Raw genomic sequence first — 115343 nt, forward strand, 5'->3', positions numbered from 1 at the left:
GCTTATCACTCAAAACGACTATTTTTTGATTCTTTTTAAGGCTTCTGGCAGCTCTGCAATGCTACTAATAACAATATCAGCGTTATTTATTCCTTCATCTGTTACAGCTTCGCCACTTTTTACTAATACCGTTGTGCCAACTTTAGCTGCTTTTCCTGCTTGTATATCAGCGAGCTTATCACCCACCATAATAGAAGAAGCCATATCTATATTTAAAAATGATTGCGCATCTAATAGCATTCCAGGTTTTGGCTTACGGCAATTGCAGTCTTGGCGATATTCTTCAACATCAGCATCAGGATGATGCGGGCAAAAGTAAATACCGTCTAAGTCCACACCTCTGTCAGCTAATGACCAATCCATCCATTCAGTTAGTTGCATAAATTGGTCTTCTGTATAGATACCACGCCCAATACCAGACTGGTTAGTTACCACAACTAATGCATAACCCATTTTCTTTAATTCAATCATTGCCTCAATTGAACCTTCGATAAATTCGAAATCATCAATTTTGTGTACATAGCCATGATCGATATTAATTGTTCCATCTCTATCTAAAAAGACTGCTGGGATCCCGTTACTCACCTGTTCACTCCTAAAATTTAATCTCTTTTTAGTATCTCATGAAAAGAAATAAAAGGAGAATAGAATAAATAGAACAATCTTTATTGACTTAGACGTCTAGACGCCTTAACATCCAACATTATTAGATACACTATCTAAAAACAATTCAGATAAAGTTAGAAACTATAAATGATAAAGCTCTCAAATATTAATAAAGTTTTCCAGCAAGGAAGCCGTAACATTCAAGCGCTTACTGATATTAGCTTGCATGTGCCTGCTGGTCAGATCTATGGCGTTATTGGCGCTTCAGGTGCGGGTAAAAGTACGCTTATTCGTTGCGTGAACATGCTTGAGCGTCCAACTTCAGGCCAAGTTATTGTCGATGGACAAGATTTAACATCAATGACTGAAAAAACGTTGACGAGAGCACGTCGCGGCATTGGCATGATTTTCCAACATTTTAACCTGTTATCTTCACGTACTGTTTTTGATAACGTTGCTCTTCCTTTGGAGCTAGATAATACGCCTAAAGAAAAAATTAAAGAGCGAGTGAATGAATTACTCGATTTGGTTGGGTTAACTGAAAAGAAAGATGCATACCCAGCAAACCTTTCTGGCGGACAAAAACAACGTGTTGCTATCGCTCGCGCATTAGCTAATTCGCCTAAAGTATTGCTCTGTGACGAGGCGACAAGTGCATTAGACCCCGCAACAACACGTTCAATTTTAGAATTATTGAAAGATATTAATCGCCGATTAGGCCTAACTATCTTATTAATTACTCACGAAATGGACGTTGTAAAACGTATTTGTGATCAAGTCGCTGTAATAAGTGGTGGGCAATTAATCGAGCAAGACAAAGTGAGCGAAGTATTCTCTCACCCGAAAACACCTGTCGCTCAAGCGTTTATTCAATCAACATTAGTGATTGATATTCCAGATGATTATAAAGAACGATTAAAAACAGAGCCAGGTAAGGACTCATCACCATTACTCAAACTTGAATTTACAGGGCAGTCTGTTGATGCTCCTTTAATTTCAATGGCTGTACGCAAGTTTGATATTGATATTAATATTTTAAGTTCACAAATTGACTACGCTGGTGGCGTAAAATTTGGGGTGATGTTAGCCGAGCTACATGGCATTAATGGTGGCGTTGAATCCACAATTGCATTTCTGAAAGAGCATCACGTGAAAGTAGAGGTTTTGGGTTATGTCTGAGAGAATGATTTATCTGCTGATTAACGGCACAATTGACACTATCACAATGACCTTTGTTTCCGGCTTTTTGGGCTTTGTTTTAGGTTTACCATTAGGTGTATTGCTCTATATTACACGCAAAGACCAAGTAATGGAGAATGTAGGGCTATATCGAGCTCTTGCAGTTGTCGTAAATATTTTCCGTTCAGTGCCATTTATTATTTTACTGGTTTGGATTATTCCATTAACTTCGTTTCTTGTTGGGACGACTATTGGTTTAAAAGCGGCAATAGTGCCTTTAACAATTGGCGCTGCACCGTTTATCGCTCGCATGGTTGAAAATGCGTTATTAGAAATTCCAAGTGGCTTAATTGAATCAGCCCGTGCGATGGGAGCGACTCCGCTTCAGATTATTCGTAAGATTTTAATCCCAGAAGCATTACCAAGTTTAATTAATGCAGCCACTATCACATTAATTATGTTAGTCGGATATTCCGCCATGGGTGGTGCTGTTGGTGCAGGTGGTTTAGGACAAATCGCACTGCAATATGGTTATCAAACTTATAATCCTGTTGTGATGAATACCGTTATTGTTCTCCTCGTCATTTTAGTAAATCTAATTCAGTTTGGTGGCGAGTATTTAATGAAAAAAGTTTCACATCGATAGTTAGTAAAATAGCTGCGCCGTTGAGGTGCTTATAAAGTCCGTATTAAAGGGGTAAAACAATGTCTATTAAATTAAAATCTATCGCAGTTGTCGGCGCGCTATTAGGCACACTCGTTCTCACTGGTTGTGGTGAGAAAGAGAAAGATGCTAACAGCATTAAAGTTGGTGTGATCATGGGCAAAGAATTAGAAGTTGCTGAGGTCGCGCAAAAAGTTGCTAAAGAAAAGTATGGTTTAAATGTTGAGCTTGTTTCATTTAATGACTTCGTTTTACCTAATGAAGCATTGAGCAAAGGCGATATCGATGCAAATGCATTCCAACACAAACCTTATCTTGATCAGCAAATTAAAGATCGTAACTATAAATTAGTCCCTGTTGGAAATACCTTTATTTATCCAATTGCGGCTTACTCTAAAAAAATCAAGTCGGTAGATGAACTCGCTGATGGTTCACAAATTGCGTTACCAAATGACCCAACTAACTTGGGCCGTTCATTACTGTTACTACAGCAACAAGGTCTAATTAAATTAAAAGATGGTACAGGTTTAATGCCAACTGTTTTAGATGTTGTTGAAAATCCAAAGGATCTAAAATTTGTTGAGTTAGAAGCCCCTCAATTGCCTCGTGCTTTAGATGACCAAAAAATTGCATTAGCGATTATTAATACGACTTGGGCAAGTAGTGCGACACCTAAATTAACCCCAGCAAAAGATGGTTTATTTGTTGAAGATAAAGATTCACCATACGTAAATATTATTGTTGCTCGTGAAGATAATAAAGATAGCGAGAACGTAAAGAAATTTATTCAAGCATATCAATCGGATGAAGTGGCAAACAAAGCTAATGAAGTCTTCGATGGTGGTGCAGTTAAAGGTTGGTAATCTTTTTTATTATTTAAAAAGCGATTAAAATACTAGACGGCTTAACGCCGTCTAGTATTTTTTGTAATTTATAGACTATAAAAATATCACGGCATTATTTTGAACCACATAAGAAAGGTATAATTTATGAGACTGTTATTGCTCACTTTGGTGACATTTGTGTTAGCCGGGTGTGGAATTAACCAATACACGAGTCCAGGGCAAAATAAAGGTTTCACTAGTATGAAATTATCTAAACCTGTACCAAGTGTGACAGAGCCTGACACAGCAAACGTTAAATTAATGAATAGTCCAGAAGAGTTATTAGGGATGCCTTTCAAAGATTTGGGTGTTGTCTCTGGGGAATCTTGTCGAGAAAGCGTTCAAAGCCCTCCGGCAAATTTAAATACCGCAAAAAACAGCATGTTATCACAAGCTGCCTATATTGCTGCTGATGCCGTACTTTTACATCAGTGCCAAACCATGACCTCCCCGGGGTGTTATCAGGCAACAATTTGTGAAGGCAGTGCATTACAAATTGTTGAATAAAGATCTTATGCAATCTTTTCAGTTTAATGTTATTGGGCACATTGAATCTCCGTATAAAGAAAAGTTTGCAATCCCTCGCCAACCTGGACTTGTTCAGGGAGGTGCGGGGCGTTTACATTTGCATTCGCCATTTAACGACCCTAATTCGGTACGAGGACTCAATCAATTTAGCCATGTGTGGGTTTTATTCGTTTTTCATCAAACGATGGAAAATGGTTGGAAACCACTGGTGCGTCCTCCAAGACTCGGTGGCAATGAAAAAATGGGGGTTTTCGCAACCCGTTCAACATTTAGGCCAAACCCAATAGGTATGTCACTTGTTGAATTACATGGAATAACAGTAAAAAACAACCAGGTGATCCTTGAGCTTGGTAGCCTTGATTTAGTTGATGGCACTCCTGTTATCGATATAAAACCTTATTTACCTTTTGCTGAAGCAGTATCAAACGCAACCGCAGGGTATGCGCAGGACACTCCTTCAGATGATATGCAGGTTATATTTACCCCACAAACAGAAACTGAATTAGTTGCTTATCAAAATCACTATCCGGGCATTAAACAATTTATTTCACAAGTCTTAATGCAAGACCCTCGCCCCGCATACAAAAAACAATCGACTGAAACTCGTGAGTATGCAGTCCATTTATTAGATTTTAATATTCGTTGGCGAGTAATTGATGGTGTGACTGAAGTATTCGCTATCGAACCATGCGAAAAATCACGTTAACCCCTTTTGGCAAGCCTCCGTCACTGGTAGACTAGCTCACTATATACCTTGGCAAATAAATCGTTTGCCATAACTTATTGTTCTAATGGAACCTATACAATGCGTACTAGCAAATATCTGCTCTCAACTCTAAAAGAGACCCCTGCGGATGCAGAAGTTATCAGCCATCAGCTGATGCTGCGTGCAGGAATGATCCGTAAACTTGCTTCAGGTCTGTATGACTGGTTACCCACCGGTGTGCGTGTTCTACGTAAAGTAGAAACCATCGTTCGTGAAGAAATGGAAAATGCAGGCGCTATAGAGGTATCTTTACCCGTTGTTCAACCTGCAGATTTATGGCAAGAAAGTGGTCGTTGGGAACAGTATGGTCCTGAATTGCTACGTTTTGTTGATCGTGGTGAGCGCCCGTTTGTTCTCGGTCCGACTCATGAAGAAGTGATCACAGATTTAGTGCGTAACGAAATCACGTCTTACAAACAATTGCCATTGAATTTATTTCAAATTCAAACCAAATTCCGTGATGAAGTTCGCCCACGTTTTGGTGTGATGCGCTCACGTGAATTTATTATGAAAGATGCATATTCTTTCCACATTAGCCAAGAATCATTGCAAGAAACCTATGATGCAATGTACGAAGCCTACACCAAAATTTTCACACGTATTGGTTTTGACTTTCGTGCTGTTCAAGCTGATACCGGTTCTATTGGTGGCAGCGCATCCCACGAATTCCAAGTATTAGCGAAAAATGGTGAAGATGACGTCATTTTCTCTACTGAATCTGATTACGCAGCTAATATTGAATTTGCAGAAGCATTAGCACCAACAACACCACGTGGCGCTCCAACAGAAGAAATGCGTCTGGTGGATACACCAAATGCAAAAACAATCGCGGAGCTTGTTGAACAATTCAATTTACCTGTTGAAAAAACCGTTAAGACATTGATTGTTCATGCGAAAAAGGATTCAGGCCATACACTAGTCGCTTTGTTAATTCGAGGCGACCATGAGTTAAATGAAATCAAAGCAGAAAAACATCCTTTAGTCGCTAGCCCATTAGAATTTGCCACTGAAGCTGAAATCAGAAATGCGGTGAATGCAGGCCCTGGATCTTTAGGCCCTGTAAATATGCCACTACCGATTGTTATCGACCGTAGCGTTGCAGTAATGAGCGATTTTGGTGCAGGTGCAAATATTGATGGTAAACACTATTTTGGCATCAACTGGGAACGTGATTTAGCATTACCACAAGCTTTTGATTTACGTAACGTTGTTGAAGGTGACCCAAGCCCAGATGGTAAAGGTGTACTGCAAATTAAACGCGGTATCGAAGTTGGTCATATATTCCAATTAGGCACTAAATATTCAGAAGCAATGAAAGCTTCAGTCCAGAATGAGGATGGGCATAACCAAATCGTCACTATGGGTTGTTATGGTATTGGTGTAACGCGCATTGTTGCCGCTGCTATTGAACAAAGCCATGATGATCGCGGAATTATTTGGCCGGATGCAATTGCTCCGTTCCAAGTGGCTATTTTACCGATGAATATGCACAAATCTTATCGTGTTAAAGAAGTTGCAGAAAAACTTTATGCTGACCTAAAAGCAAACGGTATTGATGTAATTTTCGATGACCGTAAAGAGCGCCCAGGCGTGATGTTTGCCGATATGGAGCTGATTGGTGTTCCATACACTATCGTTATTGGTGACCGTAACTTAGACAACAACCAAATTGAATATAAATCACGCCGTAGTGATGATAAAGAACTGGTTGGCCTAGAAAATATCATTAGCTTCCTAAAAGGTAAGCTCGGTAAATAAAATAGGTTAAAAGCTAGAAAATAAAGCCCAAATGTCAGTTATTTCATTGAATTTGGGCTTTTTCTTTAAATATCGCGATACGAACCAATCTTAAAACCATGAGCCAAAATCTGTGATTTTAAACTCTCAGATGTTAATACTTCCAATTCATTTAAACGTGGATAAGCATAGTTACTTTTTAGTAGTGCATTATCAATAAAAGCAGGATGGCTCATAACTTCAATAGAGTTATTCCCTTGCGCTTTAGCTTCATTAATAATCTTCAAAAACAACGCTTCTGAAATTTCATCACCATAAAACTCACTACTGAAACAGTCAGTGCTTGCCACTTGATATGATAATGGCGGCCAATTTTTCTCTAATTGGCGATCAACTCGTAACGCAACCCCCTTTTCTTGAGCGAAAGCTACAACAATTGGAAAAATACCCTCAATCATATGAACATGATGATGGCTATCAATATGGCTCGGTTTTCGACCAAAAATTTCGATAAATTTTTGATATTGCTGATTTAGTTCTTGTTCAATTTCAACCAATGGTAAGTCATTAATATCAATATCCCAAAGCCATTTACCCAACATTCCATCACGGCTGAGTGTCGGCATTGATGAGAAAGGCTTCCCAGCCGTTAAAACAAAATGCATACCCACAGCTAGATTCGGATTTTCTTGGCTTAATTTAGCTGCATGGGATATTGCGGGCATATTCATCATCGCGCTTGTTGAATGAACAACCCCATTACGATGAGATTCGATAATGCCGTAGTTAACCGCTTCACAGAGTCCAAAATCATCGGCATTCACAATAAGTAATATAGCCATATGCTCTCCCTTAACACTATAAGCTATTAGCTTATTAACCTTCTTGCTCAAGCTGTTGTATTGCTTTAGCAAAGTTCGGTAGATATTTTTTATGAGCGATAAGTAATTCCTTAGAAATTAAACGCGCATCGTTATCAGAATGAATTAATGGGTTCAAATTCATCGCCAATAATACATCATTAAACTGGCCATTTACTGCGGCTTGGCTAGTGGTAATTTCAAAATTTTTTAAGGTATAAATTAAGCCAAGGACTTTATCATCAAAGTGTTTTACACGTGGATGCGGTTTTGCACCATCACGGCCTAATATACATGTCATTTCGACTGTCCAGTCTTCAGGAATATTACCAATATGCCCATGATGTGGAATATTAACGTAGTGCTCAGTTTGTTTGTCATTGTATATCGCATTGATAACTTCACAAGCCGCATCTGAATAATAAGCTCCACCTCTTAATTCAAGCTCTTTAGGTTTTACATCTAATGTCGGGTTTTTGTATAGTTCAAAGAGTTGATGTTCAACTTTTTGGACAATTTGTGCCCTAGCGCCACCTTTATAATATTCGCCAAGCTCAATTGCTAGCATCTCCTTAGGTTTAAAGTAATACAATAAGTAGGAGCATGGGATCAGATTTAATCCACGAATTAGGCCTTCGTCAAAAGCAAGATCAGTAATGTTTTTAACTGAATTTGCACTTAACGTTCCAGAGGCAATACCCTCTAATAATTCATTAAATCGCGATGAACCATTTACAATAACATCTTTGATAAAAACCATATGGTTTAAACCAAATAAATCGATAGATAACTCATCGCTATTAGATAATTTTAAAACATCGGTAATAAACATTTTCATACCGATTGGGATATTACAAACACCAATAAAACGTTTGAAGTTGGTATGGCGATATACCGCTTCAGTTACCATCCCTGCTGGGTTAGTAAAATTAATCACCCATGCGTTAGGGCAGATCTCTTCGACATCTTTAATAATGCCAAAAATCACAGGTATAGTTCGTAGCCCTTTAAATAAACCACCAGCTCCATTGGTTTCTTGTCCTAAATAACCATGTTTTAAGGGGATTGATTCATCTAATTCACGTGCTTTTAATTGCCCAACTCTTAATTGAGTTGTGACAAAATCAGCGTCTTTTAATGCTTCTCGCCTATCAAGCGTTTTAAATATTTTGAGTGGTATATTGGCATGTTTAACCATTCGCTCGCATAAATTATAGATAATATCTAATTTTTCTTTACCTTCTTCAACATCCACTAGCCACAATTCAGTAATAGGTAATTCATGGTAGCGTTTAATAAAACCTTCCAGCAATTCAGGAGTGTAGCTACTCCCCCCACCAATAGTGACAACTTTTAATTTCTGTTTCTGAGTCATATTAACCTCATTGTACCTTTATAATAGACATAGAAAAGCACACCATCTTTATAAAAAAGATGGATATGCTAGAGATTTTTAGAAATGGAAAGCTTATTTAGGTAATAATTTAACCTACCATTTTTTGTTCAACACTAAATAGATTTTTTCGGTAATCACTCGGTGTTAATGAAGTTAGCTCTTTAAATTTTTTCACAAATAAACTTGGACTGCTATAACCTGATTCAAAAGCAATATCTGTAATTGAATAGTTAGTTATTTCAAGTTGCTTTTTAGCAAAATTAATTCTGATATCATTAATAATCTGCATTGGCGTTTTGCCATAATAACGTTTTGTTGCTCGGGTTAAGTATTCTTGTGATTTCCCCGTTATAGAGATCATATTTTGTAGAGCACTTTCACTAAACATAGCGATATCATGCATTTCTTCCAATGTACTTTTTAGCCACTGAGGTGCATCATCTCGCATACTTTTTTCACGATAATGACGCAATCGATTTACCACATTAAATGTAACTAATTCAATAAATTCATTAAATTCACTGTCGCGAAAATTTAACGATGCGATCACAGACTCTATATAAGCCATAAATTCATTTTTCAATTGATAGCCTTGTGATGCAACAAAACAACTTGGTAATAGTGGTAAATAATGTTTATCAAAAAATGATTTGCTAATACCTACATTCAATATTCGTGTTGGCCCAAAATCATAAGAGCTTTCGTGATAAGAGCCTATCGGAAGAAAAATAAAATCACCTCGCTCTAATAAAACTTTTTTTCCATTAATTATTTGATAACAACGACCCGTTAAAACGATCATATACTCATAATAATCATGTTGATGCAGTCCACTTGCACTCTCAACTTTATTATAAATAAAGACATGAAAGGTTTTATTATTAAAAAGCTCACTTTCTTGAACTAGTTTAACTTCAGCATTAGTGTCGGTTCTATTCATCAGTGCCTGCATCATGGCTCCCTCTCTAATGGTTTAATTTTTCATGTAACTCAATTAACTCTGTAATTAATTCACGGGCTAACATGGCATTCATTAAATGATCTTGTGCATGAACCAGAACTAAACTAACTTTGATCCGCCCCTCCCCCATATCACTTTCAATCAATTGAGTTTGCACTTTATGCGCCTCATTCAGCGAAGAGTGCGATTGCTCCATTAAACTTTTTGCTGTCGCAAAATCACCTTCTTTCGCCTTTTTTAATGCGGTATAAGCTAAGCTTCTTGCTTGTCCTGCATTAATAATCAGTCCCATGACAACTTCTTCAAGTTCATCTGTAGTGGTATCGTCTTGGATATCATTAAGTTCAAACATATTTTTATCTCTTTTTATTGGGAGGAGCACGCTCCTCCCTATTTTAAAACTTCAGTGCGTTAGCAATATCTTCTTCACTTTCTTCTTCATCGATTGTGTTTTGTGCTTTATTCGAAATCACAACGAATGGAAGATAAACGAGTACCGCCACACCAAGGTTAAATAATGCAAGTAATAAGGCAGCGATACTACCATTAGTATTGAAGAATGCAGCTAGCCCTGTTGGCATTGTCCATGGTGCGATATTCGTCACTGGTGGGATAATCCCTAAATAATAAGCTGCAACCATTATTCCTGCTAATAGAGGCTGAATAAGAATAAATGGAATAAACATTACTGGGTTCATAATGATCGGCAGACCAAAGATAATCGGCTCATTAATTTGGAAAATACCTGCTGGTAATGCTAATTTCGCAACCTGGCGATGATCGGCACGACGAGATGCAATAAAGATAGCAATAATTAATCCTAATGTAGCCCCGGTTCCACCTAAGAATACATAGGAATCAAGCATCGGTTTTGCCCACATATGGAAAGATTTACCCGCGGCAATCGCAGCGTCAACTGAACCATACTCTGCATATAAAGACACGTTTTCTAATGCCCACGGAGTCATTATTCCACTGTCTAATGCGGTTAATGCGAGAGAGCCGTGAATACCAAAGAACCATAATAGAGAGGTAAATACAACATATGCCCAGCCAACAACATTCCCCATAGAGGCAAGTGGTGTGGATACTGTGTCCATAATGATTTGATGGAAATTACTACTAATACCACTTAGTGCCCACGACACAATTCCCATAATCGATAAGATAATAAAACCAGGAATAAGTGCAGAAAATGAGCGAGATACGGATGGCGGTACGCTATCAGGTAATCTAATCACCCAATTACGGCGAACAATAAAAGTGAACATTTCAGCAACGACTAGCCCTAGAATGATCCCTGAAATGATATTTGCCCCACCGAGCCAATTAGCACCAACGGCATAAGCACCATTGACGTCATATGGTGTGACTGTCATAAAAGAAGCAACAGCCAACAAACCAGCAGCAAGTGGATCAACCTTGCGCTCTTCCGCAAGTGCCATTGCAATAAAGAAAGGGGCCATTAAGGACATAATTCCCAATGTCCCGTTATAAACGTTTCCACCAATGGCTTTAAAACCATTTAGTGTTTCTATCGTTGAAGGCTCTAGTCTAACCCCCAAAGAATAGAAAAATGACCCTGTATCAAAACTCAGAAAAACATTATTAATTAACACAAACATTGCCCCAACTAAGGTCAGAGGCATAATTCGAATAAAACCATTCTTTATTGCATTAACATGAGGTTGCTTTCCCAATCTAACCGCGAATGGAAGGAGTACCTTTTCAAGCGAAGTGATAAAAAGACTCATAAAAATACCCTCAATTTTTTGAGTGTGCTCCATTCTTAACTCATTACGTTATATTAATAGCGTTAATGTTGATGGAGTTATTATGTTGTAGAGGTAGTAAATAGCTTGTGGGTATTAGCTTGCTGTCTGTTTTCTTATAATTGCAACAGCGGCTTTTAGTACACCAAGCCCATCCACTTTTCCGTATAAAAGTGAATCAATAACTTCAACTGGCTTATTAGGCAATAATTTCTGAATATCAGATAACATCCATGCAATTTGCGGGCCCAGCAATATGACATCCGCATCTACACCTTTTTCTGAAGCTAAGCTTTCAGGGAAGGCTTCTATATTGACAGGTACATCGTATTTTTCTGCTTGCTGTCTCATTTTGTTAACTAGCAGTGAGGTAGACATTCCTGCAGAACAAAATAGATAAATATTTTTCTTATTCATTCCTTATCCTTTGATTCGTTCTATTTTTCATTACCGCTGTGACTTATAAATTTTCTTATAGACTTATCATGTAATCAAACCTTGCACACTAAAGAAAATAATTATCTCTAGTTGAATGGAGTATACTGCCTTCCCTGCATTTCCGATAATTCAAACTAGCTAACAATTGTCTCCTATTGACCAATAGCCATGACGACCTTCACATTTATATAAATATTTTGCGTCAATAAAAAAGTTATACTGATATCAAATAATGATAAAAATGAATGAGAATTAGGTAATACGAGGTTTTAGTTGATAATTTAGGAAACCTGAAACAAAAAAGACCCACTTCAACAGAAGTGGGTCTCAGGCTGCGGCCAAACATATGATGTTTGGCCGCAAGTTTAATAGGTTTTTAAATAAATTAGTTACAAGAAGCCGTTTTGTCGAATTTAATTGCACCTGTTGGTACTAAAGCAGCATCAAACTGGCCATCTTCCATTGAAGGGCGGATTGTATAATAACCTTCAATTTCAGCGTAGACAGGTGTACCACCATCTACCCCCGTTTCACCATATGCTTTTTCTAATTCAACACCAGAAACAGCGTATTGGCGACCACTATCGCACTCTTTGAAAACAGCTGCATCTGCCATATAGCGGTACTGCCCCACTTTTTTACTTGGCTTAACTTGGTCTAGTGTATAATTCATCTGTGTTTCAATCGGATTACCTTCTAAATCCAGTAAGGTCACTGATTGGCCATCTGCCGATTGGGCAAAATAAGTACTTTCACCTTTAGGATTAGTTGCACGTAATTTGTTATTTTCTATATCCCATTTACCAGTATCATGGAAAGCGGTATCGCCATCTCGGGTTCCTAAATAAACGAGTTGCTCAACATAACTACCATCTTGGTTAACTAACAATGTTGCCTCAATACCAGAGCAATCAGCGCAAGGTAAAACCCCTGTATACACTTTATCGACTGGTGCTGTATCGGTATTTTTTGTCGCACTCTGGCAACCAGCTAACGTAATGCTTCCAGTCACCATTAAGACTAACATTAGTGATTTTTTCATTATAATTCCCTTAAAACCGTGGATTTTGACTTATTAACCAATGTAAACATCATAGCATTTCATCTAATAAAAATATGGCATACCTAAGAAAATTCGGACATTACTGATAAAATACGTCATGCATTGATTTGGTGAATAAGAATTGTCTTTTTCCCTTCGCTGTGATTATAGTTATTAAAGTTACTGTGCTATTATCGTATTAAGCACATTTCTGCTTGGTACAACATGTTCAAGGCGGCAATAACCGCCACTAACACAGTGGTGAGGGAATATGTCTACAGATACTGAATATCAACCTATCAATTGTGATGATTACGAATATCTAGAAATCGCATGCCAACGTCAGCTAAAGTTGCAAATAGCACTTAATGACGGCATGAATATTGAGGGGCAGGCCAGTGATTTACTCCTACGAAAAAAAGTTGAGTACCTGATTGTTGAAACACATGAAGGAACCAAGGAGTTAAGATTGGATTGCATAATTTCCTTCAGTCATCCAGAAATCGGCACGATTGTTGTCGACCACTCTCACTAATACTCACGATTTTGAGTCCTTCTATAGCCCCTTATGGTAATCACAGTCATAAGGGGCTTCTCATTAGTTCAACATCTTAAATTCACCCTCTTTTTGCCAATCGATGGCAATACCCAGAGACGCTTCATCAACTAGCCCTTCAGGGGTAATAAAGCACCCTACTGCGGTAATGAGCTGGTCGTTATAATAAATTAATGGCACTCTTTCTCTCATCCATGGAGCTACGCCTAATTCTTGCCAGATCTTCTTACTGCTTCTGGAACGATGACGCCCTACAATGTTTAGCGTGCCTTGCAGCCCAAAACGAATTGTCACAATTTCATCTGGTTTGGGCGGACGTATTTGCCCCTCACCTTCCATAATCTGTAAAATTCCTAAAGATCCAGGCAATTCAAAGACATCAGGGAAATTCCATTCAAACTGTTGATTTACTAAGCTATTAATACGCTTAACAACCCACAATGCGCCTTGATAACGACGAATTTCAAATTGCCCTAACTGGCAAATAGGGTCAGCGTCTTGCCGAGCTAACGCCACTTCTTGCCAAATTCGTTCCAATTGGTTAAATGGCGGCATTGGTAACTGGTGCAACCCAACCCAGCGACGGATGAGTGCATTGCGCTTTGATGATGAGCAGGCTTTCAGGTCATCAATAAATAGCCCACCTCGATAGTCCATCATGTTTTCAAGGGTATCTTTTAATAATTCATCGAGTAAGCTTTCTTGCTCCGCACATAGCGCTGCACTACGGGCCACTGCACTGGAAAAGTGAGGCCAGCGCTCAACCAAAATGGGCATGATATTCAATCGCAAAAAATTTCTATCATAACGGTCATCTTGGTTACTATCGTCTTCAACCCACGATAATTTCTGCTCTTGCATATAAGCTTCTAGCGCTATGCGAGGCGTTGTAAGTAATGGACGTAACAACCATGTTGAGCCACTACACGCTGTAAAAGCTAATAATTCAGGCATTGAAGATAACCCAGCAGGCCCACTGCCACGCTTTAACGCTAACATGAAAGTTTCTGCTTGGTCATCAAGGTGTTGAGCTGTGACTAACACCTCACCACCTTGTAATTCTTCTCGGTAAGCCTGATAACGAGCATCTCGTGCCGCAGCTTCAATTCCTTTTTGGCTCGAGTCAACCACTACATGTCTGCAAATGAAAGGAATGTCCCACTGTAAACATAATTGAGCACAGTGCTGCTCCCATTCATTTGCTTTACTATTCAACCCATGGTGAACATGAATAGCGCGGATTTCTAGTGAAGGGAGTTGCTGTTGCCGAATAAGATAAAGCGCATGTAATAAAACAGTTGAATCAATACCGCCACTAAATCCCACTAGAATTTTTTGAATACCATTTATTTTATTGAGAACCCGTTCAACAATGACTTGCGAATGCTGTATCATTTATTCGCCCTTCTCATAATTTTTGACCATGTTTTTTTGTACCAACACACAAAACACCAGAAATAATTACTAGTAATACCCCTGCAACATAAGCGGCTTCAAAAGCATCATTTAATATTAAGACCAACCAAAACACTGATAATACGGGAGATAAAAACACCACTGATGCAATTTTAGCCGAATGCCCTGTATTCATCGCCTTGAACCACAAAATATAAGACACCCCATTGATTAAAATGCCATTAACCAATGTTGGCCAAAAAGTCGTTTTTGATGGTAATCGCATCTCACTAAATAATATCAGTAAAACAAAAGAAACCAGCGTTGAAAAAATAAATAACCACACAGTACTAATATAGGGGTCTATCGAATATTGGCGAGAAAAAACTGACATTAGTGCAAAGCAAAATGCACCACTAAAAACCAGTAATAATGCTGTTGGATTTTCAACATGAAGTTGTGTAATTTGCCCTTTGGTAAAAGTAATAATTACTGCAATAAAACCGATGATGATACCAACTACTTGTCTTCCCGCTAATTTGTCTTTTAGCAATACCACTGATAACAAGATAATAACTAATGGCCAACTATATTGAATGACCAATACGGCGATACCATTTTTAATGGAATAGCCGTAGTACAGTAACAAATAGAATAAACAATCAAGAAAACCAAGAACAAAGACTTTAACTAGTACATCTCTTGGTAAGATAAACAATTTTGCCAGTCTATACCCTGAAGCAAGTGCAACAATAATCACAGATATCGCTGAAATTAAGTTCGACCAGAAAAGGAATTGGAAGCTATCCATGCCTTCTTGCCCAAAACGAGAGACAATAGGAATAAAGCTCCATATCAATACGCAAGTAAAAGCATATAGCAAATAATTATATTGGCGCACCCTAGCCCCTATCTATTGTTATTTTCAGCAGATGGATAATTAAAATAAATAGCTTGAATAAAAAACGGGAGCTAGCAAAAAGCAAACTCCCGTTTTTTATTAACGATTAGCGGTTAATGATCAACAATAACCATAGTCCATCAGGCGCTGATAGCGACGGTTTTTCAACGCTTCGGCATCTAATACTTCTAATTCATCTAAATCCTCAGTCAGGCGTGCTTTTAGCTGTTCTGCGATTTCATCATAATTACGATGTGCACCGCCTAATGGCTCAGGAATAACATTATCAATTAATTTCAGTTCTTTAAGACGTGGAGCAGTAATCCCCATCGCCTCTGCTGCTAATGGTGCTTTATCTGCACTTTTCCATAAAATAGAAGCACAGCCTTCTGGTGAAATAACAGAATAAGTACTGTATTGCAGCATATTGACTTTATCACCCACACCGATGGCAAGTGCACCACCAGAGCCACCTTCACCAATAACGGTACAGATGACAGGGACTGATAAACGTGACATTTCACGTAAATTACGTGCGATAGCTTCTGACTGGCCGCGCTCTTCAGCACCAACGCCCGGATAAGCACCTGGAGTGTCAATAAAGGTAATAATAGGCAAGTTAAAACGCTCAGCCAGTTCCATCAGACGCAATGCCTTACGGTAACCTTCTGGGGCTGGCATACCAAAATTACGACGGATTTTTTCTTTTGTCTCACGCCCTTTCTGATGCCCAATAATCATGACTGGGCGACCATCTAAACGCGCCATTCCACCGACAATGGCTTTATCATCTGCATAAGCACGATCACCCGCTAATTCTTGGAAATCAGTAAATATGCGAGAAATATAATCCAACGTATATGGACGACGTGGGTGACGAGCGAGTTTAGCGATTTGCCAAGCTCCTAGATCAGAGAAAATTTTACGTGTCAGTTCAACACTTTTTTCACGTAAACGAGCAACCTCTTCATCTAGGTTGACTTCTAAGTTGTTATCTTGACGGCTAACCGCTGTTAGAGAATCAATTTTCGCCTCTAATTCTGCGATTGGCTGTTCAAAATCAAGAAAATCCAGACTCATAATATTCCTATTTTAGTCAAATTCTAATTCTACCTGCTCACTACCCAGCAGAGTTCGAAGATCGTTCAGAAGGGGATCCACTGGCGTCACACGCCAAACAACACCAAATTTAAGCTTGGCTCTGGCATCATCCTTCTGGTAATACAGATGAACCGGGATCGTTCCTGAACGATGAGGTTCAAGAGTGCTACGAAGCCGGTTCAGCAATTGATCGTTAATTTGTTTATCTGACAGTGAAATTGCAAGTCCTCGAGCATATTTTTCCCTTGCTTCACTAATATCCATTAACTCACGCACTGTCATTTTATTACCACCATTGAAATCATCAAAGCTGACCTGACCGGTGGCTATCAGGATATTGTCTTTTTCCAACATATGTTGGTATTTATCGAGCGCATCTGAAAATAACATAATATCCAGACGACCGGAACGATCATCAAGCGTACAAATACCAATTCTATTTCCACGCTTGGTTGTAATCACTTTAGCTGAAAGTACTAAACCTACCACAGTTGTCACTTGACCACGAGGGGTGGGGTTCACATCTTTTAATCTAAGCCCGTTAGTATAACGCTCTATTTCGCTCAAGTATCGCGTTATTGGATGCCCTGTTAAATATAAACCAAGCGTCTCGCGTTCACCATCCAATACCACCTGCTCTGGCCAGTTAGGTACGCTTGCATATGAACTTTCAACTTGTTCGGGTGCTTCAGCTAAGACACCAAACATATCTGCTTGGCCTATTGCCTCTGCTTTAGCGTGTTGATCAGCCGCTTTTAACGCATCTTCAAGGGAAGACATCAATGCTGCACGGTGAGGGCCTAATCGGTCAAATGCCCCTGCCATGATAAGCTTTTCCATCACACGACGGTTAATTTTTTTTATATCAACTCGTGCACAGAGGTCAAAAATCTCTTTAAATATGCCGCCTTGTTGACGCGCTTCAACAATCGCTTCAATCGGGCCTTCACCGACCCCTTTAATTGCACCGATACCGTAAACTATCTCACCTTCATCATTCACATGGAAGTGATAAAGCCCACTATTGATATCTGGCGGCAATACTTTTAAGCCCATTCGCCAACATTCATCAACTAAACCGACCACTTTTTCGGTGTTATCCATATCTGCGGTCATGACTGCTGCCATAAATTCAGCGGGATAGTGGGCTTTGAGCCACAGTGTTTGGTATGAAACTAATGCATATGCTGCTGAGTGAGATTTGTTAAACCCATAACCGGCAAATTTCTCTACCAAGTCAAAGATTTTCATCGATAGTTCGCCATCAACCCCGTTTTTGATTGATCCCTCTTCAAAAACAGACCGTTGTTTGGCCATCTCTTCAGGTTTCTTTTTCCCCATCGCACGACGCAGCATATCTGCACCGCCAAGCGTGTATCCGGCTAAAACCTGAGCAATCTGCATAACCTGTTCTTGGTATAAAATAATGCCATATGTGGGCTCTAGAACAGGTTTTAATGATTCATGTTGCCATTGTACATCTGGGTACGATATTTCTTCACGACCATGCTTACGGTCAATAAAGTTATCTACCATGCCTGACTGCAGTGGCCCTGGACGGAACAATGCTACCAGTGCGATCATATCCTCGAAACAGTCGGGACGTAATCGCTTAATTAAGTCCTTCATTCCTCGTGATTCTAACTGGAATACTGCTGTGGTTTCTGAGCGCTGCAGCATATCAAAACTTTTTTGATCGTGTAGCGGAATAGCAGCAATATCAATCGGCTCTAAGTTTTTCTTAGCGCGACGCGCGTTGATCATTTCCAACGCCCAGTTAATAATCGTCAACGTCCGTAAGCCGAGGAAGTCAAACTTAACTAACCCCGCATACTCAACATCGTTTTTATCGAATTGTGTGACGGGGTTATTGCCTTCCGCATCACAATACAGTGGGGCAAAGTCCGTAATTTTAGTTGGAGCGATAACCACCCCACCCGCATGTTTACCTGCATTTCGTGTGACACCTTCGAGTTTACGCGCCATATCGATAAGCGCTTTAACCTCTTCATCAGCCTCATAAATTTCAGGGAGCTGAGGTTCTGCTTCGAACGCTTTTTCCAGTGTCATACCGGGATCTGGCGGCACTAATTTCGAAATTCTATCCACAAAACCATATGGGTGCCCGAGTACACGACCAACATCTCGGATCACCGCTTTTGCCGCCATCGTACCAAAGGTAATGATTTGAGAAACTGCCTCACGGCCATACATTTGAGCCACGTGATCAATCACTTGGTCTCGTTTTTCCATGCAGAAATCGACGTCAAAGTCAGGCATGGAAACACGCTCAGGATTCAAGAAACGCTCAAACAGTAAATCAAATTCCAGTGGGTCAAGGTCGGTAATTTTTAATGCATAAGCAACAAGGGAACCCGCCCCGGAGCCTCGACCTGGCCCAACGGGTACGCCATTATCCTTCGACCATTGGATAAACTCCATAACGATCAAGAAGTAGCCGGGGAAACCCATTTGGTTGATTACGTTGAGTTCGATCTCTAAACGTTCATCGTACTCAGGACGTTTTTCTGCCCTGACTTTTTCATCAGGAAACAGAAATTCTAAACGCTCTTCGAGCCCTTCTTTAGAGCGCATAACTAAAAAGTCTTCTGTTTTCATATCCCCTGTCGGGAATTGAGGTAAGAAGTATTCACCTAAACGGATCGTCACATTACAACGCTTAGCAATTTCTACACTGTTTTCTAGCGCTTCAGGGATGTCAGCAAACAGCTCACACATCTCTTCTTCGGAACGTAAATATTGCTGAGGGCTATAATTTTTAGGCCTTTTGGGATCGGCTAATGTAAAACCATCATGAATAGCAACACGTATTTCATGAGCGTCAAAATCACTACTTTCAATGAAACAAACATCATTCGTTGCAACGACAGGTAGGCCTTTTTTAGTCGCTAACTCGACAGCCGCATGTAGATAACTTTCTTCATCAGGCCGCCCTGTTCTAACCAATTCTAAATAGTAGCTATCTGGAAAATGGGTTTCATAGAATGCAAGGCACTCATCCACTAAGGCTTGATTTCCCCTTAATAGAAATTGCCCGACATCCCCTTTACGACCACCAGACAGTAGAATCAAGCCGTCTTTATGCTTGGCTAACCATTCACGTTTTATGGTTGGCCCAACTGCACCATAACCTTTTTGATATGCTTCAGAAATCAGTAGGGTAAGGTTTTGATAACCTTCATTATTACGTGCCAAAACAGTTAAGTGAGATATTTCATCACCTAATAATTCACTTTCCACATAAAAATCAGCACCAATAATTGGCTTGATCCCCGCCCCATGCGCTGCACCATAAAACCGGACTAACCCACAAAGGTTAGTAAAATCGGTGATCGCAAATGCAGGCATGCCCATCGAAGCCACTTTTTTAACCAGTGGCCCCGTTTTGGCTAGCCCATCAATCATGGAATAGTCACTGTGGACGCGTAAATGAATAAAACGAGGTGATGCCATCGACCTAATACCTACTTATTGCTGTCTAAAGCTTTTCTCACAGGAGCAAAGCTTTTACGATGGAATTCAGTTGCGCCATGCTGCGCCAATTTTTCTAAATGATAAGCCGTTGGGTAGCCTTTATGCTTCGCAAAGCCATACTCAGGGAAAGCTTTGTCTAACTCGACCATTTCCCTATCTCTAATCACTTTAGCTAAAATGGATGCTGCGCTAATTTCTTGTACTAGACTGTCGCCTTTAATTACTGCCTGTGAAGGCATTGGTAACTCAGGGCAACGGTTGCCATCAATGAGAACATACTCAGGAACAATGGATAAACCCGCAACAGCGCGCTGCATCGCTAACATGGTTGCGTGTAATATATTTATATTATCAATTTCTTCTGGCTCTGCGCGGCCAATGCACCAACACAGCGCTTTTTCCTGAATTTCATCAAATAATTTCTCACGTTTTTTTTCGGTGAGTTTTTTTGAGTCTGCCAGCCCTATAATTGGCTTATTGGGATCAAGGATCACCGCTGCCGTTACTACAGCTCCAACTAAGGGGCCTCGACCCACTTCATCAACACCAGCAATTAAATTTGCTTTTGGATAGATAAATTCCATTAATTTTTGACCATCTCTAATACTGCTTCAGCCGCTTGTTTATCTGCATCACAACAAATAAGCTGATGTAATTGTAAAAAAGTTTCTTTCAGGTTTTCAACCCGCTCGCCACCTTCTAGGAGTGGAAGCAACTGCTGTGCGAGTTTATCAGGCTGGCATTCCTCTTGTAGTAACTCTTTGACAATCTCTTTTCCTGCTAACAAATTAGGCAAAGAAACATATGGCGTTTTCACTAACCGTTTTGCTAACCAGAAGGTGAAAGGTTTCATACGATACCCCACTACCATTGGGCATTTTGTTAGCATACATTCAAGTGCTGCCGTTCCTGACGCTAATAAAGTCGCATCAGCTGCAATCATTGCATCACGAGCTTGTCCATCTAAAATATGAATTTGCAGTTCAGGCGTAGTATTTTGCTTTATCTCATCAAACTGCTGGCGGCGTTTTTCATTCACCAGCGGCACCACAATATGTAAATCTGGGATATTACGCTGTAATATTTTCGCTGTATTGAGAAAATCTGCGCTTAGCATTTCGACTTCTGAATGACGACTTCCCGGCAGTAAAGCTAAACATTTGACATGCTCAGGAATATTCAGCCGATGTCGAGCGGCTTGTTTATCAGGGTGTAATGGAATGGCATCGGCCATTGTGTGCCCGATAAAACGGCAAGGAACATTAAAACGATCGTAAAATGCTTTTTCAAAAGGTAAGAAAGCTAATACTAAATTCGTTGAACGACCAATTTTAAATACCCGCTTTTGGCGCCACGCCCAAACTGATGGGCTAACGTAATGAATAGTTTTGATACCTTTCGATTTTAAACGACCTTCTAAGGTAATATTAAAATCAGGGGCATCAATTCCAACAAAAACATCGGGTTGCAGTTCGGTAAAACGCTGGGTTAAATCCTTACGGATGGATAATAACCTAGGCAGGCGGCCAAGGACTTCAACAATGCCCATGACAGCAAGCTCTTCCATTTCATACCAAGCTTCGCAACCCTCGGCTTGCATTAAAGGGCCAGCGACACCAACAAAGCGAGCATCCGGTATTTGTTCTTTAAGTGCACGGATAAGCCCTGCACCGAGAATATCGCCAGATGTTTCTCCGGCAACAAGGCCAATAGTAAGTGGGCGGCTATTATTCACCAAAATTCGCTCCTTATTAAAGGCCTCGATTCATTAATACTAGATTAACGAATAATACCACGTTTAGACTGCGCTGAATCCTCTAAGAAATCACTAAACACTTTAACGTGTTCATTGGCTTTTGCCATTTCTGCGATCTCTTCACGGGCTTCTTCTAACGATTTGCCTGAACGATACAACACCTTGTATGCATTACGGATAGCATGTAGTGATTCTTTTTCAAAACCACGGCGTTTTAAACCTTCAAGATTTAAACCAAATGGTGTCGCGTGGTTACCTTGTGCAATGACATAAGGCGGCACGTCTTGTGCAACACCAGAACAACCACCGACCATGACATGAGCACCAATTTTGCAAAATTGGTGAACTGCGGTCATACCACCAATAATGGCATAATCACCCAATGTTACATGGCCACCTAGCGTACCGTTATTTGCAATAATACAACGGTTTCCAATGATACAATCATGGGCAATGTGCACATTCACCATCAGTAAATTGTCGTTGCCCACTTTTGTCAGGCCAACATCTTGAACGGTACCACGGTGAATAGTGACGCTTTCGCGAATACGGTTTCTATCCCCGATTTCAACTCGCGTTGGTTCACCTTGGTATTTAAGATCTTGGTTAATTTCACCGATGGAAGCGAACTGGAAAATCACATTGTCACGGCCTATTTTTGTATGACCATTAACGACAACATGAGATTTCAACTCAGTACCTTCGCCAATTTCGACATTCGCGCCAATATAGCAAAAAGGGCCAATTTGAACATTGGCACCGATGATAGCTCCATCTTCTACGATAGAAGATGGATGAATATAGGCTGTATTATCAATCATATCAGACCTCACGGCGACGGGCGCACATCATTTCTGCTTCGCAGGCCACTTCTCCATCAACTTTAGCAACACCTTTAAAACGTGCAACTCCGCGACGTTCTTTGATAAATTCAACTTCTAAGACCATTTGGTCCCCAGGCAGAACTGGACGTTTAAAACGCGCATTGTCTATCGCTGCAAAATAGTACAACTCACCAGGCTCTAATTTCCCAACGCTTTTAAACGCAAGGATCCCAGTTGCTTGTGCCATGGCTTCTAAAATTAATACGCCAGGAAAAATGGGTTTGCTTGGGAAGTGCCCTTGGAAAAATGGCTCGTTAAATGACACATTTTTCACTGCACGCAATGATTTGCCTTTTTCAAAATCTAATACACGGTCAACCAAAAGGAACGGGTAACGGTGTGGAAGCAGTTCTAAGATTTCTTCTATATTCAGAGTATGATTATCACTCATCGAAATACTCTTCCTGTCTATTAATACGGTTTAATTAATGAATCGGCCTGCTTTAACCTTAGATTAGGTTAACTGGCAGGCCGGAAAACGTAACTCAGATAACTATTTTAGCCTGAATTACAAAATGATTACTGATTTTTTTGATTTTGGCTATCTAATTCACGCTCGACATGTTTCAGGCGCTTATTCATCTCATTGATATTTAAGACTAAAGCAGCTGTTTTACGCCAAGATTTATTAGGCTGTAAAGGGATCCCCGAAGAATATACTCCCGGTTCAGTGATAGGTCTCATGACCATCCCCATTCCTGTTACTGTGACCTTATCGCAAATTTCCATATGGCCGTTGATGACACTAGCACCACCAATCATACAGTAGCGGCCGATTTTTAAACTACCCGCCATGATAACACCACCAGCAACCGCGGTATTATCACCAATTATGACATTATGTGCAATTTGGCACTGGTTATCGATAATAACCCCATTACCAATCACTGTGTTATCTAAAGCACCGCGGTCAATGGTCGTGCTCGCACCGATCTCAACACGATCGCCGATGATCACCGTGCCTAATTGAGGAATTTTGATCCAATTACCACGATCATTCGCATAGCCGAAACCATCAGAGCCAATTACTGTGCCAGATTGAACCAAACAGTGTTCGCCAATCTCAACATTGTGGTATACGCTGACATTCGCCCACAAACGGGTTCCTGTACCAATATGCGTATTTTTGCCCACAAAACAACCTGCGCCAATCACCACATTATCGCCAAGCTCAACACCACTTTCGATAACCGCATTTGCGCCAATTGCGACATTCTTACCAAGTTTTGCATCATCAGCAATGACCGCTGATGCATGGATATCTTCAGCCGGACTTGGCGTTGTATCCATAATTTGAGCCATTTTCGCATAAGCCAGATATGGGTTATCAACAACCAGTGCTGCGACTTTGCAGGCTTCGAGATCTTTTGCTGTGAGAACCACCGCTGCAGCTTGGCAATCAGCCAATTTATCGCTATAACGGCTATCAGATAGAAAAGTAATCTGTTGATTATTCGCTGAATGCATTGGAGCAATACCGGTGATGGTAATATCACCATCACCGTGTAATTGCGCATTCAACTGCTGAGCAAGGTCAGCCAATCGAATTGAAGACATCTATTATTTAACCTGTTTTTGAACCTGACTTGTAATGTCAACGCTATCTTTTGCATAAGCAACTGCATTTGCATCGATAACGACATCATAGCCTTCTTTAGCTGCAACAGACTTAATAGAGTTCTGAATACGAGTTAAAATTTTAGTACGCTCTTCACCTTGACGACGACGGTTGTCTTCTTCAAACTTTTGAGCTTTTTCAGCAAATTGATCACGTTTAGTCATGAGTTCAGATTCAAGCTTTTCGCGCTCACTTTGTTTCATTGTTGCACCATCACGGCGCAATTTTTCAACTCGAGTTTGCAAATCTTTTTCTAGATTTTGTAACTCAGTAGCACGACTTTTGAATTCACTTTCAAGCTGTTTAGCAACGGCTTCACGCGCAGGCATATTTTGGAAAATTTCACCAACATTGACGATAGCGATTTTCTCAGCATAAGCACCCGCAGACATTGCTAAAGCAATACTCACACCCGCTGCACACAACAATTTTTTCACACTAAACTCCTTAACCCATACGTATGGCTGGAAATTTTGGTTGCTCCCATGAAATCATGGGAGCCATCATAAGTAGAAACTGTAGTAGATTACCACGTTCTACCAATATTAAATTGGAACTGTTCTGATTTATCCCCTTCGTAGTCTTTAATTGGCTGCGCATAGGAGAAGACCAGTGGTCCAAGTGGGGACATCCATTGTAAAGCCACCCCCGCAGAAGCTCGAATGTTAGATGCCTTACCATAGTCAGGCATACCTGCACGCCAAGCTGCTGGAATACTATTCCAATTAGTGTCCCATACCGTACCCGCATCAACGAACAAAGATGTACGAACTGAGTTCGAATATTTTTCATCAATAAATGGAGTCGGAGTGATTAATTCAAATGATGCTGCGTACATCGCATTACCACCGACCGCATCACTTGATGGGCTTCCAGGCTCTGGACCATCTTTCCCATTTATTTTCTTCAGGTAAACCGCTTTTGGACCGATATTATTCGAACGGAAACCACGAATGGTGCTTGAACCACCCGCATAGAAGTTTTCATAGAATGGCATTTGCTTGCTACCAATACCGTCGCCATAACCTGCTTGTGCACGCCCCAGAACGACCCAACTTTCGTCTTCATCCAGTGGGTAATACTGTGCTGTATCAAAGCGCAGTTTATAGTATTCGTTATCAGAGCCAGGTATTGTCACTTTAGCCGATACGTTTGTTTTATTACCCGATGTCGGGAAGAAACCACGATTTAACGAGTTATAAGTCCAACCTAAGTTGAGCGTAAAGTCATCCGCATCAAAGCTTTCTTTATTGCGTCCATTTTCTGTAACTGGTGGATTTTTACCCATAGAATCAAGGTAATCCCACATAGCAGCTTGAGCACGCATATCTGAAAGTCGGTTATGAACATAACCCGCACCGACACGGAAAGAGTTATTTTCATTGAATGGGAAGCTTAAGAAACTGTCTAGGCCATACGTTTTGTTGTTATAGCCTGACAAGTCAGCATCTTTCGCACTAAAGTCGTTATAGAAAATACGACCGCCTAAGCTCACACCATTAACCGTGAAATACGGGTCAGTAAATGAGAATTCAACGTTAGTTGAGTAGTCATTTTTACTTGCGTTAATACCAACCGCATTACCAGTGCCCAGCCAGTTATCTTGTGTAACCCCAACTTGGAAACTTACACCACTTTCAGTACCAAAACCGATACCGAAGTTCATTGAACCTGTATTACGCTCTTTAACCTTGTAGATAACATCAACTTGGTCAGGGCTACCAGGAACACGTTGAGTTTCAACATCAACCGTTTCAAAGTAACCAGTACGATTCAAACGTTCTTTACCTAGCTCAACAAGGTCATTTCCGAGCCATGCACCTTCCATTTGACGCATTTCACGGCGTAAAACGGTATCTTTACTGGTGTCATTACCTTGGAAACGAATTTCACGTACATAGAAACGGTTACCTGCATCAATATTTAAATGCAATTTAACTGTTTTATCTGCATCGTTGATTTCAGGCTGTGTCATGACTCGAGGATACGCATAACCATAACGGCCAAACATATCTTTGATTTTGTTTTCCATGCTCGTCACTTGAGCACCGTTATATAACTCTCCCGGTGTGATAGTGATAAGCTCTTGGATCTCGGCTAAGTGTTCCGCAGTATTACCATTAACCTCGACGCCAGATATTTTATACTGGTCGCCTTCTGTGATGTTAATCGTAATATAAATGCCTTTTTTATCTGGGGTCAGACTGACTTGCGTGGAGTCAATATTAAAACGTGCATATCCACGATCAAGATAAAAACTGCGCAGCGTTTCTAAATCACCCGCCAGTTTTTGCTTCTGATATTTTTGGTCTGCAGCAAGGTTCCACCAAGGTACATCATCACGCAATTGCAGCTTATTAACTAATTCTGCTGTAGTGTAATTTTTATTACCCACAATATTAATTTGCTGAATTTGAGCTGAAACACCTTCAGAGAAAACAAATTTTAAATCCACACGGTTACGCGGCAAAGGTGTTACAACAGCTTTTACTGTTGCATTATATTTACCAACGCTATAGTAAAAGTCTTCTAAACCTTTTTCGATATTCGCAATTGTCGTGCGGTCAAGTGCCTCACCAACGCGGATATTCGAAGCTTCCAAGTTCTGCTTGAGCATATCATCTTTAACAGACTTATTACCTGTAAAGGTGATACTTGCAATCGTTGGCCGCTCTTTAACTTGAACGATCAGCGTGTTTCCATCACGCAGGACCCTAACATCTTCGAAGTTACCGGTTGAAAATAGGGAACGGATCGAACGGCTGATATCATCGTTATCAACTGAATCGCCAACCCTAACTGGCATGTTCAATAATGCTGCACCAACGGCGACGCGTTGTAGACCTTCGAAACGAATGTCTTTAACTACGAATCCGTCTGAACCGTATGCAGTGGCGCTGCCGAAAAGCAGCGACGCTATGAGCAACTTTTTCATCGCCATCGTTGTTATGCGTATTCCTTACTGGTCCCCAGCTTACAAAAATTAGAAGCGAGAGAAATCATTAAAAAGTGCAAGTCCCATTAACAGAATCAATGCCATTGCACCTATCCGAAAACTAAAGTCTTGTACTCGCTCAGACACCGGACTTCCTTTAATTTTTTCAATTAATAAGAAGAGCAAGTGCCCCCCATCTAAAACAGGCAATGGAAACAGATTGATGATACCTAAATTGACGCTAATAAGCGCAATAAACATCAAATAATATACCAAGCCTGATTCGGCGGATACCCCCGCGCCTTTAGCGATAGATATCGGACCGCTCAAGTTATTGAGTTTGACATCCCCAACAACCAGTTTACCCATCATATTGACCGTCAACTTCATTAACTGCCACGTCTTATCACTGGCTTGGTAAAACGCAGAAAATGGCCCATATTGTTGCACCATTTTATATTCATCTGCTAACGGTAACACTGAAAGTTCTACACCTGCAAACCCAATTTTCTCTCCACGCTGCCCATTTTGGCTATCAGGGGTCAGCGTGAGTGAAATCAATTGTTGCGACCGTTGTACTTCAAGTTTTAACGGAACGCCTGGGTTATTACGAATAATGCGCGTTACAGGGTTCCAAAGGCCTAATACTTCCCCGTTAACACTGACTATTCTGTCGCCTTTCTGTAAGCCTGCTCGTTCACCAGCTAACCCTTGCGTCACTTTTTGGATAACAGGGTCAATTCTTGCAGAAACGGGCATTATACCTACCGACAAAATTGGATCTTGTTTCTCAGGATCAAGCTGCCAAGTCGTTAAATCAACTGTTTTTGTAATCGGTTCATTATAACCATTTGGTAGTACTTGAGCTGTCAGCTCGCGGTCGCCTATTTTGCCGACCAATGCTAAGCGAACTGAATTCCAGTCAGGAGTTTCGATACCATCAATGGATTTTAGTTCCATTTTTGGTTCAAAATTTGCAGTTGCCGCAATAGAACCTGGTTTTACGTCTTCAATGATAGGTTTCACAGAAGGAATACCAATCATAAAGACTATCCAATAGACAACAATTGCTAATAAAAAGTTCGCAATTGGCCCCGCACTAATAATGGCCGCTCGTTGACCTACTGTTTTATTATTAAACGCTTGATGACGACGCTCAGGAGAAACGCTCCCCACTCGCTCGTCAAGCATTTTGACATAACCCCCTAGCGGGATCATCGCTAAAACAAATTCAGTGCCATGTTTATCGACTTTGCGCCATAACGTTTTGCCAAACCCAATAGAGAAGCGTTCAACATAGACACCACAGCGACGAGCAACCCAGTAGTGGCCGAACTCATGCACTGTAATTAACACGCCTATCGCGATAATAAATGCAACTAAACTCCAAATAAATCCCATGTATCTTCCTAAAGACCAAAACCGTTAAAAATTAACAAATTTAGCCCAGCAAAAACAGGAATCGCGGCTGTCAGGCTATCAATACGATCCAAAATACCGCCATGCCCTGGAATTAAGTGGCTACTATCTTTAATACCTGATTGGCGCTTAAACATACTTTCGGTTAAATCACCAAACACAGATACTACAACAACAATAATTGAAGTCACTAGCAAATAATCAGGCATCACTGGAATTGGCGCAAAGGCACTAAATAACCATGAAATAACCCCAGCAGTTATAAGGCCTCCAACTAAACCTTCCCATGTTTTACCGGGTGATACCTTAGGTGCCATTTTGTTGCGCCCAATAGTACGACCAAATGCATAAGCACCTGAATCCGCGCCCCAGACCAGCAACATGACATACAATAACCACCACGCACCGAAGAATGTATCACTTTGATAACCAACGGTTCTTAAAACCATCATTCCACAATAAAACGGGATAATCGTTAATACGCCAAATAACAATCGAATAATGACGGAGTTACCCCAAGCAGCAGATGCGGGATAGGTAACCACTAAAATAATGGCAATTCCCCACCAAATAAGACCTGCCCATAGGCCATATAGGATCATCGGTTCAGTGGAAAACTGATTTATGTCGGAAATAGAAAATTGCATTGCAAGTAATATAGCTGCAAATACAACCGCTAAGCCTATACGCTTAGCTTGTGAGTGCCAGCCGACAAATTGCGCCCATTCCCAAGCGCCTAAAGCACAAACCGCAATCACGACAAACCCAAAATTCGCTGGAGAAAGTAAAAACAGCGCTGCAATAACAATCGGTATTAAGACTATCGCAGTAAGCAAACGATATTTCAGCACATCTTTCCCCTATTCTTTGCCCAGTTCATCATCTGATTCAGCTCCACCATAACGGCGCTCACGCTGACTAAAAGCATCAACTGCACTTTGAAACACCATTTCATCAAAATCTGGCCACAAAACGTTGGTGAAATAAAATTCCGCATAGGCGACTTGCCATAATAGGAAGTTGCTAATACGGTGCTCCCCCCCCGTTCTTATGACTAAATCAACATTCTCTTGGTCATGCATACAAATATGGTTGTCGATACTTTCTTCATTGATGTCATCAATAGAAAGCTCACCACTTTGAACCTTTGCAAATACTTGTTTTACACTGTTACTAATATCCCAGCGGCCACCATAGTTCGCTGCAATATTCAGTTTTAATCCAGTATTGTTTTGCGTTAATGCTTCCGCCTTATCAATTCTTTTTCTGAGACGTTCACTAAAACGACTAACATCACCAATAATTTTCAGTTTCACATTGTTTTTATGTAAGTTTTTAACTTCATTATCAAGAGCAAAAACAAAGAGTTCCATTAGAGAACTGACTTCTTTCTCTGGCCTTCTCCAGTTTTCACTACTAAATGCATACAATGTCAGAGAACTAATTTTATTTTTTACCGCAAAGCGCACAGAATTACGGACAGATTCAACGCCTGCCTTATGACCTGTAATTCTGAGCTTCCCTCTTTGTTTAGCCCATCGGCCATTACCATCCATAATGATAGCAACATGCTTAGGTATCATTGAATCAGAGAGATTTTCACCACTAGAGTTCATTAAATATTAATCCTTGTGAGTACCACTTTGAGTAAACAGACCAATAATAACTACTATTATTGAGTTTGCTGATAAGACACATCCTTAAATCTCTAAGAGGTACTATGTTATTTTTCTTTTTTTTAACACGTCACATATTAAAGAGTTATTATGGCTGACAGCAACTAAATAAAACACATACCAGCTTTAAATTGTCTGAGCGATTATTTTTTCTGCATTTTTGCGCGCCCATCCGTCGATTTCTAAGACCTCTTCAATCGAAACTGGTTCAGAAAAAACTTGGTTTTCTAATACATTGTGGTTGATTTTTGCTATATCCGTAAAGCGTATTTTACCTTCAAGAAAAGCAGCAACGGTCATTTCATTCGCACCATTAAGTGCAGTTGTAGCGGCTTGCCCTTGATGACAGGCATCGATTGCGAGCTTCAAGCAAGGATAACGTTGATAGTCAGGCTGAACAAACGTTAATGATGAAAGAGTTGCAAAATCAAGCGGTTTCGCACCAGACATGATACGCTGGGGATAAGCCATACTGTATGAAATTGGTGTACGCATATCTGGCGTGCCCAACTGAGCTATCACGCTACCATCTTTATACCGAACCATGGAATGAATAACAGATTGAGGATGGATAATCACTTCCATTTGCTCAGCACTCGCATTAAAAAAGTAGCAAGCCTCAATATATTCTAGACCTTTGTTCATCATTGTCGCAGAATCTACTGATATTTTTCGTCCCATCGACCAATTTGGGTGGTTACACGCTTCATCAGGGGTCACATTATCAAAATGCGATAACGGTGTATCCCTAAATGGGCCACCTGAACCTGTTAATACGATGCTCGAAATACCCGAGGCAGACAAATCAGAGAAACCTAAATTTAATTGAATAATTTCAGGTAAACTTTGGAAGATAGCATTATGCTCACTATCAATAGGAAACACAGTTGCATTGTGCTTGCGAATCTCATTAAAGAATAAACGGCCACTAGTAATTAAAGACTCTTTATTCGCTAATAATATTCTTTTACCTTTGCGTATTGCCGCTAGAGTAGGAAGTAAACCGGCAACCCCGGTAATTGCTGACATCACTTGGTCTGCATCATCAAGACCAGCAAGGTCAATCGCAGCTTGTTTTCCTGACAAAACCTCAGTTTTGCAATTGTTCTCGGTCAAAATAGCTTTTAACGCTTTTGCTGATGATTCATCCGCCATTGAGACATATTTCGGATTAAACTCAAGGCACTGTTTCGCCATTTCAGTGACATTCTTTCCTGCCACTAAAGCGGTAATTTGAAATTTTTCGGGATTTTGGCGAACAACAGAAAGTGTATTGGTACCAATTGAACCTGTAGAACCCAGGATTGTCAGACGTTTCATAGTGATTGGTTGCTCTGTATTAATTCAATACTGAGATTATATCAGCTTAATGATTGGAAAGGATTTATTAATAGATATGAAAATAATAAAGCCACGCTAGCGCACACTTTTACAGTTGTTTGCTTTGGTGGCTTTATTATCATGATGGATTAAAACTCCATCAGCTCCGCTTCTTTTTGCGCTAATGACTCATCAACTTTTTTGATGAAGTTATCAGTCAGCTTTTGGATATCATCCTGTGAACGGCGCTCATCATCTTCACTGATTTCTTTATCTTTCAGTAAAGCTTTTACTTTATCGTTAGCATCACGGCGAACGTTACGAACAGCAATACGGCCTTGTTCTGCTTCACCACGAACCACTTTAATTAAGTCTTTACGACGCTCTTCCGTTAATGGAGGAAGTGGAACACGGATCACGGTACCCGCAGATGATGGGTTCAGACCTAAGTCAGACGCCATAATCGCTTTTTCAATCGCAGGTGACATACTGCGGTCAAATACAGAAATCGCTAATGTGCGTGAATCTTCAACAGTGACGTTTGCTAATTGGCGCAGAGGTGTTGCTGAACCGTAATATTCAACAGTAATACCATCTAACAGGCTTGGCGATGCACGGCCTGTACGAACTTTACTAATTTGGTTTTTGAATGCTTCAAGGCTCTTTTCCATACGGTCTTGAGCATCTTTTTGGATTTCATTAATCACGTTTTCAACCCTTAAGAACTGGTTATTAAAGGCCGCGATGCGACCTCGCTTAAATAGTCTGAATTTATATGCTAGATAATACATTTAAACTCAGGTCATGTCTCTGAGTATTAATTGTGAGAAATCAGAGTTCCTTCATTTTCACCCATAACCACGCGTCGTAAAGCGCCCGGTTTATTCATATTGAATACGCGGATCGGTAAGTTATGGTCACGTGCTAATGTGAACGCAGCTAAGTCCATCACTTTGAGTTCACGTTCTAAAACTTCTTGGTAACTCAGATTTTCATAAAGGACTGCATCAGGGTCTTTAGCCGGGTCTGCTGAATACACACCATCAACTTTTGTCGCCTTCAACACAACATCCGCTTCAATTTCAATGCCACGTAAGCATGCAGCGGAGTCTGTTGTAAAGAATGGATTGCCTGTTCCTGCAGAAAAAATAACAACACGGCCGTGACGTAACAAGCTAATGGCCTCTGCCCAGCTATAGTTATCACAGACACCGTTAAGTGGAATTGCAGACATCAGTCTTGCATTCACATAGGCGCGATGTAATGCATCACGCATCGCGAGTCCGTTCATCACAGTTGCTAGCATCCCCATGTGGTCTCCGACAACACGGTTCATTCCAGCTTGTGCCAAACCAGCACCACGAAACAGGTTACCACCGCCAATAACCACACCGACCTGTATACCCAGTTCTATGAGTTCTTTGATTTCCTGAGCCATACGATCTAAAACGCTAGCATCGATACCAAAACCTTCTGCGCCTTGTAAGGCTTCGCCACTTAATTTAAGCAGAATACGCTGATAAACGGGTTTTGCATTGGTTGCCATGGTGTTCTGTCCTAACAGATATTTATTGGGGTAACATACGTAGAATCACAGTTTTCTACATACCTAAATTTTTAAATAGACGTATATAAAACAGAGCCGCCAATTGGCGGCCCTTAGTTGATTACTTGCTCATTGCAGCAACTTCTGCTGCAAAGTCAGTTTCAACTTTCTCGATACCTTCACCTACTTCGAAACGAAGGAAACCAGAAACAGTAGCACCTTTCTCTTTCAGTAAGTCACCAACAGATTTGCTTGGGTCCATTACGAAAGGCTGGCCAGTCAGAGAGATTTCGCCAGTGAATTTGTTCATGCGACCGATAACCATTTTTTCTGCGATTTCGCGTGGTTTACCAGATTGCATAGCGATGTCTAACTGGATTTGATGCTCGTGAGCAACAACATCAGCAGGAACATCATCTGGAGTCACATATTCAGGTTTGCTTGCAGCGATGTGCATAGCAATGTGTTTCAGTAATTCTTCGTCAGCGCCTTCAGCCGCAACTAAAACACCAATACGAGCACCGTGCAGGTAGCTACCTACTTGTGCGCCTTCCAGAATAGCAACGCGACGAATATTGATGTTTTCACCAATTTTCGCAACTAATGTTGTACGAGCTTCTTCGAATTTTGCTTTCAGTGCATCGATGTCTGCATTTTTGTCAGCAACAACAGAAGCTAAAACTTCTTTACCGAATGCTAAGAAACCTGCGTCTTTAGCAACGAAGTCAGTTTCGCAGTTCAGCTCAACCAGAGCACCTGTTTTACCACCGTTGAAAACTTCAGTCAGGATAACACCTTCAGCTGCAACGCGACCTGCTTTTTTAGCCGCTTTTGCTTGACCTGATTTACGCATGTTATCAATCGCTAATTCGATGTCGCCATTAGCTTCAACAAGTGCTTTTTTACATTCCATCATACCTGCGCCAGTACGTTCGCGCAGTTCTTTTACCAATGCAGCGGTAATTCCAGACATGTGATTTATTCCTCGATATTCCCCGTGGGAATTTTCCCCACGTGGATAGTTCTGATTCATATATAAAAGGGGCCTAAATCAGGCCCCTTCTAACATATAGCAGTACCTGTATAGCAATACCTAAATAAGGGTTTAAACCTTATTATTCAGCTTCTACTAAGCTTTCTTCTGCTTGAACAGCCAGATCTTGTGAACGACCTTCACGAACGGTGCTTGCTACAGCGCCCAGATACAGTTTGATTGCACGGATTGCATCATCGTTACCAGGGATAATGAAGTCGATACCGTCTGGATCAGAGTTAGTATCAACAATAGCAAATACTGGGATACCCAAGTTGTTTGCTTCTTTAATAGCGATGTGTTCGTGGTCTGCATCGATAACGAACAGAGCGTCAGGTAAACCGCCCATATCTTTGATACCGCCTAAGCTGTTTTCTAACTTACCAAGTTCACGAGTACGCATCAGCGCTTCTTTCTTAGTCAGTTTGTCGAAAGTACCGTCTTGTGATTGAACTTCTAAATCTTTCAGACGTTTGATTGACTGACGAACGGTTTTCCAGTTAGTCAACATTCCGCCTAACCAACGGTGGTTAACGAAATACTGATCACAGCTGTTAGCAGCTTCTTGAACGGCTTCGCTTGCAGCACGTTTAGTACCGACAAACAGAATCTTGCCTTTACGAGAAGCAATTTTAGTCAACTCAGCCAGAGCTTCGTTGAACATTGGAACAGTTTTTTCCAGGTTGATGATATGAACTTTGTTACGCGCACCGAAAATGAAAGGTTTCATTTTTGGGTTCCAGTAACGAGTCTGGTGACCAAAGTGTACGCCTGCTTGTAACATATCGCGCATGGAAACAGTTGCCATTTAATACCTCTGTATTTAAGTAATTGGGGTTATGCCTCCACAAATCCCATGCTACCGACTCCAAAGCTGCGTTTAAACGCATAAGAGCACCCCGGTGCACGTGTCGATTTGTGTGTGTTATTACACAATTGAGTTTTAAGTTTCGCACATCCAAACTTTTCATTAGCCACTTCATATTGATGCCATAAAATGACATTTCGATGATGGTGATAAGAAATAATATGGATTGCCGGCGCGCTTTATACCATAAAACCAACTTAGAAGCCAACTTTTGTTGTTTTTTTCGCTCACAAAAATGGCAGTGAAGTTGATTTAATCGGAGCAATCGCGCTTTATAATTATAGACGCTTTTTGATTAGATAAAAAAGCCCTATTTAAAGAATGGTTTTTATTGTTTCACATACTTCTTATATCTCTCTTGCGGTTAGTTATTTGCATTTTGTGCTACGCAAGGCTCAAAATGAACAAGCCAATCCCCTCTCATCACCTATCCTACAAACAACTTCAACTTTCGAATCTATCGTTAGCTAGTTGGCAGAAAATGCGGTGGCTGTTACCATACGTCTTATCGATGTAAAAAATGGTATTCAACCTCCATTTTCAAACCCTCTTATTTAGCATGTCATTAAGCACTAATGGCATGAATGGACTGGACTCATGGCTATTATTATCAAAACTGAAGAAGATATTCAGAAAATGCGCGTTGCTGGTCGCTTAGCAGCTGAAGTATTAGAAATGATTGCACCGCACGTTGTGCCGGGTGTTAGTACAGGTGAATTAGACCGCCTATGTCATCAACACATTGTTGATGTGCAGAAAGCTATCCCTGCATGCTTGGATTACCACGGTTTTCCTAAATCTGTTTGTATTTCTGTCAATGATGTTATCTGCCACGGCATTCCTAGCGACGATAAGATTTTAAAAGATGGCGATATTGTCAATATTGATGTCACCGTCATTAAAGAGGGTTTCCATGGCGATACCTCCAAAATGTTTATCGTAGGTAAACCGACGATTCAAGGTGAACGCCTTTGCCAAGTCACTTTAGACAGCTTGTATCTAGCAATCCGTATGGTTAAACCGGGTATTCGCTTACGTACTCTGGGCAAAGCTATTCAAGAATTTGTCGAAAAACAAGATTTCTCGGTTGTACGTGAATATTGCGGCCACGGCATTGGACAAGGTTTCCATGAAGAGCCACAAGTTCTGCACTATGACGCTGATGACAGTGGCGTAGTCCTGCAAAAAGGGATGACTTTTACCATTGAGCCAATGGTCAACACAGGTGATCACCGCATTCGTACCATGAAAGATGGCTGGACAGTTAAAACCAAAGACCGCGGTTGGTCAGCACAATATGAGCACACATTAGTCGTAACGGATAACGGCTGTGAAATCCTCACTCTACGTAAAGAAGAAGAACCATTTATCTCTGCCGTATTAGTCAACGAATAATCTTCTCCTTAGAGCCTTCTTAATCGAAGGCTCTACCTCTGTTCATTTTTATCAAAAAACCGTAAGCTGGTAGCTATTCCCCTATTGCTATCAATACGGAAAGATAAAGATGACTGTAAATTCAGCTTCCTACCTATCTCCGAATCAATTTAGTACTCATGACCTTGAGTTGAATTCATTAAGACAACATGTCGATGATTTCGATCAGTGGTTGGAAGAGGCTTTCAACCAAGGTAAAAATGTTGCCGACCTTATTCACTTACGTAGTGATTACCTTGACGAATTGCTGACAAGATTATGGCAATCTTTTAAATTTGATAAGCAACCCGATATGTCATTGATCGCCGTTGGGGGTTATGGTCGCCATGAACTGCATCCACTTTCTGACATCGATATTTTAGTCTTAAGTAAAACCCCCCTTCCAGAACGCATCGCCAGCGAAATTGGGCAATTTATCACGCTATTGTGGGATTTACGGTTTGATATCGGCCACAGTGTCCGTTCGCTTGCTGAATGTATTGAAGCTGGAAATGCCGACCTAACCACCGCAACTAACCTCATTGAATCACGGTTAATTTGTGGTGATGTCACCCTGTTTTTACAATTACAAAAAACCATTTTTAGCGATGACTTTTGGCCCTCTGCCCTCTTTTTTGCTGCAAAAATTGAAGAACAACAAGAACGTCATCAACGCTACCATAGTACCAGCTACAATTTAGAGCCCGATATTAAAAGTAGCCCTGGAGGATTGCGAGATATCCATACCTTACTGTGGGTCGGCCGGCGCCATTTTGGTGCAACCACCGTCGATGAAATGGTGGGTTTTGGCTTTCTCACTGAAGAAGAGCGCCAAGAACTCAAAGAGTGCTTAATGTTTTTATGGAAAATTCGCTTTGCACTCCATTTAGTGGTGAAACGCCATGATAATCGCCTGCTATTTGACCGCCAATTTAGCGTAGCTCGGTTACTAGGTTATGAAGGCGAAAAGAACCAACCCGTTGAACGGATGATGAAAGATTTCTATCGCGTCACTCGTCGAGTGAGGGAACTCAATCAAATGCTATTACAGCTATTTGATGAGGCCATTTTGACACTTAATCCTAACGAAAAACCTCGCCCTATTGATTCATTATTCCAATTACGCGGGTCATTGATTGATGTCATTGATGAAGAGTTATTTATTAAGCAGCCAGCTGCTATTTTAAAAATGTTTTATCAAATGGCTAGATATCCAAATATTACAGGGATCTATTCCACCACATTGCGTCAGCTTCGTTATGCACGGCGTAACCTTTCGGTGCCATTATGCGAAATCCCTGAAGCCCGAAAACTATTTATCAAAATTCTACGCCACCCCAGAGCAATCAAAGGGGCTTTTGTTCCCATGCACCTTCATAGTGTATTAAGTGCCTACACACCGCTATGGGGCAATATCGTCGGGCAAATGCAATTCGACCTATTTCATGCATATACCGTTGATGAACACACTATTCGCGTGCTGCAAAAAATTGATAGCTTTACATTAGAAGAAAATCGTCGTGACCATCCACTGTGTGTCAGTGTTTACCCCAAATTATTACAACCCGAACTTTTACGATTAGCTGCGATTTTCCACGATATTGCTAAAGGCCGCTCAGGGGATCACTCTGATCTCGGCTCTGAGTTTGTTTATGATTTCGCCTTACTGCATGATTTTTCTGTCAAAGAAGCTGAATTAGCTTCCTGGTTGGTAAAAAATCACTTATTAATGTCAGTGACAGCTCAACGACGTGACATTCAAGACCCTGATATTATCAAGCAATTTGCAGGAGAAGTTAAAACTGTTTCACGGCTTAACTACTTGATGTGTTTAACGGTTGCGGATATTTGTGCCACAAATAGCACGCTGTGGAATAGCTGGAAACAAAGTTTAATTCGTGAGCTATTTTTATCAACAGAACACCAATTAAATCAAGGCATGCAAAGTACCCCTGACTTACGCGAACGCATTCGTCATCACCGTTATCAAGCTTTATCATTACTGCGCCAATCATCAATTGATGAAGAGAAACTGCAAAGCTTATGGTCTCGCTGCCATGCGGATTATTTTTTACGTCATACCCCATCCCAATTAGCATGGCATGCTAAGCACTTACTAGCCCATAACTTAAGCCAGCCTTTAGTGTTAATTAGCACGCAGCCTAAACATGGCGGAACAGAAATTTTTATTTGGTGCCATGATAAACCCCATTTATTTGCAGCTGTCGCTGGCGAATTGGATCGCAGAAATTTAAGCATTCACAGTGCTCAAATTTTCACCAACAAAGACAATATGGCCATGGATACCTTCGTCGTACTGGAACCTAACGGTAGCCCTCTATCCAAAGACAGATACGACCATATCCGAAAAATGTTGTTATTAGCCGTTCAGCAACCTGAAATTTCACTGCCTAAGCCACGTACTCTGCCGTCAAAGTTACGTCACTTTACTGTGCCAACAAAAGTTAATTTCCTACATTCCACTAACGAACGTCGCACTTATATGGAGCTATTTGCCTTGGATCAACCAGGTTTATTGGCTCGCATCGGTCATATTTTTGCTCAAATGGAAATTTCTCTGTATGGCGCACGCATCACCACAATTGGCGAAAAAGTGGAAGATTTCTTTGTTTTAGCTGATAAGGAACACAAAGCGTTGACTAAAAATATGCAACAAGAGTTATCAGAAAGGTTGACAGAAGCCCTAAAATCGAAGGATAAAATATAGCGTTCATCACATTTTCATGGTGAACGTTCACTTTTATATCATTCAAGAGGAAAATACAATCAATGCAGCATTTACAAGCGATCATTGAACAAGCGTTCGAAGAACGAGCTAATATCACACCAAATACCGTATCAAGTTCGGTAAAACAAGCCGTGTTAGATACCATTGCATTACTCGACAGCGGAAAATTGCGTGTCGCTGAAAAAATTGCCGGTGTTTGGGTTACCCATCAATGGCTGAAAAAAGCAGTTTTGTTATCATTTCGCATTCAAGATAACCAAGTCATTGACGGTGCAGAAAGCCGTTATTTCGATAAAGTCCCAATGAAATTCGCAGATTATGACCAAGCTCGCTTCGAGAAAGAAGGTTTCCGAGTTGTTCCTCCTGCCGCGGTTCGTAAAGGTGCTTATATCGCTAAAAATAGCGTATTAATGCCGTCATATGTCAATATTGGTGCTTACGTCGATGAAGGCACAATGGTAGATACATGGGCAACCGTTGGCTCCTGTGCCCAGATTGGTAAAAACGTGCATTTATCTGGTGGCGTAGGGATCGGTGGTGTACTAGAGCCATTACAAGCCAACCCAACGATTATTGAAGACAATTGCTTTATTGGAGCTCGTTCTGAAGTGGTCGAAGGGGTGATTGTTGAAGAAGGCTCCGTCATTTCAATGGGTGTTTATTTAGGACAAAGCACCAAAATCTATGACCGTGAAACAGGTGAAATTCATTACGGCCGAGTCCCTGCAGGTTCCGTGGTTGTTTCAGGTAATTTGCCATCAAAAGATGGTCGTTATAGCCTGTATTGCGCCGTCATTGTCAAGAAAGTCGATGAGAAAACCCGCGGTAAAGTAGGCATTAATGAATTATTAAGAACGATTGATGAGTAATTAAACGTTTAAAACTTCATGCCAAACCTATTACTGGTTTTTATAATAAGCTTTATAGTGAGCCACTGTAATTAGGTTAAAAAACCAAAGCTATCCCGAATCGCATACCCCCGTATGCAACTCGGGTGGCCATATCAGTGTTACCTTTTAATATTAGCGCATTAATTGCAAAGAGAAGTTTGTCAATTTCTACAAATCGCGCATAATATGTCCGTGGCTTTTGCCGTTTACCTCTAATAAAACTGTATTATTTTATTTTTCATTATAATGATGCTGTTTGTGTAATAACATCATTCTATCTATCACCCAAACGAATGGGATAGATAACTTATTAACGAGAAATAGACCGATATTGTTACGGCCTGCTCACACTATCACTTTGTTCACCGACTCTGTCTCTACAGTAAAGCGAGCTAACATGTACGATAATTTGAAAAGTTTAGGCATCAGTAACCCTCAAGACATCGACCGCTACACCTTGCGCCAAGAAGCGAATAATGACATTTTAAAAATTTATTTTCGCAAAGATAAAGGTGAGTTTTTTGCTAAAAGTGTAAAATTCAAATATCCACGCCAGCGTAAAACTATTGCTGACGGTAATAATAATTTCAAAGAAATTAATGAAATTAACACTAACCTGCGTTATGCCATCGAAGAACTAGACCAAATTTGCCAAACAGATCAAACTGATATTGATTTAAAACACAAAATTCTTGATGACTTACGCCATCTTGAACACGTGGTTTCAAATAAGATCGCAGAAATTGAAGCGGATCTAGAAAAATTGACCCGTAAATAATTTACAGGTGAAATGATTAATTTACTGCGCCGTAGCACTGCCAATATTTATCATTAATATAGGTAATACTACGGTGCAGACATTTAGAGCAGCCCCGCCCACGCTTCAACCCAAGGCTTAGCAAACTCCTCTGGAACATCCACCTCAATTGCATCAATAAATAAAATATCACCAATACGGGTCGCTGATTGTTCAGATAACAGCTCATCAAAACGAATACCAGCCCCACAAAAACTTTCATAACTGCTATCACCTAAAGCAATTAGGCCATAACGTAAATCAGGTTGATAACCGACAACATCTTTGATTTCACTATATAACGGAGCGATGGTGTCCGGTAAATCCCCTTGCCCTGTCGATGAGGTAACAATAAGTGCAATTTCATTACCTGAATTATAAAGTTGCCAATCGTTCAAGGTGGGCTCATCAAAAACAACCACTTCATGCCCTTGCTGCTCTAAAATTTCTTGTGCTGTTTCTGCAACAGCTAAAGAGTTACCGTAGACAGTTCCAACAAAAATGCCTATTTTTGACATAACTTTCCCTCTATTTTATCGTTAACTTGATGAGTTAATAACGTTTATCCCTAGTTTTTCAACTCTGCCTGACCATCCAAATTGCTCAATTAATGACAACCATTGTGTATCCCATGTGGCAACCAACGATATATTTTCTTTTGTTATTGGGTGGTTTAAATTTAATAAGCTGGCATGTAGCATCAGGCGAGACACTGAAAAATGCGTATTCACACCTCTATTTTGGCGTAAGTCTCCATGCTTGCTATCACCAATAATAGGGTGACGAAGGTGAGACATATGCCTTCTCAATTGATGTTTACGGCCAGTTTCAGGTTTTAATTCAACTAAACTAAATCTTGATGTTTCATACCGCCCAATACCAATGGGACATTCAACTGTCGCTATCGGTTTACAGTGGGTAACACACTCCTGCAAAACAGGCTCACGTGATGCATGTTTATCCGCAATTTTATCTAACTCTTCTAATAGCGGATAATCGATGGTTTGCTCTTCGGTTAAATAACCACGAACAACAGCGTGATACACTTTTTCTAACTGATGGTTTTCAAATTGAGCCGATAACAGCCTTGCAACCTCACTCGATAATGCAAAAAGCAATATACCTGATGTTGGCCTATCGAGACGATGAATGGGATAAACATACTGGCCAATTTGGTCCCGTAATGTTTGCATCACAAAGACGGTTTCTTTACTGTCTAGCCAACTGCGATGCACTAGCATCCCTGCGGGCTTATTCACTGCGACCATATACTCGTCGTGATAAATAATTTCCAACATCAATAAATTACCCACGGGTCTTCGTTGAGAAAAATCCATCTAATTCACGCAAATAATTAATAATTAGCGTGTATTGTTCTTCTTCATCATGTTTATAAGCTTCTTCAAAATAAGGAGCAACCGCAAAATTAGTTGGCAGCGTAGCGCCTTGCTCAATTAACATTTGCAGGCGGGGGATCAAAATCCACTGTAACCACTCTATCGCCTCCATCGTGTCTATACAAAAAGGCTCTACACTGTTAAAAGCATCTGGCAAAGGCGGTTGTTCCCCCCAAAGAGATTTTAATTTCATTTCCTCTTCTAAGTGACGAAGTTTCTCAATGATACGTTGTTCAATATTCATACTTAAACTCATTTAGTGATGACAATGGCAAATATACGGTATTTTCTATCACAATTCTGTCGAATAAATGGGGTTAAAAATGAGTAAATACAAGTTTATTCATTTTTCTTATCTATAGTTATTATCACCACCATTAATCTGACAACTCACTTAATAAGATTTGTTTATATTTCGTTGCAGATAACACATGTAAAATTAAATGTTTTATCAATTTAGAACTTACAAAATAATTAACAACAAAATGGTTTATTTATGGGACGACTAAAACAGTGGCGCAAGGAAAGTAAAGTTTGGAAAGCCTTAAACTCTAAGTATTTTGAATTAAAAAGAAAAATACGCATTTCAAAGCTACCTTCGTCACAATATCAGCAGTATCAATTTATGTGTCAAAACTACCGTAGCGCTCAGTTTTCTTCAGTTATTGAAGGCGTTCCTCACTTCATTGAGCGCCCAATCAATAAGTACCTACATAAAAGCTGGAATGGAAAACAAAAATTATTAACTGCCAGCTATACGCTCAATTTAATTGAAAACACATTTACACCCGAAGCTATTGAGACAATGTTCTGTACAAAGCGCGAAGGGCTTCTTGTGGCAAACATTGAATTAAAATCAGGGGAATTTGCTCAGTTAACGTTGATTTATTCTCAATATCCTCGGGAAGGTGACCTCACTTTACACTTGAGAAATGAAACGGGTGACGATATTTATTTAATGAGTTTTTCCTTTGGCCCTGAAGGACAATTGTACGTGTGCTCTTTGCAAGGCCCTTCCACTGAACAAAGTGTCGACCAAGTTAGGTTGATAACTAAGCAAATGCACGGAATGAGGCCCAAAAACCTATTAATGTCCGCGGTTTATGCAGTAGCAACCTTCTTTCAGGTAAAATCAATATTAGGGATTTCAAACCAGTGCCATATTAAGAGCCAGCATTTGAAATCAAGCTACGATACGTTTTGGCAAGAATGTAGTGCGACGAAAACACCTGATGGTTGGTTCCAATTACCTATTCAAGAACCTGTACGAGATATAGAGTCAGTGAAAAGCCAGCGTCGTGCTGAATTTCGCCGCCGAGAAGCACTTCGCGATACCATGACCCAAGATATTATTGCCTCGTTAACCGAAAATTCGATTAAAGCAGAGCATTGATTTTTAATCAATTAAAGTATCTTTGATACTTTTTTCACCACTCTACTGCAATAAACGCATAACTAAAAAAGCCAGTCAACCGAAGCTGACTGGCTCATACTTTAAAATTTACGCATCCTGCAAATGACTTCCCGTCACTCAACATCCTGTTGATTAAAACAAATTTATAGATCCGTCACCTAGTCGCGTTCCATCGCCTTGTTTTAAACAATTTTCACACCTTACACTAAGCAGTAAGGTATAAAAAGCTAAACGAGTTTACCCTGTCCAGCGAGATAAGAATGCATTAAATGTATTAATGAAACAACCTAGCAAAATAAACAATAACATAGTGAAAACACATACAAATCACAAACCAGATAGTAACGCCATGAAATTAAAAGTTAAATAATTATCATTACAATATAAAGAACATTTTTTAAGAAATGACTTAGCTCAATTGTAGGCATTTACTTACACAAACCCACTTAAAAACACTTACCCCTGAGGTTCAATGACAACCACGAGTTCATCGAGAAAATTTGTTAAATTCGAAGAAAGTACACGCCTTTGCTGACTACCAAATTTTTCTAATATAATTTCTCCCGTGAGATTACACATTGAAATCATTTCAATCTCTGATTCTAAAGTCGCAATAAACAGCGTGGGTGATAGCTTTAAACGCTTCTGAGTAACTAAATGACCAATTAAATTTTCTTGCAAACGGATGAAGTCATCTTCATTCCATACCTGCACTAAACTCAGCGTAATATCACGAAATGTGGCTTTCATATCACCAGCAAGCTGTGTCGTATAAAAAGCATGGATATCACCTTGCAAATTTATCTCCAATGCTGCCGCGACTTTGTCTAAGCTCGCATCCTTTATTGGAAATGGCTGAGGTTCCCAATAAACCCAGTTTTCACCTGTACGGACAATACATGGAGATGGAACACCATATAAGTCTGTTGAAGCAGGAGGCAAACCCGTTTGTTGGTGCCATTGCGAAATATATTTCTGCGTAAAATTTTGTAGTGCGACAGAGTGTGATGTATTCATAGTTATGTGTTTTCTGTAGCCTATTTAAAGAGAAAGGCGTCAATGTGGTAGATAAATGGTATTATGACAGAAGTTTGCAAATGAAGAAAATATCCCAATTTTTACCTGTTAGCCTCATTTTAAGTTTATGAAGTATAAGGACCCCTATGTCACACTACCAAAATAATCCCGCACTTAATAATTTAACACTTGGGAAGAAAACGGCTTACCATGACCAGTATGATGCCACATTATTGCAAGCCGTCCCTCGTAGTTTAAATCGTGACCCTTTAGCTATTCACGCTAAAGCACTTCCGTTTCACGGTGCCGATATTTGGACAATGTATGAGCTTTCATGGCTAAATCAGCGTGGGGTTCCTCAGGTAGCAATAGGTTCGGTTAGTGTTGATGCTAATAGCGAAAATTTAATTGAATCAAAAAGTTTTAAGCTTTATCTAAACAGTTTTAACCAAACACGTTTTGAAACTTGGGAAAATGTGCGAAGCGCTTTGCAAAATGATTTAAGCCACTGTGCTAATGGCCAAGTAAGCGTTACACTTCATAAATTAGCCCATTTTTCTCATCAACCTATCCAGCCATTACTTGGCGAATGTATTGATGAGCAAGAAATTGATATTGATAATTATGAGTTTAATCGAGACTATTTGGCGAATTGTACTCAGCAACAGGTTGTCGACGAAACGTTAGTGAGCCATTTATTAAAATCAAACTGCTTAATTACCAATCAACCTGACTGGGGCTCTGTGCAGATCCACTATCGTGGGCCCAAAATTGATCGCGAAGCCTTATTACGTTATTTAGTTTCATTTCGCCATCATAATGAATTTCATGAACAATGCGTTGAACGCATTTTCACTGATATTATGCAATTGTGTAAACCTGAAAAATTAAGTGTTTACGCACGCTATACTCGCCGTGGAGGGCTTGATATAAACCCATGGCGTAGTAATGAAGAATTTAAGCCTGAATTAGGTCGTTTATCACGGCAATAAATGTATACAGTTGAAAAATAAATGTAATTAATACATTTACAGTACAATCACATATCAAGAACCCATTGGGTAAAGGAGTACTACTTGATTACTCATATCAGTCCATTAGGATCTATGGATCTACTCTCTCAACTTGAAGTTGACATGCTAAAACGCACGGCCAGTAGCGATTTGTACCAATTATTTAGGAATTGCTCTTTAGCCGTTTTGCATTCAGGCAGCTTAACCGATAGCAGTAAAGAGCTTTTAGAAAAAAGTAAAGATTTTGATATCAATGTATTACGCCGTGAGCGTGGCGTTAAGCTTGAACTTATCGAGCCACCAGAAAAAGCCTTCGTTGATGGCAAAATCATCCGCACCTTACAAGCAAACCTGTTTGCTGTATTACGTGACATTTTATTCGTACATGCGCAAATTACGCATGCCAAAGAGCGATTCAATCTAGACCTCGAAAATGGCACACACATCACTAATATGATTTTCTCCATCTTACGTAATGCTCGCGCACTGCATATTGATGAAGACCCAAGTATGATTGTTTGCTGGGGCGGCCACTCAATTAATGAAATTGAATACCTATATGGTCGTAAGGTCGGTAACGAACTTGGCTTACGTGAACTCAATATCTGTACAGGCTGTGGTCCTGGAGCTATGGAAGCACCAATGAAAGGTGCCGCTGTTGGCCACGCCCAACAACAATACAAAAATAGCCGTTTTATTGGCTTAACTGAACCTTCAATTATTGCGGCTGAGCCACCAAATCCATTAGTGAACGAGCTCATCATTATGCCTGATATCGAAAAACGTTTAGAGGCATTCGTTCGATTAGGTCATGGGATTATAATCTTCCCAGGTGGTGTCGGTACTGCTGAAGAGTTGCTTTATTTACTTGGCATTTTGATGGATCCGGCTAACAGTGAACAAGTTCTGCCATTAATTTTAACGGGTCCAAAAGAAAGTGCAGAATACTTTGAAGTATTAGACGATTTTATTCGTCACACTTTAGGTGATGAAGCCAGTAAGCACTACCAAATTATTATTGATGATGCACCAGAAGTTGCTCGTGTGATGAAACGTAGCATGCCACAAGTTAAAGAAAATCGCCGTAGCACTGGTGATGCCTATAGCTTCAACTGGTCGATCAAAATTGCTCACGATTTACAGCATCCATTCGAACCAACCCATGAGAATATGGCATCACTGAACCTACACCCAGGACAAGCGCCTGAAAAATTAGCTTCAGATTTACGTCGTGCTTTCTCAGGTATTGTCGCTGGTAACGTGAAAGAAGTTGGTATGAAAGCCATCGAAAAACATGGCCCATTCAAAATTCACGGTGATAGTGAGCTAATGAAGCGTATGGATGTGTTATTACAAGGCTTCGTTGAACAACATCGTATGAAATTACCTGGTGGTACAGCATACGAACCTTGCTATGAAATCGTGAAATAAATAATGATGGCGTATTTATGATCCATTTATTAATTATTGATGCATTAAACTTAATACGCCGGATCCACGCGGTGCAAGGAAGCCCGTGTGGAGAAACTTGTTTATCTGCAATAGCACAGTTGATCACCCATACAGACGCCACACACATTGTTGCAGTGTTTGATGAAGAAGGTCGTCATCAAAGCTGGCGTCATGAAAAACTGCCTGATTATAAAGCTGGCCGGCAACCGATGCCTGAAGATTTGCATGCCGAACTCCCTGCATTAATCGCTTTATTTAAAGAAAAAGGAATTCACTGCTGGCAGTCTGAAGGGGATGAAGCTGATGACTTAGCCGCAACCTTAGCAACACGCATTGCGGGCTCAGGGCACACGGTTACCATCGTATCCACAGATAAAGGTTATTGCCAACTACTTTCCCCTAACTTAAGAATTCGCGACTATTTTCAAAAGCGCTGGCTTGATATCCCTTTTATCGAAAAGGAATTTGGTGTTTCTCCTGAGCAACTTCCTGATTATTGGGGACTCGCAGGGATCAGTAGCAGTAAGGTTCCTGGGGTTGCAGGTATTGGCCCCAAAAGTGCTACAACCCTATTGCAGCAATACCATTCTATTGAAAATATATTTGCTAATTTAGATAAACTTGAAGATAAGTGGCAGAAAAAACTCATCAATCAACAGGAAATTGCATTGATTTGTCGAGATATCGCGACTTTAAGAACCGATATCGCGCTACAAGGAAATTTGAATCAGCTGCGTTATATAACCAACTAATATAAAAAAAGGCCACTTTATTAATTAGTGGCCTTCTCATTGACTGATTTTATGGATTAATAATACTCGCGTGCCATTGGATTTGCCGACCATATCCTCATCACGTGCACAGTCACTTCTTCACGGTCATGATAAAGCTGCTTCGCTTGAATCAACACATTAATGCCTTGCTCTTTGAGCTGTGTTTTCATCTTTTCTAAGATATGTGAAACTTCTTCATAGCGCTTTTTCATCGGCAATTTTAAGTTGAAAATGGCTTCTCGGCACCAACCTTGTGCAAGCCAATCCGTCATTAACGCAGCAACTTTAGCGGGTTTTTCAACCATATCACAGACTAACCACGTAATGTTGTGGGAAGTAGGCTTAAATTTAAACCCATCTTCACGGTGATGCTTAACTTGCCCTGTATCCATAAGGCTTTCTGCCATTGGGCCGTTATCTACAGCATCCACCATCATACTGCGTTTTACCAATTGATAAGTCCATCCACCTGGACATGCACCAAGGTCGACTGCTTTCATCCCGCTCGCTAGACGCTCTTCCCACTCTTCATAAGGAATGAAGACATGGAAAGCTTCCTCAAGTTTTAAGGTTGAACGACTCGGAGCATCCGATGGGAATTTTAATCTTGGGATCCCCATATAGAAGTTCGAACTATTATTAGTATATGAATACCCGGTATAACAACAACCTGGGGCTATAAAAAATACATGAATAACAGGCCGCTTAAAGTTTTCGAGTGGCAATAAGATTTTTTCTTTACGTAATGCATTACGTAAAGGTACCGTAAACTTGCGGCAAAATTTCAGCAGCTCTTTCGACTCGTTGGTATCAGCAACTTCAACACGGATATCACCTGCCCGCGCAACTTGCTGACTCAATGCATTTACAATCGGAGTAATACGGTCTTCAGGCGGTAAGTCCTTAAGTAAATCCCCTATTACAATCATTTGACGAGCAAAAATTAATTCTCGAAAAGGCAACGTCCGTGCGAGTGTGTCTGCATCTTCTGCTTGATAGCACTCAAAAATAACATAACCACTGTTTTCTTTTACGCGAGCAAAACCATAAATCTCTTTTTGCCCTGCTTTATCTGTAATCTCTGCTGCACATTCTTTTTCAAAGCCTGGACGGCAATATAGTGCAATTTTATTACTCATTGCGTGACGCCGATTTCCTTAGACGCATAGCGCCAATAACCACTAACAGCCAACCAATTAGGAAACATACACCACCTATTGGCGTAAAATAAGAGAAGTATTTTACCTGCAATAGTGCCATACAATAAAGGCTACCGCTAAAAAGAAGTATCCCAACAGAGAAAAACACACCTGACCAATAGAACCATAGGATAATTTTACGTAATAAAATTGCCCCGAGCACCATCAGTGCTACAGTATGCAACATTTGATAACGCAGTCCTATTTCAATCCAGTCCATTTGATGGACACTCATAATTGACGATAACGCATGTGAACCAATAGCCCCAAAAGCAACAGTAAAGAAGCCACTAATTCCAGCAAAAATTAACATCAAACGACTATTCACAGTAACACCTTTTATTTAAATACTTGATTACTGAATAAGCGCCACATCTTGGTCACCCGTAATAAAGCCTAATTTCTCTTGTTCACTTGCTGCCTGCCCAAGGATCCATTGGCGAAATGCAGCTATTTTGCCTAAATCTGCCTGATTTTCTTGGCAAACTAGGTAGAATGCGTTTTTACTAACTAACACCTCACTAAAAGGGCAAACTAAGCGCCCAGCGTCAATTTCATTTTTGGCCATCACATTATTCGTTAATGCAACCCCCTGACCATGAACAGCAGCTTGAATAACCATAGCACTATGACTAAAAATGGGACCTTGCTGTACATTGACTACATTTTGTAACTCTAGTTGCTTAACATATGCCTGCCAGTCTCTTCGTGAAGAATCGTGAAGTAACGTATGTTTTGCTAGATCTTCAGGAACTTTTAGTTGGCTATCCCCAGTTAATAAAGATGGCGAACACACAGGCATTAAATATTCAGCATAAAGCCTATCTGTTCTTAATCCAGGCCAATTACCTTTACCGTAGAAAATAGCGACATCAACGTCATCAGCCAATTTATCTTCTTCTCTATCTACAGCCTGGATCCGCACATCAATGCCTGGATAGGCTTGATTGAAGCCTGAAAGCCTTGGTACCAGCCATTGAATTGCAAAGCTTGGGGATAAACTCACTGTTAATGCCCCCTTCGCGCTTCTTGCTTGTAACTTACGCGTCGCCTCATTCAAAGAAGAAAAAATTTCTTTAATATCAAGGTAATAACTTTGTCCTTCTTCTGTCAACAACAATGAGCGATTGCGCCGACGAAATAATTTCAACCCAAGGAAATCCTCCAAACTTTTCATCTGGTGGCTAACGGCCGCTTGAGTAACAAATAATTCTTCTGCTGCCTTAGTAAAACTTAAATGACGAGCTGCAGCGTCAAAGACTCTCAGTGCATTTAGGGGCGGTAATCTTTTAGACATAATCACTTCTACTTGGCATCTTGTTATGCATTAGTTTTTTTCATCCGAAGCATTATAATTTGTCCCTTGAGGATACGCTAGTAAATACCTATAGTATGCACACTTCCTAAGCCGGAACGAAAAGTTACAGAGTTTAGTTACTTTGAAACTTTTGGCTTTGTGGTTGTGATGTTGTGTTTGCAAGTTGTCTGGTTGAACCAGACCTTTGTAGCTTTAGCTACTGTTTTTTCACTTCCTGTACATTTACCCTGTCTGTCCATAGTGATTTTATATAGTGCACCGCCAACGCGCGGTGCTTTTTTTTACTCTTTTTTTAATGCTATTTCGGTATTTACTTAAGCAATTTAACTTAATAAATACAAATATCTATAGATAAATACAAGTGTACCGAAAAAACTTTCAGTAAGATATTTAAGATAAATCTTGAAAATTATTCACTAAGTACTTAAAAAAATAAATTTATAAACAAAAGGCGTTGCATTGCAATGCAAAACACTGAATCATCTTGAAACCACATCTGGAAGAATTGCTAACAATTAATACCAAACGTAACAGAATATTTCAATGATTAGATTGAAAAATGATAAGTTTAAATTAATCAGAAAATAACTATAAATGTACTAATAAATGTACAATCAACTAATACAGCACTCAGTAAAATCAAAACACATTGAAATTTTGACTAAAAAGAAAATACTCATGGATCATTTTAGCGCTACCACATTTCGCCTCGCCTTCCCAGCGATAGACTCGCCAACACTATTTTTTGATAGTGCGGCCACGGCACTGAAGCCTATTGCCATGATCAATGCATCAAATGACTATTATCGCTTGTCAGGCAGTTCCGTATACCGAGGTCAGTCACCTGAATCACTAAAATTAACACGTGATTATGAGCAGGGGCGAATTCGTGCCGCAAAATATATTCATGCTTCAAATGAAAAAAATATTATTTGGACACGCGGGACAACAGAATCAATTAATTTAATTGCACAAGGTTATTTTCGCTCAACATTACAACCTGACGATGAAATTATTGTTAGTGAAATAGAACATCATTCAAATTTATTACCATGGATTATGCTTTCGCAACAAACAGGTGCCAAAATTATAAAATGGCCAGTTGAAAAAAACCTGACGTTAAGCCTTGATGTACTCAAATCTAAATTATCTGAAAAAACGAAAGTTATCGCTATCACACAAATGTCCAATGTAACTGGGTATCAACCAGATATACAGACAGTAACTCAACTTGCTCACCAAGTAGGAGCTCTCGTCGTTGTTGATGGCGCACAAGGTGTCGTTCATAGCCCTATTAATGTCAGTGAGCTGAATGTCGATTTCTATGTATTTTCAGCACATAAGTTATATGGACCCACAGGGCTTGGGGTTTGCTATGCCAAAACAGAACTTTTAGAGCAAATGACCCCTTGGCATGGTGGCGGTAAGATGTTGACTCACGTCACATTTGATAATTTTACGCTTGCTCCTATTCCCCAACGATTCGAAGCAGGAACACCGAATATTGCTGGTGTAATTGCCTTTTCAGCTGTTCTAGAGTGGCTGGAAGAGATAAATTTAACACTAGCAGAAACATATACTTGCTCATTAACCGAATATGCAGCTAAAAAACTATCGGCACTTCCCGGCTTTATTAGCTATAGTGTGCCTCATTCTCCTTTGCTATCATTTAACTTCAAAGATGTTCATCATAGTGATCTGGGAGCCCTCTTGACCGAGCAAAATATTGCACTACGCTATGGTCAACACTGCACCCAACCATTAATGGATGCATTAAATGTAAGTGGCTGCTTGCGCGTCTCAATGATGCCTTACAACAACCTGCAAGATGTCGATAAATTTATTGACGCAGTCACCGTTTCACTTTCTATACTCAATGAATAAATCAATAAAGGAAGCCTAATGACTTCGACTAACCATGAACTTGCTCCGCACCCATTCGGTACAGAGATTAAAATTCAAGAAATAGTTGAACAGTTTTCCACACATAAAGCATGGGAAGATAAATATCGTTTATTAATTCAATTTGCGAGAAAGCTGCCTGTATTGTCTGATGATGAAAAACTGCAAACTCAAGAAGTTAAAGGCTGTGAAAACCGAGTTTGGATCGGAGCACGGCTCAATGATAATGAAACATTTCATTTTTATGGGGATAGTGAAGGCCGGGTAGTAAAAGGGTTATTTGCTATTTTATTAGCCGCGGTAGAGCAAAAAACAGCAAAAGAGATCATGGAAATTGATTTTGACCACTTATTAGCTCAAACCGGCTTACCTTCGCAACTCAGCGAGTCTCGCCAAAATGGTATTCAATCACTCATTACTGCAATTCAAAATATTGCCAATGAAATGACACCTGCGTAATTCATTAAATGAGGCTATCTATCGCAATAGCCTCATTCGCTTTACAGATTTTCCATTTCTCGTTGTGACTTTGCTATCATTTTTTTAAGTGCATGTGAAACGGCAACAAACCCAAAACTCGCTGTAACCATAGTAACTGCGCCAAAGCCTGAAGCGCAGTCCATACGCTTAGAACCATCCGCAGTACTTTTTGCCGCACATACCGTGCCATCGCTTTGTGGATAAACAAGTTGCTCGGTAGAAAAAACACAGTCAATCCCAAGCTTTCCTTTCCCGTTTTTAATGACGTTAAAATCAGATTTTAAGCGTTCTCGCAACTTAGCCGCTAATGGGTCTTGGATAGTCTTAGCCAAGTCTGCCACTTGAATTTTTGTTGGGTCGATTTGCCCACCAGCGCCCCCTATGGTGATAATAGGTATTTTAAAGCGCCTACAATACGCTAGTAACGCTGCTTTAGGCCTCACACTATCAATAGCATCAATAACATAATCAAACCCCGTACTAAGGTAGTGAGCGACATTATCGACAGTAATAAAGTCATCAATAACATTCACTACACACTCAGGGTTAATTTCTAAAATACGATTTTTCATCACCTCAACTTTTGGTTGCCCAACCGTCGACTTGATGGCATGTAATTGACGATTAGTATTAGTCACACAGATATCATCCATATCAATCAATGTGATGAACCCAATACCTGAACGAGCAAGCGCCTCCGCAGCCCATACACCAACCCCACCAACCCCAATGACACAAACGTGAGAACGTGCAAAAAGATGAAGAGCATGTTGCCCATATAAACGCCCGATCCCAGCAAAACGCTGCGTCCAAGCATCAGAAAGCTTAGCTTGCATAATAACGAACAACCTCAGTTAAATCTGTGACTACAGTGAACCAAATAGCGGCTGGCTTTTTTTCAGCACCCAAACTCGCCCATAATGGTTATAAAAACCGGCCATTTTCCCAGCGTCATGACCTATACCGTGGTAAATATCAAAATGATGCCCTTTAATTGCACCACCGACATCCAAGGCTATCATCATACGCATTTCATACTGCCCCGTAAATTTCCCGTTATTATCTAATACAGGGATTTCTGCGAGCAAAGCTGTACCCGGTGGAATGAGGGTTTTATCTGATGCAACGGATGCCTTAGCAATTAAAGGAACCGCACTTGCGCCTCTAACAGGGACAAATGATTGCGGTTTAAAAAAGACAAATGACGGGTTTTCTTCTAAAAGCTGGCGAACTTCTTGCTCGCTATGCTGGTCCGTCCAATCATGGATAGCTTGTAATGACATTTGGCTAAGAGGAACCTCACCGCGGTCTACCAGCACTTTTCCGATACTTTTGTACGCATGGCCATTTTTACCTGCATAACCAAAGAAATTCAAAGGGCTACCATCCCCAAAATCAACATAGCCACTTCCCTGAACTTCCATCATAAAATTTTCAACGGGTGAATTACTATAAGCTAAAATTAAATTATCACTCAGGGCACCGTTATAAATCGCGGCTCGGCTAGGTAAACGCTTCTTTCCTTTTGGGGGCATACCGTATAACGGATAACGAAATTCACCTTGTGCCATACGACGGGCCTCAATCACAGGTGTGTAATATCCTGTAAATTGCACGTTTCCATAATTATCGGCACCTTCCATTTGGAAAGCCGTTAAATTGAAATTTGCCAATTGAGCCGGATCTCCTCCCGCCATCAACCAGTTTTCTATGGCATGGTAAGCATCATTGTTATTTTTAAACAACCGTGGTGATGCATTTTTGATTTCATTAACCTGCTGATTAAAATCTGGCGCATTGATTGGTCGTCCCTGTACATTCACTTGATTTACTTTCTGTAAATCTTGAACTAAGCGACCATCTTTATATTGTTGGCCTTTATCCGTTGGATGGGTTTGGCACCCAGCTAATAAGGAAAGAAATACACTGGTTACTAACCACTTTTTTACTGTTTGTTTATTGACGATTTTTGTTAGCCCTATATTCATGCTCTACCACCCAGATAAATCCAACAATCCAATATGAAGCGCACAATAGCAAACCCAATTAGGGAATGAAACGTGTAAATATATTTAGAGTGGTTATTTTCCTTCACCAACTCATCAAAGTGTAAAAAACAGCCAGACAGAACAAATTTTGTTCTGTAAATGCTAAATTTTGAAAAAAAAACACGAAAAAACTTGCATCAGATCTCATCCCGAGTATAGTGCCCGCATCGGACGCGGGGTGGAGCAGCATGGTAGCTCGTCGGGCTCATAACCCGAAGGTCGTTGGTTCAAATCCAGCCCCCGCAACCAATTACTGATTAAATCAGTAAAGTAACAAAAAATCTGCAGTATAAAGTCGTAAAAATTCAGTCGCGGGATGGAGCAGCATGGTAGCTCGTCGGGCTCATAACCCGAAGGTCGTTGGTTCAAATCCAGCTCCCGCAACCAATTTTTTACCTCTTCAGTCGCGGGGTGGAGCAGCATGGTAGCTCGTCGGGCTCATAACCCGAAGGTCGTTGGTTCAAATCCAGCCCCCGCAACCAATTCTTTTGAGTACCCTTTCTGGTCCCCCATCACCTTTTTAATATCACTATAAAAATTCTATTTTTAATCATAACTGAAAAATAAAAAAGGCGATCCACATACGTTTATCACCTTTCTTAATCTTTTTAAATTAACTAGTTGCGGATCGCTAATGCACCACCGTTACGGAAATAAGCTTTTACTCCTTCAAAAATGGATTCTGCCATTTGCTGTTGGAATTTTGCTGTTTTTAATTTCTTCTCTTCTTCCAAATTACTAATAAAAGCGGTTTCGACTAGAATCGATGGGATCTCAGGTGCTTTAAGTACCGCGAAACCGGCTTGGTCAACTCTGTTTTTATGCAGTTTGTTAACTTTCCCCATCCGTTTTAGTACTTCATCACCGAATTTCAAGCTGTCATTAATTGTCGCAGTTTGCACGAGATCAAACATCGTATGGTCAAGATACACATCACCACTTTTACTCACTCCGCCCACTAAGTCCGCTTCGTTTTGTGTTTGTGCAAGGTAACGAGCCGTATTACTGGTCGCGCCTTTCGTCGATAGTGCAAAAACAGAAGAGCCTCGGGCTGAACGATTAGTAAATGCATCCGCATGAATTGAAACGAATAAATCTGCCTGCATTTTACGCGCTTTCGCCACTCGGACTTTTAATGGAATAAAGACATCTTCATTGCGTGTCATATAGGAGCGCATTTTAGGATCTTTATCTATCAGTGCTTTTAGCCGACGTGCGATCTGTAAAACCACATCTTTTTCGCGCGTTTTATATTTGCCGATCGCACCGGGGTCTTCGCCACCATGTCCTGGGTCGATCATAATAATAATTGGGCGATCCGTCCCTGCTTTACCTGGTTTCTTCGCTTGAGCAGGCATGCTCTCCTCAAGATCACCTTTATTATAATCCTCAAGTAATGCCAATAGAGGATCATCATTGGTGTCAACGCCTTTACCTGGATAAAAATCAAGAACTAAGCGATGCTTAAATTCCGCAACAGGGGCCATCGAGAAGAATTGAGGACTGACTTTATTTTTAACTTCAAATACCAAGCGAACCGTTTTCGGATCAAATTGCCCAACTCTAACTAGTTTAAGGTAGGGATCACGTGTTTGAATTTGAGTTCCCATATCCTTCAATACATTATTTAACTGCACCCCTTCAAGATCGACCACAATACGCTCAGGGTTATTAAGCACAAACTGACGGTACTTCAATGGAGTACTAGATTCCAATGTAACTCGTGTATAGCTCGATGCTGGCCAAATGCGCACAGCCACCACGCTGCTACTTGCAGAAAAACCGAATGGGCTAATGCTCAGTAACATAACTGCTGCTGCGCCTTGAATAAAACGACGCTTCGATGGGTTGTGATCTTGGTGACTCATCAATAATTCCGAACCTAGAACTGAGAAATAAAGTGATTTTAGGATAAATGCTAATAGTTAGCCTTGAAATACGCACTCTAACTAATCATTTGCACTCTGTCATTAAGAATATATCAAAGCATCTATAGAGTTACAGACATGAGTATAACCTAATCATACTGAGAGAAAATATTTGTGAGTGACTTTCTGTGTCAATTTTATGCAATTTAGTTTTCATAGAGTATATCGAGTTAAATTTAGAGATATGTAAATGTAAAAAATAAAAATGTTACTTTTTTTATCCCATCTTTTACTTGATATTTACCGACAAAAAGAATAAAAATACATTATTAACGAATAAAAATTCAATTAAGAGGGTTGTTATGAAAGAGCGCAGCACCGAGTTGGTTGATGAGTTTCGCCATTCGGTTCCTTATATAAACGCCCACCGCGGCAAAACATTTATTATTATGCTTGGTGGTGAAGCGATTGCGCATGAAAATTTTCCTAGCATTGTCAATGACATAGGATTATTGCATAGTTTAGGCATCCGAATTGTTGTCGTTTATGGCGCTAGGCCTCAAATTGAGGACATTTTAGCAGAGCATAAATATGATGCGGTTTATCATAAACATACTCGCGTCACCGATGCGAATACTCTTGAATATGTAAAGCAAGCTTCTGGCGCTTTACAATTAGATATCACGGCTCGGTTATCTATGAGCTTAGGTAATACCCCGCTTCAAGGCGCACACATTAATGTGGTTAGTGGCAATTTCGTTATTGCCCAACCTCTGGGCGTTGACGATGGTATTGATTATTGCCACAGTGGAAGGATCCGTCGTATTAATGAAGAAGCCATTAATAATCAATTAGATAATGGTTCTATTGTACTAATTGGGCCGGTTGCCGTCTCAGTCACAGGGGAAAGTTTTAATCTGACCTCTGAAGAAATTGCCACTCAATTAGCAGTAAAAATGAAAGCGGAAAAACTGATCGGTTTTTGCTCCTCACAAGGTGTAGCAGACAAAGAAGGCAATATTTTGTCTGAATTATTCCCAAATGAAGCAGAAAACCGCATTCAAGAACTTGAATCTGAAGGTGATTACTATTCAGGAACTGTGCGCTTTTTACGCGGAGCCGCAAAAGCTTGCCGCCGAGGCGTCCGCCGTAGCCACCTATTGAGCTACCAAGAAAATGGCTCGTTAATTCAAGAGTTATTCTCTCGTGATGGTATTGGTACCCAAATCGTCATGGAAAGTGCGGAACAAATCCGCCGTGCAAACATTAATGATATTGGTGGAATATTAGAGCTTATTCGCCCATTAGAGCAACAAGGGATTTTAGTTAGACGTTCACGTGAGCAATTAGAAATGGAAATTGATAAATTTACCATTATTGAACGTGATAACTTAGTCATCGCTTGTGCAGCGCTTTACCCTTACCCAGAAGAAAAACTAGGTGAAATGGCTTGTGTCGCTGTTCATCCTGATTACCGAAGTTCATCTAGAGGAGAGGAGTTACTGCACCGTGTTGCTGTACAAGCAAAACAATTTGGTTTAGATAAACTATTTGTCCTGACAACTCGTAGTATCCATTGGTTTCAAGAGCGTGGTTTTACCCCCGCGGAGATTGAGATGTTACCAATGAAAAAGCAGGCTTTATATAACTACCAGCGTCGCTCTAAAATATTGATTTTAGACCTAAAAAACCAAGCTGATAAGTGAATATTAGAGTCTTCAGCATAATTACTGTTTCGTCACTGACTTTAGCCCCAAACTATACAAGGATGCATAGTTTGGGTCGTAGCTTTAAAACTACGGAATAGCCGTTAAGCTATCTGAATAACTCTAGCTTTCTCACACAAAGGAATGGAATCTAAATGTGGTTGGATTGCCGCTTTCATCTCAGCGAAAGATGTACCATAAAAATAGAATGCGGTTTCTGTCGGGCCATCCCAAACGCCATGAATGCTCCCAATATCTTCCACAGCATCATCTAGAATATCGAACACTTCACTGATATCCCCGTTTTCATAAACGTCATCCGCGAGTTCTGTCCCGTTGAAATAAATAGCCATACCTTCATCTGAACCAAAATCGATTCGAACATCTTCCCCATGAATAAATAAACGAGAGCCTTTTGGAGCTAACATTGAAGAAAAAAGTTGAATAATTAAACTGATATTTTCGTCACTCGCCTCTTCAAGTGCTATTTCTATATCACATTCCTGCGCTTCACCATTATCACCTAATAATGTCCCACCACCTGTGACATGAATATTTTTATCCATGCTTTTCATGACTTCATTAAATGCATCTTCTAAGTCACCACGCCTAATAGGCTCAAGCCTTGCATTTAATGTTACTGTAATTGCCGTCATTTCTTGCTGGTTATCCATCTCATTACCTTTACTTTAGGGTGAATTATTCACGTAACTTACAAATAAGTTAGTTACATTAATTGGGTCGCTAAACCGCTCCGTCGCTTAGTTGGCGTTTCAACGGCTCGACGTAATACTTTTGGGCTACCGTAAAGAGATAGCTCTTTTTTAGCTCGAGTTATCGCTGTATACACAAGCTCACGTGTCATCACTGGAGAATATACATTTGGTAAAACCAATGCGGTATGAGCAAACTCCGAACCTTGTGATTTATGAACGGTCATTGCATAAGCTGTTTCATGCTGTGGAAGCCGGTTAGGTTGTACTCCACGAATAGACCCATCTGGAAATTGGAAATAGGCTCTCAGTGCATTTTCTTCATCTGGTAAAATGATGCCTATATCCCCATTAAAAAGTCCTAATGGGCTATCATTACGACTAATCATAATTGGTCGGCCTGCATAGTGTTTATTCAATAAATTATATGGGCGGTTTATTATCCCTTGCCTATGAAATAATTTTTCTAATTTATCGTTAAGGCCAATAACGCCAAAAGGCCCTTCCCGCAGAGCCGTTAGTAACCGATATTGGTTAAATTTTTTCAGAACTTGCTCAGGATCTTCTTTATCTTTAACCGCAAGTAGATATTCCTTATAATTTTCAGCGGCATCTAATAAAATTTTCGCGTAATCATCCGCTGTTTCTTGAATATAACTATGCACATCTGGACGTTGTTGATTTAGTAATTGTTGAACTCGAGAAACATTCCCTTCATTTACAGCAAAAGCGAGTTGGCCAATCCCTGAGTCTGCAGAAAAACGGTAGCTTTTACGCAATAAACATAGGTTATCACGAATAATTGGGCCGCTTGGTGATGCGTAAGCTGCAACTGAATATCCTGTTAGCGCCGAAAGTTGAGATGCCCTTTCCACACTATAACCGTTATCAGCAAACTGACAAATATCCCCTAACACAGCACCCGCTTCGACAGAAGCAAGTTGATCTTTATCACCTAGAAATATTAATTTTGCATTTTCAGGCAGTGACTCAAGTAATTTACTCATCATGGGTAAATCTACCATTGAGGCTTCATCAACAATGAGTACATCAAGAGATAAACGGTTGTCTCGGTTATAACGAAACTGCTGACTTTCAGGTTGAGCCCCTAATAAACGGTGTAATGTTTTTGCATGATTAGGCAAAACAGCGCGTTCTTCATCGGTTAAAGGCATCTTTTTCATCGCTTCACCAAGAGATTCCGTCAACCTAGCTGCCGCCTTACCAGTTGGAGCAGCCAGCTCTATTCTAATTTTGTGGTGAAGTTTGGTTTCAAGCTTAATTAATGCGGCAAGGATACGTGCAACCGTTGTTGTTTTTCCCGTCCCTGGCCCCCCTGATATGATTGACACCTTGCTGGTTACGGCAACTGCTGCTGCAATTTTTTGCCAATCAATATCATCAGTAGTAGGAAATAAATTATCTAGTACTTCCTTGATTTGGGCATTATTTTGCTTTTCTATTGATGTGTTAGAGAAAAACTTTGCAACATATTGCTCATATTGCCACATCCGTTGAAAATATAAGTATTCCCCTGAAAGTATTAAAGGCGAGATCTGGTTTTCTGTTGATAGCGACACTGCATTTGCTTGTTTGAGCGTTTGATAAAGTACTTGTTCGCTCGGCTCTCCCATTTTTTGCCAAAATTCAGCGGCTAATTCAGGATGCCTTCCTGCAAATAACTTTTCAGGTATAACATCTGCCAATGCTAAGCAAACGTGCCCAGCCATAGTTTCTGCGCTAAGAAGTGCGGCAATCATAAGCACTATCGGGTGCTTATCATCAGAAATACTGTAAGCAAATTGCACATCAAGAGGTGTAAAGATACGTAGCTCAATAGCCTGATTAAATAGGGATTTCATTAAGCGGGTTCCCCTTGTTGAACATTTTTAAATAAGCTATCTAACGCTTCAATAAACGCTTCTATAGGGCGATAAAAGAAAATACCGTTACTGGAGTTAACATCATCTACCCCCCTTAGAAATAAATAATAGACACCCCCAAAATGGGTTTCATAATCATAATTAGGCATTCTTTGCTTTAGGTAACGATGTAACGCCAACGAATATAGTTGATACTGCAAATCATAGCGGTGGTCTATCATCGCTTCAGCCATCGCTTCTTGGGTATAAAAGCTAGCGTCTTCCCCTAGATAATTTGACTTATAATCAAGAAGGTAAAATTTACCTTTCCAGTAAAAGGTGAGGTCAATAAACCCTTTTAAAATTCCCTGAACTTTCTCAAAACTTAGTGGAGGACAACGTTGTGATAATGGATCATATTGATGTGTTATTTTATCTAAATGGCCTGCACTCAACATTGACTCAATAGGCAGATAAAACTGCATCTCATCTAATTGGTCTTGAGGCCGTAAAGCAGATAAACATAACCCGTCTTCTGATAGTGGTGCATGTACAATTGCGTGTAGCCATTCTTGCAGCATTGGTGCCCACTGTAAGTCGAACCCTGAGGATTCAAGTTTTTCAGCCAACCATTCTTGAGAAACTGGTTCACTAAAATCAATCTCTTCCATTAAGCTATGTAAAAATGTTCCTGGTGACGCACCTTTAGGAAATTGATGAGGAGTTAGGGTCAAAGACTCGTCTTCCTGCTGCTCTACATCAACACTAGCCTCAATATCCATATTCGGGGATAATGAATTCGCAAATTGCAATGCTGAAACTGATTCTTCTGCTTCAGTATGGCTTGAACCGTAACTTAACCCCGAATAGCTAGTAACACGCCAGTGGTCATTAAAATGACGAGTCACTGCTCTTGCGGATAAGTTTACACGACCATTTTGTTCTAATAATACGCGTTCCGACTTAGGTTGATTAATCACTGCAACATCAATAACGTCATTGCTAATTTCAGCCAACATCTCGTTTAAGAGTTGGTAATCACCAGCTTGCCCTTTTTGGATAACGTAACCCAGTGCAGATAAGTGTAAATCGGTTTCACCACTTTTTTTCCTGTTACCTTTAATTAATGGTGCAATACCGACACTACAGTGATAAATAGCCCTTGTGAGTGCCACATATAATAAACGTAGGTCTTCTGCCAAGCGTTCTTCGTCAGCTAAAGCGACATTTTCTTCGCTATCATTTAAATCTAGCCGTACCCCATAATCTGTTCTGTCGTGATATAAGCCTTTAGATTGAGGTAAAAAATTGCTCGCAAAAGGCAGCCATACAATTTTGTATTCAAGGCCTTTAGATTTATGTATGGTACTGATCTGCACCAAATGTTTATCACTTTCAAGACGCATTTGCTGTGCGTCAGATTGATGATCAGGATGGGCTATTTGTTGCGCTAACCAACGGATTAGTGTGTGCTCACCTTCAAGTTGTAATGACATTTCTTGCAGTAATTCACCAATATGCATCACATCCATCAAGCGACGCTCTCCGTCGGTGCCTGATAATAATGTTTCTGCAATTTGCCTCTGCGCCATGACCATTCTAAGCATGGGGAGCACGCCTCGTTTTTGCCACACCACGGCATAACGAGCAAATTCATCTACAATTTTTTCCCACGACCTTTCATCATGGTTTAGGTCATCAATTTGTTTAGCGGTTAAACCCAATATTCCTGTCGCTAATGCACTGCGCAAAACACGTTCTTTTTCAGGTGTTAAAACTGCCTGTAGTAACCACAATAAATCCCTAGCTTCTGACGTTGAAAATACACTCTCCCGATTAGATTGAAACACCGAAGGGATATTTAACCGATTTAAAGCATCACGAATTAATACGGCTTCGCGCCGACTGCGCACCAACACAGTAATATCCGAAGCTTCGACAGGAGTATGCGTTCCTTTATTGTCAAAATAGCTACTACCTTGCAAGCCACCTTGCAAGTATTGTGCGATTTGTACTGCACATTGTGAAGCTGTTGCTTGCTCATATTCAGCAACGGAGACACCTTCTTCTTCCATTTTCCAAAATGTAAGCGCGTTGACTTCTTCACCATTATGGATAAGTTTTCTACCGCTATTTTGCTTAGCGAAATTAACGGGTTGAAAAGGAATTTGTTCAAAAATAAAAGGTGACTGACAATGGCTAAATAGATGATTAATAGCTTCAACCATATTTTGTGATGAGCGATAATTAGTCTCTAATGTATAGTGAGCGCTAACTTCATTTTTTGCTTCAATGTAAGTGAAAATGTCAGCGCCTCGAAAAGCATAAATAGCTTGTTTAGGGTCGCCAATAAAAAGTAATGCACTGTCATTAACTTCTCGATAAATTCTTTGGAAAATACGATACTGCTGTGCATCCGTGTCTTGAAATTCATCTATCATCGCAACGGGAAAACGTTGGCTGATAGCTTGAGCTAAAAACTTTCCACTCTCTTGAGCAAGAGCACTATCTAAACGGGTCAATAAATCATCAAATCCCATTTCACCACGATTATGTTTTTCAAAACTAATCGCTGACCTCACCTCTGAAATTGCCAGTGGAATAATTAGATCTTTTAGGGTTAATGATTGAGAAAGTAGCTCATCTATTCTTTGGAAAACAACATGCTCTGGCCCTGAGCCACTTTTTGATTTTTTATGTAGTACCGTTTGTGAGAAGCGTTCAAGATCTTTAGGCAGCTGATAATCTTCTGTTTCTTCTTGAGCCCATTCGCCAATTTTTATCAACCATGCGGGTAGAAAACGAGTACTATAACTTCGTTTATCAACATCTGACTCAGCGATGAGTTTCTCAAAATCCGCTGAATTTTCTAACCATGCCGTTTTAACTGACTCAATTAACAAGATTAGCCGCTGATGCCGTTCTTCTAGAGTTTCTACTTGTTTCGGTTGGTTAATAATTAAAGGAATATCACCCTGTAAGAAAGGTTTAATCTCCGAAAGCAATGCTTCGGGACTATTCCACAGTGACTGAATGACTTTTGTCATGGAGTAATTCAGAGGATAAAAATGACGGCGCCAAAAGTCTGCACAGGCTTGTTTTTGAATCGGAGATTCATCTTGAATCATTGTTTGTTCGAACAATACTCCCGACTCAAATGCATTATGAACTAGCATTCTTTGGCAAAAACCATGGATAGTATATATCGCCGCTTCATCCATTTGCCTTTCCGCTGCCTGCAACCATTGCGCAGCGAATTTTCTTTGGGACTCCCCCGAAAGCTCGGCTAATAATTCAAGGTACTCAGGCTGCGACTCGAAACCAACACCATTTCTTAAGCAAACTAAGCGCATGTCATGAATACGTTGACGAATACGTCCCCGTAACTCATTCGTCGCAGCCTCAGTAAATGTCACAACTAAAATCTCTTCAACACTTAACGGCCTAGGAAACGCATTAACACCTCCCAGACCTAGTAAAAGCCGCAGATAAAGTATACCAATTGTGTATGTTTTACCCGTTCCTGCAGATGCTTCAATTAACCGCTGTCCACGCAGAGGCAATGAAAAAACATTCAGTAATTGGGACTCTACCTGCACTTTATTCACTCAGCATCTTCCTTTATTGGTAAAATCTTTTGCAACTGAGAAGCTGTCGAGTAAAGCACCCAATCTTTCAGATGAGCATACCCCACTTTAGTATCAACTCCTTGGCCTATAACTTGGGAGCTAACTGCTAATCCTTTGTGCTTTATAACCGCATTTTCATAATACTCGATGACTTGTTCTTTCGTTGCGGTCCCTAAAGTTGCAATAACTTTTTCACGTGTATCAAAACTGAAAATATTTCTAGAAAAATCAGATGAGTAACGGCCTACTTCCTCATAGAATGTTTGAGGTGGTTGGTTCATCTCTGTGATAATAGACTGTTTATATTGATTAAACTCATCTATCGGTAGTTTTTTCAGTTTCTCTAATGCTTGAAGATAAAATTGTTGGTAACGAGTATTTAAGTAACTCGGGGTTTTAGCATTACTTTGAATTAAAAAGCCCATTCCCCACTGATCCCCCAGCCCTGCTTTAAAAGCAAATACTGCGTAACCCAGTTGCTCATTGGTTCTTAATTGGTCATAAAACCAAGGCTGAATCACTTTAGAAAGAATACCTGATAATACTGCACCATCAATGCGGCTATAACCGTCTGGGATAAAGATTTCAGCAAGTGCGTTATCTGAGCTATTCCCCTGTTTGTGGAAATCTGCTAGGTAATTTTTGTCAATAACGACAATGTCACCACGCCACCAATTGGTACCTTCGCTCTTTAATAATTGCTGTGCATCTTTAATAGTTTTAATGCTTTGCGATTCAGTCATATTACCAAAGACCAGCGCTTGTAATGCGGCACTTTTAACTACCATTTCACGGTAGTTAGTGATGTCCTGCAATGAAATTTTATCTAGCTCGGCTAAACGCTGTTCTTGCTCAAAATAAGGCACACTATTAATACGCTGAAGCGGTTGCATGGCCAGCTCATAAGCTTTCGCATTATTAGCAACTTCAATTTGCTCTTTATACCAAGACTTCGCTTGAGCTAACTCTTGTTCCGTTGGCTCAAAATTCAGGTATAGCTTTGTCATGGATAAAAAGAGTTCAGGTAAATGTTGGGTGTAACCACTAGCATTTAATTGCAGACCGATTCCCTGAGAAACAGAGACAGACATGCCTGCTACAGATGCCTGATATTGCAGTTCATCCATTTTCAATGAAGCGATATATTGTAATAAAGAGCCCGTGACTTGTTGCTTAGCGTCTTTATCACCTTGGTTAGAACGTAATGATAAGGTGATACTCGCCTTTGGCTCATCTGCAAAATATTGACTTGGCATATATAACACACGTGTATTGCCATCTTGATAGATGAGCTCGGGGTGTTTATAAGCCTTATCAGTTTTAATTAGTGATAAATTATCAGCAATATACGGGTTTAAAGCAGGCAATTTAAAATTCATTTTAGATTCTAAACTTGCCCAGGTTTTAAATTGTTTTGCTGTGATTTTATTAACTTGATACGGTGCATCAACAAAGTAGGCTTTTTTGTTATTCGGTTCATTTGGACTAATAAACCAAATTCTCGCCTCTTGCGCAGTGAGCTCTGATAAACGCTGTTTAATCGCTTCAGGGTCATACTTATCAGCAATGTAATCTGAGTCAAGAACATGATTAACTGGAACATCAATCATTTGGTCTGATAACCATTCAATGTAGTTCATGTCCCTGACAATTGAACCATAACGGAATGATAAATTAAGAACTTTTGCTATTTCATCAAAGTAGCTTTTATTAACTCCATCATTCTTAATTAACTCAAGATAAGAAAAGATAGCTGCGATAATTTCGTCTCTTTCTTGTAACCCTTTATCTGTCAGCGTGACATAAATAGAGAATGAGCCATAGTTTCTATCTAAATTTGGAGTGGCAGAGGCGCTGATACCTTCAGCAAGCCCTTGCGATATTAACCAATCCGCCAATGTTCCTGGGCTTCTATTACCAATTAAGTAACTAATATAGTTGTCACTTTTACTGCGAAAATCTGCCATATTATTTTTAATGCTAAATTCAATTTGTATGGCTTTTTGTGGTTGAGCTGGCACATAATGAATAATAATGCCTTTTTCATTATCCGTTACCGCAGGGGTATTAACAGCCGGAACACTGGCATTAAAATTAGGTATACGCCCAAATGTTTCCTGTGCAATATTCGCTAATGACTCAATAGATTGGTCGCCGTAAAGCACTGCATTCATTAGGTTTGCAGAATAATACTGCTTATAAAAACCCACGAGCTCATCTTGTAGTTTGCTATTAGGTTTATCTTTCAGAGTCTCTAAATTCCCCCCAGAAAAACGTGAGTTCGGGTGTAATGGGTTCAATGTTTCAGAACGTACTTGCCATATACGCATCCCATCACGAGAGCGTGCCATTGTAAGTTCTGCATTAACTGCATTACGTTCTCTGTCCGCATTAATCGGGTCTAAAAGTGGCTCAGCTAATGCATCTGCAAGCCTATCCGTCGCTTCTTTTAGTGCTCCATTTTCAACTTCAAAGTAATAAGCAGTACGATGAGAAGCGGTACTTGCATTATGGCTACCACCGTGTTTTTGCAAAAATTCAGAGAAACTACTTGGCTCTGGGTACTTTTTGGATCCCATTAAAACCATATGCTCTAAATAATGAGCCAACCCTAATTGGCTATTTGGGTTTTCAATACTACCAACAGGTATCGATACCGCAGCCAATGATTTTGTTGCTTTGGTATCTGATACTAATAAAACCGTCATATCATTACTGAGTTTGATGGCTTTGTATTCCCTAGGGTCACTTTCACTTTTATTTACTGTTTCAGGCAAAACTTGCCAAAGTGGTTGTGCTGCAACCGCTTGGCCGCCGAAAAAAATTATCAGTAATAAAAATAGATGAGCGATATTTTTGGATAAATATTGCATCCTTTGTTGCTCTCCTGTCATTTCAAGTATTTTGTCATCGGTAATAAAAACCGTTGAGTGTTTGATAACAAAGATTTAATCATCGCATCATCAATGCTTCTGCAAACTCTTGACACATAGTCGTCTTCCATCTCGCCTTTTTGCATCTGACTTCCTTGTAAGCTTTGGAGCAAAGCAGATAATGCTTTTTGTTGAATTTCTTCGCTCGAAAAATCGTACTCTTTTGTCTTTTTATCAAAACAAGCCTTAACCCAACTCCAACCACTTTGAGAAAGAAGAATTAGTGGGGAATTAAACCCTTCGCAATAGCCTACAAATAAATCTTGTAGATAAGCCAATGCATTTTCTTTGCTAATAGCGGAAAACTGCCAAATACTATTATCTCTTCCTAGTGCAAGGCTTTCCCCTTCACCTATTTGCGAGTTAAATAGCAAATGCTCCACCCATAGCTGTACCCCATCATTAGCAGTTAAGTAAGCCGGACGATAGCGTACTATTCCTGTTTCATGAGCATTTTTTAGTACACCTGTAATTTTGACCCCATTTAACTGAAAATCAAATGGATAATCAAATAGCTGCATATCATATTCTTTAACTTTTTCAGCTAATGGCGATATCTCATTCAACTGCTGTTCCCAGAAAAGTTGACCAAATTGTCTGGCTGGCAGCTGGCCCGATGCCTTTAAAGCAGAATAAAAAGGCTCAATACTTTTATCTTTGACAAGTAAATTTAAAATTTGATCATTAATTTTATATCGTTGTAACCGACCTAAGTTAAACGGTTCTTCTTCTGGCAGTTCAGTTTCTTCAATAGAGAAATGCACTTTCAAACGCTGTTGAAAAAATGCCCTAATCGGATGACGATAAAAACGTAATAATTGTTCTAACGAAATTTCAGTAATGGGTTCTCGTATTTCAAGTACTGAACAAAATGGCTCATCAACTTTATTTGTTGTTTTTGCGGCAGGTAACCACTCACTCGCGAAGCTCTGATAAAGCGTTTCTGGTAAGAAATTTTCTTTTGCGAATGGGACTCTATTATGTTGAATGACCAGATGTCCCCTTAATCGTTTCGCACTTTCATCTATGTTCAAGGTTTCATCGCCAATTAGACAAAAACTTTGGCAAATATAGTCAATTAATTCAGTCACTAATACCGATGGATTACAAGGCTGATTATCACGAATAGAAAGCCCAATATAGCTAACATACAGTTGCTTAGATGCTGAATTCAATGCTTCTAAGAATAGATATCTATCGTCGTCCCGGCGTTTTCTATCTCCACGAACAGGCTTTTCAGCCATCAAATCAAACCCTAAAGGTGGTATATTTCGCGGGTAAGCCCCATCATTCATTCCCAATAAACACACAACCTTAAATGGCACTGAACGCATTGGCATCAACGTACAAAAATTAACAGCCCCCGCCAAGAAACGTTGACTAATCTTTTCATCATCAAAACGAACTGAAAGCTCATCACGAATTAAACGCAATGGCACTTGTTCTTCATATCCTGAAGTTATCGCATTATCAACGATTTGATGCCACTGTTCCGTCAATAGTGCGAGAACGAGTTCAGTTTCTCCATCAACCATAAAACAGCTATTAAGTAGTTGTTGGCAAAGCTCTTTCCACTCTTCAAGTGGACGTTCTTGTGCTAGTAAAGAACGCCATTCTCTAAGTGTGTTGATTAATAATGCTAATTTCCCAGCGAGTTGAGCCGCTAAACCACTACATTCATCATAAGGTAAAATACCACTCCACGGTCCATTTCTGCTATCCATTGCATAGCCAAGCAACATCCTACTTAAACCGAATTCCCATGTATTTTGCCCTATCACTGGTAAAGCGAAAGAACGTACATTATCGTCATCAAGCCCCCAGCGGATCCCTGATTCATTAACCCAGCGGCGTAATAAGCCTAATTCACTTTCATCAATACCAAAACGTTGAGAAAATGCAGAAACTTCAAGTAGGCTGAGAACTTGCTCCGTTGAAAAACGGCTCTGAGGTAAGTCAAGTAGCATAATAAATGCTTGTAAAATGGGATGAGCTTGTAGTGCTTTCCTATCTGAAATTGAAAAGGGGATATATCGAGTTGATGTTGTATTACCGAAAACAGCCTGAATATACGGTGCATAGCTGTCAATATCTGCAACCATGACTATCACATCACGCGGTGTTAGCGATGGGTCTTCCTCAAACAGAGAAAGCAAATGATCTTGTAATATTTCAACTTCTCTCTGTGCGCTATGACACAAATGGAATGTTATCGAATCATCTAGCTCACTGATCGGTCGTTTACCAAGACTCGTTTCATAATTTTCTAATGTTGTCCCTAATTGAGCGTGGTTTTCAAGATCTAAAATATCTTGCTGGACATTCTCTAATAAATTGACTCGTTCAGTATCAACATAGGCTGATATTTCATTAGCGCTATCGATTTGAGAAATAAAATATAAATTGTCCCTGCCAAGCCTCCCCCACGATGCAAGTAGTGGATTGGCAATGTCCTGCTCACCATTTTCATTAAATAAATCAGGAACCTGTCCTTCAAATTTGAAGCGAGAAATTTCATGTTTATCAAGATAATGTCGCAGCTTTCTTTGCTGTAATCTAGCTAAAAATGACGCACTCTGAATGTCTCCCCAATAATAACGACAGGGGTTAGTGAACATTAAGTGAACATCTGTATGCTCTGCTATTGCATTGAGAGCTTGTAAATAAACAGGCGGGAGAGATGAAATACCGCAAATAAAAATACGTTTAGGCAGCATTTTTCCTAAATCAGGAGTCGATGACAATGTACCAATAAAATGTTGATATAAATTAGCACGGTGCCAAGGCGGCTGTTTTAATTCATTTGAATAATCAACAAGGCATTGCCACAAACGTTTTTGCCACAGTTGATTTTCACTTAGACCCTCTACTAGTTCATTCCTTTGCCATACTTCGACCCATTGTGGGCGATAAACTAAATATTGGTCAAATAAATCGGCAACCCTACCAGCAAGCTGATGAAGTTTACGTTTATCTGCATCCTCTTGAAGATAATGCCTTAAAGGTTCAAATTCGTCCTCGTCAATGACTGTTGGCAGTATTGTCATGAGTTTCCATGTCATTGCTTGTTTGGTATAAGCACTTTCTTTTGGAATATCCGGTAAGACTCGCCTAAACATGTCCCAAATAAATGTTGCCGGTAAGGGATAGTTAATATTTGCAGCAATACCAAACTGTTTAGCAAGTTCGATTTGCAGCCACTGTGACATCCCAGGACTTTGTACTAAAATTATTTCTTGCTCAAAAGGGTGAGAAAGTGGTTCATTTTTCATTAAATGAGTCATTAGATCTTTTAATAAATCTAATTGATTAGAATGATACACTTGAAACATAGTGCTCTCCTGTTGAGCAATACCAACGACTTAATGAAAATGGCTGTTTTTTTATTGTTAACGATACCACTAACTCAGTACAATTATCGGCCTGCGGTAAACGAGTTGCTTGTATTTTCCATTCAGGGTAACGCAAATCTGGGTCCATGGCAGAATTTTTCTCCCCAGATATTGATGCTGTTAACATTGCGCTCTTTTCTAATGTACTATGCAATCCCCTAACCGCTGAAGAATTCATATACAATTGATTAAAATTCAATATGATATATTGCGAATAGTTTACCAAAGCTACCAATGAAATAGCAAAAATAACCACGCCAATCATTGCCTCTATTAATGCGAATCCTTGCTGTTCTATTTTCACTAGCAAAACCCTTTTTTTACCACTGGGCAATAATCTAACCACCCATTTTTACGGGGAAAAAGCTGTTGCTTATTTGCATCTAATACCATCCATCGATAAACTTTAATATCATTTCCTAGACGATAATGGCTTTGTCCCGACAGCAAAAAAGTCGCCCCTTTATAATGTTTTAAGCAGCTTTTCCACTGTTGAGTTTTCTCTTTCTGGCAAACCCAATTCTTTAACCCTCTCTGTTTACTATCCCATTGCAATGTCGCCCCCCATGAAAGAGCTGATTCTGCTTTATTAAAAGTATCGAAATATTTAATTTCCTTACGCAGATCATCCCGAGCCCGCTCTTGGAAAAAATGCACAGATTTAATCAATAATGAGCCTATTGTGATAAAAATAATAACCATAAGTAGAGAGGCATTTCCCTGTTGTTGCGCTATATTCTTCATAAGTTTCTAACCAAGACTGCTATTTGATAATTAAACGTTTGGTTGGGCAACAAATCTGTCTTAAGATTTATTTTCATTTCAAGTAATTGGGTATTTTCCTGCCAACCAAATGCTAATGTTGTAACTTTGATTAGCTTCTCATCAAATAGCGATTGCCAACGCGTTCCATCGCAATCTCTGACATTTCGATTAGACTCTAATTTTTCATTGTTTAACCGATACCCAAAATAATCAGACTCTATCGACTTAGATTTAATGTCCTCCCACTTACCCGATAAATCTTGGTCATAGGCAAAAATAATGCATGAATTATTTCCTCGGCTTAAAAACTTAGATGTAATTTTTAAAGGCTCTTTTCCACAATCTAAGCTACCGCAGTAACCAATCCTTCTAAAATCTTTTTCCATGTTTATTAATGTCTGCCTTATATCTTTGTCTATTTGATATTGAATGTAAGCTCGGTAGGTTTGTTTAAATAATGTAGGGATGACACTCATCGCTGATACACAGACAATGCTACTGATTGCCATTGCCATCAACATTTCAATCAGTGTAAAGCCTCGTTGTTTTTTAAATTTATCGTGATTTAAGGAGTTCAGCATTTAGGCACTCCAGTCATTTTTTTATGACTACAGCTTCTAATGCGGCCTAATGAAGAGATATAAATTGTGATCTGCTCATGCTGATTTTTTAGCCCTATACTGAAAGCACGAATAGTCCCCTGCTTCCCATACAGCTGAATTGACGTCCGGCTCGCTTTCCAGAGCTCTATTCCTCGATGCCTTTCTGCTGTCAGTTTGCCAACCTCTTGCTTGTTATTTGCATCTTTAACAATCAGCTGCCAATCACCTACCCCAACTTTAACCGATAATATTTGGTACCTATTTAAATAGACACCTTCCGTCATTTGACTATAAATAAACTCTGATACTTGCCTAGCTGCGTCGATTAATCGCTGCCTTTCTACCTGCTGCTGCCATTGATATAAACCAGACAACATGACCAAAGAACAGATAAATAGAACAATCAGAATTTCAATTAAGGTGAAACCACGCTGTGTTGTATTTGATTCAACTTTCATCTTGTTGTGACCTCACTTTTTCATACGCAAGACAGAGATTGCCAAAAAAAACCGGTATAGCGAGGCTTGTCATTGCAAACTGCATAACGTTTCGCAACAAAATAAAGAGATTCATATAAATACAACTCGGTCTGCGAAGCGCTTCGCAAAAAAATAGTTAATTCAAAGTAAATACAAGAAAGTAAATTACTTATGAGCCAAGATAGAATTCATCAAGGCGATGGAATCAATAAAGAGTGATGGAATCAATAAAGGGGGAAATAGTGAGATGTAAAAAACAAGACTAAGATGGCTTTTAGATAAAACCATCTTAGTAAAAAATATATTCGCTAATCAAACAGTAAATGGATACTTGATAGCTTCATGGCACTGGTACCCTTCGAGGGTAAAATCATCTGAAGTTACCCATGTTTCGAGGTCTTCTAATGACTTAATTTTGGGGTTAATAACCAATGAAGGGGAAGCAAAAGGCTCACGTTTCAGCTGGACATCACGCATCAAAGGCAATTGGTTTTCATAAATGTGCGCATTCACAATTTTATGATAAGCCTTGCCAGCTTTATGCCCTGTAATGCGAGCCATTAGAGCAAGTAGAACAAAGCATTGTACTTGGTTGAAATTTAGGCCAAGCGGAACATCACAACTACGCTGATAAGATGTTAAATGTAGTGTATCACCTAATAGTGAAAAAGTATGAGTATGCATGCAGGGACGCAAACAGCCCATTTCAAATTCACCCGGGTTATAAAAAGTGATGATTTCAGCACGGTCATCAATTCCATTTTTTAAGTTATTGACGACTTTTTTTAATTGGTCTAAGTGCGTACCGTCTGGACGTTGCCATGAGCGCCCTTGAACGCCATAGACGCGCCCCATGTCATCTTCACCTTTACGATGGGGGTTATTCAGCCATGCTTGGTTTTCGTTTGCATTCGCATTCCAGGTATTACAACCAATTTCACGGAACTGGGCTGCGTTATCATAGCCGCGAAGGTAGCCAAGAAGCTCTGCTATTGCTGCTTTATAAAAACTTTTACGAGTCGTAATCAAGGGGAATTGATTATTACCAACATCATATTCAAGGTCAGCGTTAATAACGGTTAAACAACGAACTCCTGTTCGTTTGTTTTCAACCCATTGCCCTTCATCAATAATACGTTGGCATAAATCAAGATACGGCTTCATAGTGACTCTCTTTTAAAAAAATAACTTAAGTGGCTAACCTTTGTCTTGTTGTACTTCATTGCTTTATTTACAAAATAGTTATATTCCGCAGACTAAGTTAGCCCCAGTAATTGTACTTATTAACTCTTTTTAGGCTCTTTTAGTGGCTTATGGGCCGGCACATTTTTACCATATTTGTAAGCCCAAACAATCATTAGAATTCCAATGATAATCATCGGAATTGACAGAATTTGCCCCATACTAATACCACCAAATAAACCAAGCTGTGCGTCTGGCTGCCTAAAGAATTCAACAATAATCCTAAATGCACCATAGCCAATCAAGAATAGCCCGGAAACACTCCCCATTGGGCGAGGTTTACGCACAAATAAGTTCAAGATAAGGAACAGAACAATCCCCTCTAAGAACATTTCATAAAGCTGTGATGGGTGTCTTGGTAGCACACCGTATTGCTCTAATATGGGTAATAGCGAAGGGTCCTGGGCGGCAAGTTGAATATCTTCACTGCGTGAATGAGGGAATAAAAATGCCCATGGCGTATCGAGTGTTACTCGTCCCCATAGCTCCCCATTAATAAAGTTACCAATACGACCCATACCTAGGCCAAATGGAATTAATGGTGCAACAAAGTCAGATACTTGCAAGAAACGACGGCGAGTACGGTGAGCAAACCACATCATGGCACATATCACACCGATTAGGCCGCCATGGAAGGACATACCACCATCCCAAACCTTAAATAGATATAAAGGATCGTCAAGAAAAACAGGGAGATTATAAAAGAAAACGTAACCTAACCGACCACCGACGAATACGCCAACAAAGCCAACGTACAGCAAGTTTTCTACTTCATTTTTTGTCCAGCCACTATTGGGTTTTGCAGCGCGACGTCCTGCTAGCCAAAGGGCAAAAACAAAGCCAACAAGGTACATAAAGCCATACCAGTGTAACGATACTGGCCCAATCGAGAACATAACAGGATCTATTTCTGGAAATGCTAAGTAGTTGTTACTCATTGTTCCCCACTTTTTAATCATTAAGCCAACTACTCGTCGACTATTACGTATTCAACAGACTTCAATGTGTAAAGTCCCCTGAAGCATACAACAAAAAGTATAGTCATTTATACTTGATATTTTTCGAACTAAACCAAATTAACTACTTACATCTTAACTAATTACATCTTGTTGTAAGTTAAATCCCACCACGTACAAAACCGCCCAAATGGTGTTGCTCCATAAATTCACTCGCCTCTAGCCTGACACTATCACTCGTTTCCGCAGCCAATAATTTCGGTACTAAGTGCGACATCAAGACTGGATCAAGCTGGCGGATTAAATATTTCATGCGAGGAACACTACGCCCACTCATACTTAAGGAGCGATACCCTAGAGCAATTAATACCATTGCGCTAAGTGGCTGCCCTGCCATTTCCCCACAAACACTGACAGGAAGCTGAAGGCGTTGGCACTCTTCACTTACTTTTGCTAAAAAGCGCACAACTGAGGGGTGAAGATTATCATATAGTGCCGCTACATGGGTGTTATTACGGTCAACAGCAAGTAAATATTGTGTAAAGTCATTAGTCCCAATAGAGATAAAATCAACGCGTTTTTTTATTTCCGGTAATAAAAATAGCAAAGAAGGAACTTCAAGCATAATACCAATTTGGGGCATCTCAACGGGCATTTTTAATAAAATACTCACTTCGTCTCTTGCTCTTTTAACCAACAAAATGGCTTCGTCTATCTCATTAACACTGGTCACCATCGGTAATAAAATACGTAAATTACCTGAAAACATATTCGCCCGTAACATCGCCCTTAGCTGAATCAAAAAAATCTCGGGCTGGTCTAACATAATACGAATACCACGCCAGCCTAAGCTTGGGTTTTCTTCGCTAATTGGCATGTATGGCAGCTGTTTATCAGCTCCTATATCAAGGGTTCTTAACACAACCGGTTTGGTTGGGAAGAGTTGTAAAACTTCCTTATAGAGCTGTTTCTGCTCATCTTCCGAGGGAAAACCATTGTGCAGCATAAAAGGCAGTTCAGTACGATACAAGCCAACACCGTCAACCCCTGTGTTAATTTGTTGCTCGTAACGCGGACTTAAACCCGCATTAAGGTAAATATGAACGTGTTCGCCACCTTTAAGTGTTGCATCTTGCCCAAGAGTCCCTTCTGCTAAGCGACTAATGACATTTTCTTCTTCAATAATTTGCTGGTATTCCTGAACAATTAAGTTCTCAGGTTCAATAAAGAGCTCACCACGATAGCCGTCCAATATTAAATGGCGATTATGTAACAGCGAAGGCTCAATATCTGCCCCCATAATTGCAGGGATCCCCATGGCTCTGATTAAAATCGCAGAATGAGAATGTGTTGCTCCGTCACGCACGACCACACCAGCAAGTTGCTCAATAGGTAACTCAGCCAATACGCTAGCGCTTAATTCATCAGCAACTAAAATAAAACGCTCTGGCCACTGTTCATTTGCGGTCAGTGAATCATCAAGATGAAATAATAAACGTTGCCCCAAGGCTTTTAAGTCAGCCCCTCTTTCTCTTAAATAGAGGTCACGAAGGCGAGAAAACTGCTCTACATAATTTTCAATGACCGTTTTAACCGCCCATTCAGCGGTTGCGTTGTCATTAATGGCAGCAAATAGGTGTTTTTTTAGCTGAGGGTCGCTAAGTAGATGATTATAGAGATCAAATATTGCTGCACTTTCTTTTGCAGAGCTAGCCATAAAACGTTTACTAATACGACGACATTCCGCGGTAGCACTTTCGAGGGCAGTGACAAGGCGTTGCTTTTCTTTGTCGATATCAATGGCACTGGCTTGGAAAATACTATCTAAAGAGGGTTGGGAGCTATCTTGCCACCCATAAGCCATTGAAATTCCCTGAGATACAGGGATAGCTTTAATTCTGTTTTGTCGATATTGCCCAAAAATACCTTTTGCCTGAGCTTGTGACAAGATCACAGCGAGTTGCATCGACAACGTGACCATGAAAGATTCTTCGGTTTCATTAAACAGTCGTTTTTCCCGCTGCTGTACCACCAGCACGCCTAATAATTGGCGGCGATAGACCACGGGGACACCTAAGAAAGCTCTTAACTGTTCTTCTTTAAGCTGAGGCAGGAATTTATATTGAGGATGTTCACGAATATCGGCTAGATTGAGCATCTCAGATTGGCGCCCGACGGCACCCACGACACCTTCATCAAACCCTAGGCGAATAGCAATCCCGCTAGGTTTTTTTAACCCGCGGGTTGCCATTAAGTAATAGCATTGGCGAGGGTGATCAGCTAAATAAATGGAACAAACGTCTGTTCGCATTGCTTTGCAAGTCTCATTCACCAACACTTCTAGCGCATCAGTCAAACTTGTCGCCATTGCAACTTTTTCGACAATTTCACGTAAACGCATCAACATAGGCTACTTTGCTCCACGCCTACGGTTATTAAAAGTGGGTCGTTGTGGTAATTTTTGTTCCTGCAGAGGCATAACAACAGGGGCAAATTCCTTCATAACACGCCGATAAACTTCACGTTTAAAAGAAACCACCTGCCTAACAGGATACCAATAACTGACCCATCGCCAGCCATCAAATTCTGGCGATTTACTGCGCTGCACGTTTATATCGGCATCATTGCATTGAAGTTGAAGTAAAAACCAACGCTGTTTCTGCCCAATACAAACAGGTTTTGTATCCCAACGCACCAAACGCTTGGGTAATTTGTAACGTAACCAATTACGGGTAGATGCCAATAACCTGACATCCTTACGCTGTAGCCCGACTTCTTCGTATAGCTCACGATACATCGCCTGTTCCGGCGATTCCCCGGGATTGATGCCTCCTTGAGGAAACTGCCATGAGTGCTGACCATAGCGGCGGGCCCATAAAACTTGCCCTTGCCGATTACAAATTACAATTCCTACATTCGGGCGGTAGCCATCATCATCAATCACAGACTACCTCAATAACCAAATTTGAAAGATGCCTAATTGTTTCACACATACCTAAACTGGTAAACCTATATCAATACAGTTTGCAGATATGTCTGAAGTCACTACAATAGTGAACATCTCAACGGGGTGCCGAATTTATTTAGGCTGAGAACTAACCCGTAGAACCTGATCCGGTTAATACCGGCGTAGGGATTTGAGCCGCCGTCTGCATATCTGCACCGGTTTCTCCTCAAATCCTGTGTCACTATCTTTTAGCGCAGGAAAAAGCATGTTTAAAAACAAAATTATAGCATCGATTTTTACCTTTAGTGCACTCAGTTTAAGCCAATTAGCATGGGCTGATAAACCAACGCTTACTGTTTATACCTATGATTCCTTTGCAGCAGAGTGGGGCCCCGGCCCTCAAATTAAAAAGAATTTCGAAGCGCAGTGCGATTGCGAGTTAAAAATAGTGGCGCTGGGAGATGGCGTAGCGCTGCTAAACAGACTCAGAATGGAAGGGAAAAAAAGCAAAGCAGATGTGATTTTAGGGTTAGATAATAATTTATTAGATTCTGCTGAAAAAACAGGCCTGTTTGCCCCCGCTGACATTGATACCACTGCATTGAAACTGCCTATTTCGTGGGATAGCTCAACCTTCATTCCTTATGACTATGGTTACTTTGCATTTATATATGACACTAATAAAATTAAACATCCCCCAGCAAGTATGGATGCATTATTAAATAGTGATAATAATTGGAAAATTATTTACCAAGATCCTCGCACCAGCACTCCGGGGCTTGGCTTAATGCTATGGATTGAAAAACTGTATGGCGACAAGTCTGCGGATGCATGGCAAAAAATGGCAGGCAAAACACTTACCGTCACTAAAGGTTGGAGTGAAGCTTATGGCCTGTTCTTAAAAGGAGAAGGTGATTTTGTACTCAGTTACACCTCATCACCGGGCTACCAAATGCTTAATGACCAAAAAGATAACTATGCAGCGGCATTATTTAATGAGGGTCACTATATGCAAGTTGAAGTGGCAGCAAGGCTGAAAAATAGCCCACAACCGGAGCTCGCCAAGCAATTCCTACAGTTTGTCTTAACACCTGATTTCCAAAACACCTTGCCAACGACTAACTGGATGTATCCGGTCATTGATATTCCCTTACCTGAGGTATACAACCAGTTACCTCTACCTGAAAAAGCCTTACAATTTAGTTCTCAAGAAGTTGCAAAAGAACGCCAAAACTGGACTCGTTTATGGCAAGCCGCCGTCAGTCGCTGATTAATTTGTCTTTACTACCGGGGGCGTTGGCCTCCGGTTTACTGATTACGGTTGCACTCATTAGTTTTGGTGCGCTGTGGTTTTTTGCACCTGAAATTTCAGTGGCTGACATTATCAGCGATAGCTATTTGTGGCATGTAATTGGTTTTACTTTCTGGCAGGCTTTTTTATCTGCTATTTTTTCTGTGATCCCTGCTATTTTTCTCGCAAGAGCACTGCATCGCCGTCGTTTTTTTGGGCGAACTCTATTTTTACGCCTATGTGCAATGACATTGGTTCTTCCGGTGTTAGTTGCCGTATTTGGTATTTTATCGGTTTACGGGCAGACGGGTTGGCTAGCTAAACTTTGTCAATTACTGGGGCTTGATTACACCTTTTCACCTTATGGCCTAAAAGGCATTTTGTTAGCGCATGTATTTTTTAACATGCCACTGGCAACACGTATGCTATTGCAATCTTTAGAGAATATAGCTATTGAGCAACGGCAGATTGCAGCACAACTGAGGTTTAATGAGTGGCAGCAATTCACTATTTTAGAATGGCCCTATTTACGGCGACAAATATTACCCACTGCCGCATTAATTTTCATGCTGTGCTTTGCCAGCTTTGCGACGGTTCTGGCTCTGGGAGGCGGCCCGGCAGCAACCACCATCGAATTGGCGATTTACCAAGCACTTAATTATGATTTTGATTTAGGACGAGCCACCCTTTTGGCGCTCATCCAGCTATTTTTCTGTGTCGGTTTAATGTTTATCTGCCACAGAGTAAATAGTGTATTTTCAGTGGGTTTTAGCCAACAAGCGCAATGGGTTGACCCCGCTGATAACGCATTTCGGCGTATTCGTGACCTGCTGCTCATTATCGCTGCCATGTTATTGCTACTTCCCCCGCTGTTCGCTGTTATTTTTGATGGCTTAAATGGGCAACTTTGGGCGGTACTGCAGCAACCTGCCTTATGGCAAGCCACGGCAACCTCGGTGTTTATTGCACTATGTGCGGGCGCTGTCTGTGTGGCGCTCACCTTAATGTTGTTATGGAGCAGTCGTGAATTGCGCTTACGCCAAGCTGCTCGTCTAGGGCAAGCCATAGAACTTAGCGGGTTAATTATTTTAGCCATGCCCGGTATCGTGCTCGCGACAGGTTTTTTTATCTTTTTTAATGAAACGATAGGCTTACCTGAATCCCCTTACCCATTAGTCATCATGACAAACGCTTTGTTAGCTATCCCCTACGCGTTAAAAGTATTAGAAAACCCCATGCGAGACAGCGCTGAACGCTATAACCCATTGTGCCAATCACTCGACATTTCGGGTTTTAATCGTTTTCGAATTATTGAACTTAAAGCACTGCGTAAACCAATCGCCCAAGCGCTCGCATTTGCCTGTGTTATCTCAATTGGTGATTTTGGTGTCGTCGCGTTATTTGGCAATGATAACTTCCGCACGCTCCCTTATTATCTTTATCAGCAAATAGGGGCTTATCGGTCGAACGATGGGGCTGTTACGGCCATGCTATTGTTATTACTTTGCTTTTGCTTATTCAGCTTGATTGAACGTATTTCAGGAAAACATCATGATTAAATTGACTCAGTTAGATTACCAATATGACAACCTGACAATGTCATTTGATTTTTCTGTTCAGTCCGGTGAGTCTGTGGCAGTCATGGGGCCAAGTGGTGCAGGGAAAAGTACGTTATTAAGTTTAATTAGCGGTTTTCAATTTCCCAATAGCGGTAAGATTGTGCTCAATGGCGAAGACCATACCTTCACGCCACCTGCTAAGCGCCCTGTTTCCATGCTATTTCAAGAAAATAATTTATTTTCACACCTGACTATCCGGCAAAATATTGGTCTGGGTCTGCAACCCAATTTGCGCCTTAATAGAACGCAAATTCAGCTAGTTGAACAAATGGCGAGCCGAGTCAGCCTGAGTGAGTGCTTAGATAGGTTACCGGCTCAATTGTCGGGGGGACAACGCCAACGCGCAGCATTGGCACGCTGCATGATCCGCAATCAACCAATTTTACTGCTTGATGAGCCTTTTTCTGCTCTCGACCCTGCATTACGCCGAGAAATGCTGTTATTACTTAAGGAAATTTGTGCGGAAAAATCAATCACGTTATTAATGGTTTCCCATAATGTCGATGATGCCCTGCAAATTGCCCCACGGACACTGGTTATTGCAGAGGGGAAAATCGCCTACGATGGCGATACTCAATTACTATTACAGGGGCAAAGTGAGGCATCTGCGTTACTGAGTATCACCACCGCTGCCAATAATTAACACTGTATAAATTCACACCATTCGCGTATATTTATCGTAACTATTTTTATACGAGTTTTATGCGAGTAGCCTAATGACCCAACTTATCGCTCCAGCAGAAAGAGGCTTTATTCTTAGCCGCCACTGGAAAGACACCCGCCACGGTGTTGAGGTCTCTTATTGGCTACTCACTGATAACCAACCTCAAAAGGTCACTGTCCCCTATCAAAAAGCGATTGGCTTTTTAGCCGAATCTCAATTCCCTCAAGTAAAACATCTATTAGATGAGCAACCCAGCATTACCTATCGGCTCCTTGAATTAATTGATTTTAAACGCGAAAAAGTCTATGCAATTTATTGCCACCAATATCGACAATTGCAAAATCTTGAAAAAAGTTGCAACGAATTGGGTGTCGAATTATTAGAAACCGATATTCGCCCAAGTGAACGCTATTTAATGGAACGCTTTATCGCGGCCTCTGTCTGGTTTTCTCGAAATCAGCAAGGGGAGTTTCAACTAAAGCCTTGCGAAGGCTACCGCCCTTTAGTCAAAGCCGTTTCCCTTGATATCGAAACCAGTCAACATGGTGAACTCTATTCGATAGGGTTGTCTGGCTGTGGTGACAACGTGGTATTTATGTTAGGGCCAGAACAAGGGCCGGCATTGAGCACTGAACATCGCTTAATTTATGTGAATAGCCGCCCGCAATTACTTCATAAACTCAATGAATGGCTTCACCAATACGACCCTGATGCCATCATCGGTTGGAACCTAATCCAATTCGACCTACAAGTATTACAAAAGCATGCAGAGCGTTATGGCATCCCCTTATTATTTGGCCGACAAAGCAAAAAACTGGAATGGCGAGAGCATGGCTTTAAACAAGGGGTATTTTTTGCTGCCGCTGAAGGCCGGTTAATTATTGATGGTATCGATGCATTAAAAGCCGCGACATGGAGTTTTTCCTCATTTAGTTTAGAGTCTGTCGCCCAAGCGCTACTTGGTGAAGGTAAAGCGATTGATACCCCTTATGACCGAATGGATGAGATCAACCGCCGCTTTGCTCACGATAAACCCGCTTTGGCACATTACAATATTCAAGACTGTATTTTAGTCCATCGGATCTTTGAAAAAACGGATTTAATGGCGTTCTTGCAGGAACGTTCAACAGTAACCGGCCTTGCTGTCGATAAAATGGGCGGGTCTGTCGCGGCATTCTCACACCTTTATATTCCCCGTTTACACCGCCTTGGATTTGTCGCTCCCAACTTTACGGAACATAAAATGCAACTGAACCCTGGGGGCTTTGTCATGGACTCCCAACCCGGGCTATATGACTCCGTATTAGTTTTGGATTACAAAAGCCTATATCCTTCAATTATTAGAACTTTTCTCATCGACCCTGCGGGTATGATTGAAGGATTAGCGCATCCAGACCTTGAATATTCTGTTCCCGGTTTTCGCCAAGCTTGGTTTTCTCGTACAACCCACTGTTTACCCGATATTGTCAGCCATATCTGGCAAGAACGGGATAAAGCCAAAAAAGAACATAATGCACCGCTATCCCAAGCGTTGAAAATTATTATGAACGCATTTGCTGGGGTACTTGGGGCTGAAGGTTGTCGTTTTTTTGACCCAAGGCTAACTGCGTCAATCACCATGCGTGGCCATGAAATCATGCGTACAACCAAACGTTTGATTGAGTCACAGGGTTATCAGGTTATTTATGGGGACACCGACTCCACGTTTGTGTGGTTACGTGATGCCCACAATGAAGAACAAGCGCAAAAAATTGGTTTTTCTTTACGTGATTACGTGAATAGCTGGTGGAAAAAACATTTAGCAGAAGAGTGGCAATTAGAGGGTGTTTTAGAGCTCGAATATGAAACCCATTACCGCCGATTTTTGATGCCAACGGTACGTGGTGCCGAAATGGGGAGTAAAAAGCGCTATGCAGGGCTGAGTAAAGACACCATGGTATTTAGAGGGTTGGAGACCATTCGCTCAGACTGGACACCTTTAGCACAAATATTCCAAAAAGAGCTCTATACCCGTATTTTTTATCGCCAACCTTACCGTGAATATATTCGTGAATATGTACAAAATATTCGTTCAGGCCAATATGATGACCGTTTAGTTTACCGTAAACGTCTGCGCCGAAAATTGACTGATTACCAAAAAAATGTTCCTCCCCACGTTCGAGCCGCTCGTGCCGCTGATGATTATAATTTAAAATTACAGCGGCCTTTGCAGTACCAAAATGGCGGTTGGATAAACTATATTATCACTCAAGCGGGGCCTGAACCGCTGGAAATCATCACAGCAAAACCGGATTACGAACATTATATCGCTAAGCAAATCAAGCCAATAGCCGATGCCATCTTACCTTTCTTACAAGATGACTTTGATACCCTGCTAACTGGGCAAATCACCCTTTTGTTTTAAAATTTATTCCACCTTTGATGCTTTTTTAACAGGTGACGATAGCCCTCGGTTGAATTAATATATCGCCCCTTTGGTATCTCGCACGTCTGGCTACACAAATTATGCGTGATAATCAACAATACCCGTTATAATTCAAATAGACATTGCTTATTGTCTTGGCCACAAGCCCAGCAAACGCTTTGATGCTTACTTTGCTGCAATTTGAATGATTAAATGTGTATAATTAATCATCAGGTAACGACTGTTTTTAAAATAATTCGAACTCTTCCTTGTGTAACTAGCTAATGAGTTACACCAACACTGGGCGAAGACACTGATAAAAATTGTCTTAAAAAATCTAAAAAATAAACTCTCAATTTTATGGAATTAAGTTAAATCTATGCCATTTACTCTTGGTCAACGCTGGATCAGCGATACAGAAAGCGAACTTGGATTAGGTGCCATCGTGGCAATTGATGCCCGTATGGTAACGCTGCTTTTCCCTGCTAGTGGCGAAAACCGCCTGTACTCTAGCAGTGATGCCCCTATTACCCGAGTGATGTTTAATGAAGGTGATACCATTACCAGCCACGAAGGCTGGCAACTTCAAGTTGAAAGCATTGAAGAAGATAAAGGATTATTGACTTACATCGGCACACGCTTAGATACGCAAGAAACCGGTGTGAGCCTTAGAGAAGTGTTCCTTGACAGCAAGCTCACATTCAATAAGCCGCAAGACCGTTTATTTGCTGGGCAAATTGACCGTATGGATCGTTTTGCTTTGCGCTTTCGTGCACGCAAATTCCAAAGCGAGCAAGTCAAACACCAAGCGACAGGGCTACGCGGCATTCGTGCAAGTTTGATCCCACACCAATTACATATTGCCAATGAAGTGGGAAAACGCCACCACCCGCGCGTATTACTCGCTGACGAAGTGGGCTTAGGTAAAACCATTGAAGCAGGGATGATTATCCACCAGCAATTGATGGCAGGCCGTGCTGAACGTGTCTTAGTTATTGTTCCTGATAGCTTACAGCACCAATGGCTCGTTGAGATGCTGCGCCGCTTTAACCTGCGCTTTTCTCTGTTTGATGATAGCCGTTACAGTGAAGCGCAACATGATAGCGATAACCCATTTGAAACAGAGCAACTCGTTCTGTGTTCACTGGATTTCGTCCGCCGCAATAAGCAGCGTTTTGACCAATTAGTTGAAGCTGGCTGGGACATGATGGTTGTCGATGAAGCTCACCACTTACAGTGGAGCGAGACTGCCCCGAGCCGTGAATATCAAGTGATTGAAACATTAGCCGAAAATATCCCGTCTATTTTGCTATTAACGGCAACACCAGAACAGCTAGGCCAAGAAAGCCACTTCGCTCGCCTGCGTTTACTTGACCCTAGCCGTTTCCATGATTACCAAGACTTTATTGCTGAGCAAGAAAACTACCGTCCAGTTGCTGATGCGGTTTCCTTATTACTGTCGGGTGACAAACTGACTAATGACCAGCAAAATTTACTTAACGAGCTAATCAAAGAACAAGATATCGAACCACTGCTAAAAGCGGCAAACCTTGAAAGTGAAGATGGCCATGCTGCACGCCAAGAGCTGATCAACATGTTAATGGATCGCCACGGTACCAGTCGCCTATTGTTCAGAAATACCCGCAATGGTGTTAAAGGCTTCCCTCGCCGTGAATTGCATTCGTTAAAAATGCCCTTACCCACCCAATACCAAACCGCAATTAAAGTGGCGGGTATTATGGGCAGTAAAAAAGACCTTGAAACACGTGCAAAAGAGATGCTCTATCCAGAGCAAATTTACCAAGAGTTTGAAGGTGAAAATGCCACTTGGTGGAACTTTGACCCGCGTGTTGAATGGTTAATGGGCTTTTTGACCGCAAACCGCCATGAAAAAGTGTTAGTGATCTGCACGAAAGCCGCAACTGCTTTACAATTAGAACAAGTTTTACGCGAACGCGAAGCGATTCGTGCTGCTGTGTTCCATGAAGGGCTATCGTTATTAGAGCGTGACCGAGCGGCTGCCTATTTTGCATCTCAAGAAGAAGGGGCACAGGTGCTATTGTGTTCTGAAATCGGCTCTGAAGGACGTAACTTCCAATTTGCTAACCAATTAGTGATGTTCGACCTGCCGTTTAATCCAGACTTACTCGAACAGCGTATTGGCCGTTTAGACCGTATTGGCCAAAGCCGTGATATCAGCATCCATGTGCCTTATTTAGAAAGTACTGCACAATCGGTGTTGATCCGCTGGTATCACGAAGGCTTAGATGCCTTTGAACATACCTGCCCAACAGGTCGCGCTATCTACGATAAATACTACCAACCATTACTGCAATTTATGGCTGAACCGACAGTCACTGAAGGTTTTGATGATTTTATTAAAACCTGCCGTGCTGAACATGACAGCTTAAAATTACAATTAGAACAAGGCCGTGACCGTTTACTTGAAATGCATTCAAACGGTGGCGAGTCGGGTAATCAATTAGCTGAAGAAATTGGCGAAGGTGATAACGATACCGAATTGGTCAACTTTGCACTCAATCTTTTTGATATCGTGGGTATTAATCAAGAAGATAAAAGTGACAACTTGATTATCCTAACCCCTTCAGACCATATGTTAGTACCTGATTTCCCAGGGCTTCCTCAAGATGGTTGCACCATCACATTTGATAGAGAGCAAGCGCTTTCCCGTGAAGACACGCAATTTATCAGCTGGGAGCACCCTATTATTCGTAATGGTTTAGATTTAGTGTTATCTGGCGATACCGGCAGCTGCGCAGTTTCTTTATTGAAAAACAAAGCATTGCCTGTTGGCACCTTATTGACTGAACTCATTTACGTTGTGGAAGCGCAAGCGCCTAAAAACCTGCAAATTAGTCGTTTCTTACCAGCAACTCCGGTACGTTTATTAATTGATTTAAAAGGTAATAACTTATCATCTCAAGTTGAGTTTGAAAGTTTTAACCGCCAATTAAATGCCATTAACCGCCATATGGCGAGCAAATTGGTCAATGCCGTACAAAATGAGGTTCATTCGGTATTACGCTTATCTGAACCAATGATCGAAAAAGAAGCCAAGACATTGATAGAAAATGCAAAAGAAGCTGCGGATAAGGCGCTGACGCTGGAGCTCTCTCGTTTAGAAGCACTTAAAGCGGTCAACCCAAACATCCGTGATGAAGAGCTTGATATCATTGAAGAAGAGCGCCAAAAACTGATGACCAATATCGACCAAGCTACGTGGCGCCTAGATGCCATCCGCTTAGTTGTGGTGACTCATCAATAAGCGTATTAGGTGCTAAGCCATTCAATCCACTTATTATTAGCTATTTAAATTATGGTGAACGTAGCTTAAAATTATCACCAATTTCTCCCTCATTAGAGGGAGAATTTATTTTAAGAGCTTTGGGAGCGATATACCTTATGATGGAACCTTACCATCCCTCCGTTGAACCTTGGCTGCATGTGCTCTACCAAGATGACCATATTATTGCGGTGAATAAGCCAAGTGGGCTACTTTCTGTGCCTGGGAAAGCTCCTGAGCACCACGACAGCATTATGAGTCGTGTTCAGCGTGATTTTCCCGCAGCTGAATCCGTACATCGCTTAGATATGGCGACAAGTGGTGTCATGGTTGTGGCACTGCACAAGAAGGCTGAGCGAGAGCTTAAACGCCAATTTAGGGAGCGTGAGCCCAAAAAAGTCTATATTGCTCGTGTTTGGGGGCATTTAGAAAAAGAAGAAGGTTTGATTGATTTACCACTGATTTGTGATTGGCCAAACCGCCCTAAGCAAAAAGTGTGTTTCGAAACAGGGAAATCAGCACAAACTGAGTACCAAGTTTTACAATATGAAGAACAAGCAACTCGCGTGAAACTGTCACCGATTACAGGTCGTTCTCACCAGCTGAGAGTTCATATGTTAGCTTTAGGCCACCCAATCCTTGGTGATCGCTTTTATGCTCACGATGAAGCCAAAGCGCTCGCCCCTCGCTTACAATTACATGCACAGGAATTATATATCACCCATCCTGAATATGGCACGCCAATGCATTTTACCTGCCCACCGGATTTTTAATGCTAGATTTATTTGATCGTTTGATTAATTTTCCCTCCCCCTAGCATACCCTAAATGGTTCGTGCCGCAGCTAGGCGGCAAGAGAGTGAATCCTTAGGAGCGTAGATAACTACGTGACTAGGGTTCATGAATGAAGACAACAAAGCGAGATTTTTTGGTTTTTCTTCGTTAGCCTGATTTCCCCTAAATAGTTCGTGTTGCAGCTAGGCGGCAAGAGAGCGAATCCCTAGGAGCATACAGTAGTATGTGACTAGGGTGCGCGAGCGCAGCCAACAACGCTGCGGCGCGAAATATGACGGGGAAATTTATTTGAAGCCGAGCTCCTTCTTAACTAAGTCATAAGCTGCTTGGATTGATTGCGCTTTCTGCTTCGCAATCTCCATCATCTCTGGCGGTAAACCTTTTGCAACCAGCTTATCTGGGTGATGTTCGCTCATTAATTTACGATAGGCACGCTTAATTTTTGTTGGGTCGTCACTGGGAGACACACCAAGCACTTTACAAGCATCTTCAAGGGTTGGGCCATTCGATTGCTGATAATACCCTCCTGATTGCTGCTGAGAGTAACCTTGACCAAATTGGCGACCGCTTTGGATCATATCCAAGAACTGTTCAAACTGAACTTTAGAAATACCTAGCTCTTCTGCAATGATAAACAACACTTTTCGTTCGTTCGGGTGTAATTGTCCATCTGCAAAAGCAGCTTGTAATTGAATTTCCAGAAACATCTGAATCAAATCAAAACGGCCATAACAAGCCATTCGTAGTTGTTTTAATACATCTCGTAATGGAAAGTTAGGGGATTTACCTTCTCTAAACGCTTGTTGAGCCGCTTTTCGTGTTTCTCCGTGTAATTGCATTCTGTCCATTAAATTGGTCGCAAGCTGAATATCTGTCTCGGTTACACGGCCTTTGGACTTCGTTAAATGCCCCAAAATTTGGAAAGTACTCGCAAAGAAAATGATTTGGCGATCTCGCTTATTCATTCTCCCTGCAAATTTACGTTGGATCGATGCTTTATCAAAACCATGCCCAATAATTAACCCAATTAGCGCTCCCCAAAAGCCCAATCCAGAGACGATTGCGAGTATAACGCCAATAATTTTGCCCCAATAGTGCATATATCCCTCAATTCTTCAATGCTCAAAATGCAATTTTGCATTATCATACTATTCATTCAGCTCTATGCATAACTACCCGCGCGTAAAGTTTCTTACATTATACTGGCGCAAAGTGGTTGGCTAAGTTAGTCTTTGAGCGTTTGCTGGCGATGCCAATGATGACGGAACCCCATATTTAATGATGAAAAAAAGCTATCCAACACTACTCGCCACCATGGTATGGGCGGCAATTTATAGTCAGCAAGCGCATGCTGACCTTGCACAGCAGTGTATGCTGGGTGTCCCTGTTTACACAAAACCGATTGTAAAAGGTGACCCTAACGACCTGCCGATTCACATTACCGCTGAAGATGTCCGTGGTGAATACCCTAATTTTGTTGAATATGAAGGTAATGTCGATATTCAACAAGGGAACCAAACATTAACCGCTGATAATGTGAAGCTCACCCAAACAGAAACAGCGGGTGAACTCCCTGTGCGCGAAGTCACGGCAACCGGAAATGTTCACTACGATGACCCACAAATTATCTTAAAAGGCCCTTCTGCGTGGTCTAACTTAGATAATAAAAACACGGATGTGAATGATGGTAACTACATGATGGTAGGCCGTCAGGGGCGTGGTGACGCGAAAAAAATGAAAATGCGTGGTGAAAACCGTTATTCAATTATGGAAAACGGCACGTTCACGACCTGTTTACCCGGCAATAATAGCTGGAGCGTTGCAGGCTCTGAAGTGATAATCGACCGCGAAGAAGAAGTCGCTGAAATTTGGCATGCACGTTTTAAAGTCGGTGACGTACCTATTTTCTATAGCCCATATATGCAATTACCAATTGGTAATAAACGTCGTTCCGGTTTCTTAATTCCGACTGGGAGTTATTCAAGTAACGATGGGCTAGAGTTTTCATTACCCTATTATTGGAATATTGCGCCAAACTACGATGCCACGATTACACCTCAATTTATGACCCACCGTGGTGTAAAATTAAATAATGAATTCCGTTACCTCATTGCTCCTGGTACAGGGACCGTGGCCTTTGATTTTCTAAATCATGACCGAGCTTATATCAAAGACAAAGAACGTGGTAAGCGTGAAGATCGTGATAGCGATGACCGCTGGTTATTCTACTGGCGCCATTCTGGGACTTATGCAGGGCACTGGAATTTTAGCTCTGACTATACCAAAGTGAGCGACCCTAGCTATTTTACTGACTTTAGTTCCCAGTACGGTAACACCACCGATGGCTACGCCACGCAAAAATTCAGTGCAGGTTATTCAGATACAAACTGGAATGCGAAAGTCACTCACAAACAATTCCAAATTTTTGCGGATAACCCCAACAAGCGTGCTTATAAAGCAGAGCCACAGGTGGACTTCAATTATTATAAAAATAATTTAGGTGCCTTTGATGTGCATACATACGCACAAGCGGCTCGCTTTACGAGTGTGGGGAAAAATAACCCAGATGCAACTCGCTTACACATTGAGCCTGAAGTGAACCTGCCATTATCTAATGGCTGGGCAAATATGAATAACAGTATCAAACTGTATGCGACTCATTACGACCAAGATATCCCTCGCTCAAATACGGATAAAAGCTTAGAAAAAAATGTGACGCGCGTTCTGCCTATGTTTAAAAGCGATGCAAAAGTTGTCTTCGAACGAGACCTTTTCCAAGGCAGCGATTTCGTTCAAACATTAGAACCACGTGTCCAATATTTGTATATTCCGTATAAAGATCAAGACAATATCAATAACTTTGACTCTTCATTATTGCAGTCAGACTATAGCGGTTTATTCCGTGACCGAATTTACAGTGGCCTTGACCGTATCGCCTCTGCAAACCAGTTCACCACAGGTGTTACAACACGTGTTTATGACGATGCTTTAGCGGAACGCTTTAACTTCTCCGTGGGTCAAATTTATTACTTTGAACGCCCACGTGCAGGTGATTCAAATCGTCCAATTGATGATAAAAGCAACACGGGCTCATTATTGTGGGCCACTGACTCTATGTGGCGAATTGATGATAACTGGGGCTTACGGGGTGGTTTACAATATGACCGCCGCCTCGGTAATGTCACCATGGGGAATGCGGTTGCAGAATACCGTTTAGATGCCGATCGTTTAGTTCAGTTGAACTACCGTTTCGTTGACCGCGATTATATTCAAGCAACCTTCCGTCGCGAAGATACGGCAAACGGAGGCTATACCTATACGCTGCCTGAATACCAACGTGGTATTTCACAAGTGGGTACTGTCGTGAGTTGGCCATTAAGCGAACGTTGGGGCTTTGTAGGGTCATATTATTATGATACTAAACAGCAGCAACCTGCTAGCCAACTGGTTGGTTTGCAATACAATACTTGTTGCTGGGCAGTCAATCTTGGTTATGAACGTAAGATAGTTGGTTGGCAAAAAGAGAAGTTCAGCAGTGAATATGACAATAAATGGTCAATCAATGTGGAACTTAGAGGCCTAAATAACAATCATAGTTTAGGTAGCCAGAAAATGTTAGAAAGTGGCATTATGCCTTATCAACGCGCTTTCTGATAAAAATAACATAAATTTGCTCTAATAATTCGAGGGCTGTTGGGAGCATACATAAGTATGTGACTAGTGCGAATGAGCGCAGTCAACAACACTGCAACTTGAAGTATGACGAGTAAAAAGAGATTAGCCCGCTTTTGCGGAATCAAAGTCAATATTTATAGGACCATTATGAAGAATTGGAGAACGCTTATTCTGGGACTGATGTTCGCAAGCTCCACTGCTTTGGCTGCGCCTCAGCAAATGGATAAAGTCGCTGCGGTCGTCAATAACGGTGTTGTACTGGAAAGTGACGTCCAGAATATGATCAACACGGTAAAACTGAATGCTCAGAACGCACGTCAACAGGTGCCTGATGATCAAACTCTGCGTCATCAGATCCTTGAGCGTCTCGTTATGGATAACATCATTTTGCAAATGGCTAGCCAAATGCAAATCAATATTCCAGATGAAGCCGTAGATGCAACTATTACTGATATCGCTCGTCAAAACGGTTTAACATTGCAGCAAATGCAACAGCGTTTAACCGCAGATGGCATCAATATGAATCAATATCGTAGCGAAATTCGTAAAGAGATGCTGATTGCTGAAGTGCGTAACAATGAAGTTCGCCGCCGTGTTACCATTTTACCTCAAGAAGTTGATTCGCTTGCTGAACAAATGAGCTCACAAGCAAATTACGAAATGGGCGTTAACCTAAGTCATATCTTGATCCCATTAGCCGAAAATCCAACACAAGAACAGCTAAAAACCGCTGAAGCGTTAGTAAATAAAATTTTAGATGAACTGAAAAAAGGTGGAGATTTTGGTAAATTAGCTATCGCTTATTCCGCAGATCCCCAAGCGCTGAAAGGCGGTAATATGGGTTGGTCACGCCTGCAAGAATTACCAGTTGTCTTTGCTGAACAACTGAAAAATGCGAAAAAAGGCGATATTGCTGGCCCAATTCGCTCCGGTGTCGGCTACCACATTTTACGTGTTAACGATGTCAGTGGTGGCAGCCAACCTATTTCTGTCACAGAAGTGAAAGCGCGCCACATCTTGATTAAGTCATCTCCAATTATGGATGATGCACAAGCAAGACAAAAACTAACTCAAATTGCTCAGGAAATTCGTTCAGGCAAAATCTCATTTGAAGATGCTGCAAAAGAAAATTCTGAAGACCCGGGTAGTGCGTTAAAAGGCGGTGAATTAGGTTGGAATATGCCTGACGTCTATGACCCAGCTTTCCGTGATGCGTTAATGAGATTGAATAAAGGCGAATTAAGCCAACCTGTTCAATCAAATTTTGGTTGGCACTTAATTCAGTTAGAAGACACACGCAACGTTGATAAAACAGACGCGGCACAAAAAGATCAAGCATACCGTTTGCTGTTTAATCGTAAATTTAACGAAGAAGCGCAGAGCTGGATGCAAGAACAACGTGCTTCCGCTTACGTAAAAATGGTTGATGGTCGTGACAGCCAATCTACAGATGAAAAATCAAATTAAGCCTATTGTCATCACTCCCGGTGAACCTGCCGGGATTGGCCCAGACTTACTTATTCAGCTCGCTCAACAGCAATGGCCTGTTGAGCTGGTTGCCTGCGCCGATCCTGACTTATTACGCCAGCGTGCCAAAGCACTCAATTTGCCTCTGACATTAATTGAATATTCCCCCAATTCAATTACTGAAGTACAGCCTGCAGGCCACTTATCCGTTCTACCAGTTCAGTTGGCAACGGTGGCAAAAGCAGGTGAACTCAACGTTGATAATGGCCAATATGTTGTGGAGAGCTTAGCAAAAGCTTGTGACGGCTGTTTAAATGGTGAATTTTCAGCGCTTGTAACAGGTCCCGTACATAAAGGGATTATTAATGATGCAGGCATGTCATTCAGTGGCCACACAGAATTCTTTGCACAACGAAGTGGCTGTGAACGCGTTGTTATGATGCTAGCTACCGAAGAACTGCGTGTTGCATTAGCCACAACGCATCTACCACTCAAAGACGTGTCGGCCGCCATCACTCAACAGAGCCTGCATGAAGTCATCACGATTTTACACCATGATTTACAAACAAAATTTGGTATTGAAAAACCAGCCATCTATGTCTGTGGTTTAAATCCGCATGCAGGGGAAGGTGGCCATATGGGTACCGAAGAAATTGATACGATAGAGCCTGCACTTGAAAGCCTACGAGCAAAAGGGATTAATTTGATTGGGCCGTTACCTGCCGATACCTTATTTCAAGCTAAGTATTTAGACCATGCAGACGCAGTGTTAGCTATGTATCACGATCAGGGCCTTCCTGTGTTAAAATACCAAGGTTTTGGCAGAGCAGTAAATATCACTCTCGGCCTGCCTTTTATCCGTACCTCTGTCGACCATGGCACAGCCCTTGAACTCGCAGGTACGGGTCATGCTGATGCGGGAAGTTTTATCACCGCATTAAAGTTAGCTATCCAAATGACATCTAAGAATACATGAATAATCGAGTCCATCAGGGGCATTTTGCCCGCAAACGCTTCGGGCAGAACTTTTTAACTGACCAATTTATTATCGACAGCATCGTGGATGCCATGAACCCGCTGCCGGGTCAGTCCATTGTAGAAATTGGTCCCGGCTTAGGTGCCTTAACCGAGCCTGTCGGTAGCCGAATCGATAAAATGACTGTCGTTGAACTTGACCGTGACCTTGCAGCACGTTTACACGTTCACCCTCAGCTAAAAGATAAATTAACTATCATTCAGCAAGATGCAATGACAGTGGATTTTGGTGAATTAGCCAAACAAGCAGGTCAACCCCTGCGAGTTTTTGGTAACTTACCTTACAACATCTCCACACCGCTAATGTTTCACTTATTCACATTCACCAATTCTATTTCTGACATGAACTTCATGTTACAAAAAGAAGTGGTGAATCGCCTAGTTGCAGGCCCAGGCAGCAAGGCCTTTGGTCGCTTGAGTGTTATGGCGCAATATTATTGCAACGTGGTGCCGGTATTGGAAGTACCACCGACTGCATTTACACCTGCACCAAAAGTAGATTCTGCCATTGTTAGGCTGATCCCTCATCGCGAAAATCCATATCCGGTAAAAGATATTAAATTTTTAAGTCGTATTACCACACAAGCTTTCAACCAACGCCGTAAAACGATCCGTAACAGTTTAGGGGATTTATTCAGTGTTGAAGAGCTAACTGAACTGGGTATTGATTTAAGCACCCGAGCGGAAAATATTTCTGTTGAACAATACTGTAAAATGGCAAACTATCTCTCTAACCGTTCAGAATAGTCTGTTGAAGGAGGCACTATGCTTAATGAGCCAAATGTAAGCATCCAAGTTCAGAGTGTCTATATAGAAAGCCAATCTCAACCCGATATTGCGAGATATGTGTTTGCTTACACAATCTGCATTCGTAATTTAGGACGAGAGCCTATCCAACTAATGAGCCGTTATTGGCTCATTACTAACAGTGATGGCCATAAGACCGAAGTTCAAGGTGAAGGCGTCGTGGGTGAACAACCTCTTATTCCACCAGGAAAAGAATACCGTTATACCAGTGGCGCAATCCTTGAAACACCAATGGGTACGATGGAAGGTTATTATGTGATGATAAGCACACAAGGGGACAGTTTCCACGTTGATATCCCAGCTTTTCGTCTTGCTATCCCAACACTGATTAATTAATTATGTCGACATATTTAGTAGGTGATATTCACGGTTGTTATCGTGAGCTCCGTGACTTGATGGAAAGTGTCCATTTTGACCCAACCAAAGACACATTGTGGTTAACAGGCGATCTCATTGCCCGTGGAACTGAATCACTGCAAGTTTTACGCTATGTAAAAAGCCTTGGTTCTGCCGTGCGTTTAGTGCTTGGTAACCATGATCTCCATCTATTAGGGATTTACTGTAAAATCAGTCGTAATAAGCCCAAAGATCACCTCGATGAGTTATTACATGCACCTGATCTTGACGAACTGATCAATTGGTTACGTCGTCAGCCTTTATTACAAATTGATGAAGAAAAAAAGATCTTGATGACTCATGCAGGTATAACACCACAATGGGATATCGAAACGGCACGCATGTGTGCAAGGGAAGTTGAAGCGGTGCTATCTAGTGATGCCTATCCATTATTTATCGACTCCATGTATGGCGACATGCCAAACAATTGGTCTGAAAGCTTAATGGGGCTAGCTCGTTTGCGTTTTAGTACTAATGCGTTAACACGTTTGCGCTACTGTTTTCCGAACGGGCAGTTAGATATGATTTGTAAGGAAAACCCTAAAAAGGCCCCTGCTCCGCTAAAACCTTGGTTTGATCTACAAAGTAAAATTCCTGATGACTATTCAGTGTTTTTTGGCCACTGGGCATCGCTCGAAGGAAAATGCACCCCTGATAACGTTTATGCTTTAGATACAGGATGCTGCTGGGGAGGCGATTTAACGCTATTCCATTGGGAAACCAAGCAATATCACCGACAAAAGTCATATCAAAAAAGCCGCAAAGAATAATTTTTTGTATGATTAACCGCAAGTTATAAAAAAAATGGCGCCATTAAGCGCCATTTTTGTATTCAAACCCAAAATTATGCTCTTTTGGTTAGGATCTCAAAACAATAACCATGGGTATTGTTTTCGTCAGCTTCATGGTATTCCGTAAAAATAGAATCCCATTCATCAGGCTCATAAGCTGGAAAATGGGTATCACCGATAACTTCGGCATCTACGTGCGTCAAGTAAAGCTTGTTCGCGAGTGGCAGGAACTGCTGGTAAATTTTACCACCACCAATGACCATAACTTCATCATTACCTTCAACGGCTTGTGCCGCAGCCAACGCTTCTTCAATTGACGTTACCCAAATAACATCAGAATCAGTACCAGGTGCACTGCTTAATACAATATTCACACGTTGTGGTAATGGGCGCCCAATTGATTCATAGGTAACACGGCCCATAATAACCGGTTTATTTAACGTATTTCGTTTGAACCACGCGAGATCCCCCGGCAAATTCCAAGGCATCGCTTTTTCCATGCCGATAACCTGATCGATCGCCATTGCTGCGATTAAGCTAATATTCATCTATTCACCTTAGAAACAAGATATAAAAATTGAGCACACTATACGGAAAGAGAATTGTTTCGTCGACTAAATTTAAGCTTCCTTAAACAGCTTTGAATCACTTATACTCGAATTGATAAACTTACGACGAAAAATAACATTTAAAAACAAAATGAACCCTCTGATATCAGCCTAAATGTAAGTATTTAGCAGGTCATTTTTATTTGCCAACATTGAACGGGAAAAGAGATTATAACATGTACGAAACGAGTATTATGGTTGCTACCATCGCTGCACTCGGTATGCTCTCTCCAGGGCCTGATTTCTTTTTGATTGTCAAAAATGCTGCGCGCTATCAACGCTCTGCTGCATTGATGAGCGCGTGTGGTGTGATAGTTGCTATTGCACTGCATATGTCCTACTGCGTTGCAGGCCTAGCCGTTTTGATTACCACCACGCCTTGGCTATTTAATATTTTAAAATATGCAGGTGCGGCCTATTTGGTTTGGATCGGTATTAAAAGTTTACTCCCACAATCAAGCCATTTAGTTGACTTAGCAACGGGTAAACATGAAATAGTTTCGTTTAAAAAAGCCTTTATGCAAGGTTTTCTCTGTAATGTATTAAATCCCAAAGCCACTCTGTTCTTTTTAGCGGTCTTTACCCAAGTGCTAGACATTAATTCTACTGTTGGTGAGAAGCTGTGGTTTGCCTTTATTATTTGGGGTTTAGCCGTTATCTATTGGCCTATTTTAGTTTTCTTAATCCAAAGCGCTCCTGTAAGAAAAGGCCTAGCAAAAGTGCAAAAATATGTTGATAAGGTTCTCGGGGTGGTATTAATCGCTTTCGGTATTCGAGTCGCGCTGAGTTAGCCTTATTCTCTCTCATCAAAAAAGCAGGCTAAACGCCTGCTTTTTGAATATTCAATGTTGTTATAATGCCCATTATTGCATGGTGTCTTGCGGTGCAACCACCATTTGCCCTGCCGAGCCTAAATCCGCCTTCTCTAAATTATGGCTATAGAATAAGAATGGGAAATGGTTATAGGACGGTTGCATCATTTGTACTAATAATTCAACTCTACTATCAACCCATACCGTATCTTTCCAACCATAATCTTCTGCTAGTGTTGGCTTGCCATTGCGATTTAGTACCTTAAAGCGCACACCTTCAATATGAAACGCTTGTGGTTCATTTGTCGTCACAGCCCAACGCTCCCAATTACCTTGGCGACTTGAAAAATCAACCCTGTTTGTATCAATGGTCGCATTATTAATACCAAAACCATCATTAAGGTGAATATTGCGTTGTGTAATACTGGATGTGACCTGTGTTTTATCTTCAACTAACTGCGTTGGTAAGCCATCTGTTACTAATGACATCAAACCTGTCGCTTTGATAGTTAGTACATTAGTTGAAATTAAATTATTCGATGGCTCGAACAACCCTTTTAAACGATCCATAAAGGTAGCTGACTCACCCGCAGTAATCGTTAATTCCTGCGTTTTCGCCATATCAATCAAGACTTCTCGCCGTTCACCGGGCGCTAATGGTAGTTCTTGAACACTCACAGGGACGGTTAGCAAACCTTGGTCAGATGCAATTAACGAGAATGGGCGACCATCACTGATTTTCATCACATAATGACGGGAGTTCGACGCATTTAATAACCGTAAACGAACCCACCCTCGAGAAACCTCAACATAAGGATCTTGCACGCCGTTAACCAGTAATGTATCGCCTAAAAAGCCATTTTCATCTGCTTTATATTCTGGAACACCAAAATTATCTAAACGCTTATCTTGAATAATGATAGGAAAATCATCAACACCATAGTGTTTCGGTAAGCGCAAATTTTTCGTCACGTCATCTTCAATGATCCACATACCCAATAAACCATTGTAGACTTGTTCACCCATTTTTCCTTGGGTATTGGCATGATACCAAAGCGTTGCCGCATTTTGGCGAATTGGGATCACCGGAGACCAATCTGCATTAGGTGAGATTAACCTTGCAGCGCCGCCAATTTGTGTACCGGGTATTTGCAACCCACTGATTGTCATTGAAACCGCTTCAGGTAAGCGATTACTATAGATAAGCTTAATATCATCGCCATTTTTTACTTTGACAGTCGGCCCAGGAGAAGAACCATTAACCCCCCAAATATCGGCTGAATATTTTCCATCAAAAGACCAATGAATTTTTTGTAAAGTTAAAAATAATGGCTGTCCCGACCGTGATTCTAATAACGGTGGCACAGGTAAAGCTGTCGCCCCTTCTGCACTTGCATAAATAGGCGCATAGGACATACATAGAGCCATCCCTGCCGCTATCAGGGTTTGGCATCGATTGAATGACATAAATTCTCCGCTAAACAAAATTCCAGCGCATTTTATTATTTAATATTATAAATTTTCAGCCAATGAGATGGCTAATTTCAGTTTGGCGCTAGTAATATAACTACTTAGATGCAACAATTTAAGGCCATAATAATTTGTGAGCCATGATATCGCGAAAAAAGGTTAAATTCTAAAAATATCTAGCAAATGTGTAAAAATATAATTAATAAGATTATAAATAGTAGGGGTAAGTAATTAAAAAAGGAAATAAGACAGGTAGGAAACAATAAAGTCAATTTATGCTATGTTAAATCTAAAAAAATAGGCAATATTCACATATTGCCCATTATTAAAGTAAATTCAATCGATTAGGCTATTTACCTTGTTTTGCCATCTCTTCAACCTCAAGATCGAGCGCTTTAATTTTTGCTTCCATTAAAGCATGACAATACTCAGATAATTCCCTAACTTGCTCACGGCTATAAAGCGATGTATCGATAGGGTCTAGCATTTCAATAATAACGGTACCGTTATTCCAACGGTTTAGCTTAATTTTACCTTGTGTGCTCGAAACGCAAACAGGCACAATCGGTACCCCTGCGGCGATCGCGGCATGAAATGCACCCGTTTTAAATGGCAGTAAACCACGGCCACGACTGCGAGTCCCTTCAGGGAACATCCATACCGAAATTTTACGTTTTTTAATCTGGTCAGCAACTTGCGTAATTGTGTTATGGGCTTTAGAGCGATTAGCGCGGTCGATTAAAATATTACCCGTGATCCAATACAAAAAGCCAAAAAAAGGTATATAAACCAAGCTTTTTTTACCCACAGTCACCGTTCTTGGTAACACCCCATTTGACATGGTCACCATGTCGTAATTGTTTTGGTGATTACCAATATAAATACTCGGGCCATAGCTCTTCGCTTTCTCAGGTACGCGATTTATGACGTTAATCCCAAAAACGACTGATAACCGCCCGAACATGTGACCAAATGTCATTACGTGTTTTGGGTTGCGTGGGCTAAATAGGCAGTAAATCCCGCCCCCTACACACACCGCAATCGTATAAATAATAACAATGATCGCTCTAATAAGCGCTAACATACTAACCCCAAATTGTAAGAAGCTTTTCAGCCCCATGATGAATATTATCTACTTATAAACCTTTTGAAGTTCATACTAAAAAAGGTTTATAAGGTTTGTTCTTTGTTAATTATTTAGACTCTACTGGCTCAATATCAATACGCTCAATATTGTGCATTCCGCGCGGTAACGACGTCCCTTTACGACCTCGTTCTGAGCGGTATTTTTGCAAGTCTTCTGCTTTAAACTTCAGCTTCCGCTTACCAAAATGCAAGGTCATTGATGCCCCCACAGGCAAAATCATCAACCAAGTCAATAAATCATCGCCAGTTGCCGCTTGCGCACCGGCAATATTGATAATTTTATTCCCTTTACCTTTCGAAAGCTGAGGTAGATCTGCCACAGGGAATATTAACATACGCCCTGCTTTGGTAATTGCCAACAGCAGATCTTCTTGCTCATTATGCAACTCAATTGGCGCCAATACTTTTGCATTTTCAGGTAAAGAAATTAAGGCTTTACCTGTTTTATTTTTAGTGACTAAATCATTGAAGGTACAAATAAAACCGTAACCTGCATCCGAAGCCATTAAATATTTTTGTTCGTCAGGCGCCATTAACACATGTTCAATGGTTGCGCTAGGTGGCAAGGTTAACTTACCGGTTAAAGGCTCACCCTGACTGCGTGCAGATGGCAACTCCAGCGGGTCAACAGAATAACTGCGCCCTGTGGTATCAAGGAACACGGCTGCTTGATTTGACTTGCCTCGCGCTGCCCCTTTAAAGCCATCTCCCGCTTTATAGTTCAGGTTAGTCGGCTCGATATCATGCCCTTTAGCACTACGCACCCACCCCATATCAGAAAGCACAACGGTAATCGGTTCTGATGGTAAAATCTCATGTTCGCTCATGGCTTTCGCTTCTTCGCGTTCATGCAATGGGGAGCGACGGTCATCACCGTAATCTTTGGCGTCGGCTTGAATCTCTTTTTTAATCAACGTATTTAAACGTCTTTCAGACCCAAGGATCGCTTGTAATTCATCACGCTCTTTGGCTAATTCATCTTGCTCGCCACGAATTTTCATTTCTTCAAGCTTGGCTAAATGGCGTAATTTTAGCTCTAAAATAGCTTCAGCTTGGGTATCACTGATACTAAAACGTGACATTAAAACCGCTTTCGGTTCATCTTCTGTACGAATAATTTCAATGACTTCATCAATATTCAGGTAGGCGATTAATAAACCATCTAAAATATGTAAGCGTCTTAATACTTTTTCTAACCGATGATTTAAGCGGTTACGCACAGTTTGGCGACGGTAAGCAATCCACTCATTTAAGATCTCAACGAGCCCTTTCACCGCAGGTCGGTTATCTAAACCAATCATATTAAGGTTAACGCGGTAACTACGCTCTAAATCCGTTGTCGCAAATAAGTGTGTCATGACCTGTTCAAGATCAACGCGATTACTACGTGGAACTATCACTAAACGTGTTGGGTTTTCGTGGTTTGATTCATCACGTAAATCTTCAACCATCGGCAATTTTTTTGCACGCATTTGGCTGGCAATTTGTTCCAGTACTTTTGCACCTGAAACTTGATGAGGTAATGCCGTGATCACCGCATTACCATCTTCTTTTTCCCACACCGCACGCATTCGTACAGAACCGCGTCCATTTTGATAAATCTTACGGATATCATCACGGGAAGAAATAATTTCTGCTTCCGTTGGGAAATCAGGTCCCGGCACAAATGCCATGATGTCATCAAGATTTAGCGTAGGTTTATCCAACAAGGCAACCAACGCTTGAGCCACTTCTCGGGCGTTATGTGGTGGAATATCTGTCGCCATCCCAACGGCAATACCTGTTGTACCGTTTAACAGAATATTCGGCAAACGCGCAGGCAACATTTTTGGCTCGTTTAGCGTACCATCAAAGTTTGGTACCCAATCGACGGTGCCATGACCAAGTTCGCTGAGTAAAACTTCAGCGTATTTGGATAGTCGTGATTCGGTATAACGCATTGCTGCGAATGATTTAGGGTCATCGGGTGCCCCCCAGTTTCCCTGCCCATCCACCAGCGGATAGCGGTAAGAAAATGGCTGTGCCATCAATACCATCGCTTCATAACAAGCGATATCACCGTGTGGATGGTATTTACCTAACACATCACCCACAGTTCTGGCTGATTTTTTATATTTCGCAGTGTTGCTTAAGCCAAGTTCTGACATTGCATACACAATACGGCGCTGAACAGGTTTAAGCCCATCGCCAATAAATGGTAATGCCCTATCCATGATGACGTACATCGAATAGTTCAGATAGGCATTTTCAGTGAAGGCGTGTAGCGGTAAACGCTCTACACCATCATGAGTAATTTCACTCATTCAATTCGTTCCTTTCTCATCGCAATTCGGATATTAGACATCAATTTCAGCCATATCGCCTTTCTCTTGCAGCCAATTACGGCGGTCTTCCGAGCGTTTTTTCGCCAGAAGCATGTCCATCACAGCAAGAGTTTGTTGGTAGTTTTCATCATCGATAATTAGCTGTACAAGACGACGAGTATTTGGATCTAATGTGGTTTCACGTAATTGCAGTGGGTTCATTTCCCCCAGCCCTTTAAATCGCTGAACATTGGGTTTACCTCGCTTGCGGCTAAGGCGGTCAAGCACAGCATTTTTTTCGCTTTCATCAAGGGCGTAAAACGTTTCTTTGCCTAAATCGATGCGGTATAGCGGTGGCATTGCCATATAGACATGCCCTGCTTTAACCAGTGTTGGGAAATGACGGACAAATAGCGCACATAGCAATGTAGCAATGTGTAAGCCATCGGAGTCCGCATCCGCAAGTATGCAAATTTTCCCATAGCGTAATTGGCTAAGGTCTTCGCTATCAGGGTCTATTCCAATAGCCACAGAGATATCATGCACCTCTTGGGAAGCTAAAACCTCATCGGAAGACACTTCCCATGTATTGAGGATTTTACCGCGCAACGGCATGATAGCTTGATATTCACGGTCACGCGCTTGTTTTGCAGACCCGCCAGCGGAGTCCCCTTCAACAAGAAACAGCTCCGTCATACTTAGATCTTGCGAGCTACAATCGGCCAATTTACCCGGCAATGCAGGTCCACTGGTGAGTTTTTTACGCACCACTTTTTTCGCTGCACGCATTCGACGTTGTGCGCTAGAAATGGCCATTTCTGCAAGCTGTTCAGCCACTTGCACGTTTTGATTAAGCCATAAACTGAAGGCATCTTTTACCACGCCCGAAACAAATGCGGCACATTGACGAGAAGATAGGCGCTCTTTGGTTTGCCCGGCAAATTGTGGATCTTGCATTTTAACAGAAAGCACATAGGTACAGCGCTCCCAAATATCATCCGCTGAGAGCTTAACACCGCGAGGCAATATATTGCGGAACTCGCAAAACTCACGCATAGCATCAAGCAACCCTTGGCGAAGCCCATTAACATGGGTTCCACCTTGTGCTGTAGGGATAAGGTTAACGTAGCTTTCCGTAAGTAATTCACCACCTTCAGGCAACCAAAGCAGTGCCCATTGAGCGGCTTCCGTTTCCCCAGAAAATTCACCTGTAAACGGTTTTGGTGGCAACGCCTCAAGGCCGTCAATTGACTCCATGAGGTAATCGGTCAACCCATCACTGTAACACCAACTTTGTTCTGTATTGTTGAGCTTATCCTTAAACGTGATTTTCACGCCAGGGCATAAAACAGCTTTGGCTTTTAAGTTATGAGTTAAACGTGTTACTGAAAATCTTGGGCTATCAAAATAGCTGCCATCCGGCCAAAAATGCACGCTAGTCCCTGTGTTACGTTTGCCACAAGTCCCTATGACATGTAAATCTTCCACCTTATCGCCGTTCTCAAAGGCAATTTGATACACTTGGCTATCACGACGAACAGTAACTTCAATACGTTTTGATAACGCATTGACGACAGAAATCCCGACACCATGCAAACCACCTGAGAATTGGTAGTTTTTATTGGAGAATTTTCCCCCTGCATGTAATTGCCCCAAAATCAGTTCAACCGCTGACACTTTCATTTCAGGGTGGATATCGACAGGCATACCGCGCCCATCATCGATGACTTCAAGGGATTGATCGTCATGTAAAATAACCTCGATGTGGCTCGCGTGCCCCGCAAGCGCTTCATCGACGCTATTATCAATTACTTCTTGAGCCAAATGGTTCGGTCGACTGGTGTCGGTATACATCCCCGGACGACGGCGAACAGGCTCTAAACCACTGAGGACTTCAATGGCCTCTGCGTTATAACTAGATTGAGTCATGTTGTCATTCTGCGGTAATAGGTGATTAATTGAACTATTCAATCAGTGAGTTACTGTTGATAATAACAGTGTTCATACGTTTTGACACTATTTCTCTGCCAATTGTAGGAAATCAACAATTTGAGAAAAGTAAGATTCAAAACCAATAAAGGCATGATTACCGTCAGGTTCCACAGTTTGTTTGCACTTTGAAAGATAGGCAACAGCCTCTCGATAATCAAGTACTTCATCGCCCATTTGTTGTAACAACCAAATAAGATGAGGGGAAGTTAATCTTTCAATGTATAAAGATTTTAGCTCATGGATATGCTTTTCTTCCAACACATATTGTGCATGAGTATATGGGTTTGTATTGTCGCCTAAGTAATCTTGCAGTAAATCAAAAGGACGCACTGCGGGGTTTACGACGACAGCAGGAAGCTGATAACGTTCTGAAAACCAAAGCGAAAAATAACCACCGAGTGAAGAGCCGACTAGCCCCATTTTTTCATGCTGATGCTGTTGGATAATATCATCCAACATGGCTTGAGCTTGCTGAGGGTAATTTGGCAATTGCGGTACAAGCATATTAATATGCGGATAATTCGCATCAATCCATTGCTTTAAATTATTAGCTTTAGCGGATTGAGGTGAACTATTAAAACCATGAATATAAAGTAAAGTAGACATAAGCGAATTAATAACCGTCAGAGTCAAGATCAGGGCTAAACTCCCTTGTATCTAAACGGTGAACGCGAGTTGTAATATGCCTTTGGTTTTGTTCATTAATACTTAATTCTAAATATCGCCAACCTGGCGCGACGGTGTCTAGCGCAAAATTAGTACAGTGAGGCTTAAACTGCACACAGGTAGAAGGCGTTGCTAACAACCGAATACCGTGCCAATTTTCATCCATTTCTTGATGAATATGGCCACATAGCATCGCTTTAACATTTGAATAGTTTTTTAAGTAGTCAGCTAAAATATGTGAGTTTCTCAAGCTGTGCTGATCAAGCCAAGTACAACCCGAAGCTAGAGGGTGGTGATGCAGCATAATCAATGTAGTACGCTCAGGTTCAGCATCTAAGCTGGCTTTCATCCATTCCAATTGTTGTTCAGAAAGCTCGCCATGAGGTACATCTTGAAGTTGGCTATCAAGCATCAAGATTTGCCATTCATCGCCAATCAAAATTTGTTTAGCACTTGAAATCCCAGCGACTCGGAGTGTTTCTACCATCGCAGGCGGGTAGTCATGATTACCAGGAAGCCATACACAAGGAGCAGGGATACGCGCAATGCCATCCGCAAAATGCTGATAAGCTTGTGGTGATTGGTCTTGAACTAAATCCCCTGTCGCAACAATTAAGTCAATTGGGAGATTTTCCTCAGTGATAGCATCAAGTACCGCCTGATAGCTTTTGTAAGTATTTACCCCTAAAAGCGTATTTTCTGTATTAGCGAAAAGATGCGTATCAGTAACCTGTAAAATTCTCACAATTTTAGAGTTCTTTGCAGTCACTTCAAGCTGGCTGTCCAAAAGTATTCCTTTTCCTTAAATATTATTTAGTACCTAATCTATTCATTACAACTATATAAAAGCTAAACACACTTACAACTATCTTAAAACTTTACTTTCTAACTTTCTGCTAATCAGCACACACTTCACCAGATTAATCGGTATTTAAAACGATTTCATCCACTTTTCATGTAGTTTTTGATAGTGAAGTTGTAACCATTGAATCGCTATCACGGTTGCCGCATTATCAATTGTGCCATCTTCAACCCATTGATAAGCTTGTTCTCGGCTAACCACATGTACACGAATATCTTCATTTTCTGACGCGAGACCATGCACACCTTCCGCTTGGCTGCTATCGGCTTCACCGATAAATACATGCATGCGCTCAGTTGTCCCGCCAGGGCTAGAAAGATAACTTAGCGCTTTTTCAGTGCGGCCAATAATCAGCCCGGCTTCCTCAATGGCTTCACGGCGAATAACTTCTTCGGGTGATTCGTTCTGCTCTATCATTCCCGCAATGGCTTCGAGTAACCAAGGTGTTTCACTCGTTTCGATTGCAGGTAACCTAATTTGTTCAATCAAAACAACACTATCAGCTTTCGGGTCATAGGGTAAAACTACGCCTGCATGGCCCCGCTCAAAAACTTCACGGCGAATTTCTTTACTCCATCCGCCCGCGAAGAGGCGATGACGAAATTGATATTCAACCATTTGAAAAAAACCATTAAATAATTTACGCTTGGATATAATTTCAACATCATTTTTGCCGTATTTAATTGGCTGCTCTATTTGTTTTGTCATTTCATTCTCCAAACTCAATTATTCCATCTTAAGGAAATAATTGTGGATTAAAACAGTTTTTGAGGTTTTTTAACCTTAGATGAGGTAATGTTTAATAAATTGAGACAAAATGGCACAAAAGGCTACCGTTAATAGAAGTGATACTCTGTTACAATAAGCGCCATTATTCAAATCAAAGAGCAACATAGTGTCTGTTTTTAATAACTGTCTCTAAAACGGATAATTTAATATCTATCGCCTAGTTAGGCATGGTACGTTTTAGGCAACAGACTCAACTTAATTTGCTGTTTAATCAAGGAATCAAAATGAAGAAACTGCTTCCCCTTTTAATTTCGATGAGTTTTGTGGGTCTCAGTACCAATAGCTTTGCAGAAGATTTACTACAGGTTTACCAAAAATCCAAAGAAAGTAACCCTGAATTAAGAAAATCATTAGCTGAACGTAATCAAGCTTTTGAAAAAATTAATGAATCTCGCAGCCCATTGTTGCCACAATTAGGTTTAGGTGCAGGCGCTAGCTACGGCAGTGGTTACCGTGACGCAAGAAACACTGAAAGCACAGGTTTAAATGCTTCACTGAAACTGACCCAAGTTGTGTTTGATATGTCGAAATGGCGTCAATTAACTATCCAAGAAAAAACTGCGGGTATTTCTGATGTCACGTATCAAACAAGTCAACAGCAATTAATTTTAAATACTGCAACTGCGTATTTTAACGTCTTAAAAGCGATTGACGCGTTATCTTATATTGAAGCAAATAAAGAAGCGGTTTATCGCCAATTAGACCAAGTTACACAACGTTTTAACGTAGGTCTTGTTGCCATTACCGACGTGCAAAACGCCCGTGCAAACTATGATAGCGTTATTGCACAAGAAGTTGCAGGCCGTAACGAGTTAGAAAATGCGATTGAAAAACTGCGTCAAGTCAGTGGCGTGTACTACAGCCAACTCGCCTCTTTAAATATCGACCGCTTTAAAACTAATGAGCTGGGCGATATCAACGCTATCCTAAAAGAAGCCGAAGAGCGTAACCTCAGCCTGTTAAGCGCACGTTTAGCGCAAGATGTTTCTCGTGAAAACATCCGTTTAGCAGAAACAGGCCACATGCCAACAGTTAACTTAGATGCATCAACAACAGTCACAAATAGTTACCAACACGGCAGCGGTTATAACACGCCATATGGCGGTAGTGCGAGCAACAGCTATAACGGCCAAAATAGCATTGGCTTAAATTTAAGCATTCCACTGTATACTGGTGGCGCAGTCAGTTCTCAGGTTGAACAAGCACAATATGGTTTCCAAGGTGCTAGTGAACAACTTGAAAGCGTTTACCGCAATGTGATTCAGTTAGTTCGCTCATCATTTAATAACGTATCATCGTCAATCAGTAGTATTAATGCTTACAAACAAGTCGTTGTTTCCGCACAAAGCTCATTAGATGCGATGGAGGCCGGCTATCAAGTAGGGACACGTACCATTGTTGACGTATTGACAGCAACAACAGCGCTATACCAAGCGAAACAAAATCTGTCTAATGCGCGTTACGACTACATGATTAACCAACTGAATATTGAATTTGCTCGTGGTACATTAAACGAAGACGATATTGCACGCCTAAATGCGAATTTAGGTAAAGAGATTTCAACCTCTGCAAGTAGTATTATTCGTAGTACCAATGCACCAAAAATGAACTAAAATTCTTAGTTTATTTGAAAATGATATAATGGCCCGCTTACATAGCGGGTTATTAGCCAAGTAAATCGTTTAGAATTGCTAATTTGTACTAATTGGCCCGCTTACAACCCCTTTTCATTAGCCTATGGTACAAATTCAGTGAATTCTCACTCTGTTCACTACGTTTTAGTTCAAAAAACAACCTTCGGTTAATTTATTGATATTAAATAAAAATATTATTTTACTCTTCAATAAATACTCGGCTAATTAGAAAAAAATAGCAGAAAGTTATAAAAATGATAAATTCAGCTCATTTCTCCTATATTTCTGCTTTAATTTTCAGCGGTTATCCCCTATCCTAGAGCTAACATCTAAAAACATCTTACTTAATTAAATTCAGGGTAATTACCATGACCATGAAGCGTACCAAAGATATTAATCAGAGCGCCTTCCGTAAGTCTTGGCGTTCATACCGTTTAGCGCCTGTGGCTGTTGCGGTCAGTGCCGTATTTATGCTTTCCGCTTGTGAAGAAAGCGATGAAACTGTATCACTGTACACCAACGCGCAAGATTGTAGCCAAGCGAACCCATCACAAGCCGAACAGTGCACCGTCGCTTACAATAATGCACTACAAGAAGCTGCTAAAACTGCACCTAAATATGAAACTCAGGCTGACTGTATTGCTGAGTTTGGTGAATCTATGTGTACTCAAGCCCCTGCTCAAGCGGGTCTTGCAGGCACTAGCTCAACAAATGGTGAACAAACTGCTCAAGCACAAAGTAGTGGCGGTAGTATGTGGATGCCATTAATGATGGGTTATATGATGGGCCGTATGATGGGCGGTAGCGCTGCATCACAACCATTATTCAGCTCGAAAAACCCAGCGAGCCCAGCCAACGGTAAGTTTGTTGACGCTTCAGGTAAAAGCTATGGCCCTGCCGTTGCAGGTGGTCGTTCAATGAGCGTACCAAAAACCGCCATGGCACCTAAACCACCAACAACTTCAACCGTGACTCGTGGCGGTTTTGGTGACACCGTCAATAAACAAGCGATGGCACAGCGTTCATCTTCTTCTGCAAAATCAACTTCTTCTTCCCGTTCGATGGGTGGTTGATAAGTAATGAAACGAGTTCCTATAGTAGAGCGCCCAAACTGGCGCGAGAAAGCCTCTGAGTTTGGCTTTGAATTTCATACTATGTATGGTGAGCCTTACTGGTCAGAAGATGCGTATTACCAATTCACGATGGCACAAATTGAAGAAATCGAAGATGCAACCGAACAGTTGCATCAAATGTGCCTAAAAGTGGTTGAACGTGTTGTTGAAAGCGATGAGTTAATGGCGCGTTTTCAGATCCCTAAACATTGTTGGGAATTTGTTCGCAGTTCATGGAAAAGCGAGCAACCTTCGTTATATTCTAGGCTTGACCTTGCTTACGATGGTATTAACCCACCTAAGCTTTTAGAAAATAACGCGGATACTCCAACTTCATTATATGAATCTGCATTTTTCCAATGGATCTGGTTAGAAGATCAAATTGAAGCAGGGAAATTACCTGAAAATGCTGATCAGTTTAATAGTATTCAAGAGCAATTGATCGAGCGCTTTACGCAATTAAAAGATCAGTATGGTTTTCGCTTGTTACATATGTCTTGTTGCCGTGACACAGAAGAAGATCGCGGTACCGTTCAGTATTTACAAGATTGCGCCAATGAAGCGGGTATTGCCACTGAATTCTTATATATCGACGAAATTGGTCTAGGTGAAAAAGGTGAGTTTTCGGATACACAAGATCAGGTGATTAGTAACCTGTTCAAACTATATCCGTGGGAATTTATGCTAAGAGAAATTTTCTCAACTAAATTGCAAGACGCTGGCGTGCGCTGGTTAGAGCCTGCATGGAAGAGCATCATTTCTAACAAGGCCTTATTGCCAATGTTATGGGAAATGTTCCCTGATCACCCAAATTTACTACCTGCTTATTTCGCAGATGGCAAAACCCAACCAGAACTCGAAAAATACGTCATTAAGCCACTATTTTCTCGTGAAGGTGCCAATATCCGTATTATCGAAAATGGCAAGGAAATTGCAGCCGCAGACGGCCCATACGGCGAAGAAGGTATGATTATTCAACAGTTCCACCCACTTCCACAATTTGAAGGTAGCTACACCTTAGTCGGAAGCTGGTTGGTGAATGATCAACCAGCGGGGATCTGTATTCGTGAAGATAAAGAACTGATCACTCAAGACTTATCACGCTTTTATCCACATACGATCATCGATTAATCGTATTTAAAATTAAAAGCTCAGCCCAAAACATAGCAATATGATTTGGGCTTTTTTATCAATCAATTCCATAGAAGAAAAACTTATCCTACCTGAATAGACAGCATACTTAACGATGCCGACACAATTCCTTCAATCGGTGTACTGATCTCTTCTTGCCCATCCCAAGCCCCTAAAATAGGTAAAATAGGCAAGTAATGCTCTGGTGATGGGTTCGATAATTTCCCATCCTCCCGTTCCAACCCTTTAGTCAATGGATGAGGCACTTCATGACTTTGCAGATTATCATACACAAACTTTTCAAAAGATATTGCCCATGGATACGGCTCGGCATGAGAATTTTGCCAATTCATCGCCCGTAGATTATGTACAACATTGCCACTTCCCATAATTAGTACGCCTTCTTCTCTTAGAACCGATAACTTTTTTCCGAGATCATAGTGCCAAGTAGCAGGTTTACTACCATCGATACTCAGCTGGATCACAGGAATATCGGCTTCTGGATACATACGTACTAAAATTTCCCATGTACCGTGGTCTAATCCCCACTCTTGTTCATCAAGGTGAATGGGCTCAGGAGCTAATAATGATGCAACTTGCTGAGCTAATTCAGGAGAACCAGGGGCAGGATATTCGATTTGATACAAGGCTTCGGGGAAACCACCAAAATCATGAATCGTTTGTGGTTCTAACATTGAAGTCACAGCAGTGCCACGCGTATACCAGTGAGCTGAAATCACCAAAATTGCGCTTGGCCGAGGTAAGACTTTACCGAGTTTTTCCCACGCTTGAGTGTAAGGATTATCCTCAATCGCATTCATCGGGCTACCATGGCCAATAAAAATGGCAGGGATCTTATTTTTTACCACTGAAGTATTTACCGACATGATGATTAAACTCCAACTCAATTAGTTTCTCCCTACAGCATACGCTTTTCAGCAAGAAACACAGTGGGCTAATTATGAGTATGATCATCAAATAAATTGAAAAGGCCACGAGGTGTGCAACTCAGTGGCCTTCAAGATATTCTATATGCTTAACGTACTATTAATAATTTAAATAACTTAGCTTATTAATATTTAAACTTATCAAAACCTCTATCTAGAGCTCTTCCTCTAAGAGGATCAGCTCGCTTTCTTTTCATGCTGCAAACGGTATTGCACTAAATCTTCAATCGTCACCACCGTCAAGCCATGCTGCTTACCAAATGCAGCGACTTCTGGAGTACGAGCCATAGAACCATCATCATTAGTCAACTCACACAACACACCGGCAGGTTTGAAACCCGCTAGAGTCGCAAGGTCGATAGATGCTTCAGTGTGGCCACGACGTGCTAATACCCCACCGTCACGCCCACGTAATGGGAAAACGTGGCCTGGGTGATTTAGGTCGGCAGGGACTGCGTTATCTGCAATTGCAGCACGAATAGTGGTGATACGATCCGCTGCGGAAACGCCCGTGGTAACCCCTTTCGCGGCCTCGATAGTTACCGTGAAACCCGTTTGGTTTTGGCTGGTGTTATTTTCCACCATCATCGGTAATTCGAGCAACTTACGACGCTCTTCAGTAATACAAAGACACACGATCCCACTGCTATAACGAATGGTAAATGCCATTTGCTCAGCGGTCATGGTTTCTGCTGCAAAAATTAGATCGCCTTCGTTCTCACGATCTTCATCATCGAGAACAAGAACACCTTTACCTTGGCGTAAAGCCTCGATAGCATTTTCAACACGTTCGATAGGATTACCGAATACAGAAAGTAGCGAATGATCCATGGTAAAAAACCTCTTAAATAGTTATTAACTAGTTACCAGAATCAAGGCAGTCTTAGGAATACGAGAAATGGTGAATATATAAATAGCCAATAAAAGGCATTTACCTATTCAGGTATGCAGAACACTATTGTGCGTAATAGCACAAATATGCAGATACAGTTAATTCTCTCCCATCCGGACTATAACCGTCGGCCCCAGATTCACACTGGGTCTGCTGACCTTTACCACAGAATGGTAAAGCGCTCGCGGGCTTCATGCGTGATGCATGTTTACCGCCGGTGGGGACTTTCACCCCGCCCTGAGATATACGCAATTAATATAACGCCAATAATTCAAGTTCGCAACGATGATAATCAAAATTGGCGAACGACTCACACTTTTAGTCAAAAAACATGAATAAAAACTTAGGGTTATCAAGGTTAATTTTACTGCCACAGACGAATACCAAGCTTTTTTCATCACAGATAATACACCTAGGCCTTTTCGCTAACTAATTCGAGCTAGCACAAGGCGAAAAGAGGTATTACACTACGCTTAATTATATCTTGATTAACTGAAGGACCCGCGAATGCTCGATCCGAAAAAAATTGAACAAGTTGCCCGCCAAATTCAAGGCGCTTTACCGCAAGGCGTACGCGATTTAGGTGAAGATTTTGATAAAAAACTGCGTTCACTGTTACAATCACAACTCGGCAAATTAGACTTAGTCAGCCGTGAAGAATTTGATATTCAAACTCAAGTCTTGTTACGCACCCGCGAAAAATTAGCAAAAATGGAACAACGTGTTAGCGCACTTGAAGCCCATTTAAATGTAGAAGAAAAAACGTCTGAGTAATTAAATTGAAAAAGTGACACCGACTAAGGCGTCACTTTTGTTATTTGATATTCAGCTCGCGTTCAAGCAACTGAACAATATACTGGTTTTTAGAAACATTATGTTCAGTTGTTACCGCATTTAAATAAGCCTCCAAGCGGCTTGGGTAACGCAGCGTAAATGACTTTACCGTTTCTTGTTCTTTGAACGGGTTAATCCCTTCTTTTTGGCAGCCTTCGATGTATTCCGCTAAAGATATTCGCGCTTCTTTTTTTAACCCTTCAATGCTATCAGAGACAAAATCACAGTAACCACTTACATCTAAAAACTTACCACGAAACGCTTTAATTTCAGCTTCATAGATAACAGATGCAGGATGGCCGTCTATCGTCATCACATTACTGCTTTTAATCATATTCCACCCCTATCGTATTTTCTAACCACTCACGTAACCCGTTCACCGCACCTTTATCCAGTGTATTCCCTGGATGGGGCTGATGTGTCAGGAACAAAAAACTTTGTAAAACAAACCTGCGACGTGAACCACTTCCATTCTTTATAGTGCCGCCTAAATGCTAAACTAAACTTGTTACATCGCCCCACTTGAGCCCTGATTTAGGTGGAATTGTGAGTATATCCACCATCGTTTTACGGTGCTTCGAACCCAGTTCCCTCATTTTTATCATCGTCTATTCCATGACGTCATATTGTGACGTTAAAATCTAAAACAAAAAAAATATGACGTCAATATTTGACGCCATATTGATTTTAGATAAATAAAAACCTCACTTGGCTTGAAGTTCCATAGTGAGGTTTTTTTAATAGCTAATAATAAATTAACTGGTTTTCATGATGTTCTTGATGATATTCGTTGTCGAGATACCATCTTCGAAGTTAAGGACTTTAACTTCGCCTCCAGCAGCCCACACTTCAGCACTGCCCGCGATCTCTTCAGGGCGGTAATCCCCCCCTTTAACTAAGATGTCTGGCAGAACTTCTGCGATTAAGCGTTGCGGAGTGTCTTCTTCAAAAGCAACCACCCAATCCACTGCCCCCAAAGCCCCTAGAACGGTCATACGCTGTTCTAATGGGTTAACTGGACGTGTTTCACCCTTTAAGCGGCGCGTCGATGCATCGCTATTGACCGCCACAATCAAGCGGTCGCCTAATTTACGCGCATTGGCTAAATACGACACATGCCCTGCATGGAGAATATCAAAACAACCATTCGTCATCACGACACGTTCACCGCGCTGTCTTGCATTCTCAACGGCTTGTTTTAATTCATTTTCAGTCATGACACCAAAACCAGTATCAGCGCGACCCCGGATCGCATTTTCCAATTCAATTGGCGAAACCGTAGAAGTCCCTAATTTACCAACCACCACGCCAGCTGCGGCATTGGCCAATGCGCAGGCTTCATGTAGTGGGCGACCAGAAGCAATAGACGCAGCCAATACGCCAATAACCGTATCCCCTGCCCCAGTCACATCAAACACTTCTTGTGCCTGAGTAGGTAAATGCAATGGGGCTTCATCACGGCGGATCAGGCTCATACCTTGCTCTGAACGCGTAATTAATAGTGCTTTAAGCTCCAATGAGTGAAGCAGCTTCATGCCTTTTTCTTCAACGTCTTGGTTGTTTTTACATGGCCCAACAATCGCTTCAAACTCAGACATATTTGGCGT

The 115343-nt window shown here is 40.9% G+C and carries 98 protein-coding genes, 3 tRNA genes, 1 pseudogene and 2 riboswitches (1 of these 104 running past the window's edge); of the genes and pseudogenes, 38 read left to right on the forward strand and 64 right to left on the reverse strand.

The features are described from left to right. Positions 1 to 18: 18 nt before the first annotated feature. Positions 19 to 585, reverse strand: coding sequence for a D-glycero-beta-D-manno-heptose 1,7-bisphosphate 7-phosphatase (gmhB, locus tag PSF67_RS00005; protein WP_102139911.1), 567 nt, complete (start codon positions 583 to 585; stop codon positions 19 to 21). Between the two features lie 168 nt (positions 586 to 753). Here gmhB and metN point away from each other — a divergent pair, with 168 nt between their 5' ends. The 6 genes from metN to proS all read left to right on the forward strand — a co-directional run bounded on the left by metN (position 754) and on the right by proS (position 6385). Continuing rightward, the gene (metN, locus tag PSF67_RS00010) at positions 754 to 1785 is read left to right on the forward strand and encodes a methionine ABC transporter ATP-binding protein MetN (RefSeq protein ID WP_102139912.1); all 1032 of its coding nucleotides are present in this window, start codon (positions 754 to 756) and stop codon (positions 1783 to 1785) included. Further along, on the forward strand, positions 1778 to 2431 hold the full coding sequence (metI, locus tag PSF67_RS00015; protein WP_004257375.1) for a methionine ABC transporter permease MetI: 654 nt from the start codon (positions 1778 to 1780) through the stop codon (positions 2429 to 2431). The genes metN and metI overlap by 8 nt, the downstream gene beginning before the upstream one ends. A gap of 59 nt (positions 2432 to 2490) precedes the next feature. After that, on the forward strand, positions 2491 to 3312 hold the full coding sequence (locus PSF67_RS00020) for a MetQ/NlpA family lipoprotein (RefSeq protein WP_004257378.1): 822 nt from the start codon (positions 2491 to 2493) through the stop codon (positions 3310 to 3312). 126 nt (positions 3313 to 3438) lie between these two features. Beyond that, positions 3439 to 3840 (forward strand): Rcs stress response system protein RcsF, encoded by a 402-nt coding sequence (gene rcsF, locus PSF67_RS00025; protein ID WP_102139914.1) that lies wholly within the window; start codon positions 3439 to 3441, stop codon positions 3838 to 3840. A gap of 7 nt (positions 3841 to 3847) precedes the next feature. Beyond that, complete coding sequence (tsaA, locus tag PSF67_RS00030; protein WP_102139964.1) at positions 3848 to 4567, forward strand: tRNA (N6-threonylcarbamoyladenosine(37)-N6)-methyltransferase TrmO; 720 nt, start codon at positions 3848 to 3850, stop codon at positions 4565 to 4567. Positions 4568 to 4666: 99 nt separating this feature from the next. Continuing rightward, entirely contained in the window at positions 4667 to 6385 is a 1719-nt protein-coding gene (gene proS, locus PSF67_RS00035) for a proline--tRNA ligase (protein ID WP_102139915.1), read from the forward strand. A 65-nt stretch (positions 6386 to 6450) separates the two neighbouring features. Here proS and chbG read toward each other — a convergent pair whose 3' ends face one another. From chbG to PSF67_RS00070, 7 genes are all read right to left on the reverse strand, one after another. Next, entirely contained in the window at positions 6451 to 7206 is a 756-nt protein-coding gene (chbG, locus tag PSF67_RS00040) for a chitin disaccharide deacetylase (RefSeq protein ID WP_206275846.1), read from the reverse strand. Positions 7207 to 7240: 34 nt separating this feature from the next. Beyond that, the gene (locus tag PSF67_RS00045; RefSeq protein WP_272676305.1) at positions 7241 to 8599 is read right to left on the reverse strand and encodes a 6-phospho-beta-glucosidase; all 1359 of its coding nucleotides are present in this window, start codon (positions 8597 to 8599) and stop codon (positions 7241 to 7243) included. A 109-nt stretch (positions 8600 to 8708) separates the two neighbouring features. Beyond that, the gene (gene chbR, locus PSF67_RS00050; RefSeq protein ID WP_102139918.1) at positions 8709 to 9575 is read right to left on the reverse strand and encodes a transcriptional regulator ChbR; all 867 of its coding nucleotides are present in this window, start codon (positions 9573 to 9575) and stop codon (positions 8709 to 8711) included. Between the two features lie 10 nt (positions 9576 to 9585). After that, positions 9586 to 9933, reverse strand: coding sequence for a PTS N,N'-diacetylchitobiose transporter subunit IIA (chbA, locus tag PSF67_RS00055; protein WP_102139919.1), 348 nt, complete (start codon positions 9931 to 9933; stop codon positions 9586 to 9588). Between the two features lie 43 nt (positions 9934 to 9976). After that, a complete protein-coding gene (gene chbC / locus PSF67_RS00060; RefSeq protein ID WP_036957985.1) occupies positions 9977 to 11335 on the reverse strand; it encodes a PTS N,N'-diacetylchitobiose transporter subunit IIC in 1359 nt (452 codons plus the stop codon). A 114-nt stretch (positions 11336 to 11449) separates the two neighbouring features. Beyond that, entirely contained in the window at positions 11450 to 11770 is a 321-nt protein-coding gene (locus tag PSF67_RS00065; RefSeq protein WP_102139920.1) for a PTS sugar transporter subunit IIB, read from the reverse strand. Positions 11771 to 12176: 406 nt separating this feature from the next. Beyond that, positions 12177 to 12833 carry a copper resistance protein NlpE N-terminal domain-containing protein gene (locus tag PSF67_RS00070; RefSeq protein ID WP_166264474.1) on the reverse strand — a complete coding sequence of 219 codons (657 nt, stop codon included), beginning with the start codon at positions 12831 to 12833 and terminating at the stop codon, positions 12177 to 12179. Between the two features lie 271 nt (positions 12834 to 13104). On the opposite strand from PSF67_RS00070, the gene rof reads away from it, so the two are divergent. Then, the gene (gene rof / locus PSF67_RS00075) at positions 13105 to 13368 is read left to right on the forward strand and encodes a Rho-binding antiterminator (RefSeq protein WP_102139922.1); all 264 of its coding nucleotides are present in this window, start codon (positions 13105 to 13107) and stop codon (positions 13366 to 13368) included. A gap of 63 nt (positions 13369 to 13431) precedes the next feature. On the opposite strand, the gene tilS is transcribed toward rof, so the two are convergent. From tilS to rpsB, 19 genes are all read right to left on the reverse strand, one after another. Further along, complete coding sequence (gene tilS, locus PSF67_RS00080) at positions 13432 to 14784, reverse strand: tRNA lysidine(34) synthetase TilS (protein WP_195697654.1); 1353 nt, start codon at positions 14782 to 14784, stop codon at positions 13432 to 13434. Between the two features lie 13 nt (positions 14785 to 14797). Beyond that, on the reverse strand, positions 14798 to 15685 hold the full coding sequence (locus PSF67_RS00085; protein WP_272676307.1) for a DMT family transporter: 888 nt from the start codon (positions 15683 to 15685) through the stop codon (positions 14798 to 14800). A gap of 120 nt (positions 15686 to 15805) precedes the next feature. After that, complete coding sequence (accA, locus tag PSF67_RS00090) at positions 15806 to 16765, reverse strand: acetyl-CoA carboxylase carboxyl transferase subunit alpha (RefSeq protein ID WP_166264467.1); 960 nt, start codon at positions 16763 to 16765, stop codon at positions 15806 to 15808. 12 nt (positions 16766 to 16777) lie between these two features. Then, the gene (dnaE, locus tag PSF67_RS00095; protein WP_272676308.1) at positions 16778 to 20260 is read right to left on the reverse strand and encodes a DNA polymerase III subunit alpha; all 3483 of its coding nucleotides are present in this window, start codon (positions 20258 to 20260) and stop codon (positions 16778 to 16780) included. Positions 20261 to 20271: 11 nt separating this feature from the next. Then, entirely contained in the window at positions 20272 to 20865 is a 594-nt protein-coding gene (gene rnhB, locus PSF67_RS00100) for a ribonuclease HII (RefSeq protein WP_102139927.1), read from the reverse strand. Beyond that, a complete protein-coding gene (gene lpxB / locus PSF67_RS00105) occupies positions 20865 to 22019 on the reverse strand; it encodes a lipid-A-disaccharide synthase (protein WP_272676310.1) in 1155 nt (384 codons plus the stop codon). The genes rnhB and lpxB overlap by 1 nt, the downstream gene beginning before the upstream one ends. A 41-nt stretch (positions 22020 to 22060) precedes the next feature. Beyond that, on the reverse strand, positions 22061 to 22858 hold the full coding sequence (lpxA, locus tag PSF67_RS00110) for an acyl-ACP--UDP-N-acetylglucosamine O-acyltransferase (protein WP_102139929.1): 798 nt from the start codon (positions 22856 to 22858) through the stop codon (positions 22061 to 22063). Between the two features lies 1 nt (position 22859). Beyond that, positions 22860 to 23312 carry a 3-hydroxyacyl-ACP dehydratase FabZ gene (gene fabZ, locus PSF67_RS00115; protein ID WP_004257450.1) on the reverse strand — a complete coding sequence of 151 codons (453 nt, stop codon included), beginning with the start codon at positions 23310 to 23312 and terminating at the stop codon, positions 22860 to 22862. Between the two features lie 128 nt (positions 23313 to 23440). Continuing rightward, the gene (gene lpxD / locus PSF67_RS00120; protein ID WP_272676312.1) at positions 23441 to 24478 is read right to left on the reverse strand and encodes a UDP-3-O-(3-hydroxymyristoyl)glucosamine N-acyltransferase; all 1038 of its coding nucleotides are present in this window, start codon (positions 24476 to 24478) and stop codon (positions 23441 to 23443) included. Positions 24479 to 24481: 3 nt separating this feature from the next. Continuing rightward, complete coding sequence (gene skp, locus PSF67_RS00125) at positions 24482 to 24976, reverse strand: molecular chaperone Skp (RefSeq protein ID WP_004908780.1); 495 nt, start codon at positions 24974 to 24976, stop codon at positions 24482 to 24484. Between the two features lie 89 nt (positions 24977 to 25065). Beyond that, positions 25066 to 27480: an outer membrane protein assembly factor BamA gene (bamA, locus tag PSF67_RS00130; RefSeq protein WP_272676314.1), complete on the reverse strand. Its 2415-nt coding sequence runs from the start codon at positions 27478 to 27480 to the stop codon at positions 25066 to 25068. Between the two features lie 42 nt (positions 27481 to 27522). Next, positions 27523 to 28875, reverse strand: coding sequence for a sigma E protease regulator RseP (gene rseP / locus PSF67_RS00135; RefSeq protein WP_102139932.1), 1353 nt, complete (start codon positions 28873 to 28875; stop codon positions 27523 to 27525). An 8-nt stretch (positions 28876 to 28883) separates the two neighbouring features. After that, a complete protein-coding gene (gene cdsA, locus PSF67_RS00140; RefSeq protein ID WP_102139933.1) occupies positions 28884 to 29744 on the reverse strand; it encodes a phosphatidate cytidylyltransferase in 861 nt (286 codons plus the stop codon). Between the two features lie 9 nt (positions 29745 to 29753). Continuing rightward, positions 29754 to 30509 carry a polyprenyl diphosphate synthase gene (uppS, locus tag PSF67_RS00145; RefSeq protein ID WP_102139934.1) on the reverse strand — a complete coding sequence of 252 codons (756 nt, stop codon included), beginning with the start codon at positions 30507 to 30509 and terminating at the stop codon, positions 29754 to 29756. A gap of 186 nt (positions 30510 to 30695) precedes the next feature. Continuing rightward, positions 30696 to 31889, reverse strand: coding sequence for a 1-deoxy-D-xylulose-5-phosphate reductoisomerase (ispC, locus tag PSF67_RS00150; protein WP_102139935.1), 1194 nt, complete (start codon positions 31887 to 31889; stop codon positions 30696 to 30698). A gap of 149 nt (positions 31890 to 32038) precedes the next feature. Further along, positions 32039 to 32596 (reverse strand): ribosome recycling factor, encoded by a 558-nt coding sequence (gene frr, locus PSF67_RS00155; RefSeq protein ID WP_102139936.1) that lies wholly within the window; start codon positions 32594 to 32596, stop codon positions 32039 to 32041. A gap of 110 nt (positions 32597 to 32706) precedes the next feature. Beyond that, positions 32707 to 33435, reverse strand: a complete 729-nt coding sequence (gene pyrH / locus PSF67_RS00160; protein WP_004257499.1) for a UMP kinase — start codon at positions 33433 to 33435, stop codon at positions 32707 to 32709. Positions 33436 to 33556: 121 nt separating this feature from the next. Continuing rightward, positions 33557 to 34408 (reverse strand): translation elongation factor Ts, encoded by an 852-nt coding sequence (gene tsf / locus PSF67_RS00165; protein WP_004908761.1) that lies wholly within the window; start codon positions 34406 to 34408, stop codon positions 33557 to 33559. Positions 34409 to 34550: 142 nt separating this feature from the next. Then, entirely contained in the window at positions 34551 to 35276 is a 726-nt protein-coding gene (gene rpsB, locus PSF67_RS00170) for a 30S ribosomal protein S2 (protein ID WP_102139937.1), read from the reverse strand. A gap of 657 nt (positions 35277 to 35933) precedes the next feature. Between rpsB and map the strand changes: the two genes are divergently transcribed. From map to PSF67_RS00190, 4 genes are all read left to right on the forward strand, one after another. After that, entirely contained in the window at positions 35934 to 36731 is a 798-nt protein-coding gene (map, locus tag PSF67_RS00175; protein ID WP_166264459.1) for a type I methionyl aminopeptidase, read from the forward strand. A 109-nt stretch (positions 36732 to 36840) separates the two neighbouring features. Further along, on the forward strand, positions 36841 to 39477 hold the full coding sequence (gene glnD / locus PSF67_RS00180; protein WP_272676317.1) for a bifunctional uridylyltransferase/uridylyl-removing protein GlnD: 2637 nt from the start codon (positions 36841 to 36843) through the stop codon (positions 39475 to 39477). 62 nt (positions 39478 to 39539) lie between these two features. Then, positions 39540 to 40367, forward strand: coding sequence for a 2,3,4,5-tetrahydropyridine-2,6-dicarboxylate N-succinyltransferase (gene dapD, locus PSF67_RS00185; RefSeq protein ID WP_102139940.1), 828 nt, complete (start codon positions 39540 to 39542; stop codon positions 40365 to 40367). A gap of 418 nt (positions 40368 to 40785) precedes the next feature. Next, positions 40786 to 41166, forward strand: a complete 381-nt coding sequence (locus tag PSF67_RS00190; protein WP_004908747.1) for a DUF3461 family protein — start codon at positions 40786 to 40788, stop codon at positions 41164 to 41166. An 83-nt stretch (positions 41167 to 41249) separates the two neighbouring features. Here the strand turns inward: PSF67_RS00190 and PSF67_RS00195 are convergent, their stop codons facing one another. From PSF67_RS00195 to PSF67_RS00205, 3 genes are read right to left on the reverse strand one after another with little or no spacing between them, the layout of a single operon-like run. Continuing rightward, positions 41250 to 41702 (reverse strand): flavodoxin, encoded by a 453-nt coding sequence (locus PSF67_RS00195; RefSeq protein ID WP_102139941.1) that lies wholly within the window; start codon positions 41700 to 41702, stop codon positions 41250 to 41252. A gap of 21 nt (positions 41703 to 41723) precedes the next feature. Further along, positions 41724 to 42482, reverse strand: coding sequence for a tRNA pseudouridine(65) synthase TruC (gene truC / locus PSF67_RS00200; RefSeq protein WP_195697661.1), 759 nt, complete (start codon positions 42480 to 42482; stop codon positions 41724 to 41726). Between the two features lie 7 nt (positions 42483 to 42489). Further along, complete coding sequence (locus PSF67_RS00205; RefSeq protein ID WP_102139942.1) at positions 42490 to 42825, reverse strand: YqcC family protein; 336 nt, start codon at positions 42823 to 42825, stop codon at positions 42490 to 42492. Positions 42826 to 43077: 252 nt separating this feature from the next. On the opposite strand from PSF67_RS00205, the gene PSF67_RS00210 reads away from it, so the two are divergent. After that, entirely contained in the window at positions 43078 to 43974 is an 897-nt protein-coding gene (locus tag PSF67_RS00210; protein ID WP_210848164.1) for a DUF535 family protein, read from the forward strand. A 477-nt stretch (positions 43975 to 44451) separates the two neighbouring features. Here PSF67_RS00210 and syd read toward each other — a convergent pair whose 3' ends face one another. After that, on the reverse strand, positions 44452 to 45012 hold the full coding sequence (gene syd / locus PSF67_RS00215) for a SecY-interacting protein (RefSeq protein ID WP_102139944.1): 561 nt from the start codon (positions 45010 to 45012) through the stop codon (positions 44452 to 44454). A gap of 146 nt (positions 45013 to 45158) precedes the next feature. Between syd and queF the strand changes: the two genes are divergently transcribed. The 3 genes from queF (at position 45159) to xni (ending at position 48229) form a co-directional block, all read left to right on the forward strand. Continuing rightward, complete coding sequence (gene queF / locus PSF67_RS00220) at positions 45159 to 46004, forward strand: NADPH-dependent 7-cyano-7-deazaguanine reductase QueF (protein WP_102139945.1); 846 nt, start codon at positions 45159 to 45161, stop codon at positions 46002 to 46004. Between the two features lie 84 nt (positions 46005 to 46088). Then, positions 46089 to 47456 carry a nucleotide 5'-monophosphate nucleosidase PpnN gene (ppnN, locus tag PSF67_RS00225; protein WP_102139946.1) on the forward strand — a complete coding sequence of 456 codons (1368 nt, stop codon included), beginning with the start codon at positions 46089 to 46091 and terminating at the stop codon, positions 47454 to 47456. A gap of 17 nt (positions 47457 to 47473) precedes the next feature. Beyond that, positions 47474 to 48229, forward strand: coding sequence for a flap endonuclease Xni (xni, locus tag PSF67_RS00230; protein ID WP_102139947.1), 756 nt, complete (start codon positions 47474 to 47476; stop codon positions 48227 to 48229). A 56-nt stretch (positions 48230 to 48285) separates the two neighbouring features. Here xni and rlmM read toward each other — a convergent pair whose 3' ends face one another. The 3 genes from rlmM to PSF67_RS00245 are packed head-to-tail and all read right to left on the reverse strand — an operon-like array spanning position 48286 to position 50746. Beyond that, on the reverse strand, positions 48286 to 49389 hold the full coding sequence (rlmM, locus tag PSF67_RS00235; protein ID WP_102139948.1) for a 23S rRNA (cytidine(2498)-2'-O)-methyltransferase RlmM: 1104 nt from the start codon (positions 49387 to 49389) through the stop codon (positions 48286 to 48288). Further along, positions 49382 to 49777 (reverse strand): DUF423 domain-containing protein, encoded by a 396-nt coding sequence (locus PSF67_RS00240; RefSeq protein ID WP_004908716.1) that lies wholly within the window; start codon positions 49775 to 49777, stop codon positions 49382 to 49384. The genes rlmM and PSF67_RS00240 overlap by 8 nt, the downstream gene beginning before the upstream one ends. A 27-nt stretch (positions 49778 to 49804) precedes the next feature. After that, positions 49805 to 50746, reverse strand: coding sequence for a transcriptional regulator GcvA (locus tag PSF67_RS00245; RefSeq protein WP_102139949.1), 942 nt, complete (start codon positions 50744 to 50746; stop codon positions 49805 to 49807). A gap of 699 nt (positions 50747 to 51445) precedes the next feature. On the opposite strand from PSF67_RS00245, the gene csdA reads away from it, so the two are divergent. Both csdA and csdE read left to right on the forward strand, forming a co-directional pair. Beyond that, positions 51446 to 52651, forward strand: a complete 1206-nt coding sequence (gene csdA / locus PSF67_RS00250) for a cysteine desulfurase CsdA (protein WP_272676320.1) — start codon at positions 51446 to 51448, stop codon at positions 52649 to 52651. A gap of 18 nt (positions 52652 to 52669) precedes the next feature. After that, positions 52670 to 53128, forward strand: coding sequence for a cysteine desulfurase sulfur acceptor subunit CsdE (gene csdE / locus PSF67_RS00255; protein ID WP_206275836.1), 459 nt, complete (start codon positions 52670 to 52672; stop codon positions 53126 to 53128). Between the two features lie 41 nt (positions 53129 to 53169). Here csdE and tcdA read toward each other — a convergent pair whose 3' ends face one another. Continuing rightward, on the reverse strand, positions 53170 to 53985 hold the full coding sequence (gene tcdA, locus PSF67_RS00260) for a tRNA cyclic N6-threonylcarbamoyladenosine(37) synthase TcdA (protein ID WP_210848166.1): 816 nt from the start codon (positions 53983 to 53985) through the stop codon (positions 53170 to 53172). Positions 53986 to 54015: 30 nt separating this feature from the next. Continuing rightward, the gene (gene mltA / locus PSF67_RS00265; protein WP_195697666.1) at positions 54016 to 55137 is read right to left on the reverse strand and encodes a murein transglycosylase A; all 1122 of its coding nucleotides are present in this window, start codon (positions 55135 to 55137) and stop codon (positions 54016 to 54018) included. Positions 55138 to 55369: 232 nt separating this feature from the next. Here mltA and PSF67_RS00270 point away from each other — a divergent pair. The 3 genes from PSF67_RS00270 (at position 55370) to PSF67_RS00280 (ending at position 55679) form a co-directional block, all read left to right on the forward strand. After that, positions 55370 to 55446, forward strand: a tRNA-Met gene (locus tag PSF67_RS00270). Positions 55447 to 55507: 61 nt separating this feature from the next. After that, positions 55508 to 55584 (forward strand) — tRNA-Met (locus PSF67_RS00275). Between the two features lie 18 nt (positions 55585 to 55602). Next, positions 55603 to 55679: transfer RNA gene (locus PSF67_RS00280), tRNA-Met, on the forward strand. Positions 55680 to 55814: 135 nt separating this feature from the next. On the opposite strand, the gene amiC is transcribed toward PSF67_RS00280, so the two are convergent. Further along, positions 55815 to 57065, reverse strand: a complete 1251-nt coding sequence (gene amiC, locus PSF67_RS00285; RefSeq protein ID WP_102139953.1) for an N-acetylmuramoyl-L-alanine amidase AmiC — start codon at positions 57063 to 57065, stop codon at positions 55815 to 55817. Between the two features lie 362 nt (positions 57066 to 57427). On the opposite strand from amiC, the gene argA reads away from it, so the two are divergent. Next, positions 57428 to 58771 carry an amino-acid N-acetyltransferase gene (gene argA, locus PSF67_RS00290; RefSeq protein WP_102139954.1) on the forward strand — a complete coding sequence of 448 codons (1344 nt, stop codon included), beginning with the start codon at positions 57428 to 57430 and terminating at the stop codon, positions 58769 to 58771. Positions 58772 to 58875: 104 nt separating this feature from the next. Here argA and PSF67_RS00295 read toward each other — a convergent pair whose 3' ends face one another. The 13 genes from PSF67_RS00295 to rppH all read right to left on the reverse strand — a co-directional run bounded on the left by PSF67_RS00295 (position 58876) and on the right by rppH (position 78288). Further along, entirely contained in the window at positions 58876 to 59445 is a 570-nt protein-coding gene (locus tag PSF67_RS00295) for a hypothetical protein (RefSeq protein WP_166264453.1), read from the reverse strand. A gap of 53 nt (positions 59446 to 59498) precedes the next feature. Then, positions 59499 to 61346, reverse strand: coding sequence for an exodeoxyribonuclease V subunit alpha (gene recD, locus PSF67_RS00300; RefSeq protein WP_195697667.1), 1848 nt, complete (start codon positions 61344 to 61346; stop codon positions 59499 to 59501). Then, positions 61346 to 64954 carry an exodeoxyribonuclease V subunit beta gene (gene recB, locus PSF67_RS00305; protein ID WP_272676323.1) on the reverse strand — a complete coding sequence of 1203 codons (3609 nt, stop codon included), beginning with the start codon at positions 64952 to 64954 and terminating at the stop codon, positions 61346 to 61348. The genes recD and recB overlap by 1 nt, the downstream gene beginning before the upstream one ends. Further along, entirely contained in the window at positions 64951 to 67848 is a 2898-nt protein-coding gene (gene ptrA, locus PSF67_RS00310) for a pitrilysin (RefSeq protein ID WP_272676325.1), read from the reverse strand. Before ptrA ends, recB begins: the two co-directional genes overlap by 4 nt. Before the next feature lie 17 nt (positions 67849 to 67865). Further along, entirely contained in the window at positions 67866 to 71240 is a 3375-nt protein-coding gene (gene recC, locus PSF67_RS00315; RefSeq protein WP_272676327.1) for an exodeoxyribonuclease V subunit gamma, read from the reverse strand. Continuing rightward, positions 71218 to 71604, reverse strand: coding sequence for a prepilin-type N-terminal cleavage/methylation domain-containing protein (locus PSF67_RS00320; protein WP_102139960.1), 387 nt, complete (start codon positions 71602 to 71604; stop codon positions 71218 to 71220). Before PSF67_RS00320 ends, recC begins: the two co-directional genes overlap by 23 nt. Continuing rightward, positions 71604 to 72044: a DUF2509 family protein gene (locus tag PSF67_RS00325; protein WP_102139961.1), complete on the reverse strand. Its 441-nt coding sequence runs from the start codon at positions 72042 to 72044 to the stop codon at positions 71604 to 71606. The genes PSF67_RS00320 and PSF67_RS00325 overlap by 1 nt, the downstream gene beginning before the upstream one ends. Continuing rightward, positions 72041 to 72646, reverse strand: a complete 606-nt coding sequence (locus PSF67_RS00330; RefSeq protein ID WP_272676329.1) for a prepilin peptidase-dependent protein — start codon at positions 72644 to 72646, stop codon at positions 72041 to 72043. Before PSF67_RS00330 ends, PSF67_RS00325 begins: the two co-directional genes overlap by 4 nt. Then, on the reverse strand, positions 72640 to 73125 hold the full coding sequence (locus PSF67_RS00335) for a prepilin-type N-terminal cleavage/methylation domain-containing protein (RefSeq protein ID WP_102139963.1): 486 nt from the start codon (positions 73123 to 73125) through the stop codon (positions 72640 to 72642). The genes PSF67_RS00330 and PSF67_RS00335 overlap by 7 nt, the downstream gene beginning before the upstream one ends. A gap of 333 nt (positions 73126 to 73458) precedes the next feature. Next, complete coding sequence (locus PSF67_RS00340; protein WP_102137809.1) at positions 73459 to 74310, reverse strand: thymidylate synthase; 852 nt, start codon at positions 74308 to 74310, stop codon at positions 73459 to 73461. A 119-nt stretch (positions 74311 to 74429) separates the two neighbouring features. Next, positions 74430 to 75326 (reverse strand): prolipoprotein diacylglyceryl transferase, encoded by an 897-nt coding sequence (gene lgt / locus PSF67_RS00345; protein WP_004908663.1) that lies wholly within the window; start codon positions 75324 to 75326, stop codon positions 74430 to 74432. A gap of 178 nt (positions 75327 to 75504) precedes the next feature. Then, positions 75505 to 77751 (reverse strand): phosphoenolpyruvate--protein phosphotransferase, encoded by a 2247-nt coding sequence (gene ptsP / locus PSF67_RS00350; protein ID WP_195697673.1) that lies wholly within the window; start codon positions 77749 to 77751, stop codon positions 75505 to 75507. 3 nt (positions 77752 to 77754) lie between these two features. Next, positions 77755 to 78288, reverse strand: coding sequence for an RNA pyrophosphohydrolase (gene rppH / locus PSF67_RS00355; protein WP_004908658.1), 534 nt, complete (start codon positions 78286 to 78288; stop codon positions 77755 to 77757). A gap of 112 nt (positions 78289 to 78400) precedes the next feature. Continuing rightward, positions 78401 to 78498: riboswitch (TPP riboswitch) on the forward strand. A gap of 58 nt (positions 78499 to 78556) precedes the next feature. Here rppH and thiB point away from each other — a divergent pair. The 6 genes from thiB to rluA all read left to right on the forward strand — a co-directional run bounded on the left by thiB (position 78557) and on the right by rluA (position 88346). After that, positions 78557 to 79561, forward strand: coding sequence for a thiamine ABC transporter substrate binding subunit (gene thiB, locus PSF67_RS00360; RefSeq protein ID WP_102137812.1), 1005 nt, complete (start codon positions 78557 to 78559; stop codon positions 79559 to 79561). Beyond that, positions 79537 to 81141 carry a thiamine/thiamine pyrophosphate ABC transporter permease ThiP gene (gene thiP / locus PSF67_RS00365; protein ID WP_272676331.1) on the forward strand — a complete coding sequence of 535 codons (1605 nt, stop codon included), beginning with the start codon at positions 79537 to 79539 and terminating at the stop codon, positions 81139 to 81141. Before thiB ends, thiP begins: the two co-directional genes overlap by 25 nt. Then, on the forward strand, positions 81134 to 81844 hold the full coding sequence (gene thiQ, locus PSF67_RS00370; protein WP_272530213.1) for a thiamine ABC transporter ATP-binding protein ThiQ: 711 nt from the start codon (positions 81134 to 81136) through the stop codon (positions 81842 to 81844). The genes thiP and thiQ overlap by 8 nt, the downstream gene beginning before the upstream one ends. A gap of 73 nt (positions 81845 to 81917) precedes the next feature. Next, positions 81918 to 84269: a DNA polymerase II gene (locus PSF67_RS00375; protein ID WP_195697675.1), complete on the forward strand. Its 2352-nt coding sequence runs from the start codon at positions 81918 to 81920 to the stop codon at positions 84267 to 84269. Positions 84270 to 84648: 379 nt separating this feature from the next. Continuing rightward, complete coding sequence (gene rapA, locus PSF67_RS00380) at positions 84649 to 87555, forward strand: RNA polymerase-associated protein RapA (RefSeq protein WP_272676333.1); 2907 nt, start codon at positions 84649 to 84651, stop codon at positions 87553 to 87555. A 137-nt stretch (positions 87556 to 87692) separates the two neighbouring features. Continuing rightward, positions 87693 to 88346, forward strand: coding sequence for a bifunctional tRNA pseudouridine(32) synthase/23S rRNA pseudouridine(746) synthase RluA (gene rluA / locus PSF67_RS00385; RefSeq protein ID WP_102137817.1), 654 nt, complete (start codon positions 87693 to 87695; stop codon positions 88344 to 88346). Positions 88347 to 88651: 305 nt separating this feature from the next. On the opposite strand, the gene djlA is transcribed toward rluA, so the two are convergent. Further along, positions 88652 to 89467, reverse strand: coding sequence for a co-chaperone DjlA (gene djlA, locus PSF67_RS00390; protein ID WP_004257658.1), 816 nt, complete (start codon positions 89465 to 89467; stop codon positions 88652 to 88654). A 181-nt stretch (positions 89468 to 89648) separates the two neighbouring features. Between djlA and lptD the strand changes: the two genes are divergently transcribed. From lptD to apaH, 6 genes are all read left to right on the forward strand, one after another. After that, on the forward strand, positions 89649 to 92021 hold the full coding sequence (lptD, locus tag PSF67_RS00395; protein ID WP_195698833.1) for an LPS assembly protein LptD: 2373 nt from the start codon (positions 89649 to 89651) through the stop codon (positions 92019 to 92021). A 168-nt stretch (positions 92022 to 92189) separates the two neighbouring features. Next, on the forward strand, positions 92190 to 93509 hold the full coding sequence (surA, locus tag PSF67_RS00400; RefSeq protein WP_166264427.1) for a peptidylprolyl isomerase SurA: 1320 nt from the start codon (positions 92190 to 92192) through the stop codon (positions 93507 to 93509). Next, a complete protein-coding gene (pdxA, locus tag PSF67_RS00405; protein ID WP_102137821.1) occupies positions 93493 to 94485 on the forward strand; it encodes a 4-hydroxythreonine-4-phosphate dehydrogenase PdxA in 993 nt (330 codons plus the stop codon). The genes surA and pdxA overlap by 17 nt, the downstream gene beginning before the upstream one ends. Beyond that, entirely contained in the window at positions 94482 to 95291 is an 810-nt protein-coding gene (gene rsmA, locus PSF67_RS00410) for a 16S rRNA (adenine(1518)-N(6)/adenine(1519)-N(6))-dimethyltransferase RsmA (RefSeq protein WP_004257672.1), read from the forward strand. The genes pdxA and rsmA overlap by 4 nt, the downstream gene beginning before the upstream one ends. A gap of 18 nt (positions 95292 to 95309) precedes the next feature. Next, positions 95310 to 95687 (forward strand): Co2+/Mg2+ efflux protein ApaG, encoded by a 378-nt coding sequence (apaG, locus tag PSF67_RS00415; protein ID WP_004257676.1) that lies wholly within the window; start codon positions 95310 to 95312, stop codon positions 95685 to 95687. A 2-nt stretch (positions 95688 to 95689) separates the two neighbouring features. Then, a complete protein-coding gene (gene apaH, locus PSF67_RS00420) occupies positions 95690 to 96517 on the forward strand; it encodes a bis(5'-nucleosyl)-tetraphosphatase (symmetrical) ApaH (protein WP_195697677.1) in 828 nt (275 codons plus the stop codon). Positions 96518 to 96591: 74 nt separating this feature from the next. Here the strand turns inward: apaH and folA are convergent, their stop codons facing one another. Next, positions 96592 to 97086: a type 3 dihydrofolate reductase gene (folA, locus tag PSF67_RS00425; protein ID WP_125890327.1), complete on the reverse strand. Its 495-nt coding sequence runs from the start codon at positions 97084 to 97086 to the stop codon at positions 96592 to 96594. 236 nt (positions 97087 to 97322) lie between these two features. Here folA and PSF67_RS00430 point away from each other — a divergent pair, with 236 nt between their 5' ends. Then, entirely contained in the window at positions 97323 to 97937 is a 615-nt protein-coding gene (locus PSF67_RS00430; RefSeq protein ID WP_272676336.1) for a LysE family transporter, read from the forward strand. Between the two features lie 72 nt (positions 97938 to 98009). On the opposite strand, the gene ftsP is transcribed toward PSF67_RS00430, so the two are convergent. From ftsP to nudF, 7 genes are all read right to left on the reverse strand, one after another. Then, on the reverse strand, positions 98010 to 99425 hold the full coding sequence (ftsP, locus tag PSF67_RS00435; protein WP_272676338.1) for a cell division protein FtsP: 1416 nt from the start codon (positions 99423 to 99425) through the stop codon (positions 98010 to 98012). Between the two features lie 352 nt (positions 99426 to 99777). Beyond that, positions 99778 to 100512: a 1-acylglycerol-3-phosphate O-acyltransferase gene (locus PSF67_RS00440; RefSeq protein ID WP_206275822.1), complete on the reverse strand. Its 735-nt coding sequence runs from the start codon at positions 100510 to 100512 to the stop codon at positions 99778 to 99780. A 109-nt stretch (positions 100513 to 100621) separates the two neighbouring features. Next, positions 100622 to 102877, reverse strand: a complete 2256-nt coding sequence (parC, locus tag PSF67_RS00445) for a DNA topoisomerase IV subunit A (protein WP_272676340.1) — start codon at positions 102875 to 102877, stop codon at positions 100622 to 100624. Between the two features lie 33 nt (positions 102878 to 102910). Then, positions 102911 to 104806 (reverse strand): DNA topoisomerase IV subunit B, encoded by a 1896-nt coding sequence (gene parE, locus PSF67_RS00450; RefSeq protein WP_102137828.1) that lies wholly within the window; start codon positions 104804 to 104806, stop codon positions 102911 to 102913. Positions 104807 to 104893: 87 nt separating this feature from the next. After that, positions 104894 to 105475, reverse strand: coding sequence for an esterase YqiA (yqiA, locus tag PSF67_RS00455; protein ID WP_166264419.1), 582 nt, complete (start codon positions 105473 to 105475; stop codon positions 104894 to 104896). A 7-nt stretch (positions 105476 to 105482) separates the two neighbouring features. Further along, on the reverse strand, positions 105483 to 106322 hold the full coding sequence (gene cpdA, locus PSF67_RS00460) for a 3',5'-cyclic-AMP phosphodiesterase (protein ID WP_102137830.1): 840 nt from the start codon (positions 106320 to 106322) through the stop codon (positions 105483 to 105485). A 144-nt stretch (positions 106323 to 106466) separates the two neighbouring features. Continuing rightward, positions 106467 to 107105, reverse strand: a complete 639-nt coding sequence (nudF, locus tag PSF67_RS00465) for an ADP-ribose diphosphatase (protein WP_166264417.1) — start codon at positions 107103 to 107105, stop codon at positions 106467 to 106469. Positions 107106 to 107410: 305 nt separating this feature from the next. Here nudF and tolC point away from each other — a divergent pair, with 305 nt between their 5' ends. From tolC to PSF67_RS00480, 3 genes are all read left to right on the forward strand, one after another. Next, positions 107411 to 108799 carry an outer membrane channel protein TolC gene (tolC, locus tag PSF67_RS00470; RefSeq protein WP_102137832.1) on the forward strand — a complete coding sequence of 463 codons (1389 nt, stop codon included), beginning with the start codon at positions 107411 to 107413 and terminating at the stop codon, positions 108797 to 108799. 389 nt (positions 108800 to 109188) lie between these two features. Next, a complete protein-coding gene (locus PSF67_RS00475; protein WP_102137833.1) occupies positions 109189 to 109893 on the forward strand; it encodes a DUF1190 family protein in 705 nt (234 codons plus the stop codon). Between the two features lie 6 nt (positions 109894 to 109899). Then, on the forward strand, positions 109900 to 111063 hold the full coding sequence (locus tag PSF67_RS00480) for a glutathionylspermidine synthase family protein (protein WP_102137834.1): 1164 nt from the start codon (positions 109900 to 109902) through the stop codon (positions 111061 to 111063). A gap of 83 nt (positions 111064 to 111146) precedes the next feature. On the opposite strand, the gene ygiD is transcribed toward PSF67_RS00480, so the two are convergent. Both ygiD and ribB read right to left on the reverse strand, forming a co-directional pair. Then, positions 111147 to 111950, reverse strand: a complete 804-nt coding sequence (ygiD, locus tag PSF67_RS00485; RefSeq protein WP_272676342.1) for a 4,5-DOPA dioxygenase extradiol — start codon at positions 111948 to 111950, stop codon at positions 111147 to 111149. 237 nt (positions 111951 to 112187) lie between these two features. Next, positions 112188 to 112841 (reverse strand): 3,4-dihydroxy-2-butanone-4-phosphate synthase, encoded by a 654-nt coding sequence (gene ribB / locus PSF67_RS00490; RefSeq protein WP_102137836.1) that lies wholly within the window; start codon positions 112839 to 112841, stop codon positions 112188 to 112190. A 158-nt stretch (positions 112842 to 112999) separates the two neighbouring features. Next, a riboswitch (FMN riboswitch) is annotated at positions 113000 to 113151 on the reverse strand. Between the two features lie 258 nt (positions 113152 to 113409). Between ribB and ubiK the strand changes: the two genes are divergently transcribed. After that, positions 113410 to 113676 carry a ubiquinone biosynthesis accessory factor UbiK gene (gene ubiK / locus PSF67_RS00495; protein ID WP_102137837.1) on the forward strand — a complete coding sequence of 89 codons (267 nt, stop codon included), beginning with the start codon at positions 113410 to 113412 and terminating at the stop codon, positions 113674 to 113676. A 40-nt stretch (positions 113677 to 113716) separates the two neighbouring features. On the opposite strand, the gene PSF67_RS00500 is transcribed toward ubiK, so the two are convergent. The 3 genes and pseudogenes from PSF67_RS00500 to hldE form a co-directional block, all read right to left on the reverse strand. Then, positions 113717 to 114070 carry a type II toxin-antitoxin system HicB family antitoxin gene (locus PSF67_RS00500; RefSeq protein WP_272530197.1) on the reverse strand — a complete coding sequence of 118 codons (354 nt, stop codon included), beginning with the start codon at positions 114068 to 114070 and terminating at the stop codon, positions 113717 to 113719. Further along, positions 114063 to 114341 (reverse strand): annotated as a pseudogene (locus tag PSF67_RS00505) (type II toxin-antitoxin system HicA family toxin). The gene PSF67_RS00500 and the pseudogene PSF67_RS00505 overlap by 8 nt, the downstream one beginning before the upstream one ends. A 150-nt stretch (positions 114342 to 114491) precedes the next feature. Continuing rightward, a protein-coding gene (gene hldE, locus PSF67_RS00510; protein WP_272530195.1) for a bifunctional D-glycero-beta-D-manno-heptose-7-phosphate kinase/D-glycero-beta-D-manno-heptose 1-phosphate adenylyltransferase HldE crosses the window boundary here: on the reverse strand, positions 114492 to 115343 show its 3' portion. The gene runs 576 nt beyond the window's last position; the window shows 852 of its 1428 coding nt (coding positions 577–1428); the start codon falls outside the window, past its right edge; the stop codon is at positions 114492 to 114494.

Source organism: Providencia sp. PROV076 (assembly GCF_028483405.1).
Taxonomy (GTDB): Bacteria; Pseudomonadota; Gammaproteobacteria; order Enterobacterales; family Enterobacteriaceae; genus Providencia; species Providencia huaxiensis.

Bases quoted from the DNA above. Each gene is read 5' to 3' on its own strand.
- dapD (WP_102139940.1), top strand. From the start codon at position 39,540: ATGCAGCATTTACAAGCGATCATTGAACAAGCGTTCGAAGAACGAGCT.
- rnhB (WP_102139927.1), bottom strand. From the start codon at position 20,865: ATGGAATTTATCTATCCAAAAGCAAATTTAATTGCTGGTGTTGATGAA.
- truC (WP_195697661.1), bottom strand. From the start codon at position 42,482: ATGTTGGAAATTATTTATCACGACGAGTATATGGTCGCAGTGAATAAG.
- argA (WP_102139954.1), top strand. From the start codon at position 57,428: ATGAAAGAGCGCAGCACCGAGTTGGTTGATGAGTTTCGCCATTCGGTT.
- PSF67_RS00045 (WP_272676305.1), bottom strand. From the start codon at position 8,599: ATGACTCAGAAACAGAAATTAAAAGTTGTCACTATTGGTGGGGGGAGT.
- rluA (WP_102137817.1), top strand. From the start codon at position 87,693: ATGATGGAACCTTACCATCCCTCCGTTGAACCTTGGCTGCATGTGCTC.
- PSF67_RS00210 (WP_210848164.1), top strand. From the start codon at position 43,078: ATGGGACGACTAAAACAGTGGCGCAAGGAAAGTAAAGTTTGGAAAGCC.
- yqiA (WP_166264419.1), bottom strand. From the start codon at position 105,475: ATGTCTACTTTACTTTATATTCATGGTTTTAATAGTTCACCTCAATCC.
- ftsP (WP_272676338.1), bottom strand. From the start codon at position 99,425: ATGTCATTCAATCGATGCCAAACCCTGATAGCGGCAGGGATGGCTCTA.
- PSF67_RS00335 (WP_102139963.1), bottom strand. From the start codon at position 73,125: ATGAAAGTTGAATCAAATACAACACAGCGTGGTTTCACCTTAATTGAA.
- map (WP_166264459.1), top strand. From the start codon at position 35,934: ATGGCTATTATTATCAAAACTGAAGAAGATATTCAGAAAATGCGCGTT.
- rcsF (WP_102139914.1), top strand. From the start codon at position 3,439: ATGAGACTGTTATTGCTCACTTTGGTGACATTTGTGTTAGCCGGGTGT.
- lptD (WP_195698833.1), top strand. From the start codon at position 89,649: ATGAAAAAAAGCTATCCAACACTACTCGCCACCATGGTATGGGCGGCA.
- bamA (WP_272676314.1), bottom strand. From the start codon at position 27,480: ATGGCGATGAAAAAGTTGCTCATAGCGTCGCTGCTTTTCGGCAGCGCC.
- PSF67_RS00475 (WP_102137833.1), top strand. From the start codon at position 109,189: ATGACCATGAAGCGTACCAAAGATATTAATCAGAGCGCCTTCCGTAAG.
- pyrH (WP_004257499.1), bottom strand. From the start codon at position 33,435: ATGGCAACCAATGCAAAACCCGTTTATCAGCGTATTCTGCTTAAATTA.
- lgt (WP_004908663.1), bottom strand. From the start codon at position 75,326: ATGAGTAACAACTACTTAGCATTTCCAGAAATAGATCCTGTTATGTTC.
- syd (WP_102139944.1), bottom strand. From the start codon at position 45,012: ATGAATACATCACACTCTGTCGCACTACAAAATTTTACGCAGAAATAT.
- thiB (WP_102137812.1), top strand. From the start codon at position 78,557: ATGTTTAAAAACAAAATTATAGCATCGATTTTTACCTTTAGTGCACTC.
- ygiD (WP_272676342.1), bottom strand. From the start codon at position 111,950: ATGTCGGTAAATACTTCAGTGGTAAAAAATAAGATCCCTGCCATTTTT.
- rof (WP_102139922.1), top strand. From the start codon at position 13,105: ATGTCTACAGATACTGAATATCAACCTATCAATTGTGATGATTACGAA.
- tcdA (WP_210848166.1), bottom strand. From the start codon at position 53,985: ATGCAAGCTAAGCTTTCTGATGCTTGGACGCAGCGTTTTGCTGGGATC.
- PSF67_RS00340 (WP_102137809.1), bottom strand. From the start codon at position 74,310: ATGAAGCCGTATCTTGATTTATGCCAACGTATTATTGATGAAGGGCAA.
- chbG (WP_206275846.1), bottom strand. From the start codon at position 7,206: ATGGCTATATTACTTATTGTGAATGCCGATGATTTTGGACTCTGTGAA.
- PSF67_RS00205 (WP_102139942.1), bottom strand. From the start codon at position 42,825: ATGAATATTGAACAACGTATCATTGAGAAACTTCGTCACTTAGAAGAG.
- tilS (WP_195697654.1), bottom strand. From the start codon at position 14,784: ATGATACAGCATTCGCAAGTCATTGTTGAACGGGTTCTCAATAAAATA.
- recC (WP_272676327.1), bottom strand. From the start codon at position 71,240: ATGTTTCAAGTGTATCATTCTAATCAATTAGATTTATTAAAAGATCTA.
- csdE (WP_206275836.1), top strand. From the start codon at position 52,670: ATGACTTCGACTAACCATGAACTTGCTCCGCACCCATTCGGTACAGAG.
- parC (WP_272676340.1), bottom strand. From the start codon at position 102,877: ATGAGTGAAATTACTCATGATGGTGTAGAGCGTTTACCGCTACACGCC.
- PSF67_RS00440 (WP_206275822.1), bottom strand. From the start codon at position 100,512: ATGTTAGCGCTTATTAGAGCGATCATTGTTATTATTTATACGATTGCG.
- csdA (WP_272676320.1), top strand. From the start codon at position 51,446: ATGGATCATTTTAGCGCTACCACATTTCGCCTCGCCTTCCCAGCGATA.
- queF (WP_102139945.1), top strand. From the start codon at position 45,159: ATGTCACACTACCAAAATAATCCCGCACTTAATAATTTAACACTTGGG.
- ribB (WP_102137836.1), bottom strand. From the start codon at position 112,841: ATGGATCATTCGCTACTTTCTGTATTCGGTAATCCTATCGAACGTGTT.
- pdxA (WP_102137821.1), top strand. From the start codon at position 93,493: ATGAAAAATCAAATTAAGCCTATTGTCATCACTCCCGGTGAACCTGCC.
- metI (WP_004257375.1), top strand. From the start codon at position 1,778: ATGTCTGAGAGAATGATTTATCTGCTGATTAACGGCACAATTGACACT.
- rsmA (WP_004257672.1), top strand. From the start codon at position 94,482: ATGAATAATCGAGTCCATCAGGGGCATTTTGCCCGCAAACGCTTCGGG.
- ubiK (WP_102137837.1), top strand. From the start codon at position 113,410: ATGCTCGATCCGAAAAAAATTGAACAAGTTGCCCGCCAAATTCAAGGC.
- PSF67_RS00375 (WP_195697675.1), top strand. From the start codon at position 81,918: ATGACCCAACTTATCGCTCCAGCAGAAAGAGGCTTTATTCTTAGCCGC.
- apaH (WP_195697677.1), top strand. From the start codon at position 95,690: ATGTCGACATATTTAGTAGGTGATATTCACGGTTGTTATCGTGAGCTC.
- thiQ (WP_272530213.1), top strand. From the start codon at position 81,134: ATGATTAAATTGACTCAGTTAGATTACCAATATGACAACCTGACAATG.
- PSF67_RS00195 (WP_102139941.1), bottom strand. From the start codon at position 41,702: ATGTCAAAAATAGGCATTTTTGTTGGAACTGTCTACGGTAACTCTTTA.
- amiC (WP_102139953.1), bottom strand. From the start codon at position 57,065: ATGAGTCACCAAGATCACAACCCATCGAAGCGTCGTTTTATTCAAGGC.
- uppS (WP_102139934.1), bottom strand. From the start codon at position 30,509: ATGAACTCTAGTGGTGAAAATCTCTCTGATTCAATGATACCTAAGCAT.
- accA (WP_166264467.1), bottom strand. From the start codon at position 16,765: ATGAGTCTGGATTTTCTTGATTTTGAACAGCCAATCGCAGAATTAGAG.
- ptrA (WP_272676325.1), bottom strand. From the start codon at position 67,848: ATGCAATATTTATCCAAAAATATCGCTCATCTATTTTTATTACTGATA.
- PSF67_RS00295 (WP_166264453.1), bottom strand. From the start codon at position 59,445: ATGGATAACCAGCAAGAAATGACGGCAATTACAGTAACATTAAATGCA.
- PSF67_RS00245 (WP_102139949.1), bottom strand. From the start codon at position 50,746: ATGTCTAAAAGATTACCGCCCCTAAATGCACTGAGAGTCTTTGACGCT.
- recD (WP_195697667.1), bottom strand. From the start codon at position 61,346: ATGAAATCCCTATTTAATCAGGCTATTGAGCTACGTATCTTTACACCT.
- lpxA (WP_102139929.1), bottom strand. From the start codon at position 22,858: ATGATTGATAATACAGCCTATATTCATCCATCTTCTATCGTAGAAGAT.
- rapA (WP_272676333.1), top strand. From the start codon at position 84,649: ATGCCATTTACTCTTGGTCAACGCTGGATCAGCGATACAGAAAGCGAA.
- proS (WP_102139915.1), top strand. From the start codon at position 4,667: ATGCGTACTAGCAAATATCTGCTCTCAACTCTAAAAGAGACCCCTGCG.
- chbR (WP_102139918.1), bottom strand. From the start codon at position 9,575: ATGATGCAGGCACTGATGAATAGAACCGACACTAATGCTGAAGTTAAA.
- PSF67_RS00430 (WP_272676336.1), top strand. From the start codon at position 97,323: ATGTACGAAACGAGTATTATGGTTGCTACCATCGCTGCACTCGGTATG.
- tolC (WP_102137832.1), top strand. From the start codon at position 107,411: ATGAAGAAACTGCTTCCCCTTTTAATTTCGATGAGTTTTGTGGGTCTC.
- parE (WP_102137828.1), bottom strand. From the start codon at position 104,806: ATGACTCAATCTAGTTATAACGCAGAGGCCATTGAAGTCCTCAGTGGT.
- lpxD (WP_272676312.1), bottom strand. From the start codon at position 24,478: ATGTCTTCAATTCGATTGGCTGACCTTGCTCAGCAGTTGAATGCGCAA.
- surA (WP_166264427.1), top strand. From the start codon at position 92,190: ATGAAGAATTGGAGAACGCTTATTCTGGGACTGATGTTCGCAAGCTCC.
- rlmM (WP_102139948.1), bottom strand. From the start codon at position 49,389: ATGAGTAATAAAATTGCACTATATTGCCGTCCAGGCTTTGAAAAAGAA.
- chbA (WP_102139919.1), bottom strand. From the start codon at position 9,933: ATGTTTGAACTTAATGATATCCAAGACGATACCACTACAGATGAACTT.
- PSF67_RS00065 (WP_102139920.1), bottom strand. From the start codon at position 11,770: ATGAATAAGAAAAATATTTATCTATTTTGTTCTGCAGGAATGTCTACC.
- apaG (WP_004257676.1), top strand. From the start codon at position 95,310: ATGCTTAATGAGCCAAATGTAAGCATCCAAGTTCAGAGTGTCTATATA.
- nudF (WP_166264417.1), bottom strand. From the start codon at position 107,105: ATGACAAAACAAATAGAGCAGCCAATTAAATACGGCAAAAATGATGTT.
- mltA (WP_195697666.1), bottom strand. From the start codon at position 55,137: ATGAATATAGGGCTAACAAAAATCGTCAATAAACAAACAGTAAAAAAG.
- ispC (WP_102139935.1), bottom strand. From the start codon at position 31,889: ATGAAACGTCTGACAATCCTGGGTTCTACAGGTTCAATTGGTACCAAT.
- dnaE (WP_272676308.1), bottom strand. From the start codon at position 20,260: ATGGCATCACCTCGTTTTATTCATTTACGCGTCCACAGTGACTATTCC.
- ptsP (WP_195697673.1), bottom strand. From the start codon at position 77,751: ATGTTGATGCGTTTACGTGAAATTGTCGAAAAAGTTGCAATGGCGACA.
- PSF67_RS00330 (WP_272676329.1), bottom strand. From the start codon at position 72,646: ATGCTGAACTCCTTAAATCACGATAAATTTAAAAAACAACGAGGCTTT.
- metN (WP_102139912.1), top strand. From the start codon at position 754: ATGATAAAGCTCTCAAATATTAATAAAGTTTTCCAGCAAGGAAGCCGT.
- fabZ (WP_004257450.1), bottom strand. From the start codon at position 23,312: ATGAGTGATAATCATACTCTGAATATAGAAGAAATCTTAGAACTGCTT.
- glnD (WP_272676317.1), top strand. From the start codon at position 36,841: ATGACTGTAAATTCAGCTTCCTACCTATCTCCGAATCAATTTAGTACT.
- folA (WP_125890327.1), bottom strand. From the start codon at position 97,086: ATGAATATTAGCTTAATCGCAGCAATGGCGATCGATCAGGTTATCGGC.
- thiP (WP_272676331.1), top strand. From the start codon at position 79,537: ATGGCAAGCCGCCGTCAGTCGCTGATTAATTTGTCTTTACTACCGGGG.
- rpsB (WP_102139937.1), bottom strand. From the start codon at position 35,276: ATGGCAACTGTTTCCATGCGCGATATGTTACAAGCAGGCGTACACTTT.
- PSF67_RS00500 (WP_272530197.1), bottom strand. From the start codon at position 114,070: ATGATTAAAAGCAGTAATGTGATGACGATAGACGGCCATCCTGCATCT.
- PSF67_RS00020 (WP_004257378.1), top strand. From the start codon at position 2,491: ATGTCTATTAAATTAAAATCTATCGCAGTTGTCGGCGCGCTATTAGGC.
- tsf (WP_004908761.1), bottom strand. From the start codon at position 34,408: ATGTCTGGAATTACCGCTGCATTGGTAAAAGAACTGCGCGAACGTACT.
- PSF67_RS00325 (WP_102139961.1), bottom strand. From the start codon at position 72,044: ATGAAGAATATAGCGCAACAACAGGGAAATGCCTCTCTACTTATGGTT.
- PSF67_RS00480 (WP_102137834.1), top strand. From the start codon at position 109,900: ATGAAACGAGTTCCTATAGTAGAGCGCCCAAACTGGCGCGAGAAAGCC.
- tsaA (WP_102139964.1), top strand. From the start codon at position 3,848: ATGCAATCTTTTCAGTTTAATGTTATTGGGCACATTGAATCTCCGTAT.
- chbC (WP_036957985.1), bottom strand. From the start codon at position 11,335: ATGAGTCTTTTTATCACTTCGCTTGAAAAGGTACTCCTTCCATTCGCG.
- PSF67_RS00070 (WP_166264474.1), bottom strand. From the start codon at position 12,833: ATGAAAAAATCACTAATGTTAGTCTTAATGGTGACTGGAAGCATTACG.
- rseP (WP_102139932.1), bottom strand. From the start codon at position 28,875: ATGGGATTTATTTGGAGTTTAGTTGCATTTATTATCGCGATAGGCGTG.
- PSF67_RS00190 (WP_004908747.1), top strand. From the start codon at position 40,786: ATGTACGATAATTTGAAAAGTTTAGGCATCAGTAACCCTCAAGACATC.
- djlA (WP_004257658.1), bottom strand. From the start codon at position 89,467: ATGCACTATTGGGGCAAAATTATTGGCGTTATACTCGCAATCGTCTCT.
- xni (WP_102139947.1), top strand. From the start codon at position 47,474: ATGATCCATTTATTAATTATTGATGCATTAAACTTAATACGCCGGATC.